The following is an 84,754-nucleotide window of genomic DNA, read 5'->3' on the forward strand; positions in this document are numbered from 1 at the left end:
GAAAGATTCCAAACCTTTTAGTTATCGTCGTCGTCACCACCATCGTCAGAAGGTGGTGCGCTATTTCCACCATCTGGAGAAATAGCAATGAACAGAGACTGGTTATCCCGCATAACCCGTAACAACACAGGTTTTTTAGAAGCCAGCGCAGCCTTAACACTGGCAACCGCAGCACGAGGGGAATCAACCGCCTGACTTCCAACGGCCTGGATAACATCACCAGGGCGAATACCTGCCTGATCTGCCGGGGAACCAGGGTCAACGTCACTCACCACAACGCCACGCACATCAGCAGAAAGCCCCAACTGCTGGCGCACATCGCGTGAGAGCGGTGCCAAGGCAATACCAAGCTTCTGGCCACGGGCCACGTCCGTATTGCCACTGTTACTGCCATCTGTAGATGCCGTTTTCAGATCTCCAATGGTCACTGTAGCTGTTTGTGCCTTGCCACCGCGCAGATAGCCAATGGTGACCTGCTTGCCCGGCGCCATAGATGCCACACGCACAGCCAGATCATGCGGATTGCTCACTTTCTGCCCATTAAAATCGGTAATCACATCTTCCGATTTCAGGCCAACTTTGTCTGCCGGGCTACCGGGGCTTACGCTTGCCACCAGCGCGCCAACCGGCGGAGCCCCTGGCGTGGCAGGTGCTGGCAAGCCAAGGGCACGCGCCATAACTGGGGAAATAACCTGTGCATTTACCCCCAGATACCCACGCACCACGTGGCCAGTTTTGCGGAGCTGTTCAACCACATTGCGCACGGTGTCTGATGGAATGGCAAACCCAATGCCAATAGAGCCACCGCCAGAAGGTGAAAGAATAGCGGTATTGACCCCAACAACCTTGCCATCCTGCGTAAACAGCGGGCCGCCAGAGTTACCACGGTTGATAGGTGCATCAACCTGAATGAAGTTATCGTAAGGGCCTTCGTTAATGTCTCGTCCACGGGCGGAAACAATACCTGCGGTAACAGTGCCGCCCAGCCCATATGGGTTACCAACAGCAATCACCCATTCACCCGGCTGCACATCATCCGATTCGCCCAGTTCAATAAAGGGCAGCTTTTCGGATGTTGTCACCTTTAACAGCGCCAGATCAGTCTTGCCATCACGCCCCACCACCTTGGCGGGCAGAGTTGTGCCGTCATCCAGTGTGACCGTAACCTTGGTGGCGCCTTTCACCACATGGTTGTTGGTCACAACATAACCATCGGCGGAAATCAGGAAGCCGGAGCCTCTGGCCTCAATTGTCTGGCGAGAAGGCTGCGGCATCATCTGGAATGGAAAAGGAAACGGAAAAGGCATACCGCCCATTCCGCCGTTATCACCTTCCACCGCATCTGCCCGAATCATGGATGTAATAGACACCACAGCCGGCTTAACCTGCTTTACCAGACTCACAAAATCCGGAATCCGCTGAGAGGTGGGGGTGTTGGGCTTGATAACACTGTCAGCTTCTGCGCGTGCTGGCATGCTGCACCATGGAGCGGCTGCCGTTACCATTACACAGCTTGCCAGAAGGGCCGACATCCAATTACGGCGCTTGTTCCGCGCCCAAACTTTTGTCACAGATTTTCCCGACATCACGACTTCGACTGTTCCTTGTTTTATCCCGGCAGGACAATTCCCGGACGGTCCAAACACCCATCTCCGGCAGCCCCCACAGATTGCCCAGAGTTTACAGTGCCTTACGCCTGCAATGCTAACATGGTTTCTCAACCAAGAAAAAAAAGCGACATCTTCGTAATGTCACAAGATGTTATCGACAGCGTAGTTTCTGGAAAAAAGCTTTCAGTATTCCTGCCGCCTCCCGTTCTCTCACCCCGCCTATAACTTCCATATGATGTAAGGTTTCGGGCCGATGCGGCAAACGTGCGCCATGCTCTACTCCCCCACCTTTAGGATCATACGCCCCAAACACCACCCTCCCCAGCCGGAAATGCGCCATGGCGGCCGCACACATAGGGCACGGCTCTAACGAAACAAATAAGGTGCAATCTGCTAGTTTCTGCCCCTGCCGCTGTTGCACTGCTTTGCGCATCACCAACATTTCCGCATGGGCAGAAGGGTCATGCAGTTCTTCTACCCGATTCCCGGCCTGCGCCAGTATCTTTCCATTACCATCCAGCAGCACGGCACCTATAGGCACTTCTCCTCTGTCGGCAGCAAGTTGTGCCTGCTGTAATGCCTGCGCCATGCCGTTTTGTTTCATCATACTCAGTGCTCACGAAATGTTACTTTTCGGAAATCGAAACGTTCAGGTTTTTTTCGCTTTGATCTGCTGGAAAATATCCAGATTTTTCTTGCAATCCTGCATATTTTTTTGTCATCCTGCCTTAAAGGAGCCTTAATCCGTTCTGTAACAGAGCGTGAGGGAGCCTTTTTGGGGTTGCTCTTTTGCAATCATACCAAACCCGATCGAGGAGGGTCAGAAACATGCATAGCCTGTCTTTCATTCTGGCTGCTGCGGCCATTGGATTTGGTCTCGCCATTGCAGACGGTGTCAATTACGAACCGGCAAGCTTGGCACCGCCCCCCACGGCTACCAAAACCCTTCCCATCAGCATTCCTTCCTTTTTGTCACGCTAACAAGCTGGCCAGAAACGGATTGGCCGCACGGGTTTTGTTTCCCGCGCCAGTTATTTGCTACATATCTCCTGAAAGAACGGCTTTCACCCCTCTTCCCATCCCGTTCTTTCAGGATCGTGGTATATGACAGAAAAACGCCCCGTTATTGGTATTACGCTTGATTTGGAAGATGGTGGAGAAGGCCAGTATTCCCGCTTTAAATGGTATGCCATGCGGGAAAATTATATGTCTGCCGTTTCTACTGCTGGTGGATTGCCTATTGCGTTACCGTTATTTCCGCAGCTTTGTGCTGACTACATGCCTCTTTTGGACGGGCTGATTATTACAGGTGGCGCTTTTGATATTGACCCTACGCTGTATGGGGAAACGCATGTTCACCCAACCATAAACCTGCGCCCACGCCGTACGCAGGCAGAAGCGGCATATCTGGCTGCTGCCTTGCAACGTGATATGCCGGTTTTGGGAATATGCGGTGGCATGCAGCTTATAGCCGTGGCCCTCGGTGGCAGCCTGATCCAGCACATCCCGGAAGAATGCCCAATAGCCCTTCCGCATGAGCAACCAAACCCACGGGATGAAGCAAGCCATAGTGTGACAATAACACCCAATACCTTATTGGCCCGATGCACGGCCAACCGCACTCGTATTGGTGTTAATTCCTCGCACCATCAGGCTGTCAAAACACCCGGGCGAGGCCTTATTAACGCTGTGGCAGAAGATGGTATTATTGAAGGGATTGAAGATCCCGCACATTCTTTCTGCCTTGGGGTGCAATGGCACCCGGAATTTGGCATAGACCCAGCAGACAAAGCACTTTTCAAAGCCTTCATACAGGCAGCAGGAGATTCAGCGTGACGCAGGAAACCCGAGGGGAACGCATAGCAAAGTGGCTGGCCCGCAGTGGCGTTGCCAGCCGCCGTGATGCGGAACGCATGATAGAGGAAAACCGGATCCGCCTGAATGGCCAGCCTGTTACACACCCTGCCACCTTTGTTACAAATGGCGATATTGTGCAGGTTGATGGAGAACCGGTTTCGGCCCCCGAACGCACACGTTTGTGGCGCTACCATAAACCAGATGGCTTGGTGACCACACATAAAGACCCCGAAGGACGACCCACGGTTTTTGCCTCCCTGCCAGAAGGCATGCCCCGCGTGATCAGTGTGGGCCGTCTTGATTTGAACAGTGAAGGACTGCTGCTGCTCACCAATGATGGTGAACTGGCCCGCAGGTTGGAACTCCCCTCCAATGGCTGGCTGCGCCGCTACCGTGTGCGTGTTTTTGGCGTGGTGGACGAAGAACGCTTGGCAAATCTGGCGCAGGGCAGCGTGTTTGACGGTGTGCGCTATGGCCCCATTCATGCTGTTCTGGATTCGCGCAAAGGGGACAATGCGTGGCTGACCGTTTCCCTCAAGGAAGGCAAAAACCGTGAAATCCGTAAGGTGATGGCAGGCATGAACCTGCATGTCAGCCGCCTGATCCGCACCAGTTACGGTCCTTTCCAGCTTGGCACCTTGCAGCGCAGAGAACTGGAGGAGGTTTCGCCCCGCGTGCTGCGTGACCAGTTACCCAAAGCGGCAGAAAAAGCCCCGACTGCCCGGCGCACACCTGCAAAACAGGCGGACTGATGGTTCGGATTATTGCTGGCAGCCGCAAGGGGCGAGTGCTGACAGTTCCTGCTGGGCAGACCACGCGCCCTACGGCAGACCGCGTGCGGCAAGCCCTGTTTGATATGCTGCTACACGCCCCTTGGGGTGGGCCTGCGCTTATCTGCGGGGCACATGTACTGGATGCTTTTGCCGGAACTGGGGCTTTGGGGCTGGAAGCTCTTTCTCGCGGGGCAAAACATGCAACTTTTTTTGAAACCAGCCGCCCTGCTCTGGCTGCGTTACGCGCCAATATTCAAGCCTGCAAGTGGCAGGAAAACTGCACCGTCCTTGCACGGGATGTGACGGACCCACCCGCTGGCTCATCGCCCGCTGAACTGGTGTTTCTGGATCCACCCTATCATCAAAATCTGCCCGTTCGCGCGCTTGATGCTTTACAAGGCAAAGGGTGGATTGCAGCAAATGCCATTGCAGTAATTGAAACAGGCCGTGAGGAACCTTTGCCTTTCCCTTCTGAGGAAAACACGCCTGAAAAAACAGGCAGACCAGTTTTTCTGGCAGAACGTCAACATGGGGCTGCCCGATTTTCTATCTGGCGGCTTTAACCTTTAACCCGTTCAGCAGGTGCGCTACATAGGCAGAACGAAAATGGATTTTACGCAAACAGAAGGTAACGGCATTCATGGCTGGCAGCGTTAACAAGGTTATTCTGGTCGGCAATCTGGGCAAAGACCCTGAAGTGCGCTCCAGCCAGAGCGGTGCAAAAATTGTTTCCTTCTCTCTGGCAACCAGTGACACATGGAATGACCGTGCATCTGGTGAACGGCGTGAACGCACGGAATGGCACCGCGTTGTTATTTTCAATGAGCGTCTGGCAGATGTGGCAGAACGCTTCCTGCGCAAAGGCCGCAAGGTTTATCTGGAAGGGTCTCTGCAAACCAGAAAATGGACAGATCAGGGTGGGCAGGAACGCTACACAACGGAAGTAATTATTGACCGCTTCCGTGGGGAACTGGTTCTGCTGGACAGCCGCAATAGCGGTGAAGGTGAAGGCGGTGGTGGCTTTGGCGGTGGAAGCAGCTACGGCGGCTATAACAGTGGCGGTGGCGATTATGGTGGGGGCGCTTCATCCGCATCTGCACCGCGCCAGCTTCCTGCACAGCGTGGTGGCAACAATAACTCCGGCGGCTGGGATGCTTCTGGTGGCAATGGGGATCTTGATGACGAAATCCCATTCTAATTAGCTGAATTGATTGGTAGCTGGCTGTTATATTTTGCAGCCAGCCTTACCCATTCCAGACATGCCCCCTGCTGCTTTTTCCTCAATCCGTGTCAAGCTGGCTGGATATCTGACAGCAGCAGGTTTGGTATGTCTGACGATATTTCCATTTTTTCTTTTCTACAGCCGCGCCCTTTCAGATACTTTTGCATCTGTAATAGGCGGGTTATTTCTCCTGCACAGTGCCCTGTTGAAAGACTGGTATTGGCTTAAACAGCCGTGGCTTAAACTGGCTGCCTTATTTTGTGTGCTCTGTCTGCTTTCCTCCGTGCATGTTGGCATTACGGGTGAATGGGTGCAGGCACTCTGCCTGCCGCGGCTTTTTCTATTCTGCATCGCGCTACAAAGCTGGCTTCTTTCCACACAAACACGCCGCATATGGATGGAAAGACTCTGCCTGCTGGCTGCCCTATGGCTGATAAGCCAATGCTGGCAACAATATCTGACAGGTACCAACCTGATGGGAATGCCACGCTGGGGGGATGGCAGCCTGACAGGACCATTTACAAAACCCCGTGCGGGATTCACGCTGCTGATGCTGTTTTTCCCCGGCATTATGCCAAGCGTTTTACGCCTGTTGCGCCATAATAAGCTCAAATACTGGGCATTGGGCTGCCTGCTTCTGTTATTGGGCGTAACAACCATGGTGCTTATTGGCCAACGTATGAGCTGCGTGCTGCTCTTTTTTGGGATGTCCCTTACAGCGTTTATCTTCCCCCGTTTTCGTCTTCCCTTTGGTCTGATTCTTGCCTGTGCCGGAGGGCTGATTGCCAGCCTGCCTGTTATTTCTCCGCCCGTTTATGCCAAGCTTGTTCTTAAATTTTCTGATCAATTGCACCATTTCGCACAAAGTGATTACGGCAGGCTTTTCCGCTCCGCCCTTGTCATGGTTGCCCAGCATCCATGGATGGGTTTGGGAATGGATGGTTTTAGAAACTTTTGCCACGAGCCAATTCAAACCCATGCCTTTTCTTTTCTGGGCATGGAAACACTTGGCAACGATACAGACCGCGGCTGTAACATTCATCCGCACAATTATTACCTGCAAGTTGCCACAACAGCCGGTTTACCGGGGCTTATAGTGTTTATAGGGCTGGCTTTTTTGTGGCTGCGCGCCGGATGGCAGGCGCTGGATATAGAGGATCATCCACAACAAGCCATGCTGTTTGTAGCCTGTTGCATTCTTTTGTGGCCCGTAACGTCCACAAGCGCTGTTTTCTCTTTCCCTACAGCAGGCTGGCTATTTTTGTTTGTTGGCTGGCTTCTGGCAGCATCAAGTTCACACAAACGTGCATAAGTTTATTAAGGAAGTGTTTGTTTAAGCGGGAACCTTTTTAAAATATTTTTTCATTACTCATTTTAAATGCAGTCTTTTCTTGCTCTTACTTTACCGTGGCATTCTTTTCTGCGCTTTTGATACATAAAATTCTTGGCGGGTGAGCGGGATACCGCTATAAGCCGCGTCATTCTTTCAAGGCAGGCTTCCTGTCATTGCAAAGGCTGACGACAGACATGATTACCTTACCGCCAGATTATCGCCCCTCTGAAGATGAAGAGTTCATGAACCCCCTTCAGACGGAATATTTCCGGCAGAAACTGCTTAAATGGCGTGCCGATCTTCTTAAAGAAGCCGGAGATACGCTTGCCAGCCTTTCTGAAGGCGGCATTCACGAAGCAGACATTACCGACCGCGCCAGTGTGGAAACAGACCGCGCGCTGGAACTGCGTACGCGTGACCGCGCCCGCAAGCTGATTGGCAAGATTAACCTTGCCCTGCAGCGGGTTGAAAATGGCACATATGGTTACTGTGAAGAAACGGGTGAACCTATTGGCCTGAAGCGGCTGGAGGCGCGCCCGATTGCTACACTTTCCATTGAAGCGCAGGAACAGCACGAGCGCATGGAAAAAACCCACCGGGACGATTAATTTTTCGTTTTTTTTACTGCATCCGGTCTTGCGGCGTTACGCATGAACAGCTAGAACGCCCGCAGACTATGCTGCTGTAGCTCAGTGGTAGAGCACTCCCTTGGTAAGGGAGAGGTCGACAGTTCAATCCTGTCCAGCAGCACCAGTCTCTCCTTGATAATTTTGTTGTGCATACCCTTGCTCATTTGCAGAGCAAAGCTCTCTCTTTCGTCTGGGCTCTGTTAGATCTGCCTAGCCAGACGTTGGAATATGGCATCGCCATTTTCAAAAAACTTTTCTTTGCTAAACTTTTCCAGCACAAACTGTCTTGCACTCTGGCCTACTTGGGCAAGCCGCTCTGGGTGAGCAAGAACTGTGGCCAATGTATCGGCCAGCATAACCGGGTCTTCTGGCTTTATTTTCCAGCCCGTTACGTTCTCTATAATAGACCGATCCATTTCCCCTACATCTGTGCCAATTACGGGCAAGCCAACCTGCATGGCTTCGTGCATGGCAATGCAAAATCCTTCGCGTCGAGATGGCTGGAGATAAAGATGTTGGGTCTGCAGAAAATGCTCAGATGAAGATGCAAAGCCAGCAAAACGAATATTTGTCAGCTTCAAATTCTTTACCATCTGCTCCAGATGGACGCGCTCTTGCCCTTCTCCAGCAACAGTTACTTCAAACGCGGGCAGAGATGTATAAGACTGAAGGCGCTTGAGAGCTGTGCACAGAATGTCGTACCCTTTGGCTATATGCAGCCGCCCAAGAGAGCCCGCGCGAATCACCTCTCCCCGCTGCCATGGCTGCGCAGGCTTAACCTCTGGAGAAGCCTGAAAAACCGGCCAAGACATTACCCTGCTTGCAGGGAGTTTAAGGCGCGTGCGCGTAATATCCGCCACACATTCTGAATCACATACCCATAGTTTTGAAAGAGATTTTGCTGCCCGTAAAAGGCGGACATTTCCCGGTTTTAAAAACGCATTATGCTGCCAACTAATAACCGGCACCCGCAAGCTACGCCCAACCTGCTGCCCAATAAGCGTGGAACGGGTTAAAGATGTCCATATCTGGGTAGGGTGCCACGCAGCCAGTTTACGGCGTAACCAGAAATACGCTTGTAGGTGATCATTCTCTCCGCCTTCTCTGATATGGATCTCCAGCCCGGCAGCCTTGAGTGCTGGCTCTGCTCGCCTGTCTCGTGGAGTTAGTACAAAAACACCAACATCGCACCCGCGCGCACGAAAAAACCCGGTAACAGAGGGCACCATAGCGCCCGTACCGCCACCCTCTAACGAGTTAATAATATAAGCAATTTTTTTGGGATACCGCATATCATCAGCTCCTGCACAGGGAAACGATAACACCCCATCTGTTCAGAACTGATCAGGTCACCAAAAAACGTTTCCGACTAAAAAGGCAGCACCTTCAAATACTGAAAAATGCTGCCTTGGCAAAACTATCGGCCTCGGCCGCCTCCGGGGCCACCACCATGGCCGCCGCCACCCGGACCACCTCCGCCAAAATGACCGCCCCCTCCGCCGGGGCCCATTCCACCTGGCGGGCGTCCGCCGCCTCCACCGCCGCCAGGGCGTGGGCCTATTCCACCACCACCTGGTGGTGGGCCTCCGTGGCCACCTGGGCCACCATGTGGGCCAAAGCCTGACCGTGGGGGACGTGGGCCACGACCACCGCCCCAGCCTCCTCCCCAACCGCCATAACCATAATAATCATCATACACGGGGCCATAGCCTGAATATCCATAAGGATAATACAAACCGCCATCACCATAATAGGGACCACCGCATGCGCTCAGGCTGCACAGCAACCCCAGAGCAGACAGCTTTAATGTCAGTTTTTTCACGGTAGCCTCCTTATCGGTTTATCAGGCTGAAACCCCAACCTTCACCAGAACATGATGTTTTTTGCCAGCAGAAAGTTTAATGGCGCCATCAATCATATCCTGCTGCGTAATCAGCTTATTTTCATCCTGTATCACATCATTATTGAGGCGTGCGCCCCCGCCTCTTATCAAGCGCCGGGCTTCCCCGTTTGTCTTCACCAGTCCAACCTCTGCAAAAAGACGAAAAGCCGGAATACCCGCAGTTATATCGGCTTCGGCCACTTCATGCACCGGCAAGTCTGCAGCAGCCACGCGGCCTTCCTCAAACGTCTGGCGGGCAGCTTCTGCCGCCGCCAAAGCTGCATTCCGCCCATGGCACAAGGCTGTCGCCTCTGTTGCCAGCACCTTTTTGGCTTCGTTGATTTCCGCGCCTTGCAAGGCTTCCAGACGCGCACATTCTTCAAGCGGCAGTTCCGTAAACAAGCGCAGAAAACGGCCTACATCCGCATCTTCCGTATTGCGCCAGAACTGCCAGTAATCAAACACTGGCAAGCGTTTTTCAGAAAGCCACACCGCACCATTGGCTGTCTTGCCCATTTTGGCGCCAGATGACGTTGTAAGCAGCGGTGTGGTCAGCCCCATAACGCTTTTCTGATCCGTGCGGCGCACAAGTTCTACGCCGGAAATAATGTTGCCCCATTGGTCTGACCCACCAAGCTGCAACACCACATCCATACGGCGGTTTAGTTCACGGAAATCATAGGACTGGAGAATGGAGTAATTGAATTCCAGAAATGTTAGCCCCTGCTCACGTTCAAGGCGATTTTTTACGGAATCAAATGCCAGCATACGATTGATGGAAAAATGCACGCCCACATCACGCAGCAGATCAATATAGGCCAGTTTATCAAGCCAATCTGCGTTGTTCACAAGTGCTGCTTCTGATGCCCCCTCACCAAAGGTAAGAAACTGGCGCAGGCAACCTTCAATACCAGCCAGGTTGGTCTGGATGATATCTTCTGTCATCAATCGCCGGGCTTCTTCGCGGAAGGATGGATCCCCAATACGGGCCGTGCCGCCACCCACCAGTGCGACAGGGCGATGCCCGTGTTTTTGCAGCAGCCGCAACATCATAATCTGGATAAGGCTGCCTACGTGCAAACTATCTGCCGTAGGATCAAACCCAATATAGGCCGCAACGGATTTTTCTGCCATCAGCGCATCCAGCGCATCGGCATCCGTGCACTGAAAAATAAAGCCGCGCGCTGCGGCCTCCCGCATGAAAGAACTCTTAAACCCGTTCTCGACCATTATCTTGTCCCTTCTCTCCGGCCCCTATCTGCGGGGCAGAACCAGCAGACAGACGCTCTAGCATGGGAGAGCAAAGAACAGAAACACTCAGCCCAACCGCATTTGGCTGAAAAAAACTTTAGGCTGTACCACCCACGGTCAGACCGGTCATTTTAAGGGAGGGCTGGCCTACCCCTACCGGCACGCCCTGCCCGGCTTTACCGCATGTGCCAATACCGGGGTCCAGTTCCAGATTGCCTCCAATCATGGAAACCTGTGTCATGGCCTCTGCCCCACTTCCAATCAGGGTTGCGCCTTTTACTGGCGCTGTGACACGGCCATTTTCGATCAGATAGGCTTCAGAGGCGGCAAATACAAACTTGCCTGATGTAATATCCACCTGCCCGCCCCCAAAATGCACGGCATATAAGCCGCGCTTTACAGAGGAAATCATTTCCTCTGTTGTAGAGGAACCGGGCTGCATGATGGTATTGGTCATGCGCGGCAAAGGCATATGCGCGTATGACTGGCGACGGCCATTTCCTGTGGGCGCCACCCCCATAAGGCGGGCATTGAGCCTATCCTGCAAGTAGCCTTGCAAAATCCCGTCCTCAATCAACACTGTGCGGCCTGTGGGTGTGCCCTCATCATCAATGGTCAGGCTTCCACGTCGATCTGGCAAAGATCCATCATCCACTACTGTTACCCCAGGGGATGCAACACGCTTGCCAATACATCCGGCAAAAACAGATGTGCCTTTACGGTTGAAATCACCTTCCAACCCGTGGCCAACAGCTTCGTGCAATAAAATACCGGGCCAACCTGCCCCCAGCACAACCTCCATGGCCCCTGCCGGAGCGGGCTGTGCTTCCAACGCAACCAATGCCTGCCGCATAGCTTCATCCACAGCACCCTGCCATGTTTCTTCATTCAGCAAACGGTTGATTTCATATCGGCCACCCAACCCGTAGCTTCCACTTTCACGCTTGCCATCATGTTCCACAACAACAGATACATTCAGCCGCACCAATGGCCGCAAATCCGCCGCCCGCGTGCCATCGGCCCGCATGATCTGCACAGCCTGCCATTCCCCTGTAAGAGAAGCCATAACCTGCACCACGCGGCTATCCTTGCCGCGCGCATAGGCATCTATCTGTGAAAGGAGGCCAGAGCGTGTGGCAAAATCGCTTTCACCCAGCGGATTTGCATCTGTATAAAGCCGCTGGTTTGTGGCCCGTGGGGGCGCTGCCATCTGGCCAGAACGCCCGGCACGTACCGCACTTACTGCATCGACCGCACGGAGCAAAGAAGACCGGCTGAGTTCATCAGAATGTGCAAAACCTGTTTCTTCCCCCAATACAGCGCGCAAGCCAAACCCGCTGCTGGTATTAAAAGAGGCAGAGCGAATCACACCATCATCAAGTGAGATACCCTCACTTTCTCTGTACTCCAGAAAAAGCTCGCCATCTTCCATGCCGTCCAAAGCCGTTTTTGTCAGCTTTTCCGCATCATCTTTATGCAGCTGCGCATCAGGACGATGGAAAAACAGCGCGTCCGTAACAGCCAAAGCACCCGGATGCTGAGAAGAAGAAGACATGCACGACAACCCTTCAGGAAGAAATGGCCATACCGTAATGGCGCATACACAAAACATAGGAAGTTAAACGGCCACGTAAACCCGGTATGGCGGCCTTTTCCATCTTTCGGCTGGCAGAGCCTGATTTATATGCCTGGCAGTTCATTAACAGTGACAACACGCCAGCCCACTTCCAGACGTTCCAGAATAGTGAGCGCCAGATTTTGCACGGAAAAATGGAGCGCGGTTTGGGCATGAATGTGTAAGGCATGCGCCAAAGCTGCACGCACCACTCCACCATGCGTCACGGCAACAATATCCTGATGGGCATATTTTTGTGCAAGTCTGTCCAACAAGCGGCCTACACGTGCGCAAACATCAATCATACTTTCGCCTTCAGGTGGGCATTCTGTAGCACCCACTGCCCAGAAAGGATGAGGAGCAAGATTGAGATGTTGCGGGAGCTCCTCATAGGGCAAACCCTGCCACTTACCCAGATTTTGCTCAATCAGATCTGGCTCCACTGTTAGTGTGGCCGGGCCATAACCTGCTTCCTGCACAGCCAATGCTGTACGCTGTGTTCGAGATAGCGGGCTAACAAGCCAATGTGCAGGTTTTGGCAAACGTTCCGCCAAAGCCCGGTACATAGGCCGTTGGGCAATAAGACTATCTGGGCACAAAGGCACATCCATGGCCCCGTACATGCACATACGGGCATTTTCTTCCACCAGTGCATGGCGGATCAGCCAAAAGCGCGTAATACCGGGGGCAAGTTTGGGACCATCCAGAAAATGATCCTGAGATGAGGGTAAAACCTTGGGAAGATCTCTGATTTCATTCATAGTGTGTGTTGTGCGGCCACCTTTTATGCAACGCAAGAGCGGAAAAATCTGCCCTACAATGCAACAGGCAGCAACGTCTCCGCCTCTATATCCATGATGTTTTCCGGGGGCGCAGAAAGCTTTTTTTCTTCAGATTTTTGTAAAAATGCCCAATAGCGCAGGATCAGAACAATCTTTTCCAAAGCATTTTGGATATTTTGTCTTTCCTGCTCCAAATAGGCATCATACATCATGCCAGTTGGCATATCTGATCCAGAAATATGGCGTGCACTTACCGAAATTCTTAACGCGCCAGCCATTTGCCCCCGTGCGCCCCCATATGGCACTGCAACAGGCTGCCCCAAATGGTAACTATTGGCCATAATCCGGCGCACAGTATCTGAGCAGCCAAATGGCAGATACCCAGCAAGATCCTGTTTTAACCACACATACAACTGGCGGCATTCTTCAAAATCAAGAACCGGAAGCAAGCCACCATGCTCCCCACTTTTTACCAGAAAAGAAAAAATGGTTTGGTGGTTATCCCATGCGTTGGGCAGAGCATCCCGTGTGATAAACGCCTCGGCCAACAGTTCCACTCTCTGATTCTGTTTCAGAATATGGCGTATTCCGCTTAAAAAACTTTCCAAACGACGTATTTTTTCTACCGCCGGAACTTCAGAGAAACGTTTGATTTCCGCACATGCGCCAACCCAGCGAAGCAGCAGCCCCAAGTTAAACCCGTTATTTAAAAAGGCTGTTGCCTTGCAGGTCGGCCAGTCTGCCTGATTAAAATAGGCTGCCAATCCAGAGGGCAGCACAGCATGGGCCAACCGTTGTTTCCACGTTTTCGGGAGTAGAAGAGCGCCACAAAATGCTGGCCCGGTATAAAATTTGGAACCAGTAACCATCACAGCCCAATTCTGCTGCAAATAGGCTTTTATGCGTTCAGGCATCAAACGCGCCTGACAGGCATCAACCACAACATCTATCTGGCCCGGATATGTATGACACAGCGCCTGCACAACCTGTATATCCGGCACAAGCTGGCCTGTTTTGGAGGTATCCAACAAATAAAGCAGCACACGTTGCCCCGCCTGTATGGCTTTATGAATTTGCTGCTGACAAATATGGAAAATATTTTGCCGGGAATTCAGTTCTCCATTTTCGGTGCGCAAAGGGGCTGTCACCAACTGCGTCCCCGCCGGGAAGCCAGCTATTTTCTCACTTTTCCGCACACGAACACCCAGAGCTGTCGTGCTGGCAAAATGCCTGCCCTGAGTCGCCAAAGGCACACCGCTACCTGTTTCTTCCACCCCAGCCAAAACCACACAGACCGCAGGATTAAGGGGTAACGATAACGCAAGCGCCGCCAGAACAGAATCCGTTCCCGATGGGGCCAAAATACAGTTATCTGGTGCTTCAACTCCGTAATATTGCGCAAGAAACGTTTTAATCTCCGTTTCCAATGCACATAACGGATGTTCTGGCGGCTGCACCAACATATCCCGCACCAACTCCAGCCGCTTTTGCTCTATGGCGTTGAACGCAAATAAAGATGGTGATGACGCTGTGGAAGAAGAATACTGCCCACCCGCACCAGACGGGCCATAAATACATCCGTAACGATTCTGGCGCGTTTGCGAATCCAGACCAAGTCTTTCATCGCCGCCTTCTGCCATCAGCACATTGGATGACCCCAGATACGGCCAGACATGTTGTGCCCACTGGTAAAAATTTGAACAACTTTCTGTGTAAGCAGAAACGGACTGCAAACCCGTATCGATCAAAAATATGGAAAAAACCTGCTGTTCACACGTATTCCATAACCATTTCTGGTCAGGCACAATATCTGCGGCCACTGCTTCAACCCATGTTTCAGGGGAAATTTCCATATTCGTGGCAGATGCTTTCCAGCAACGTGCGGCACTTCGCGCACCGGCAACCCATATACGTTTTAAATCTTTCTCCGAAACAGGTGCCGACAGGCCATTCAAAAGAAAAGCCATCTCCAACGCCATACGGGCGTAAAAAAAAGCCACCGCACTGCTTTCCAGCACAGGCTTCCCGAAAACCGCTGTCCAGAGTCCTTTTATATTTTGCAAAACAAACGGGAAAGATTGGTCTGGTTTTCCAACAACAGGAGAGGAATCAGCTAGAAATTCCAGTTCCGGAACCATATGCACCCACTGCACTGGATCTGTTAGGCTGGTTCCTGTCATTGAATTAAAAACACCCTCATCTATAGAAGTTCTACCTCATCAGACCCAGTATAATTTTATCTAACGGCCAAGACATCCTTTTCTATCCAGATTTGCACAGAAATAACATAAGAATGCTGGAGAATTGCTTTCTTCTCCCATATGACTGATAAGCTCTTATCAGGCAATTATATCATTTTTGGTCTTGAAGAACGGTATAGCATGCGCATCTTATTAACAGGCGGCTGTGGATTTATCGGATCTGCTGTTATCCGTCATATCATACACGATACTCCACATTCTGTCTTAAATGTTGACTGCATGACCTATGCAGCCTCCCCTGAGACTGTTGAGGATGCTCCCCAAAGCGAGCGTTATACATTCTCACAAACCAACATCACAGATACGGCGGCGCTGGAAAAACTGTTCAGCAGCTTCAAGCCGGATGCGGTCATGCACCTGGCAGCAGAAAGCCACGTTGACCGCTCCATTGATGGGCCGGGTGTCTTTATTCAGACAAACGTGGTGGGTACATATTCCATGCTGGAAGCTGCCCGCAAATACTGGATGGGCCTGGATGAGGAAGCACAAAAAGCTTTCCGCTTCCATCACATCTCAACAGATGAGGTTTTTGGGGCTTTGGGGCCAAAAGACCCTCCGTTTACCGAAACCACTCCGTATGACCCGCGTAGCCCATATTCTGCCAGCAAGGCGTCTTCCGATCATCTGGTGCGGGCGTGGTATCATACATTCGGGCTGCCGACTTTTGTCACCAACACGACAAACAACTACGGCATCTGGCATTTCCCTGAAAAGCTGATCCCGTTGATCACCATCAATGCCATTGAGGGCAAGGAACTGCCTGTATACGGCAAGGGTGACAATGTGCGTGACTGGCTGTTTGTAGAAGATCACGCCGAAGCACTGGTAAAGGCCGTTGAAAAAGGCGTGCCGGGAGAAACCTACGCAATTGGCGCACGCCAGCCGCGCACCAATCTGGAAGTTGTGCAGACAATTTGCCGGATTCTGGATGAGCTTGCTCCCGATGCCGCAGGCCCCCGTGAACGACTGATCCGTTATGTAACAGATCGTCCCGGCCATGATTTCCGCTACGAAATTGATCCTTCCCACGCAGAACAGGCATTGGGTTGGAAAGCCAAACATAATTTTGAAACCGGCATCCGCCGCACGGTCCAGTGGTATCTGGACAACCGCGTATGGTGGGAAAACATTCGTTCCCGCCGTTATACAGGACAGAGACTGGGAACAACCGCACAATGATTCATAAACCTTCCGCCCCCACCCCCATGAAAGGCATTCTGCTCGCTGGTGGCTCCGGGACGCGGCTTTATCCAATGACATTGGCGGCCAGCAAACAGTTGCTGCCAGTTTATGACAAACCAATGGTCTATTATCCGCTTTCCACGCTTATGCTGGCTGGCATCAAGGATATCATGATCATCAGCACCCCGCTGGATCTGCCCCAGTTCAAGCGGTTGCTTGGAGATGGCTCACAGTTTGGCGTGAACTTTGAATATCGCGTTCAGCCCACTCCTGATGGCATTCCGCAGGCATTTCTGATTGCTGAAGACTGGTTGCAGGGTTCACCCTGTGCGTTGGCTTTGGGTGATAACCTTATCTTTGCCGACCATCTGGGCGTTTCCCTACACAAAGCCGCAGCCCGCCCACAGGGGGCTACGGTTTTTGCATATCAAGTGCGTGACCCCGAACGTTATGGGGTTGTTTCCTTTGATGAAACAGACCGCGCCCTTGAAATTGTAGAAAAACCAACCAACCCACAATCCAACTGGGCGGTTACGGGCCTCTATTTTTATGACAATCGGGTTCTGGATTTTGCCAAACAGGTAAAACCCTCCGCACGTGGCGAACTGGAAATTACAGATCTCAACCGTCTTTATCTGGAAGAAGGTAACCTGCAGGTAGAGCGTCTGGGCCGTGGTTGTGCATGGCTGGATGCTGGTATTCCCGATAGTCTGCTAGAAGCCAGCCAGTTTGTACACACCATTCAGGCACGACAGGGTATGCTGGTGGGCTCCCCCGCAGAAGTGGCTTTCCGCATGGGCTATATTTCAGCCGATCATCTTAAAGACCATGCCAAACGCATGGGCAAAACAGAATTGGGACGGATACTCTTCGATCTGGCTTCAGCTGAAGAGAAAGACAACTAAAGTCGGCTTTTTCATTCCCTTCCAATAGCAACGTAGGAACTTTCCAAGCATGAAATCCGAACGTCTTGCCATTCCCGATGTTATTTTGATCACGCCACCACGCTTTGGTGATAACCGTGGTTTTTTTTCAGAAACCTATAATATTGAGCGCATGCGCGAAGCAGGTATTTCAGAACCTTTCGTGCAGGATAACCAGAGCCTTTCCCGCCAGAAAGGTGTTATTCGCGGCCTGCATTGCCAGCTTGATCCGTTTGCACAGGGCAAGCTGGTGCGTTGCACCCGTGGTGCCATCTGGGATGTTGCGGTGGATGCACGCACGGGGTCTCCCACTTACGGGAAATGGGTTGCGGCTGAACTTTCAGAAGAAAACTGGTCCCAGCTTTGGATTCCCGCAGGCTTCCTGCATGGTTTTTGCACGCTGACAGAAAATGCAGAAGTGCAATATAAATGCACCTCTCTTTATAACAAAGCCTCTGAACGTGCCGTTATCTGGAATAGCCCGGAACTCGGAATAGATTGGCCCGTTAAGGCTGAGGATGCCGTATTATCCGAAAAAGACATGCAGAATCCAGATTTTTCAGCCGCCAAGGGATGGTTCCAGTATGCAGGAGAAAAAGGCCAGGCATGAGCACTTTAGCTGAAACTGGTGGCCCTATTCTTGTTACCGGCGGAAAAGGCCAACTGGCAACATCTCTGGTAAATCTTGGTGGCCCGCGCATTCGCTGCGTCGGGCGCCCGGATTTTGATTTTGACCGCCCTGAAACTCTCTTGGCGACACTGGATGCAATTAAACCTGTAGCTGTTGTGAACGCCGCAGCGTGGACAGCTGTTGATCTGGCAGAAAGTGAGCCTGAAGCCGCCGCCCGCGCTAACACCACAGGGCCAGAATTACTGGCGCGTTTGTGTGCAGAACGTGGCATTCCCTTTATTCATGTCTCTACAGATTATGTTTTTAACGGAAACAAAGGCGCACCTTACGTAGAAACAGATCCTGTTTCTCCCCAGACTGTTTACGGGAGCACCAAGGCCGAGGGTGAACAGCGTATTCTCGCAGCAGACCCACAAAGCATTATTCTACGCACATCTTGGGTTTACTCTGCCCATGGTAAAAATTTTGTACGTACCATGCTCAACGCTGGCGCTAAAAACCCAGCCCTAAAGGTTGTAGGTGATCAGCGCGGCAACCCAACATGTTCTGATGATCTGGCGCACGCCATTCTTTCCATTCTGGCAACCATTGAAAAAACCGGCTGGAAAGATGAATACGCAGGTATTTATCATGCCTGTGGTACGGGTGAGACAACATGGCATGGTCTGGCAGAAGCTGCGCTACAAAAAGCAGCGGAATACGGCCAGCCCAAACCCACCATTACGGCCATCCGCACAGAAGATTGGCCAACTCCCGCCAAACGCCCAGCCGATTCCCGCATGGATAACAACAAGCTGAAGCGTGTATTTGGTATTCAGATGCCGCAATGGCAGGAAAGCGTAAACAAAGTGGTGCACAAGGTTTTTACGGCACCATCCTGACTTTTGGGGAACCAGGCGGCCCCAAGTTCTCGTCCTAACCCATACCGCCTGACAGAATACAAAAGTGAGCAGTCAGGTGCAGAAACCAAGCGCGCAACATGGGATGGTCCCTTTCCACTCTCAGGATACCATTCCTGTTGCCGTTTTGCTTTCCACATATAATGGCGCAGCATTTTTAAGCGATCTGCTGGCCTCTCTCAAACAACAAACCTACACTAACTGGATTCTCCTCTGGCGAGATGACGGCTCTACAGACACAAGCGTAGAGTGCATGCGTCAATTCACTGCGGAGGTTGGTGCCCATCGTTGCAGGCAAATCGTTTCTCCACCAGCGCACATAGGAGTCGTGCTTTCTTACGCAACGCTTCTGGAACATGTGCCATCAGGCTTTTTTGTTGCATTCTGTGATCAGGATGATGTCTGGTTCCCAAACAAACTGGAACGTGGTGTTACAGCTCTTAAAGCTCTCTCAAAACCCGTGCTTTATTGTTCCCGACAACGCCTGACAGATACAAATTTGCGCCCAATCGGAATATCACCGCGACTTCCATCAAACCCGTGTTTCCAAATGGCACTCACACAGAATATTGCCACAGGCTGCACGATTATGCTGACACCTTCGGCTGTCAGTTTATTGCAAGGCAGCTTGCCGCCGCCAAAACATATTCTGCATGATTGGTGGGCATATCTGGTTGTTACTGGCGCGGATGGCGTGGTTATTACGGATAATCAGCCCACACTGCTTTACCGCCAGCACAGCAACAATGCTGTAGGCGCACCAGCCTTGTTTGTTCAACGTGCACTTGCGGCTCTCAAACGTGGGCCGTGGCAGTTTATGTCTCTTTTTCGGGATAATCTGGTTTATCTGAACAAACAAACCTGTCTTTCCCTCAACAACAGCCATTTTACACGCGCGTTGCATCTGGTGCTTTTACAATCAGGACTGGTGGGGAGATGGCACAGATGGCGTATGCTTGAGCGCTCACCCAAACTGCGCAGATATACTTGGCCTGAGCAGTTTATTTTTAGACTATGGTTTCTATGGGGCTGAATAATACCCGAACTTTCTTGGCATATTCCTTAACAAAACCACGATCCAGTGCTTCTGCTATAAAGCTGTTCACGGTAGATTGCCGCAACTGCTAAGATCGAATCATTCTCATCAATCACCCGCAAACATTTTTCCCACACATTGGAAACATGTTTCGGCTTCTGGAGTCAGGATCAACACCCTTGGCGCGCATAAGCCCCACGCAATCCGATCATTATTCCCCTTCCTCACACAAAAGCACCTTGCGTTTGCGCTTGGAGGAAGGTGGTGGGCTCGCGCTATGTGTTCTGGCCTGTGCTCTGCTCGCGGCACTTGTCAGCTATAATCCTAATGATCCGTCTTTTAACACGGCAACCGGCCAGCCTCCTACCAATCTGCTGGGGCTGAGTGGCGCCTTTTTTGCAGATACACTTTTGCAAGGTGTTGGGCTGGCAGCCATTCTGCCCGCGTTAATTCTGATCGCATGGGGATGGCGGTTCATGAGCCACCGTCTGTTGGGGCATGAATCCTGGCCCGTATTTGCCATGCGCGTTGTCGCCATTTTGTGCCTATTACCTGTTTCTGGTGCACTTCTGGCTGCTCTTCCGCTTTTATTCACGGCCTTGCCCACCATCAACTGGCCAACCCAAGCCGGTATTGGTGGCGGTATTGGCCACTCTATTGCCCAAACATCCATTGCTGCCGGAATGGCCGCTATTGGCCCGGCAGGAGGAATGGTGCTGTGGCTGCTTGGTTTGCTACTGGCTTTTCTGCTTATGGCCTTGGCAACCGGCCTACGGCGTGAGGAATGGTTTGCAATCTGGCGTGTAACACTTGTTTTGCTGCGCCTCCCCGGAAAATTGGGAATGCGCTTTGTGCGTTACTACGCCAGCCGCAAACCACACGCAGATTCCTATGCATCTTCAGAACCAACCAATCTTTATAAAAGCCAGCCGCAATCCTCCGCGCAGCCCCTGTTTTCTCATGATGAACCATCAGTGGAAAATAGTGGCCCCTTTGCAACGCCAACATCTACGCCCGCATCGGCTGGCACAGCATTGATGTTACGTAATGAGGAAGACAGTAAAAAACCCACGGCTCCTTCGACGGAACTGGCACATCATACATCAGCAGACCCTGCACCCGTAACCACACCAACATCTGCTGCCTCTATTGTGACACCGGTTGCACCTCCTCCCCCACCGCCACCTGTTGCTGAAAAATCCTCCAAGCCGGGCATTCTGGGGCGTTTGTTTTCTGGCAGCGCACATCAGGAAAACGTCCCGCACTCCACAGCACGTGCGGGCACAACAGTGCGTAAAGGCGGGTGGGAGCTTCCGTCCCTCAACCTCCTCAAACCCGCTCCGGCCAACACACGGACAGGCCCTTCCCCCGAAGCACTCAACGCAACTGCACGACTTCTGGAACAAGTGCTGGCTGATTATGGCGTGCAGGGCAAAATTGTCGGTATGAGCGCTGGCCCCGTTGTTACACTCTATGAGTTGGAACCAGCTCCGGGCATTCGCTCAGCACGTATTATCGGTCTTTCGGATGATGTCGCCCGCTCCCTTTCCGTGCTGAGTGTCCGTATTGCCACCGTGCCGGGCCGCAACGTGATGGGGATTGAAGTACCAAACCAAACGCGTGAGACCGTGTATCTTTCCGAACTGCTCAACCAGCCTTCATGGCAGAATGATCCTGGGCAGCTTCCCTTGGCTTTGGGGAAAGATATTGCAGGTGAGCCCGTGTTCAGCGATCTGGCGCGCATGCCGCACCTGCTGGTGGCTGGCACCACAGGTTCGGGTAAATCCGTTGGTGTAAACGCCATGATTCTCTCGCTGCTTTATCGGCTTTCCCCCGATGAATGCCGCCTGATCATGATTGACCCCAAAGTGCTGGAGCTTTCCATTTATGATGGCATTCCACACCTGCTCACACCGGTGGTGACAGAACCCCCAAAAGCCGTAAACGCCCTGAAATGGGTTGTACGAGAAATGGACCGCCGTTACCGCACCATGGCGCATCTGCAAGTGCGTAATATTGCGGGTTACAATGCGCGCGCTGCAGAAGCACGCGCTGATGGGGAAGTGGTTGTACGCCGCGTGCAAACCGGGTTTGACCCCGAAACCGGCAACCCAGTGTTTGAGGAACAATCTGTTACACTGGACCCTATGCCATATATCGTTGTGATTATTGACGAAATGGCTGACCTGATGATGACGGCCGGGAAAGAAATTGATGCCTGCGTGCAGCGTCTGGCCCAAAAAGCCCGTGCAGCAGGTATTCACGTCATTATGGCCACGCAGCGTCCTTCTGTGGATGTTATTACCGGCACCATTAAGGCCAACTTCCCCACCCGTATTTCCTTCCAGGTGATCAGCAAGTTTGATAGCCGCACCATTTTGGGGGAACAGGGTGCGGAACAGCTTCTGGGCCAAGGTGATATGCTGTTCATGCAAGGTGGCGGGCGCATTACCCGTGTGCATGGGCCTTTTGTGGCGGACAGCGAAGTGGAACAAGTTGTTAATTTCCTGAAAGAACAGGGAGAACCTGTTTACGATGATGATGTGTTGGCAGAACCGGTGGATGAAACCGCATCTTCCAACAGTGGTTCAGGCCGCTCTGGCAACAGCGACAACGGCGAATCCGAAATGTATGATGAAGCTGTTTCCATTGTGACTACTGAAGGCAAAGCTTCCACCTCGTTCATTCAACGCAAGCTTTCCATTGGCTATAACCGTGCTGCCAAACTGATCGAGCAGATGGAAAAAGAAGGTATTATCAGCCGTGCAGACCACGTAGGCCGCCGGAAAGTGTTGGTTGGCGCTAACAAGGACGATTAAAGATTTTTCCTTCTCAGCCCCCCATCCTTTATCAGGACCATCATCTGGTTATTCTGAACAAGCCCGCAGGCCTACCGGTACATGCAGGCCCCGCTGGCGGACCTTGTGTTGAAGATTGGTTTCCCCAACTTTCACGCCGCAAGGATGGGCCTTGGCTTGCACATAGGCTGGATACAGATACATCAGGCTGCCTGGCCATTGCGTTACGCAAGCAACCCTTACTGGCCTTGCAACAGGCATTTGCAACCAAAACAGCACAAAAAACCTATTGGGCCATTGTCCGAACCGGACCCCAAACTGATACCGGCCGCATAGATCTGCCACTAGAAAAACAATCCTCTCAAAAAGGATGGCGGATGGTAACGTCTCCAACGGGCGCCTCTGCTGCAACGCGGTGGAAAGTGCTCGGCCGCAATAAGGATTTATGCTGGCTGGAACTTGTTCTTGAAACCGGGCGTACACATCAGGCACGTGTACATTGCGCCGCTATGGGCTGGCCTATTCTGGGTGATTCTCTATATGGCACAGCGCATCCTGAAGGATTGCATCTGTTAGCCAGACGCCTGACTTTGCCTTTATCTTCACCCATTACAGCTGTTGCGCCACCCAGATCTGGCATGAAACCAGCTTTGCTGGCCTGTGGGTGGAAACCAGATATAAAAGCCATTCTATAACCCCTTTAAAAATAAGGGTTATGTGTGTTTATGTGACCATGCTTTTACAATTTCCTCATGTAAAAGCTGCCGTTTCTTTCTGATCATTTCCGCATCAAATTTATGCGCTTGCTTCTGGCCTGCAAGAGACATCTGATTGCGCTTTTGTGGATCATTCATCAGATCACGCAAAACACTTGCCAGCACGGGCACATCATCTGGGTTGGCGTAAACCCCGGCATGCCCAACCACTTCTGGCAATCCACCGCGAGGGGAGGCAACCACCGCAGCTCCCATACCCATAGCCTCAAGTGCCACCATCCCAAAAGGTTCCGGCCAACGGCTGGGAATAACAACTATGGCCGCCCGCCCCATAGCTTCCAACACCTTATGGTGGGGCTGATACCCAGCCATAACCACATCTGCCGCCTGCGCCTGGGCGCGTAACTGCTTTAAAAAAGGCGTTTGTGGAGAATCTGGGCCAAATCTGTCTGCGCCAATCATTTCTGCACGCCATGTGGGATGAGAGGGTAATACCTCGGCGCAGGCTGCCACAAAGGAATCTGCACCTTTATCTGCCACAACGCGGCCTGCAAACAGCAACAGTTTCTCACGCGGTTGCAATGGTGTTGGCAGGACTGAAAAGTCCAAGCAATTGGGCAGTACCTGCACGTCTGCTACTGTGCCAGAACTTTTAAAGCGCTTTTGCACCCATTCAGATACAACAACCACAACCACCTTGCGGGCCAATGCTTCTCGTTCCGTTGATGCACGTGCCTTTTTCATGCCGCACGGATCATTATGCAGCACCAAAGACACCGGAAGATTGGGGAAACGTTTACACAACCCCAACGCAATATCTGGCCGGTTATGTACCTCAACCAGTTCTGGCTGAAGCTGCCGAATTTTTTGGGTAACACCTGCTATATATCGGCCAATACGTCCAAACGGATACAAAACGGAAGGAACAGGCTGAAAAGCAACATTCTGAAAACTTGGAACAGAGAGGGGAGAACCGACAACAATTTCCCCTTCCAGCGCCATGCGCTGCACCAATAACGCAATAGCCCCAGCCTGTTGTGGTGCAAATCTCTCTTTAGGGGGTAAAACTGTTAAAACCCGCATGGCACGCGCCATTTTACCCCTCCCGGTATCATGCACTCTGGGGTGTACACAGCAGAACGCTACACCAGATCAGGGAATGGATTCATACATCTCCAATTGCCATTCTGCGGGTTCTTCCGCTGCCTCTTTATACCATTCCTGCATCAATGGATACTGACGCACGGCATCCATATATGCTCGGGAAATGTCGGATAATCCTGTAACACCATAAGATAAAAAGCGGCAGACAATCGGGGCAAACATGGCATCTGCATTCCCGAATGATGCACCAAACAGATATGGACCATCTACACCATAACGGGTGCGCGCATCTGTCCAGATGGCATCTATCCGGGCAATATCCTTCAAGACGTCTTCAGCCAGAGCCTCTGCCAACGGGCGCGCATCCCGCCCCAGGTTCATCGGCAGAGCAGAACGCACGCCCCGAAATCCGGAATGCATTTCTGCCGATATGGAGCGTGCAATGGCACGCGTGCACCGTTCCGCAGGCCAGAGTGCAGGCAGATATTCTGCGCAATATTCGGCTATTGAGAGCGAATCCCATACAACCGCGCCTTCATGTTCCAGATATGGCACACATCCGTTGGGAGACAGCGTTTTAAGAACTGTGGTTTTGCCGCCCCCTGCCAATGGCACAACCTCTATATCAACATCCAGCTGTGCCAGCTTGACCATGAGCCAGCCCCGCAAAGACCACGAAGAATAGCGCTGTGTACCAATAACAAGCCGACCATCAGCCATAATACGTGCCCTTTTGCCTACCAATTTATGCTGGAACAGTTTCTTCCATCCGGCGGATAAACCCTCCGCCCAAAATGCGCGTGCCCTGATAAAACACACAGGCCTGCCCCGGTGCGGGCATGGCAGGCTCTTCCAGATACACCATGGCACCATCGGATGTTGGGACAACACGGGCAGCCCGAGGCTCCTCACGCGCGCGCATTTGCACCCGGCAGACTAAACCTTCTGGAGGCGCGTCTACCAGCCAGTTCACATCCCGCACGGAAAGCGCCGTAACAAAGGATTTTTCACGCGGGCCAATAATCACACGCCTGCGGCCCGGTTCCACCCCAACCACCATCTGGCGTTCACCATTCAGGCGCGCGGCATTTCCCAGCCTTTTGCTTTGCCCTACAGTAAACCGCATGACACCTTCATGCTGGCCTACAATCTTCCCCTGCTGGTCCACAATTTCACCGGGGCCTGCCATTTCGGGGTGCATCTTTTCAACCAGATCGACGTAGGATCCATCGCTTACAAAGCACAGATCCTGACTATCGGGCTTGCCGGCAACCACCAGACCAAAACGCTCGGCTTCTTTCCTGACCGCTGCCTTGTCTGGCATATCACCAAGGGGAAAACGCAGAAATTCAAGCTGATCCCGCGTGGTGGCAAACAGGAACCAACTCTGATCCCGGTCTTCATCACACGGGCGGTGCAATTCTGCACCATCGGGCCCTTCTACGCGGCGCACATAATGGCCTGTTGCCATGGCATCTGCGCCAATTTCACGCGCAAGACCCAACAAATCTGTAAACTTCACGCCCTGATTACACGCCACACAGGGCACAGGCGTTTCACCCGATGCATAGGCATCTGCAAAACGCTCTATAACGCTATCCTTAAAGCGGCGTTCCGCATCAATAACATAATGCGGAAAACCCAGAAGGTCCGCCACTGCGCGGGCATCACGAATATCCTGCCCTGCGCAGCATGCGCCTTTTTTTGCAGCCCCGCGCGAATCGTAAAGCTGCAAGGTAGCACCCACAACTTCATGCCCTTCCTCCAGAAGGCGGGCAGCTACAACAGAGCTATCCACCCCACCAGACATGGCAACAAGTATACGCATGAGCGCTATATCCTTTTAAAAACGGCTTCAAGCCTTGCTGGGCAGGCGTACAACCAAGCCATCCAGTGCTTCTGTCATGACAATCTGGCACCCAAGGCGAGATGTTTTTTCCAACCCAAAAGCCAGATCCAGCATATCTTCTTCATCATCTGTGGGGGCGGCCAACTTGGGGGCCCATGCCGGGTCCACAATCACATGGCACGTTGCACAGGCCAAAGAACCTTCACATGCGCCTTCAAGATCAATGCCATGCTTATGGGCAATTTCCAGCACGGAAAGGCCAACTGGCGCATCCACTTTGTGTTCTGTTCCGTCCTGTTCAACAAATGTCATCTGGGGCATTGGTTTCCATCCTGCCAAAGGCTGTTTCATTGCGGCGTGTGGGGGTATGGCGCGCTGTTGGGCTGCAACTTGGTAACTTATGTTACGCTTCGCACCCGCAAGACAGCCTGCGCCAAATTATCTGCCGCGCGTTCTGCTTCGGCGGCTGAGGTAAAACGTCCGGGAGAGAGACGCAAGCTTCTTCCCGCTTCTTCCCGGCTCAGCCCCATTGCTTCCAGCACATAAGATGGGGCCAGTTCTGCCGAAGAACAGGCTGATCCTAAAGAAACAGCCAGATCAGGCATAACGGCCACAACATCCAGTGCCGAAACTCCTACGGGCAGACGCAGATTAAAAATGCCTGGCAAGCGTGGCGCCGCAACTGCATTTATTTCACACCCCAGTAGCACAGCATTCAGCTTGTTTAGAAAAACACGCTGCAACATGGATAAATGCTCAAAACCGGCATCCAACTCTTGCTTTGCAATCTGGCAGGCTTCTCCAAAAGCCGCCACCAGAAAACCCGGTACGGTGCCAGAGCGTACTCCGCGTTCCTGCCCCCCTCCGGAAAACAAGGGTGCCAAACGTACGCGGGGGCGGCGACGCACAAACAGGGCCCCGGCTCCTTTAGGTCCATACAGCTTGTGGCTGGAAACAGAGGCCAGCGCCAACCCCCATACATGCACATCTACAGGAATTTTCCCTGCAGCCTGCGCCAGATCGGAATGCAGCAAAGCACCCGCCTCATTCACCACCCGACCCAAAGCTGGCATATCTTGCAGCACACCTGTTTCATTATTAGCTGCCATGATGGAAACAAGCGCCGTTGGTACCTGTAGGCCTGCATGCAACACAGCGGGATCAAGCTGACCATTTGCATTTACTGGCAGCACAACCGGCTCAAACCCTTCCTGCGCCAGATCCCGCACACTCTCCAAAACACATTTGTGCTCGGTTGCTACGGTTATTACGCGTTTACGTGGGCTACCCTGAGCCGCCAGATGGCGTACAGCACCTTTAATGGCCAGATTATTGGCCTCTGTAGCGCCCGATGTGAAAATGATTTCCTTGGCATCCGCCCCTATCAGGCTGGCAACCTCACTCCGCGCACGCGCCACTCTGTCTGCCGCACGCATACCGGCTTCATGCGTTGTGCTGTGGGGGTTCCCATTTTCATGGTCCAGAACATCCAACAGCACTTGGCGCACGCGCGGATCACATGGTGTGGTAGCTGCATGATCGAAATAAATGGAAGATGCCATGCCCCAAATTACACCACAGTTTCCATCAACCCAATAGCTACCGGGCTTTGTGCCATACGGGTGTAGGATTCGATAAAACGCACCACATCTTCCTCAGTCACATTCCATGGCAGAGAAACGCGCAAAGCCTGCCCTGCCAGCTCACCCGCACCCATGGCCTCCAGCACGTGTGAAAACGCCACTTTGCCGGAAGAACAGGCAGACCCCGCCGAAACACAAATACCATCCAGATCCAGCCGCATAAGCTGCGCCTGCGCACGCTTGCCCGCCAATGCCAGAGAGACAGTGTTATTCAGGCGGGGCACATTTGCCCCAAACACTTTTGCACCTGCAGCCACAGCTGCCTGTTCAATACTATCCCGCAACGGGGCCAGGTTTCGTGGCTGTTCCAGCGCAGCGCCCAAAGCCGCGACCATACCTGCAATAGCCGGCAACGGCGGTGTGCCCCCCCGGCGGCCCTGTTCCTGCCCTCCGCCTTCAAATATTGGCAGCACACGCGCAGGGGCTGGCCCGCGTAGTAACAAGACTCCTGCCCCTTTTGGTCCACCCATTTTGTGGCCAGAACAGGCAAGGCTATCAATGCCGCTTTTTTCAACAGATAACGGCAAACGCCCCGCTGCCTGTACGGCATCCACATGCAAATGTGCCCCGTATTTTCGGCACAACACAGCTACATCTTCAATTGGGTGCAACACACCGGTTTCATTATTCGCCAGCATCAAACACACAAAAGCGGGCATTTCTTCCTGCACCAATGCCTGTTCGAGCTTATCCAATAGCACCTGACCGTTGGTATCTACATCCAACCATGCCACCGGGGCATCTTCTGGCGCACCCTTGCGGACAGCATCATGCTCTGTACGGCCTATCAGAAACCGGCGCCCCTGGCCGAGTCCCCTCATGGCCAGAACATTGGCTTCTGTGCCACCTGATGTAAAAATACAGTTAAGCGGCGCAACATCCAAGTAATGTGCAACCTTGTTGCGGGCTTGCTCCAACACTGCGCGGGCTTTGCGGCCGGCACGATGCACGGAAGAAGGATTTCCTGTTAAATCAGCGGCTTCTAGCAAAGCTTCCCGCGCCTGCGGGCGCAAAGGCTCTGTTGCATTTGCATCCAGATAAACCATATCCGAACCACTGCGTTTTATTTCTGCTTTACTTGTCATAACGCCCCGAATCAGACCATCTGCCACACAGACATGCTATACTTAAAAGGGCGAAAAACAGCCATTATAACGATTTATGTGGAAATCCTGACCAGACAGCCGCTATAGAAAGCCGCATGGTCAACACCATGAGGCGCAAGCATGTTCAAATACGTTAGGAGAAAGTTCTTTCCCCACGCATCACGATCCCCACGGAATCTTGGTGCATGATTATGCCTGTGTCTTCCATAAGGTCAACGGCAGAAAACGTCTTCTGCTATTTTCTCTCCACATCAGAGACACCATATACCTGAAAGACCGTTCTTTTCCGTTTCCTCCCCACAAACGGAAAGAAACGGTGTGTTGAGCATTTCATTGTGCGGGCGTGTATCCCGCAGTCTGATTGAAAACGTGGCATCGTTTTAAACCAGACCTGTTTACAGACCCAGAAAACGTCATGCCCCCGGACGTTTTCCATGATCAAGCGGAACCCGAATGCCAGAGGTTATGTTTGCCGGCCCTGATGGTCGTCTTGAAGGGCGCTATCACCATTCAAACGAGCCCAACGCCCCGCTTGCCCTCGTGCTGCACCCCCACCCGCTGCACGGTGGCACCATGAACAACCGCATTACCTATGCGCTGTATCGCACGTTCGAAAAGATGGGCTTTTCCGTCATGCGCTACAATTCGCGCGGGGTTGGCCGTTCTCAGGGGCGGTTTGATGGCGGTATTGGCGAAATTTCAGATGCTGCCGCAGCGCTGGACTGGATGCAGATGGTTAATCCCAATGCCAGTGGGCTATGGATTGCCGGGTATTCTTTTGGCGCTTTTGTTGGCATGCAATTGCTGATGCGCCGCCCTGAAATTACCGGCTGGATCAGCATTGCGCCGCCTGCCGCGCATTATGATTTTGGCTTTCTGGCACCATGTCCCTGTGGCGGCCTGATGATTGCCGGCGGCAAGGATGATATGGCCCCAGAGCCTGCCATTCATAAACTGGTGGATAAGCTGAACACCCAAAAAGGTGTAACAGTTGATTACCGTGTTTTCCCCGAAGCGGACCATATTTTCGCCAAGCAGGTCGATAAGATCACCAACGCGGTGGAAGACCATGTGACCAAAGCCATGGCACACCACAACATGCCTTTGGCAGCAGACTAAAACATGCTTTCCCGCTGCCAGCCTTTAACTTACTGGCTGGCAGCAGGTATATTCCCCCGCAAATCCTTCAGTCTTTGCGGCGTGGATGCGCCAGCTCTCTTACAACGCCGTGCAGTGTGCGTAGTTCCTGCTCTGTCACCTCACCACGTGTAAAAAAGTGGCGAAGGTTACGCACCATGCCGGGGCGTTTCTGCTCATTTCGCAGAAAACCGCAATCATCCAGTTCACGCTCCAGATGTTGCAGAAAATTCTCCAGCTCCCCTTTGGTGGCTACGTGGGTCTCATTTGTCATAAGTTCACGCGGGGGTGTTTGATCATCAGCCATCCACCATTCATACGCCATGATCATGACAGCCTGTGCTAGATTGAGCGACATGAAAGCTGGGTTGAGCGGATAACGAATAAGCGCATCCGCACGCGCCATATCCTCATTATCAAGGCCCGCGCGTTCGGGACCAAACATTAGGCCAACCCTTAGCCCGCGCCTTGTTGCTGCGCGCAATTCCGCTGCACCACCACGCGCCGTTAACACGGGCTTGATGATATGCCGCGGGCGCGGGCAAGTTGCATAAACATGGTGCAGGTCTGCCACGGCATCATCTACACTTTCGTGCACTGTTGCCGCTTCCAGAATCCGGTCTGCCCCGGAGGAAGCCCGCCATGCACGCTCCTGCGGCCAGCCATCACGCGGGCTAACAAGCCGTAAATGAAAAAGGCCCCCATTGGCCATGGCGCGGGCCGTGGTGCCAATATTTTCTGCCATTTGCGGGCGTACCAAAATAACAACCGGCGTATTGCCTATTGGCTCTAAAGGTGCGCCACCATCCCGCCCGGTCATGCGCGCCTCCAGCTTGTGCCATCTTTGGTATCTTCCAACACAATGCCTTGTGCCTGAAGCTGATCGCGCAGCGCATCTGCCTTTGCAAAATCCCGTGCCTTACGAGCCGCCAGACGCTTGTTAATCAAAGCTTCAATAGCGGCATCTTCATCAGATGCATCGCCTTTGAACCATTGTTCCGGGTCTCCCTGCAAAAGACCTAGCATGCCTGCACCCGCTTTAAGGCCACCAGCGGCCTGCCTATCTCCTGCCAGAGCCTGTGCGGCAAGTGCATGTAATTCTGCTATGGCTTTGGGTGTATTCAAGTCATCCGCCAGTGCCTGCAACACACTCTCTGGCACATCTGCCTGGGGCACAGGCCCCGCAGCAAGTGCACGGTAGAACCGATCCAGCGTTTTACGCGCTTCCTGCAAACCGGCCTGTGTATAATTAAGAGTGGAGCGATAGTGCGCCCCCAACAGCAGCAGACGCAAAGCCTCTGCCGGGGCTTGTGCCAGCACATCCCGAATCGTCAGAAAATTGCCCAAAGACTTGGACATTTTCTCGCCCTCAACCAGCAGCATGGCATTATGCACCCAGTAATTGGCAAACTTGCCATGTGGGAAGCAGCACAAGCTCTGGGCACGTTCATTTTCATGGTGCGGGAACAGAAGGTCTGACCCACCGCCATGAATATCAAAGCTATCTCCCAGATAACGATGAGACATGGCTGAACATTCAATATGCCAGCCCGGTCGGCCACGACCCCAAGGACTATCCCATCCCGGCTGGTCTGCATCCGATGGTTTCCACAGCACAAAATCACCCGGCGCTTTTTTATAGGGGGCAACCTCTACACGAGCCCCAGCTTCCAGCTCTTCGGGGTTGCGGCCTGAAAGTGCGCCATAGGATGGAAATGAGCCGACCGAAAACAGCACATGCCCTTCGGCTTCATACGCATGGCCGTTTTCAATCAGCCGCGCGATCATAGTCTGCATTTCACCAATATTATGCGTTGCACGTGGCTCTATATCCGGCGGCAGCACGTTCATGGAAGCCAGATCCTGATGGAACTCTTCCGTTGTGCGTTGGGTTAGAGAGCCAATATCCTCACCATTCGCACGGGCGCGAGCAGTAATCTTGTCATCAACATCCGTGATATTCCGCACAAACGTTACGCGTGGATAAATATGCCGCAGCAAGCGCACCAGCACATCTGCCGTAAGCATGGCCCGCAAATTACCAATATGGGCTAAGTCATACACTGTGGGTCCACAGTAATAGACTTTTACATGTGCCGGATCGATAGGCGTAAACGGCACCGTGGCACGGCTTTGGCTATCGTGCAGGGATAGAACGGGGTGAGGAGGAAAATGAGAATGCGGCATGCAGCCTAGATGCGCCAGCAGCGGTTTGGATGCAATATCCCGCTGCGCCAAAAAACCTTTCATCAATACAAAAACAGGTCTTGACGGCAGGGGGTGGTTTCAGCTTAATTCTGCCCCTGCGTAAAGACGCATCAGTGCCCTTATAGCTCAGTGGTAGAGCAACCGCCTTGTAAGCGGTAGGTCGTGGGTTCAAATCCTACTGGGGGCACCACTTTTTCTCCCCATTCAAAATTTGGTATTGCGGGTCTGGCAGCCGGTTTTTACGCGGCTACCCATCCATCCTGCTTAAGGGCAACACCTGCCAGATACAGGCTACCGCAAATCAGCACGCGCGCATGTGGTTGTGGGTTTTGTGCAACCAATGCATCAAGCGCTTCAACCAGTGTTGGTCCAACCTGGGCTTTTCCACCAGAAGCTTTCACAATGGCTTCTACAGGCAATGCCAGATGCTGTTGTGGCTCACAAATAGCCCATACGCTGGATGCAAACGGCAAAACCGGATGCAAAAACCCTGTGGCATCCTTAGTTTGCTTCATCCCTACCAGCACATGCAAGGGTTGATCCTTCCATTGTGCCAGTTCCTGCGCCAAGGCATTCCCCGCTCCGGGATTATGGCCGCCATCCAGCCAAAGCTCCCATCCCTTAGGAAGATGAGATGCCAATTTGCCATGAAGTTGCTGCATACGGGCAGGCCATTGCACCCGGCCAATGCCCTGCCACGCCTGTGCTGGCACATGCAGGCCAGAAACACGTAATGCCTCTACCGCAAGACCAACATTTTCAATCTGCCACGGCCCAACCAATGCAGGCTGCGGTAATGTGAATTCTCCGGCCTTATCCGCAAATATCAGTTCACTCTTGGCCGATTCCACACCTTTTTGCGGCGTAACTGACCATTCAGTCCCTCGCCGATAAAGCTGAGCCCTCACCTTATCCGCCTGCGCTTGCAGAACCTTCATAACAGCTTCTGGCTGATTGCCTGTTACAGCAGGCACGCCCGGCTTAAAGATACCCGCCTTTTCTGCCGCAATAGCCTCCAGCGTATCCCCCAAAAAAGCCTCATGATCGCGCGAGACGGAGGTCACAATACATGCAGCAGGCTTCCGCAACACATTTGTGGCATCACACCGGCCACCAAGCCCCACTTCAATAATGGCCAGATCAGCCGGGTGCCGGGAAAACAGTAGAAAGCCAGCAGCCGTCAGAACTTCAAATACGGTAATGGGCGCACCATCATTTACCCGCTCAATTTCCTCCAACGTGGCAACCAGTTCCGATTCGCTTACCAGTTTACCGGCAATACGGAAGCGCTCTGTTACATCCACCAGATGAGGGGATGTCATAACATGCACGCGCCAGCCTGCGGCTTCACCAATCGCGCGCAGAGTCGCACACGTACTGCCCTTCCCGTTTGTACCAGCAACATGGATAACGGAAGGCAATTTTTCTTCCGGGTGCCCCAGCTTTGCCAGCAGCGCCTCTAACCGGCCCAAGGAAAGGTCAATCAGTGCGGGATACAGGTTATTCAACCGTTCCAACACCGCGCCGGTCCGGCCCGTAAATTCTGCTGTCGGGCCAGAGGCTGCTACTTTTGTCATGGAAAGATTACTCTGCGGCGGCGGGAGCCGGTGCCTGAGGGCGCGGCGGTGGGGCTTTTACATCTGCCGGTGCATGCATCAACAACCCGATCACGCGGGCCAATGTTGCAGGTACATCCTTACGCTGCACCACCATGTCCAGCATACCGTGATCCAACAGGTATTCAGACCGCTGAAAGCCTTCTGGCAGTTTTTCGCGCACTGTATCCTGAATAACGCGCGGGCCAGCAAACCCAATCAGGGCGTTGGGTTCAGCCATTTGCACATCACCCAGCATGGCAAAGGATGCCGTAACCCCGCCTGTGGTCGGGTTGGTAAGCACCACAATATAAGGCAGCCCGGCTTCTTTCAGCATTTCAACAGCCACAGTGGTGCGCGGCATCTGCATCAGGCTGATAACGCCTTCCTGCATACGTGCGCCGCCAGAAGCCGTGAAGATAACCAGCGGTGCCTTTTGCAAAATGGCCAGACGGGCAGCAGCCACAAAACGTTCACCAAAAGCGGCCCCCATGGTGCCCGCCATGAATTCAAACGCCATCACACCCACAACGGCTTGATGCCCACCAATGGTGCCGTGCGCTACAATCAGCGATTCATCAAGATGGCTTTTTGCACGCGCTTCCTTAAGCCGATCTGTATATTTTTTCTGATCCCGGAACCCAAGCGGATCAACCGGTGCAGATGGCAGCTCAATACGGGTGAAATCCCCGTTATCAAACGTCCATTTCAGACGGTCCATAACTGGTGCACGCATGTGGTGCCCACAATGAGGGCACACATTTAATGCCTTGTGCAGCTCTTTGGTCAGAATCATCTGGCTGCACGAGTCACAGGTCGTCCACAGATTATCCGGTACATCCCGACGCAGCAGGCCGCGAATTTTGGGACGAACATATTCGGTGATCCAGCTCATTTTGAACCCTGTGACTGCACAATACAAATTGCAGGGACAAATATTGGCCCAGCACGCGTTGCATTACGCGTGCTGAACCTATCTGCCAAGTTTTATAAGATCCTACAGGCTATATGCCCCTGCTGAAAATAAACCTGAAGCTCTAATTACAGAGCGCTTTCTACCCATGCCTTCAACTGGCTTTTGGGCAGGGCACCCACTTTTTTATCTATAACCTTGCCATCACGCACCAGCATAAGGGTTGGAATGCTACGTACCTGATACGCATTTGGAGTTTCCGGGTTGTCATCAATATTTACCTTGGCAACCGTTACCTTGCCGGCAAATTCCTTGCCAATTTCTTCCAGTGCCGGGCCAATCATTTTGCATGGGCCGCACCATTCTGCCCAGAAATCTACCAGCACAAGGCCAGAGGCCTTGAGAACATCTTTATCAAAGCTGGAATCGCTGACAGCAAGCGTATGTTCACTCATTTTCTGGTTCCTTAAACTTCTCGGCATGTATCCACATGCCGTAAACTGCCTTTACCAATGCAGGGCGATAAGTTGAAACGACTATCTACCCAACTCTGTCTAACACTTAAGGTTGCGCCTGCTGCGGTCAAGATACAGCCGCAGGCAAAATGCCCGGCGCATGTTTATCCAACAATACATCAGGCAAAACATCTGCTCGTGGCACTTCTGTCCACACCAGAACACAGATGACAGGTCGATCTGGCCATATACCTTGCAAAAGAGCACGGTAAGCTGCCATCTGCCGAAGATATAAAACAGGTGTGCCCTGCACCGTGCGTGGTGCATGGCGACCGGTCTTAAAATCACAAACCAACACTTTGTCTGACAACACACGCAAACGATCAACCTGCCCAACAATAACTTGACCACCCGCCACACCAGCAAGCCGCTGTTCCGCCCGGGCAGCCGGATCGAACAGGTCTGCCAGACCCGGCATCTTCAAAACAGCCAAAACCTGTTGCGCCAGTTTATCAGCCTCATGCACAGATAAACCACTTGCAGGCCGCGCCAGCCACTGATGCGCCAAGGCCGATTGCTGCTCTACAGGGCAGGCTGGCAAAAACTGCAACAAGGCATGCACCAGATTACCACGCCGAAATGCGGCCTCACGCGCTTTGGCAGGTGTTACAGCCGTTACATCCAAAGGTGAATGCACAGATGGCAACGGCCCCAGCATAGCATCATCTGGCCTACTGGGCGCCAACGGACGCGCCAACGGACTTTCAGCTTCTGGCAAAACAGGTTTCCACAAGGGAGCTGTCCCCATCCATTTTGGCAATGGCGTTGCTTTTATATTGTCATCTTCCGAATATGGCGCTGGTTTTGATGGCGCTACCTTTGTCTGAGGGCGCTCTTCCAGCAATAACATGGACCCGTCCCAGTCACCCTCCTGAAAATCCACTTCATGCGCACCAGCCTTTTCAAAACCAATACGGCATCTTTCGTACCAGCTTTCTGCGGGCACTGTGCTTGCCGGTTTCCACCCGCAAACAATCAATCTATCTGCAGCACGTGTAAGGGCCACATAAAGCAAGCGGTTATATTCCTCCACTACGCGGCTACGCATATTCTCCTTCAGGTTGCGCGTTAACCCTACTGACAAGGCATTACGTGGCACATATAAAGGTACATCTAGATTTTCTGATTTATCATGTGCCCAAAACAATCTATCTTCAAAACGTGGCAAACCAACTGTATCTGGCAAAATAACCAAACGTGCCTGCAACCCCTTAGAACCATGTGCAGTCATAATTCTAACAGCATCACCGCCAGTTTCCGCTTCACGCTTCACAGTTTCTTCTGAATGCCGCATCCAGTGCAGAAACCCCTGCAAAGAAGAGGGATGTTGGTCCTGAAATCTGAGGGCAGCAGATAAGAGTTCGTCAATCGGCTCCGCTGCTTCTGGCCCCAGGCGCGCAAGCAACCGTGCACGTGCTCCTCCCGGACCCAAGGCAGCAGAAAGAAATTCATAAGGTGTGAGATAATCTACTTTTTTGAACAAACCATTTAGAAAATTCCATGCCTGCTTCCAATCTGGTTGTTCTATATGGCGTTCACGCAGAACAGACCATAAAGGCTCTCCTTTTTCACGCCCTGTCGCCAATGTCATCAAACTCTCATCTGACACACCTCCCAAGGGGGATGTCAGCACACATGCCAATGTCAGATCATCTTGAGGCAACAACAGTGCTGCGCATAAAAAAAGCAAATCCTGAACAGCCAGATGATCTGCCAAGCCTGTACGCACAAGCGTCGTAACAGGAATGTTCTGCCCTTTTAATGCACGCACAAGCATACCCACAAATGGAGAGCGGCGTGGAACCAGAACAAGAATATCACCTGCCTTTAAAGGTTTTTGTTCACATAACGGCTTTTCATGCAGCTGTTTAAAAATATATTTTGCCACAGCATCTGCCAGTTTCTGGCGCGGACTTTGGCGTGTTGCATTGCCACATGCAGCCTCCCACGGGCTAACAACATCCTCTTCCTCTTTTGTTTCAACCAGAGGCCATAATTCCACACGGCCACCCTCACCTGGGCGTGCCGTAATATGCTCCATAACCTGCCCCGGTTCTTCTACAACCCCTTTAGCTGCTTCAGGTTCTGCAAAAACAGCATCAACAAGTTTAAGAACAGGCGCCGTTGAGCGGAAAGAAACCGTTAATTCTGGCTCACGCCATAACAAATGTGCATTCTGAACACGATTTTTGAATTTCTGACGCCATTCCCGAAAAGAATCTGGATCTGCGCCCTGAAACCCATAAATGGATTGCTTATAATCCCCTACAGCAAAAATAGTGCGTGGCGGCGCATCTTCACTCCATCGGCCAAGGCCGGAAAAAAACTCTTCTGTCAGATCACCTGCAATACGCCATTGTTCAGGAGATGTATCCTGCACTTCATCCAGCAAAAGGTGGTCTATACCTCCATCCAGCTTGTACATAACCCATGCCGCACCTGGTTCTTGCAAAAGGCCTAGAGCCCGTTGGATAAGATCATCATATTCTATCTGCCCATGCCGTGCCTTTTGCGTTGTATAAAGGCCAGAAACAGAAGCGGCCATCTTAAGCAAGGCGCTCCCCATTTCTGCCAGTTTACGGGCACGCTGCTGTTCTTCTACCTTTATTAGGCGAGCACCTTCTTTCTGAATATAATCTGCAATATCTGCGTATTTTTCAGAAAGTTTCTTAGAAATCAAACCAGCAGAACGTATCTTTCCATCTTTGGTGAGAAATCCATTGCGCCAGATGGTCCATTGCTCTGCACGCTCTGAGGAAGAAAGTGCAAGCCAATCTAAAAGAAGAAGCGCATTTCTTTTTATTGCTTCAGAACCTTTCTCTGAAAGAATCTGAAACCCTTCTCTCAAGTTCTGCTCTTCGGAAAGATTAGAACATATTTTTTTCAAAAAATCTTCCGTGCTTCCATGTAATATATCAGATGGAATCCCAAGCACCTGACACAGAAGTGTTTCTGCCTTTTGCGAATCTTGCACAACAAGGTTTAATAAGGCAGATGATCTTTCATCCCTCCTTAAAACTCCAGAAATAAAAATAAAGTCCCCTAAAGATATCTGTCCTGCAAGAGGGGAAATAATATCTTCCTTTTGCTGTCCCAGAACCGCTTCCACACATGCTTGCAAAGCTAAAGATGCATCTGTTTCTTCCATAACCGTAAAATGCGGATTCATGGAGGCTTCTAATGGAAAGCGCCGCAACAAAGATTGGCAAAATGCGTGGATTGTTCCAATACGCATGCCCCCCGGAAGATCCAGAACCTCTGCAAATAATGCCCGTGCACGGCGGCGTGTTTCATCTGTGCAGGGAACATATAATTCTGCCAGTTCTTTATCCAGATCCTTGTCTGCCAATGTCACCCAACGGCCCAAACGGGTTTGAAGCCGGATGGACATTTCTGCGGCCGCAGCTTTGGTAAAAGTGAGACATAAAATACGTGCCGGCGAGCTACCATGTTGAATTGAGCCATCTTCCGTCAACCGCGGCAACATGAGGCGCAAAAGGCGATCAATTAACAATTTTGTTTTGCCACTTCCTGCAGAAGCCGAAACAAAAACCGATGCAGATGGATCTGATGCCAATGCCTGCTGTGCATTTGCTTGAGCAATAGCTTTTTGCAAAGCCTCCTGTGCAGATAAGCTCATTCCTCGCCCTCCTTACGTGCTGCATTCCACTCAGACACACGCGCCAGATGCGCGTAATCTGCAAACCGTGGCTCTCGCCCAGGATGGGGATGAGAAAGATAAGGCTGATCTGGCTGATCATAGGCAGCTATGCGCAACAGTAGATTTTCCCAAGTTTGCTCGGCTAAATCTGTAAGACTTAGCTCTTCTCGTGTATGCACAGCAACTTCTTCCCCCGGCTCTGCCCCGCCTGTCAGACGCCAGTAAATGAGATTTGAAATTTCCTTTGAATGTTCAGGAACCTCCCTGAAACCTCCACGCAGAATCATGGCCGCTTCAAGCGGAAGCTGTGGGCTCCACCCCGCCATGACATCCTTGGCTGTTGGCAATGTGCCTGTTTTGTAATCCTGCACAATAACGTGCCCATCAACACTCAGTTCTATACGATCTGCCCGACCCACAAGATCAAACTTACCGCCTGGAGCATCTGTAATACTGACACGCCCACGAACTTCCGTCAGAATAGCCTGCGGCACACCATACTTGCTCCGCCGTTTTTCTTCAGCTTGTGCAACCCATCGGGCAATACGCATCAATCTGGGGCGCCACCATGCACGCAAGGCTGGACGCAAAACATGTTCTTGCAAACTTTCCTGAAATAGTTTGCATAATTTATTTTCCGAATTATCTGGCCATGTCACGCCGTAGGCTTTTATCCAGCGCTCCAACGCCTTATGCACGATCATGCCATAATCTGATGCATCTGCCGCTTCTTCAAGTTCTGGTAAAACTTCAAGTTTTAGAATGTGTTTTGCATAAATAGCATAAGGGTCTCTAACCCATGTTTCTATTTCTGTTACGCTCAAACGCCGCGGACGGAGTGCAACAGGCGGCATGGGTTGCGGCGGACTCACGGGCGTTACAGGTCCATTAGGTTGATCCAGCTTCTGCAACCATATCAATGCAGGATGATTTGGAATATGTCCTTTCTGTCCCTCTAAAAATGCATCCATCCGCGTAAGCCATCTGGCAGGCACAACAGGCGCTCCCTCTCGCCGCCGCGCGCTGGAAAGGATGACAGTCTCTGCTGCCGCAGCACTTGCAAAAAAATCATGTGCAGCTTGTCCTACAGCCTGCTCAGGAGAAGGAAGCCCCATTCTGTGTCGCATCGGGCGGCTCATCCACGGGCCGGCATCTACTACAGGCGGCCACACACCTTCAGAAAGCCCACCAAGGATAACCGTTTCTGCTGTTTGCAACCGAGATTCAAACAAACCCCAGATCAAAACACGTGGATGTAAGGCTTTGGGATCTCCCCCACGGCGCATGGCAACACGTTCTGGTGCCAGCACGGCCGTTAACAAGCCATCCAGAACGACAGGAGGCTGAGGAGGCAAAACTTCTGATGCCAGCATCAATTCTGTCAATTGGCTGGCAAGCATGTTTCCTTCTTCGCCTTGCCACAAACGTTCTACGGCACTTTCCTCATCTGTGCAGGCCAAACGCTCTACTGTTGCAATCAATGCAGCCAACAAGTCTGGCATTGGTGCACAATGCTGCTCTATATCTTGCGGAGTTTGTACGTTTGCGCCTGTTACATCGTGCTCCCAACCAAGAATAGGTTCCAAACAAAAAGTCAGACGCTGCATAAAAGCAGAAAGTGGCACAGGCCCAAATGGCCGATCTGCCGTAATGCCACCTTCTAATTTGGCTTTTACTCTTTCATTCGAAGTTTCAAGAGCATTTTCTACCGCCTGACATAAGGCCGCAAAACCAGGTGGGGGAGCTGGGCCACGTAAAACAGCACGTTCCAAAAGGCGTGCCGTTGCACGGCAAGATCCTGATGAAAAACCACATGCAACCAAAGGATGTTTTAAAACACTTAGGAGAGATACTGGGGAAAAACGATTATCTACCATCTGGGCAACCAGACGCAACAAAACAGCAGCAGGCGTATCTACCAAAGATGAACCAGCACTATCATCTGCCAGAATACCCCAACGGGCCAATTCAGTTGCAACGCGGGATGCAAGCCCCCTATCTGGAGTGATCAGTGCAACACGATGAGCAGGCTGTTGAATTGCATCACGCATAATCATGCTGATTGCAACGGCTTCCTCCTGCTGATCTGCGGCATCCAATCTATAAACGTTTTCTAGTTCCGCCCCCTCTGGTCGAGACCAATCATCTAAAGCTTCAGCAGGAAGAAGAATACGTGAAAGGGTTGCAGCACGTTCAGAACCTTCCCCCTCTCCTTCCCAAACCTGCACATTATCACGGGTGATTTGCAAATTTTTGAGTAAGGAGCTTAACCCAGCTTGGGGATGACTATCTGGTAAAGAAAGAAATGTCTCTTCCGCCATAATCATGTCCAGACCCGGCAATATCACCTTGCCACATGGACACTCCAAAACGGCTTTAAGCACACTTATTGTAGGGGGCATAACATGGGTAAACCCGGCAGCCCATATTGGAGTCATGTCTCCCTGCTTTGCCAGATTACGCCATAAATCAGCTTGTGCATCCAACAATGCAACTTGCCTGGCTACGGGATTCATCACCCCATTTTCCTTGAGCCATTCAGGCCATGCCTGTGTCACAATTTCTAAAAATCTTAAGATAATTTGCCAATGTTCTGCAAAATTTTCCTGCACAGCCTCCGGTAGACGTTCTGCCAGATTCACTCCAGCCCACTCGGCTTCATCCATAAGATCTGCCAGAGCTTTTGCCAAAGGCCATGCCTGATCCAGAGTTGGACGGGTGCCAAAAGCTTTGTCTGCTTGCAACACAAGCCGTGTTAGCACAGCCAACCGTGTCATCCCGCTTACAGCAGGTGGCAAGTCAAGTGCTTTCATGCCTCCTATGCCAGCAGATAATCCAAGCTCGGCTTCATCCAATGCACCAATAGGCACAATGCGGGGCAGCAGTACGCTTTGCCCATCCATGTAACGCACAAAGGCTTCGGTAAGCGCGCGGGCAGCACGCCTGCCGGGCAACACAATAATACCTTCTCCTATTGCTTCCACATCGTGATTTGCGGCTTCTATCCAACGCAAAGCCAGTTGATCCAAAAAAGGAAGATGCGCGGGAATTGTTGTGATTTTCATATGGCAGCTCCATCTTCTGCCATATCTGCTTTTTTCAGCCTTTCCTCCCACCCCGATATGCGCACACGGCGCTGCCCCTCCGGCAAAACATCTATTTCAAGAGCGAGAGCATCATCAGGTAGCCAGTCTTCCAACCTCTGCGGCCATTCTACAAGCACCACACCGTCTCGCGCCTCATCCCATCCCAGTTCTTCCAGTTCATCTGGGCTACCCAGACGCCATAAATCAAAGTGTGAGACAGCACATAAAGGGGCTTCGTAAGATTGCACCAAGGTATAGGTCGGGCTTGGCACCTCCAATTGTGGCATTTGGCAAAACGCACGCAAGAACGCACGCGCAAAAAGACTTTTTCCCGCGCCGAGCGGACCAGATAACAGAATGGCATCTCCCGCGCGGGCATATTCTGCCAGCTTTGCTGCCAGTTTTATCGTCGCATCTTCATTCTTCAGCAACATATTCCAAACCACGCCGCTTTTCTCCCCTGCTTGCCCAACCATTCATGCCACATCAAAAAATTGAGAGCTTTTTCCATTATGAACTTTGCATCATCACAAAAACGTATGTGTGGATAATGAAAAGAAAACTTATTGTTATCTCATTGTTTAAAAATACTTTTTTTTTGAGACCTACATCACAAAACCCAAACAGAAATTAGCAAAATCTTAATGCTTCAGAATTATAATCGCTCATTCATATGCGCAAACAACATGATTGATCTGCACAAAACAAACTTTGAAATGAAATAATGTTTGTTTCTTTTTGAACACGCATAGGTTTAGTTATATCAACCATATGCAACCACAAGATGCATACCTGATTCTCTGAACCATAATGAGGTTCCACCATGCGTATTGTACTTTTAGAAAATAATTTTACCTCCAGTCGGGAAATATTCTCGGCATTAACAAAATCCTCTTTTTCAGTAGATATGGTTCAGTCTGATCAGGCCGCTATCGAATTACTTAGAAATTATGATTACGGCCTTGCCATTCTTCATCTGCAACACCCAGATATTTATGGATATGACATTCTGAGCACATTACGCTCTTTGAAAATAATCATCCCTGTTATCGTTATTTCACCAATCAATACTCCGGCCGTAAAAATCAGGGCTTTTTCTGCAGGCGCTGATGATTACCTTGCAGAACCTTTTGATCCAACCGAGCTTACAGCCCGCGTACAGGCTATTTTACGACGTGCACATGGCTACGCCCATCCTATTGCGGAAATTGGCAATCTTACAGTTAACTTAGGCAACCATACTGTAACAGCCAACAACAAGCAGATACACCTGACGTGCAAAGAGTTTGCCATCCTTGAACTGCTTATTTTACGTAAAGGAATGGCTCAAACCAAGGAAACGCTTCTAAACCATTTATATGGTGGCAGAGATGAACCTGATATTAAAATTATAGATGTTTTTATTTGTAAACTTCGCAAAAAACTACAAGCAGCCGGTATTGATAATCTTATTTCTACTGTATGGGGTAGAGGCTATATTCTGAACACCCCACAAACACAACAAATGCCTGCATCTTCATCTATGCCAGAAAAATCCACTCAGCATACACAGCCCTCCGCAACACATACCAACCATCTTCATGCTGTAGGCGACAATGCATGACACTTCAGAATGGATTTTTACCGCACATAAGCTTCTTATTGGCAGAGAATTCTAAAAAATTCCCTGCCTGAACATTGTCTTCAGGCTGGCACACGCACCTGTTCAAGCACGTCACACATCTGATCAACAACTTCATCAACCAGATCAGCATCTTCAGCTTCTGCCATCACGCGCACCAAGGGTTCTGTACCACTTTTACGCAGCACCAAACGCCCGCGCCCAGCCAGACGCCGTTCAACATCAGCCTGACGTTTTTTGACCTCATCCAAGTCCAGCGGACAGGCGCCCCTATAACGCACATTTTTTAGTTTTTGAGGAAATGGCTGAAACATCCGGCATACTTCACTTGCCGGACGACCGTCCTGCACCAATACTGCCAGAATTTGCAGCGCAGCAATCAGACCATCTCCAGTGGTTGCAAAATCTGTCAACACCATATGGCCAGATTGTTCACCACCAATGTTTGCCTGCCGCTCCAGCATACGTTCCACAACATAGCGGTCACCCACTGCCGTACGCTCCAGAGTGACACCCAGCTTTTCAAGGAACCGCTCCAGCCCCATATTGGACATCACAGTTGCCACAACAGCATTGCCAACCAAGCGTCCCTCACGCGCCCAAGACTGCGCAATAAGGGCCAGAATCTGATCACCATCAATCAGTTGGCCTGTTTCATCTGCAATCAGAACACGGTCTGCATCTCCATCCAGCGCGATGCCCAGATTGGCCTTATGTTTTACAACCGCCGCGCATAATGCCTCTGGATGTGTAGAGCCGCAATTTTCATTAATGTTTACGCCATTGGGCTCACATCCTATCCGGATAACTTCTGCCCCAAGTTCCCACAATGCTGTTGGCGCAACCCGATAGGCAGATCCGTTTGCGCAATCAATCACAATCTTCATGCCGTCCAAGCGCAATTTGCGGGGGAACGATGCCTTGGCACTTTCTATATACCGACCGGCAGCATCATTCAGACGGGATGCGCGCCCAATATGCTCTGGCGTCGCCAGCCGTGCTGTAAGATCCTGATCCATCATGGCTTCAATTTCACTTTCATCCTGATCAGAAAGCTTGAAACCATCTGGACCAAACAGCTTAATACCATTGTCTCCAAAAGGATTATGAGAGGCAGAAATCATAACACCTAGATCGGCTCTGAGAGAACGTGTGAGCATGGCAATTGCCGGTGTTGGCAGCGGCCCAACCAGCGTGACATCCATACCCGCAGACAAAAAGCCCGAAACCATAGCGCTTTCGATCATGTAACCTGAAAGCCGCGTATCCTTTCCTAACAGAACGCTATGCCGATGATCACCCCGCTTGAAATGTAACCCAGCTGCCTGCCCCAATTTTTGGGCAATTTCCACTGTCATTGGTGCAATATTAGCGGTGCCACGAATACCATCTGTTCCGAAAAAACGCTTCATTCTGCTCATTCCATTCTGTCCGCTTCAGACAGAAAAAGTCCGCCCTGCCATAAAGAACGGAACTGCCTTCTTGCGATCTTCTTTTATTTCCTAAAACGGTTTTGGGCAGGAAGGAACCTTGTTCAGGCAGGAAATCAATTTTTTCCGTTCAGATATATTTCTCGCCACACATTTACAGCCTGCATCATACCTTTCACATCATGCACGCGCAAAATCGGATGCCCTAAAGCCATAGCGGGAAAAGATGCTGCCTGCGTACCGGCATCCCGCAAATGTGGTATTTCTTCTCCGGTAAGAGTGCCGATCATTCGTTTGCGCGAAACACCAAACACAATGCGGCAGCCCAGATTAGCCAGCAAAAGAATATGCCGTAGCAGATCCTTATTTTGCTCAAATGTTTTTGCAAAACCAAACCCGGGATCCACCATAATCCGATGCCGTGCAATTCCGCCTTTTTCAGCAACCTCAATCCGTTGTGCAAGTTCACGCACCACATCCACACTGACATCTTCATACACGGCATGCTGCGCCATGGTTTGCGGCGTGCCGCGCATATGCATCAACACAACGCCACAATCCTGTGTCGCCAGAAAAGACAATGCGGCTTCATCATGTGCAAGAGCTGTTACATCGTTAATAATACGCGCCCCTGCCTTTAAGGCACACTTCATCACATAACTCTTCCGCGTATCTACAGAAACAGCCACATCTGGCAATTCTGTTTGTAACGCGGCAAGAACAGGGCCAATACGTTTCCATTCCTCTTCCGGTGTTACAATGGCTGCGCCTGGACGTGTGCTTTCTCCACCAATATCCAGCACGGTTGCGCCAGAACGCAACATTTCACGCGCTTTCAATATGGTCTGATCAATATCCCCAAACTGACCGCCATCGCTAAAACTATCTGGGGTGATATTCAAAATCCCCATCACTTGAGGGCCTTCCGGCAAAACAACCGCCGGGACGGAATGCGTTATCCGCTTAAGTTCTGATGCCCAATCTTGCGGCACTTTATGCGCAGACATTAACCCAACGGTCTGATACCCCTCTATCAAACGGGCAAATGTAAATGCCACCGGACCACCGCATAACGGTAAAGCATCACCTTGCCTGATAGCCTTCTGCGCTATGCTGCCATAGACAAGCCCCAAGGGTTCAATCAGCCGCAAACACATCATCTCTTCTGCTCTTTCCAAACAAAAAGAGGCGACATTTCTGCCGCCTCTTTCCACTTTACATCTTTATTTGAAAGTTAGCTTGGCTGCGGAACCGGAGCAGGACCGCCACTGCCATTTTCTGGTTTATCCGAAGCTTGCGCATCTGGACCACCAACCTGAGGCACGGAAGACCGCCGGTTAACCGGACCGCTTTCTTCCTCTTCCTTACGTTCGATAGGCTGCCCACGCATGATCTGACGAATTTCTTCACCGCTCAGGGTTTCGTATTCCAGCAGAGCTTCTGCCAGCCGGCGCAGTTCATCAATATGATCATGCAGGTAGTTCCGTGCCTGCACATAGGCCTCATCTACAAGCCGGCGAACTTCTTCATCAATTTCACGGGCTGTTTCTTCCGAGAAGTTGCGTGAAGCCCCGGCAAAGAAACCACCATTCTGATCATCATCCGCATAGGCAATCATGCCCAGCTTGTCGCTCATGCCCCACTCGGTCACCATGCTGCGAGCCACACGGGTTGCCATTTTAATGTCACCCATGGCGCCGTTGCAGACGTTATCCTTACCGTAGATAACTTCTTCCGCAACACGGCCACCCATAGCCACAACAAGATGCGCAAACGCATTTTTCTTGCTCATGGACAGGCGATCATCTTCTGGCAGCCGCATCACCATACCCAATGCACGGCCACGAGGCACAATGGTTGCCTTATGGATAGGCTCACTTTCCGGAACCAGAACAGCCGTAATGGCATGCCCTGCTTCATGGTAAGCTGTGCGCCGCTTTTCATCATCACTCATGATGAGGGAGCGACGTTCAACACCCATCAGCACCTTGTCTTTTGCATCTTCAAATTCACGCATGGAAACAGTGCGCCGACCCAGACGGGCAGCGGCCAGCGCTGCTTCGTTCACCAGGTTGGCCAGATCAGCACCAGAGAAGCCAGGCGTGCCACGGGCAATAATGCGTGGGTCCACATCAGATGCCAAAGGCACCTTGCGCATATGCACCCGCAGAATTTTTTCACGGCCAGACACATCCGGGTTTGGCACCACAACCTGACGGTCAAACCGACCAGGGCGCAGCAATGCGGGGTCAAGCACATCCGGACGGTTGGTGGCTGCAATCAGGATCACACCTTCATTGCTTTCAAAACCATCCATCTCAACCAGCATCTGGTTCAGTGTCTGTTCGCGTTCATCATTGCCGCCACCCATGCCAGCACCACGATGGCGCCCTACAGCATCAATTTCGTCAATAAAGATAATGCAGGGGGCTGCTTTTTTGCCCTGCTCGAACATGTCACGCACACGGGATGCGCCAACACCTACGAACATTTCCACAAAGTCAGAACCAGAGATGGTGAAGAACGGTACATTGGCTTCACCCGCAATGGCACGTGCCAGCAAGGTTTTACCCGTTCCCGGCGGCCCAACAAGCAACACCCCCTTGGGGATCTTACCGCCCAGGCGCGTAAACTTTTGTGGGTCCTTCAGGAAATCCACAATTTCCTGCAATTCACCCTTGGCTTCATCAATCCCGGCCACATCCTCAAATGTGACGCGGCCATGCTTTTCTGTCAGCATCTTGGCGCGAGATTTCCCAAAACCCATGGCGCGGCCACCAGCGCCCTGCATCTGCCGCATCATGAACAGCCATGCCGCCACCAACAGGATAATGGGCAAGGAATTCAGGAAGTAACGCAGCAGCGGGCTGCCTTCCTGCTCCAGTGGTTTGGCAACAACCTCCACGCCCTTCCCTACCATGCGGGTAACAAGAGAAGGATCCAGAGGGGCATAGGTTTCAAATGCCGTGCCATCAGTTAACGTGCCGGAAATATTGTGATTTTGCATCACAACAGACCGAACATGCCCTGTATCCACATCAGCAATGAAGTCCGAATATGCCAGCTGCTGTGCAGCGTGCTGCGTGCTCCCCGGCTGGAACATGTTTACAAGCAACAGCAGCAGCAGGATAATGCTGACCCACAGCGCCAGATTGCGGCCTAAATTGTTCATCTTGCCCGTATATCCATACCTAGTGCGAGAATGCCGGAATTGTCTTTATCTGACCGGCTGCCGCAGAAAAAAGCAACCTCTCCCTTTATTAAATGGGAGGCCACCTGCGTATTCCTAGTCTGCGAGCTGCACATATTTTAAGAATCTTGTGCAACTGCACCATACACGCTGCTGCTGGTTACTGAAACCGCTGGCCGAAAAATGAACGCTGCCGCACATAAGCCCGGTTCATCATCCGCCACCCAATTCAGGTGTGGCACAGCCACCCGTCTACCTTTACGCCATAACGCAGGCAGCACAGCACAAAACCGCGCCTGCTGCCCATTGCGAATTTTGCGCGCCAGCCCATACCCAGCACCAGCAATCATCAGCCCTTCTGTATGAACGGATGCCGGAAGACGCAGCTCAAACCGGTTATCCCATACTATGCCGTTTTCTGCTGCCATAGCAGGTGCCATTGCGGCTTCCTCCCGCAAAAGCACCCATTGTTGTGCATGCCAAAGCAAGCGGGTTCCAGCCAATGTGGCTTCTGCCCCCATAGTTTTCAAGCGGGACACGGCAGATTGGGCTGGCGGATACTCTGCCCCACCAATACTGCGCACAAGGGCTGAAAGTACATCAACATTGGGCAATTCTGGCCCAAGCACAGCCCAACCCTCAGGATACAGTCTAACCTGCCGTGCAAGTTGTATGGCGCGTTCATGCTCCTTTTGCATCCTGAACTGGCCGAACTGCATGCCAAGTTGCCAAAAATGTGCGCGTTGATCATTTTTTTGCAGCATATACCGCAAACGTACCCGCTCGGCCCGCTGATCCTGATTGGAAGGATCATCCACCCATTCAATATGGGCCTTACGCAATGTATTTCGGAGTGCCTGCCGAGAAAACCCAAGCAATGGGCGAATAAGCCGTATATCTGGCCGCACGGTTATCCAACCCATACCAGCCAGCCCTTCTGGCCCACTTCCGGCATTCTGGCGCATCCAGACCGTTTCTGCCAAGTCATCCGCCTGATGCCCCAGCAAAAGATCCGTGCATCCATATGCCTGACAGGCCGCTATAAGGCGCGCATATCGGGCATCTCTGGCTCTGTGGGCAATAGCTGGCCCCTTTTTGAGATCTGTAAGAACCAGCAAACGGGCCGGAATACCCAGCGTTTGCAAGCGCGCAACTGTTTGATGGGCTTCCTGCCCGGATTCCGGGCGCAGTCCATGATCAACCACCAGAGCCAGCAGATTTTTCCGCCAAAAAGACGCCAGCCACGCAAGACACAAACTATCTCCGCCGCCAGAAACAGCCAAGGCAATGGAAGGATATTCTGGCTGATCAGGGAAAAACGGCCCCAAACGGGCCATACACTTTGCAAAGCTAACGGGCGAAACAGGCCGGTCGGAAAAAACATTACGCCCGAAAAAAACAGCGTCAGACATTTTTCCCGACATCCAGCGTCAGCCGTTACTCACAACTGCCGCGTTTGGCATAAACTTCTGCCGCGTGCGCAACGCGGGTAGAGGGAGTAGGAAACTCTGTTTTCAACTTGGAAAGTGCTTCGCACGATGCCTTTTTATCGCCCAAAGCCAACAGAGAAGCAGAAACACCTAACAGCGCATCTGGGGCACGCCCACTTTTAGGGGCCTGACGGTAAGCATCATAATAGGCCACGGCAGATTGACGATACTGCTTTTGCCCCGCCAAGGACTGTGCCAACAAAAACTGTGCATCAACCTTAAAAGCACCTTTGGCATTTTTAAGGGCTGATTCAGCATCAGACTGCGCCTCAGCATAATCTTTCTTTTGCAAAGCCGCCTTCCCGCTGGCAAGCAACCCATCTGGTGTTGTGGGTTTTGCGGCTTCCTTGGGTGTTGCATCGGCGGCGGCAGCCCCGGTAGAAGCACCCGCAGCACCAGCATTGGCCTGCGCTGCAAACTGGTTATCTGCTATCTGTTTGGAAAGAGCCGCAGTCTTCTGCTGCAATTCATTGGTCAGCTGGTCAATTTCACCACGCATATCGCGTTGCTGCTGCTCCAACGTGCTGACACGGTCCAGCAATTGGGCAATCAGATCATTCGTGCCTGAATTTGCAGTATCCCGCGCCCATGCAGTTGGCACACACACGCTGCCCATTGCGGTTGCCATTGCCAACGCCACAAACCCGGTGCGGGCATGCCGCGATGCTTTGAAGCAGACTTTCATCAGGTTCTTACCCTTCCACAACATATAGGCGGAAACATCATACCACTTTTTCTGCAAGACAAGTGCTTACAATACAAAACAGGCCGGGCGTTAACACCCGGCCTGTTTCTGCTCTGTCAGTTTTCAGAAAAATCTGAAATCTTATTTCACAGAGGTAATGGCGTTACGGTTCTGTGCCCATGCATCTTCATCATCACCCAGAGCGGTCGGACGATCCTTACCGTAGGAGATGGTGGAAATGCGGGAAGAAGCTACACCCTTAGCAACCAAGTAGTCACGTGCAGCATTGGCACGACGCTGACCCAGAGCAATGTTGTATTCTTCAGTGCCACGGTCATCGCAGTTACCGGCAACTTCAACGTTAACCTGCGGATATTTTGCCAGCCAGTCAGCCTGTTTCTGCAGGGTTTCCTTGGCGTCATCACGCAGGCCGCTTTTGTTCAGATCGTAGAAAACGCGGTCACCCACGTTTGCAACCAGATCAGCTTCACTGCCGGGAACGGGGCCGCTGATGGTAGGCTGCGTGGAAGCAGCACCGTTAGAGGCACCAGTGTTTGCATTATCGTGTGCGCAGGCTGACAGCAGGGCAACCATACCAAGCGCGGCAACAACTTTTAGTCTCATGTGTCGGATCCTGAGAATTAGCCCCTTGCGGAACTATTCGGAGAAAAGAGTTCTAACCTTGTATCCCCGCGTCTTCTTCTGCTCCTCTCCGAACCCTTCGAAGAGCCGACGAATTTTGGAGACCAACTTGCCCTAAGCCATAGCTTATTCTGTGGGTCAAGTTGCATCTCTGAATCTCATACCAGCTATACACCCAGTGAGACGAAAAAGACACACTTCCGTTTATGAGCCTTATATGCCTTTATTGCGGCTAAATTATGAACAGCAAAAACCCCACATCACTTTTTTGTGATGTGGGGTTTTTGCTGATAAATCGTCAGCCTTTAGCCATTCAATGGGGACCACGCCGGATCAGACGCCTCTTCTGGTGTAGGCAATATGCGGTCATTAAAACCGGTAATATCCACCATTCCGATGGTAGAATTAAAGCCCGCGCCCCCGGCACCTGCGCGACTTTGGCGACAATATGCCAACACGCGCCCGTTAGGACAGAAGCTGGGGCTTTCCACCGTAAAGCCCTGCGTCATGATTCGCTCACCAGTGCCATCTGGCGCCATCACACCCAGGGAGAACATGCCCCCAGCAATACGAGTAAAGGCAATCAGATCCCCACGAGGAGACCAGACCGGAGACCCATACGTGCCCTGACCGTAAGAAATGCGGCGCGCACCACCACCAGAAGCTGGCATGATGTAAATTTGCGGGCTGCCACCACGATCCGAGTTAAAGACAATCTGCGATCCATCCGGGCTGAAGCACGGGCTGGTATCAATGGCACCGGAAGACGTGATCTGGCGGCGTGAACCGGATGCCAGATCTACAATATACAGGTCAGACCCACCATTGCGCGTCACTGACAATGCAACAGAACGCCCATCTGGAGAAAAGCGCGGTGCAAAGGAAATACCTTCAAACTCACCCAATATCTGCTGGCGGCCACTGGTCAGATCAAACAGATAAACCCGCGGGCGGTTGTTGGCGTAAGACATAAACGCAATCTGATCCTTCACCGGGCTAAAGCGCGGTGTCAGGGTCAACCACTTGCCTGTTGTCAGCATACGTGCATTTGCACCATCCTGATCCATAACAGCCAGACGCGTACGCTGGTGCCCACGTGGGCCAGACCGCGAGATAAAGGCAATACGGGTATCAAAATACCCTTTTTCACCCAGCATCCGCTGATAAATCACATCGCCTACAATGTGGGCAATGCGCCGCCAGTTAGCTGCAGAAGTTGTGTACGCCGTGCCCTGAATCTGCTGGCGGCTCAGCACATCCCACAGGCGCATTTCCACCCGGACGGAAGATCCACCTCCAGAAACAGAACCCGTAACCTGCGCATGTGCACCCATGCTTTTGGAGGTTGCCAGATCTGGCGTACCAGATGTGGTAGTGCCGGGCATAACCTTGAACAAGCCTGTATTGTTCAGGTCATTTGTCAGCACTTCGGCAATTTTCTCACCCAATCCACCGCCAAAATTGGGAATGATGATGGGGATAGGTGCCGTGCGGGCTTGGTCAACCGTAATTTCAGCTTCTGGGGCACTGGCAGCCGCAAATGCACCAACAGGCATGGCCATAATACCGCCAGCAGCCACACTGGCCCCCAGCAGGCTACGCCGACGCAGCGCGCCAGCCAGCACATCGGCTTCCTGATCGGAAATAAGAGGGCGGGTACTCATTACCATGTGTTTTCCTCCCTAAGGCCTGCTCAAGGCCTGAATACAAACTTCAGTTGCCGTGGCTGCCCCAGCAGTTCCTTGGGAATTGGCAGCTTGGCACATGTTGGACTTAGAACAGCGGCCCGGGCTCTTTCAGCCAGCGCACGATACGAAGAATCCGCATTCATACGGGCCTGTGTTTCTGGCGCAAACTGCACAATGCGGGCTTCGCCCGTTCCATCTACCGTAACCACCAAATGCGCCACAAAACTGGCATAATCCTTGGCGGCTGTATCTTCTGTGTAGCAGCGCCTTACCGCCGCCCCGATAGCTTTCTGCTGGCCGGCACTCAGGCTGCCCGTAATGTTACTGCCAACGGGGGAGCCACCCCCCTTGGGCGCACCACCAGCAACAGGGTTGGCACGTGCCTTGGGCGCATGCGTCTGCTTCTGATCCGCCCGGAACGTATCCAGCGTTTCCAGCAAAGAATGGGAATCTGCCTGGCTCTTCTTCGCCTTGTTCGGCTGCGTGATATGAGACGGAATTGCCGCATCGGGCAGCGTATCTGTTGGCTGCGTAATGGGCGATGGCGGGGCCACACTATTCGTCGGCTGCACCGGAGAAGGTGGAGACGGCGGTGTTTTCACAACTTCAGGAGATGGCTCTTCCGCCTTAGGGGGCAGAGGCACATCTGGCAGCTTTTCAGATTCCGGCACAGGTGGCGGCGGAACAGGCTGTGGCGGCGGAGGTGGCGGTGGGGCCTCCTCATTCGGCACATCCTTTGGCGGCTCTGGCGTAGGTGGCGCTTCTTTTTCCTCCGGCGCAGGCGGTTTGGGTTCAGCCGCAGCGGTTTCTGCCTTGGCCGCAGGACCGCCCTCTTCAGCATCCGACTGCTCGAACTGCATTTCAATCGTTGGCTGTGGGGGCTCTTCCGGCGGCTTAGGCGGCGGAAGAGTGATTAGCAGTGCCAGCAGAAGCGCGACATGCGCGCCCCCTGACAGATAAAGCGATCGCCGGAGTATAATCTGATCAGACCGGCGTGGCCTTGCCATGGGCATTGTTCGTACCTCTCCACCCTATCGGATGGCTTAATGCCCAGCGCTGGCAGGTTGCTGCGCCAGCAGAGCCACATGCGTAAAGCCGCCTTCCGTAATCTGCCCCATAACCTGCATGACCTGCCCGTAATCAATATGGGCATCCCCACGTACAAAAATACGGTGGGAAGGATCATTGTTGGAAGCAGCCTTCAGCTGGGCCACAAGCTGATCTGCCGTAACGGAGTTATCCCCCAGATACAGCGTACCATCAGACTTGATGGAAACGGTAATAGGCTTGCTGTCTGAATTAACCGGACGCGCATCTGTTTTGGGCAAATCAACATTTACACCGCTGGTCATCATTGGAGATGTCACCATAAAGATGATCAGCAGCACCAACATCACGTCCACCATAGGAGTGACGTTGATTTCGGCCATCGGACGCCTGCGGCGGCGTCCGCTTCCTCCCGATGGCATTGCCATATCTCAGGTCCTCTCTTCGGACTGGCGAGAAAGAATGGCAGCAAACTCCGTGCCAAAACCTTCCAGACGATCCTGAAAAAGATCCATGCTGTTGCTGATAACGTTATAAGCTACATAAGCCGGAATAGCCGTTATCAGGCCAATGGCCGTTGCAAACAGGGCTTCGGAAATACCAGGTGCCACCACGCTCAGATTGGTATTGTGTTCAGCCGCAATGGAGCTGAAGGAGTGCATGATGCCCCACACCGTGCCAAACAGCCCGACAAACGGTGCAACAGGCGCAACAGTTGCCAGAAAAATCACCCAACGGCGCAGGCGATCCATTTCCCGCGTGATGGTAATACCAATGGCACGGTCAACACGTTCCTTAACGCCCCCCCGCACTAGATCCACACCAGGAATACGGGCTGAACGCCGCCATTCCCCCATGGCTGCACCAAATACGGCAGACATCGGGTTGGTGGGCTTGGCACCATCGCTTTCATACAGATCATCAAGGCTGCCGCCAGACCAGAAACGATCTTCAAACCCTGTGGCTTCACGATTGATGCGACGCAACGTAATGAACTTGTCCAGAATAATTGCCCAGACCATGACACTGCACACCAGCAGCCCAAGCATGACAATTTTAACGACAAGCGAGGCGTGCATGAACAACGCCCATACTGACAAATCTCCCGCCGCACTTACGCCGAGATTTGCCGCATCAACCGCACGATCCAATAATGCCTCCTGCCTCTGCACCCATTCCGGGCGATCTGTCTCCGACTCGGTCGAGACACATGCTTTGCCCGACGCTCCTGCTTCTTACTTGGTTCCTCAAAAAAGCAGAAGAGGCGCATTCATCCCTTTGGTGCCAATTTTTGCAACAGATCACGCCATAACGGCGGAAATCGGGCAGGACGCCCATCTGATACCTTCACACAGGCCAGACCAACTTCAACCTGTGCGCATACATCATCACCGCGCGTGCAAAGCTGATCCAGTCGGCAGCTTGCGGCTTTTAGGTCAATCAAGCGGGTGGTAACTGTTACAATGTCATCCAGCTTCAGGGGCATTTTGTAAGCAAGGTGGGCGTCATGCACCACAAAAACCAGCCCATATTCTTCCTGCAAACGTGATGCCGGCATACCTAGGCTACGAATCGCCTCGGTACGCGCGCGTTCCGCAAAAGCCAGATACCGTGCATGGTACACAATGCCGCCAGCATCCGTATCTTCATAATAGATTCTGAAATCTATGGAGTGGGTGGTCATTCTTCCCCCTCATCCTCGCCAGCAAGGAAATCCATCTGCTGGTTTCCCCCGGTAGCCGAAGCCGGAGGGGTAAGCCCCAGATGCCGCCAGCCACGTTCACCAAGAACACGGCCACGGGTGGTGCGCAAAACCAGACCTTCCTGAATTAGGTAAGGTTCAATAACATCTTCCAATGTATCGCGCGATTCGGCTAGAGCCGCAGCCAGCGTTTCCACCCCAACCGGGCCACCGTGATGATATTCTGCAATGCGGCGCAGGTAGCGCCTATCCATGGCATCCAGCCCAAGGGCATCAACTTCTAGCCGCTTAAGGGCTGCATCTGCCACTTCTGCCTCTACCGGCACCCCCGCAGGCACGGTAACGGATGCAAAATCCCGCACGCGGCGGAGCAAGCGCCCAGCAATACGCGGTGTGCCGCGTGAACGGCGGGCAATTTCCATTGCGCCACCTAAAGTTAGCGCGAAATCCAGCTTTTCTGCGCCACGCGCCACAATTTTACACAGCTCTTCTGGCGTATAAAAAACCAACCGCAGCGGAATGCCAAACCTGTCCCGCAATGGCGTGGCCAAAAGCCCAGCCCGCGTGGTGGCCGCCACAAGCGTAAATGGTGGCAAATCTATACGGACAGATCGTGCTGCCGGACCTTCACCAATAATCAGATCAAGCTGGAAATCTTCCATCGCAGGATAGAGAATTTCCTCAATAGCAGGCTGGAGCCGATGGATTTCATCAATAAACAGCACATCACGTGGCTGCAAATTGGTAAGAATTGCAGCCAGATCCCCTGCCCGCTGGATAACAGGGCCAGAGGTGGCCCGAAAACCCACCCCCAGCTCACGCGCCACAATCTGGGCCAAGGTTGTTTTACCCAAGCCCGGCGGCCCATGTAGTAAAACATGATCTAAGGCATCGCCACGTTGTTTGGCGGCCTTGATAAAAATGGAAAGATTTTCCCGGCTGGCTTTCTGGCCAGTAAAATCATGCAGAGTTTGCGGGCGAAGTGTGGATTCGCCAACATCTTCCTCGCGCCGTTCTGCGTCAATTTCCCGATCAGGCGTAAACTCCGCGCTCATCGGGCAAGATCTTTCAGGCTGTCACGAATCACCAAATCCAGCGTGGCCGCAGCCCCATGCGTATCCATAACCTTCCGCACAACTGGCGCTGCTTCTGCCCGCCGAAAGCCCAAGCCTGCCAGTGCCATAAGGGCATCGGCCTCTATACTGCCCGCCGGTGTTGCCATGGCCGGAATGGTAATGCCACTACCACTGCTACCTCCCGGCATTTTGCCAGCTTTATCGCGCAGTTCTGTCAGAATGCGCTCTGCCAATCTGCCACCAACACCCGGCGCACGGGTCAGGCTGGCTTTATCTGATGTCATCAATGCCGCAATCAGTTCCCCGGGTGACAAGGTGGAAAGAATACCAAGCGCAACCTTTGCCCCCACCCCCTGCACACTTGTCAGCAACCGAAACCACTCACGCTCTGCACTTTCCATAAAACCATACAGAAGAATGGCATCTTCACGCACAACAGTTTCGATCAGAACACGCGCTTTTTCTGGCGGATTGGGCAAGGCGGCCAAAGTGCGTGTAGAGGCAGCCACGAGGTAGCCCACGCCATTTACGTCTATCACGCAGCTTCCCAGATCTACCTGAATGACCAACCCGCATAAAAACGCAATCATGCCATTCTTACTCCGGCGGCAATATGGCGCGCACTTGCACGATGATGCGCATGGCAAATGGCAACCGCCAGTGCATCTGATGCATCTGCACGGATAATTTCTGCTCCGGGCAAAAGCCGCCGCACCATCATTTCCACCTGTTTTTTATCTGCGGATCCGGTTCCCACAACCGATTTTTTAACGGAAAGCGCGCCGTATTCTGCCACGCTTATCCCGGCCAATGCTGGCACAAGCAAAGCAACCCCTCGCGCATACCCTAGCTTGAGAGTGGCTGCACCATTACGATTGACATAGGTTTCTTCAACTGCCGCTTCCTGTGGTGCCAACCTGTCTATCAACATCAGTAGGTTGTCATGCAGCACTTTTAGGCGATCTGGCACGCTATCTGCGCTATTGGTTGCAATAACACCATTTTCAACGTGCCTGAGGCGATTGCCCTCGACATCAATCACCCCCCACCCCGTAAAGCGCAGGCCGGGATCAATGCCGAGCAGACGTACCATTATAATTTAGGCCGAAAGTTTTTCGGCCAGATCATCCGGCAGATCAAAATTGGCATACACATTCTGCACATCATCGTTATCTTCAAGCGTATCCAGCAACTTGAACAGACTGCGTGCCTTTTCTTCATCCAGCGTTACGATATTTTCCGGGCGCCAGTCCAACTTGGCACTTTCCGCCTCACCAAAACGCGTTTCCAGCGCATCTTTCACGGCAAAGAAGGATTCCACTTCACACGTCACTTCATGAAATGCTTCTGTGGAAACAACGTTTTCTGCTCCGGCCTCAATTGCTGCTTCCAGCATTTCATCTTCAGTGGCCACAGAAGCGGGATATGTAATAACACCTAAGCGGCGAAACATAAACGAAACGGAATTTGTTTCTCCCATAGAACCGCCATATTTGGAAAACGCTGCACGCACATCTGATGCTGTACGGTTGCGGTTATCTGTCAGCCCTTCAACAATAATGGCCACACCGGCAGGGCCATAGCCTTCGTACCGCACTTCCACATAGTCATCACCACCAGCTGCGCCAGATGCCTTCTTAATAGCGCGCTCAATGGTATCCTTGGGCATATTCACTTCACGTGCAGCAGAAATAGCGGCACGCAAACGCGGATTGGCAGCCGGATCTGGCAAGCCAGAGCGTGTTGCTACCGTAAGTTCCCGGATAACCTTGCCAAACTGCTTGGAACGTTTTGCATCCTGCGCACCTTTACGGTGCATAATGTTCTTAAACTGGGAATGACCAGCCATCTTCCTTACCTTGTCGTCTGCAACAATGCCGGGCAGGCCTTAAACAAGCCGCCCGTGACAATGCTTATATTTCTGGCCCGAACCACATGGGCAGGGCGCGTTACGAGGTGTTTCACCCCAGCTTGAGGGATCATCCGGCATAATGGCGCTGCCCCCGATAGGGGTGGCCATTTCCGGCGATGCACCGGGAGAAAGACCGGGCCCCGGTTCTGAGGCATATCCCTGCACTTCTGGATCAGCATGAATTTCTGCCGTATCGGCAAATGGATCAGCAGCTTGCGGAGGCGTCACTTCCACCCGCGCCATTAACCCGACCACACGCTGGCGCATTTCTTCCAGCATGAATGTAAAGAGCTGGAAAGCTTCGTGCTTATATTCGTTCAGCGGATCTTTCTGACCGTAAGCACGCAGGCCAATACCCTGCCGCAGTTGATCCAGCGCATGCAGATGTTCTTTCCACACAGCGTCATAGGTTGTCAGCAAAATCTGCTTTTCAATAAAGCGCATCAGATCCGGGCCAATATTGGCGGCCCGCGCAGCCTGTGCCTGTGTGGCCGCCTGGCTGATCCGGTCTGCCACAGCCTCGGCATCCATGCCATCTTCCTTGGCCCAAGCCGCTATGGGCAGATCAAGGCCGAAGGTTTTCTGCACATCTTCCGTCAGGCCAGCCACATCCCACTGTTCCGCAAAGGATTTTTCCGGAATACGGCGGGCCACCATGGCGTCAATAACATCTTCCTGCGCTTCCGCCACAATTGAAGAGACATCCTCGGTCGCCATAAACTCGCGGCGCTGGGCATACACTTCCTTGCGCTGATCATTCATCACGTCATCATATTTGAGCGTGTTCTTGCGCATATCGAAGTTGCGGGCCTCAACTTTTCTCTGTGCCCGTTCCAGCGCCTTACTCAACCACGGATGAACAATGGCCTCGCCGTCCTTCATGCCCATTTTCTGGAACATTCCGCTCATGCGGTCTGAACCGAAAATACGCATCAGGTCATCTTGAAGCGAGATAAAGAACTTGGAATTACCGGGATCACCCTGTCGGCCTGCACGGCCACGCAGCTGGTTATCAATACGGCGGCTTTCATGCCGTTCCGTGCCGATAACATACAAACCACCAGCCTGCTGCACGATGTCATGATCCCGCGCAACACGGTCACGGATTTCCTTCTCAGCAGCTTCACGCTCTGGAGAATCTTCCATATCCCCCAAGGTTTGGGAGATCAGCATTTCCACGTTGCCGCCAAGCTTAATATCCGTGCCACGCCCCGCCATGTTGGTGGCAATGGTAATGGCACCCGGCGCACCGGCCTGTGCTACAATCTTGGCTTCCATTTCATGGAAACGGGCGTTCAACACGTTATGTGGAATAGCTTCACGTTTCAGCAGGTCTGAAAGCGCTTCACTTTTTTCAATAGACGTAGTGCCCACCAGAATCGGCTGACCGCGTTCGTGCACATCCCGGATGAGTTTGACGACAGCAGCAAACTTTTCCTGCTCTGTCAGATAGATCTCGTCGTCTTCATCCTTACGGGCAACCGGACGGTTAGTGGGAATGGCCACCACATCCAGATTGTAGATTTCAGCAAATTCATCCGCCTCTGTCATAGCGGTGCCGGTCATGCCGGAAAGCTTGGGATAAAGACGGAAATAGTTCTGGAAGGTGATGGAAGCCAGCGTCTGGTTTTCCTGCTGGACTTCTACGTGTTCCTTGGCTTCCAGCGCCTGATGCAGACCATCGGAATACCGGCGGCCTTCCATCATACGGCCGGTGAATTCATCAATAATCACCACTTTGCCATCACGCACAATGTAATCCACATCCCGCGAGAACAGCGTATGTGCGCGCAAAGACTGCTGCACATGATGCACGACGGTAACGTGATGCAGATCGTACAGCCCGCCTTCATCCAGCACCCCAGCCTGACGCAGCAGATTTTCTACATGGTCAGAGCCGGTATCCGTCAGGATAACTGTGCGGAACTTTTCATCTTTTTCAAAAGTTGCCGGATCCTGCACAAGCTGGGCCACCACGGTATCCACCGCACGGTACAGATCAGAGCTATCTTCTGCCGGGCCGGAAATAATCAGTGGGGTGCGAGCTTCATCAATCAGGATCGAATCCACTTCATCCACAATCGCGTGGTAGAAGGGGCGCTGCACCATTTCACCCAACTGGTACTTCATATTATCGCGCAGATAATCGAAGCCGAATTCGTTATTCGTGCCGTATGTAATGTCTGCGGCATAAGCTTGGCGGCGTGCATCATCTGGCAAATTGGGCACAATCACCCCGGTTGTCAGACCTAGAAAGCTATAAAGGCGGCCCATCTCTGCGGCGTCACGCGCAGCAAGATAATCGTTTACGGTAACAACATGCACGCCCTTACCTGCCAACGCGCTGAGATACACAGCCAGCGTGGCCACCAGGGTTTTCCCTTCCCCAGTGCGCATTTCTGCAATTCGGCCAGAATGAAGCACCATGCCGCCAATAAGCTGCACATCAAAATGCCGCATCCCCAACACTCTGCGCGAGGCCTCACGGCACACGGCAAAAGCTTCGGGCAGCAGATCATCCAGACTTTCGCCTTTGGCGATCCGGTCCCGGAATTCCTGCGTTTTGCCAGAAAGGGCGGTATCATCCAACGCCTGTACTTGTGGTTCAAGCGCGTTGATCTCCGGCACCCGGCGTTGAAATATCTTGAGCGTCCGGTCGTTGGCGGTGCCGAACAGGGCGCGGACAAAGCGTGAAAGCATGAACACCTTTCCGGAACAATGCGGCCCCTTACCGCTGCATTACCCCAAATGGTAAGACAACAAGGGACACTGGCATGGCTGGCTTGCCCAGCAAAATAGGACCGGGGCGGGTTGCGGTCAACCAACCGTACCTGTGGAAGCAGGATTGAAACAGGGGTTGCCGGGCGGAAAACCCTCCTTCATACAGGGTAAACAGGTTTAAATGGCTTTAAAGGTTTTAATACACATGCGGCTTATTCCCCACGCGTTTGGACTGGCAGCAGCAGCGTTATTTGCTACCACCACCCTTTGCACACCCTCCTTTGCTGCAGATCCAGCCCCGGCTGCTGCAAGCGCTCCGGCAAAGCCAGCAGACCCCAACGCCGTGGTAGCCACCGTAAATGGGGAAAAAATCACGCTGGCAGATGTGCAGACTGCCATGGTCTCCCTGCCGCCACAGATGCGCCAGCTTCCCCCGAACCTGATTTTCCCCATGCTGGTCAATCAGTTAGCAGATCAGAAAGCCATTCTGATTACCGCTCAGAAAGAAGGCCTGGATAAAAAGCCTGAAACCCAGCAGCTGATGACAAATGCAGCCAACACTGCGTTGCAGAATGCCTGGCTGTCTGAACAGGTTATGCCGCATCTGAATGATGATGCCATCAAACAGTATTATGATCAGAATTACGCAGGCAAGCCCGCCGAAAAAGAAGTGCATGCCCGCCATATTCTGGTGAAAACTGAAGCCGAAGCCAATGATGTTATCAAGAAACTGAAGGCAGGTGCTGACTTCGGTAAGCTGGCGGCTGAAGTTTCCACCGACAAGGGCAGCGCCCAGCAGAATGGTGGTGATCTGGGCTGGTTCAAGAAAACAGACATGATCCCGGCCTTCTCTGATGCCGCCTTTGCTATGAAAAAAGGTGAAATTAGCAGCACACCGGTAAAGAGCCAGTATGGCTATCATGTCATTCAGGTGCTGGACACACGTACAGACCCGATTCCTACACTGGACGCTGTGCGGGACAAAATCCGCCAGGCTCTGATCCAGAAATACGTGCGTGAAGCCGTGGATAAAGCCACCACTCAGGTGAAGATCGTGCGTTTTGACCCCAACACAGGCAAGCCGCTACCTGATGCTCCGGCACCTGCATCAGCTGCTGCACCCAAAAAATAAAAACCACCACACAGCAAACCTCGCTCTAAACAACTGGGGCGAGGTTTTGCATATATACCCTTGAGGATACCGCCAGATGGCGCAGACAATCCCCGTTTCCCCCCTGGCCCTGCCAATGCCGGAACTTGGTGTTGTGCGTGGGATTCGCCTTGGCGCCATTGCAGCCGGTATTCGTTATAAGGGCCGCACAGATCTGGTTCTGGCCGAATTTGCCCCCGGCACCACTGTTGCCGGTGTATTTACCAAATCCAAATGCCCCGGCGCACCGGTGGACTGGTGCCGCGCCATTTTACCAAAGGGCGAAGCCCGTGCATTGGTTGTAAATGCCGGAAACGCCAATGTCTTTACCGGACAGGCCGGACGCAACACATGTGAAGCCACAGCAGAAGCCACTGCCAAGCTAGTTGGCTGTTCCGGGCAAAACGTCTATTTGGCTTCTACGGGCGTTATTGGAGAAATCCTGCCTGCCGAACGTATTACCTCCGCCCTTCCCGCCTTACATGCCTCCCTTTCAGAAAACGGATGGGAAGAAGCTGCGCGTGGGATCATGACGACCGATACCTTCCCCAAGGCGGCCATGCGCAAGGCCATCATTAAGGGCACGGAAGTTATTATTCAGGGTATTGCCAAAGGGAGCGGCATGATTGCGCCAGACATGGCCACCATGCTCTCCTTTGTAGCAACAGATGCCAAGTTACCAGCATCCATCCTGCAAACCTTGCTGAGCGCTGGCATCCAGAAAACCTTTAACTGCATTACAGTGGATTCGGATACCTCAACATCAGACATGGTGCTGCTGTTTGCGACTGGAGCGGCCCACAATCCGGATATAGCCACTATAGATGCGCTGACAGATCCTGAACTGGCAGATTTCCGCACGGCATTAAATGCCGTTCTGCACGATCTGGCCCTACTGGTTATCCGGGATGGAGAAGGCATTACCAAGCTGATGAGCATTAAGGTGAGCGGTGCTGTATCCGATCAGTCTGCTTGGCGGGTTGCCATGGCTATTGGCAATTCCCCATTGGTAAAGACCGCCGTAGCCGGAGAAGACGCCAACTGGGGCCGCGTTGTTATGGCTGTTGGCAAATGTGGGGAACCCGCAGACCGTGATACGCTTTCTGTCTCCATTGGTGGTGTCTGCATTGCACGCAATGGCACCGTTGTGGATGGGTACGATGAAACACCTGTGGTCGCCCATATGAAAGGGCGTGAAATTGATATTGCGGTTGATCTCGGCCTAGGAACAGGCTCTGCTCAGGCATGGAGTTGTGATCTGACGCACGGCTATATTGATATCAATGGGTCTTACCGCAGTTAGACGCCACTTTCTGCCCTTCTGTTTATTTTCTCCTTCCTGCGGAGCAGGTTCTCATGTCCAATTCGGCTCCGCCTCCCGGCTGGGGGGCTCCTTCTGGCGATTTTTATGGAATGCAGCCCGGCACACCTGCTCCTGTCTGGGTTTACGCCGGTTTCTGGTGGCGCGTATGGGCTTTTCTGATTGATGCCATTATTCTGGGCACCATAGAAACCATTCTAGGGTTTTTTGTTGCGCCAAATGTCACAATAGACTGGCAGGAACTGCCGATTGATGGCTCTGGGCAAAGCATGAATGTGGTGGATATTGCCTCCTTTGTGCAGCCCGAAAATATTTCTGTGCTCATCCCACACATTCACACAGGGCCGTGGCCCATAGCCAGTATGGTACTCGCCCTTATTCCTGCCGTGTATTATGTATTGTTTGAGGCATCCTCCCTCCGCGGCACACCAGGCAAACGCGTGTGCAAGCTGGAAGTGGTCACGCTTACCGGCGGGCAGATCAGTTTGGCTCAGGCCATTCTGCGATTTGTCATCAAAGCGTTCATCTCTTTTCCGCTGCTGTATATTGGCGTCATTATGGTGGCGTTTACGCGGCGCAAACAGGGATTACATGACCTGATAGCCGGAACATTGGTTATTCGGGCAGAAACACAGCAGGTTGCTCCTTTTCAGCCGCATCAGTAACGTGTCTGTACCTTTCTGAACAACGCCTATCCGCATACATCATCTTGATACTGCCCGATTTGCCTCCTACCCTAGAGGCAAATCGGGCATAGTTTTTGCATGCCCCTGATATATCTACCCATTCAGCAAAGGATGCAGCGCCCCCATGGCGGCCAATAGCCCGGATCAAAACCTATCCTTTTCATCCCCTCCGCCGCACTCGCCTTCTTTGGCTGCATGGCTTTGTCGGTTCTTTTGCCTGTTTGCGTTGGGAATTGGTTTTCTTCTTCCCTTTGCATCTGCGCAGGCTGATACAGCTGCGGCTGTTCCTCAAGCCAACGGCCTGACCCAACAGGATGCGCAGCAATTACTGAACGTTCTGAACGATCCGCAGAAACGGGAAGATTTTTCCAAAACTCTTTCCCTTATGGCCAAAGGTTTGCCGGCCGCGCCCGCACAACCACCTGCTGCCGCACCCAAACCTACGCCCGCACCTGCTGCTGCCAAACCGCAAGCTGATAACGCGGTTATAGATAGTGATGTGCATTCCGAACTGGAAACCGTACAAAATTCACTACACGGTTATCTGGACAATTTCACAAGTCTTTTTAAAGACTTAAGTGTTGTTGGCCCTTGGTTTAAAAGTGAATTTGGCAATCCTGCATCTCGGCAAACACTTATTGATGCATTTAGCCGGGCTTTACTGATTATTGGCATTGCCCTGTTGCTGGAACGCGCCACCAGCATTGCCATGCGCAAGCCGCTGAATTCTGTAACACAGCATGCAGAAGCCCGCGAACAACGCCTGGAAGCCTCCGCGCAGTCTGCCGCAGCTGTTGATAGCAGCGATGCAGCAGCAACCAACGATGCAGACACAACCCAAACGCGTGAAAATGACCAAAGACGCGGCACGGAAGTACTGCGCTATCTGGTCCGGGTGCCTTATAATGCGCTGCATTTTCTTATAAAGCTGCTGCCTGTAGGCGTGTGCTTGCTTGTTGGCTACCTGGGTGCAGAATTTCTTACCACCACAACACAGGCGCACACTGTTTCTCTTACCCTGATCAATGCCTACGCCATTGCACGCGGGCTTTACCTGGTTGTGGAAACAACATTGGCTCCGCGTTCTCCCGCCATCCGCCTTATTCCGGCATCAGATGGAACCGCACGCCTGCTAACACGCTGGTGGAACGTACTGGTGGCGGCACCTTCCATTGTGATCTGCCTTTCCACTTTGGGAAGTGAGTTTGATCTTAGCCCTCGCGGTGTGGATGCCATGCTGCGCGCGGTGGTGCTTATCCAGCATCTTATCATCGCGGCCTTTATCTGGCGTTTGCGCCATATTGTGGCACGTGCGCTTCAGCCGTCTCCCAACATGCGCAAAAATGCTCTCTGGGCCTTTGCTGGCACGCTTGCACATGTGTGGTGGGTGCCTGTCATGTTTCTGGACATGGCTTTGTGGTTTGTGTGGGCAGCCCATCTTAAAGGTGGATATCAGTGGATCTTGCGCGGCACGCTGCTCACGTTCCTCTGCCTGGTTCTCTCCCGCGTTATTGCTCTGCTGGCATATGGGTTGCAGGACAAGCTGTTCCGAATCAGCCCCACATTAGAAGCCAGTTACCCCGGCATGCAAAAACGTGCGGATTTCTATTATCCGTTCGTGCGCCGGATTATCACCATTGCAATTATTTTTATTACGGGTGTGTGTCTGGCACAAAGCTGGAGCATTCCCAGCTTCAGGTTCTTCTTCAGCTCTGCTTTGGGTCAACGGTTGATTGGCGCTGCCATCTGCCTGCTTATCGGCATGACTGTTGCCGCGGTTGCATGGGAAGTGGTGAACGGCCTGCTGGAAAAACAGATTACCCGCTACACATCCAGCGCACAGGCTGCACGCGCAGCACGCCTGCGCACCGTGCTCCCCATTATTCGTACCGTGCTGCTGGCTGTGATCATCATTTTTGTAACGGTTACCACTTTGTCCCAGATTGGTATTAACGTTACGCCCCTGCTTACGGGTGCTGGTATTTTGGGTGTTGGTCTTTCCTTTGGTTCGCAGAGCTTGGTTAAAGACGTTATCACGGGCTTCTTCATGCTGGCAGAAGATGCCATTCAGGTGGGGGACTGGGTAACCACAGGTGGGATTGCCGGTATTGTTGAGCATCTTTCCATCCGCACATTGCGTGTGCGCTCGGTAGATGGTGACTTACACATCATTCCCTTCTCGTCCGTAACATCCATTGCCAATACAGCGCGTGGGTTTAACCAGGTTATTGTGCATCAAACGGTGGATTTGAGTGAAAGCAGCGAGCGCGTTGCCAAAATCATGCAAGACACTGTTCAGGAAATGCGCAAGGAAGATGCTTTCAAGAACATTATCTTGTCTGACTATGTTGATCTGGGTGTCGATAACTCGGACGGAAATGGCGCCATACTGGTGGGTTCCATCAAAACGGCACCGATGATGAAATGGAAAGTGCAGCGTGAGTTTTACCGGCGCATTGCAAACCGTATGGCTGCACAGGGCGTGAAGTTCTATACCCCAACATCTTACTATACGACGCCCCCTGGCACACCGGTACATCTGGCTATGGACACAATGCCGCCGGAACTGCTTGAGAAAATCAACCAGCGCGCGGCCCAGATTCAGCAGGAGGAAAGTGCTCAACCTCCTGCTCCACCAACATCCCCTGAAGCAAAAGAACCGCCTCATGCCTGAATCTGGGTTGAACCTTTCAAGCAATCCTGTCTTGCTTGAATGTATTGAAAAGCCATTGGCGCAGAAGGGCTTTGCCTTTCTGCAAGCCGCCAAAATGCGCCCTATTCTGCAAGATTTTGGGCTGGCTGACTGGAATGCGTTTGCAGCAAGCTGGAATCATTTGGGGTGTGACAAATATATGGCGGACGGTGGGCGGTATCGCCGCCGCCGCTATGCCACGTTCTCACTTTCTGATCAGGAAATCCTGCGTAAACCGCATCAGCCCCATTATCAGAGCCGCGATTACAACACACTTAATGGCGGCATTGAACGCTGGTTTCAGCCGGTATTGCCAGAAATTGGCGAAAACCCTGCATTGCTGGCCATTCTAAAACTGATGCATCGGCTGGCTGTAGATATGACACCAGCCAAACAGCGCCCCTTGGCATGGCATGCAGAAATTCACCAGTTCCGTATTGAAGCAAGCCAGAATTCTGCCGGGCAACCTACCCCGGAAGGCTTGCACCGAGATGGTGTGGATTGGGTATGTGTTGTGATGGTGTGCAGAGAAAATATTGCCTGCGGAGAAACATCCATCCACGATCTTAACAAACAGCGCGTCGGGAGCTTTACGCTCACCAACCCTCTGGATACGGCCTTTGTAAATGATAGCCGTGTATATCACGGGGTCACCCCCGTACAGCCGGTAGATCCAACCTTACCCGCGTATCGTGATGTGTTGGTTGTAACGCTTCGCCACGAATAACCATAAAAAAGGCCGGGTATCCGGCCTTTTTGTTAATACCCGGCGTAATAAATTGCGTGTAAGCCAAGTGCCAGACAGGCAAATACAAAAAACATTGCCCCGGCCATCTGGCAGCATTCTTTAAAGGAAATGGTATTATATGTTGTTGCTGCAGAAGCAGAAGAAACAACGCTGCTTTGCTGTTCTGCTTCGCTCATACCTGTATCCTCTTCGTTTTATGCAATGCTGAATTGTTGTTCATACTTATCTGGCGATGATTACCTCTTTCGTCAAGATCTGCCTGATTTTGTCCCATTCCCAAATTGGGGTGGACGCACCCCCTGCCGCGGGTTCACATAAGAAGAAATTCATTTGGAGTTTCAGACTTGAAACAGATCGCTTCGGCATTGCTTGCCACCAGCCTCCTTGTCTCCCCTGTGTTTGCGCAAACTCCTCCAAAGCCTGCCGCGACAGAAAATGCTGGGCCTAGCCAACCTTATTCAATCGCAAGTTTTATGGGTAAATGGGCCGTAACAATGGTGATGGAGCCCATTACCATTATGGGTAACCGGGCTGTTGGCCCGGCCGCGCGCCTAATTGTAGTGGTGCCAGATAACATCAGCAAAGCTGTCAAACAGAACCACTTTGCTCTGGCCCGCAAATCCAACACCGTATGGGAAGGACAGCAGGAAGACGTGACAGCAACGCTTACACGGATTTCAGAAAATGCCGCCCAGTTGGTTCTTGTTAAAAAAGACGGGCATAAAATGGAAATCCCGCTTTACCGCGACGATGGCTGACATCTGAACTTTCACATCTTCCCCGCTCGCTTATCATGAGCGGGGAAGATTGTGCCGACCAGCTTTACTTTTCGTCCGCAGGTTTCCAGGTTTTGAGAAATTCCTGCAAAGCCTCATCCGCCTTGCCGATTTTCACTTGCAGCGTCACATACAAATTGCCTGCCGGGCGAGAACCATGTGCCTGTACACCTTTGCCACGCAACCGCAATACCGTACCGGTATCTGAACCTGCTGGCACATTCATCTTCACTGTTCCCGTTGGGGTTGGCACCATAATTGGCCCACCCAGTACGGCAGTTTTAAGATCGACATCCAGATTTTCCCGCAGATCATTCCCTTCCCGCGTATATGTGGGGTTGGGCATTACGGTTACGGTAATCAGCGCATCTCCATCTGGCCCACCCTGCACACCGGGGGCCCCTTTGCCACGCAGACGCAGCACTTTACCGTCCTCAATCCCTGGTGGGATTGTCACATTCAACGTGCTGCCTTCTGGCAAAGTAATACGAGACTTGCCGCCGTTTACAGCATCCAGAAAACTGACCTTGAGCGTATAGGAACGATCTGCCCCTTTACGTGGGCCAGAACGCCGCGCACGCGCGCCACCGCCAAACATACCCCCGAACAGATCGCTCAGATCTTCTTCCGTAAAGCCGCCTGCACCACCAGCATGGCGGAAGCCTCCTGCACCGCCAAAATCATTAAATCCACCACTACCGCCGCCAAAACCGGGATGCCGTTCCTGCCCGGCAGCATCAATTTCACCCCGGTCAAAACGTGCACGTTTTTCTGGGTCTGACAGCAAATCATTGGCCTGATTGACGGCCTTGAATTCTTCTTCAGCCTTTTTGTCATCCGGGTTCAGATCCGGATGATATTTTTTGGCTAATTTGCGATAGGCTTTACGAATGTCATCTTGACTGGCACTTTTGGAAATGCCCAGAACATCATACGGATCACGCACGCTCATGCGGCACCTCCCTGCCCAGCCGTGATGGGAGCAGAAAAGTCATCCGTATCCAGCAGGCTTATAAGCAGAGCAATAACAACATCCCGCGCATATCCAGCCTGTTCTGCCTCTTTTACAAAAGCTTCCAAGCGCGGTTTTAAATAGGCCTCCGCTGTTAAATTGTTCATAAATCACCTTCTCTATGTGCGTGAAGGGCGCGCAAAAATGAGTATGCGCCAACCTCCAGCTTTTTCATTACATTACTTATAATAATGGGAATGGTGGCGAGCGCGGTCAATGGATGCCCAGCACCATATGAATGGCTGATGCCCATATATCCCGCAACCATTAAAAGTAAGGCGTGGCATATGCCGCCCATACTCTTTATAAAGCCCAGAATGTAAGATAACGGCACAGGCAGATTTTGCCTGAAATTATGCTGCTAAACCAGAATAGTGGAGATACCGGCCATGGCTGATAAACCGCGCTTTTTTGATGATCTTGCCGGCGTGGCCGGTGGAGCTTTTTCCGCTCTGACAGGCGTGCGCGAAGAAATTCACGCCATTGTCCGCAGCCGCGTGGATGAAGTGCTGACAGGCTTGCAGGTTGTGCGGCGTGAAGAATTTGAAGTCATGCGTGATCTGGCCGCACAGGCCCGTATTGGTCAGGAAGAAGCAGAACGCCGCCTTGCCGCATTGGAAGAACGCGTTACAGCGTTGGAACACAAACTGGCCCATAATCATAACGAACATGGGCACCAGCACCACGGCTGACGCCGCGCCTTCCCTCACTATATTTTCTGCCTTTCCGCAGGCACGGAGCTCCCCATGCCAGCAATAACCTCCGAAGCATCCTCCATGCTCACCAACCCGCTTGATCTGATGGAACAGGTTATAGGTGGGCATGGATGGACATTTGAACGGTGCACCCCAACGGAAATGGCAGCAGAAGCGCCCTCCCGCTGGTGTGATTATGGGCTGTTTTTTTCATGGTCTGCCGAACTGGGCGCCATTCTGTTTACCTGCGCTTTTGACCTAAAAGCTGCCCCCACCCAACATGCCAATCTGTATGAACTCATCGGCCTGGCAAATGAGCAGATATGGGTGGGGCACTTCAGCCTGGACACGGAAGATGGTGTTTTGCTCTTTCGCCATGCACTGCTGCTACGCGGCACACCTGCCGTTACCGATGTATTTGAAGATATGATTGATATTGCATTGGCTGAATGCGAGCGCTTTTACCCCGCTTTTCGCTTTTTTCTGCATACGGGGCTGGATGCAAAAACAGCGCTCGCCACAGCCATGATTGATTGTCAGGGAGAAGCATAATGACAAAATCCCCTCTCCTACCCTCAATCCTTCTGGTGGGTTGCGGCAAAATGGGTGGCGCCATGTTGGAAGGCTGGCTGGCACATGGGCTGGCCCCTTCCGTCATCATGGATCGACACTTGCCAGAACTTCCCGCACCCCATCGCGTCGTGCGCACCTTGGATGCCATTCCGGCAGAGTTTAAGCCCGATGTTATTCTTCTGGCGGTCAAACCCCAAAAAGCCAACGGTGTTCTGGCAGAACTGGCGCCACGCTTCCCCAACGCGACACTTCTTTCTGTTATGGCTGGCCGCACAATTGCCAGCCTGTTAAAGGCTTACCGGGTAGGACATGCCGCGGCTTCTCCGATTATTATCAGAAGCATGCCCAATACGCCTTCTGCACTGGGTGCTGGTATGAGCGGGCTTTACGCACCGCCTGAAGCATCTGAAAAACAGAAAAAGCAGTGCGAACAGCTCTTGAGCGCCGTTGGTGAAACCGTATGGGTTGCACAGGAAGGGCTGATTGATTCCGTTGCCGCCATTTCTGGCAGTGGGCCAGCCTATGTTTTCCTTCTGGCAGAGCTTCTGGAACAGGCAGGTGTAGAACAGGGGCTGGATGCAAAAACAGCGCGTACGCTGGCACGCGGCACCATTTATGGCGCAGGACAAATGCTGCATCAGCTCCCTACAGATGCCGCAGAATTACGCAGGAACGTCACAAGCCCTGGCGGCACAACAGAAGCAGCATTGAAAGTTCTGATGGCTTCTGATGCATGGCCCCAAGCCGTATCAACCGCCATTTCTGCTGCGGTTAATCGTGCCAAGGAACTTGCATCCTGATTTTTGCCTTTATGTTTATTGATTATATTTTTTTCTTACCCCGCAGGTTTTTAAATGGACAACGACGATTTTGACGCCGCACTGGTTTCATCCGCTCTAACACTGGCTGCAGAACGGGGCTGGTCCAGCATTTCCGTATTGGATGCTGCGCGAGATGCTGGTCTTTCGCTGCGCGAGGCACGGCAGCGTTTTCCGCTCAAGGCCTCTATCTTGTTGCGCCTTGGGCGTATGGCAGATGATGTAGCTCTGGCTGATGACACTGTAAGCGGCAACACACGTGAACGCTTGTTTGACTTGTTAATGCGTCGGCTAGATGTGTTTCAACAATATCGCGATGGCTTGGGATCTGTTCTGCGGAGTCTGCCTATGGACCCACCTTTGGCTGTTATTCTGGGTGGTGCCACGTTGGAAAGCATGCGCTGGATGGCAGACGCAGCGGGCATTAATGCCAACGGACTGGGCGGGTTTGTACGGGTAAACATGATTGTGGGCGTATGGACGCACACCCTACGCGCATGGGAAAAAGACGATAGCCCCGATATGGGCAGCACAATGGCCGCCTTGGATCAGGCTCTGGACAAAGCTGCACGTTTTGGCCTTTTTCCTGCGGGAGATGAGGCGACGACTCTGGATGAAGATCTTCCTGACCTTGACGCCCTACCCACAACTGATTCGAGCTTTTCTGAACCCGGCTGATTTCTCTTATTGCAAAGATCTAAAAAACACACTTTACGAAAGCTGCCAGTTTGCCCTAAAAGGGCAGCGTTGGCAGCTTAATGCTAATGGGGCGTAGCCAAGCGGTAAGGCAGCGGATTTTGATTCCGCCATGCGGAGGTTCGAATCCTCCCGCCCCAGCCAAAACTCACAAGCCTTCTCAATGTAAATATTTCTTTCTTACGCAGAACATTAAGAATCATTACACTTAAAAATATTTACCCTAAATAAACATATATAAATACTTTATATTCTGCGCATTTATTCCAATATATGGAAGTGAGTATATTTATAATGACCTCTCACTTACCTGACAAACCCATAAGAATCCTATTTTCTGATCCTTACACTCACTCTTGACGTTACGAGATATTTCCATCTCTGATAGAAGGCGCCTTTATGCGTTTTCCTTTGCTCTGTCAGGCGACCTGCATTCTCATGACAAATTCTTCCGAGCCGCCTCCCTCGCTTTTGAAACAGCAGGGTATTCCTGCCGTTTTGGGTGGCAGAACACTTTCTGCTTTTGCATCTCAGGTGCAGGCCGTAGCTGTAGGGTGGCAGATTTACGCCCTTACACACAGCGCAGCCGCATTGGGCTTGGTGGGGTTGGCACAATTTCTGCCTATGGTGCTGTTCATATTTCCTGCAGGCCATGCAGCAGACCAGCATAATAGGCAGCGCATTGTTATTTCGTGCCAAGTGGTGGAAGCACTGGCAACAATGTTCATGGCCTATGCATCCTTCTCGCACCACCTGACATCTCTTATGATTTACGGATTGGTAGTGGTATTTGGAATATGCCGTGCCTTTGAGGCACCGGCACAGCAAACGTTTCTACCATCTTTGGTTCCTCCTGCGCTGTTTCCACGTGCTGCGGCACTTTCCTCCTCCTTGTTTCAGGTTGCATGTATCGCAGGGCCTTCTTTAGGGGGGCTGCTATATGGCTTGGGGGCTGGCGTATGTTATGCGCTTTGTGCGCTCAGCTTTGCCATTGCTGCGTTTTGTACTTATTCCATGAAATTGCAGTTTCCAACGCGGGCCAAACAACCAGCCACATTGGCCGCGGTTTTTGGTGGCATTGCATTTCTGCGCCGCAAACCCACCATGCTTGGGGCCATTTCTCTGGATCTGTTTGCTGTTCTATTGGGGGGCGCTACAGCCATGCTCCCTATTTTTGCCAATGACATATTACATGCAGGGCCATGGGGGTTAGGTTTGCTTCGGGCAGCACCTGGCATTGGTGCTTTATTGGTAGCCGCTATTCTGGCCCGTCACCCACTAGGGCGACATGCTGGGTTATGGATGTTTACGGACGTTGCCATTTTTGGATTTGCAACCATTGCCTTTGGCTTTTCCCGCTCCATTGCTGTTTCCGTCATCATGTTGGCCATATTGGGAGGAGCCGATGTGATTAGCGTGATGGTGCGCGGGGCACTGGTTCAGCTTGGCACGCCAGATGAAATGCGTGGGCGCGTTTCTGCCGTCAACATGTTGTTTATTGGTTCATCCAACCAGTTGGGAGAATTTGAAAGCGGAATGCTTGCTTCCGCCATTGGCCCGATTCCAGCAGTTGTGCTGGGAGGAATTGGCACATTGTGCATTAGTGGTATTTGGATGTTGCTGTTTCCCGGCCTACGTAAGCTGGACAGGCTGGAAGACATTACACCTGAAGATTCCTGATAAAAAAGAACCTTACGGAACAGGGTCCGTAAGGTTCTTTCCCAACATCTTCCGCTACGCAAGCGTGTTGGCTTAAACAGCCTTCTTCAGGTTGGGGCTTGCTTTAAAGCGTACTGTTTTGCCAGCTTTGACCTTCACCTGCTCTCCCGTGCGGGGGTTCAAAGCCTTGCGGGCCTTGGTTTTGCGGACTGTAAACGTGCCAAAAGAAGGAAGTGTAAAGCCACCTTCATGCTTCAACTCTTCTACAATCGCATCAATAAGGTCATTCGCTGCCTGATTGGCGGCAACGCCGGTGCAGTTGATCGAGTCCTGGATCACTGCTGCAATAAAGGCCTTGCTCATGAGGTAATGGCTCCCTTTCAGACAGAACTGTATGCACAAGAATTATTTGGCTATCATGCCCATGCTTTAAGGGCTTGTAGTCACATTTTTATGAAAAAACCAACTTAAAAAATGCAGCTTCTTTTAAATTCTCCCGATCCTGTCAGCAAAAACGGGCTATGTGACTTTTCAGACACAGGTTTACCCGCAGGGTCTGTATGTTTTTTTGCCGCCTATGCACCCAATGGTATTTTGCCGCCTTTCACTCAGTTTTACCTTAAAAATATCCTGGATTGCGGTTTTATTCTCCATCTGGTTCTTTCTGGTGATACCCCGGCAGATAAAGAAACCATTTTTTTCTGTAAAAAGAATAATATTCACTTTTGGCAGCGCCCCAATGGGGGAATGGACTTTGGTGCATGGCGTTTTTTGTTCCAAAAAAACGTTGCAGTTCATGCACCTTATGTCCTTTTAGCGAATGATAGTGTCTTTGGGCCATTCAGCCCTCTAGCTACTGTGCTGGTACACGCCCGCGCATATACTTTCCCTGCATGGGGCCTTGTTGCATCGCGCCTTGTTACCCCTCATCTGCAATCGTGGTTTATTGGACTTTCCCAAAAAACTTTACAGACAGCCCCGGTCCAACGGGTTTTTTCCCTGCCCTTTGAGCACATGAGCAGAAACGAAATTATCTGGCATGGTGAACTTGGGCTATCCATTGCCCTGCAAGAAGCCGGCATTCCACTTCAAGCCGCATGGAGTGACTTACATGCACCCCTTGCCCGCTTTCTGCCCACCAATCCTATGCATACGCATTGGTATTCTCTTGCCGCATCCGGACAAGTGCCTTTTATCAAACGCGAACTGTTACGGAACAACAGCTTTGCCATTCCCAACCTGCACCAATGGCCAGATGTTATTCCGCCAACATCCAACTTTAACCCACAATGGATTGCAGATAGCCTTACCCAACATGACCCCAGACCTACCCCGGCGGCCACCACAGCAAAGGGGCGGATGCTTTATAGATTGATCAGTACAACAGACACCCTGCTCTGGAAAACCAGACGGCACACCAGACATTCAGCACATTAAGCCGGTCGCAAAGCCACTTCCTGAAGCCATTTCCCCAACTCTGCGCTCTGCTGTTCAAACGTGGCAAGGCTGGCTTTATGAGGGTTTGTATAACCCTGTAAAAATTCTGGCGTGTCTAGAAGATTTTCCACGGCCATCCGCAATGTTTCTGGCCTGCCATCTATAGGAATAAGGGTGCCGTTTACCCCGTCTTCTATATCTTCTGCCTGTCCACCTGGCGCAGTAGAAATCACCCAGACATCACGCGCCAAGGCTTCACGTACGGTCAGACCATAACTTTCTTTCCATTGTGACGGAAAGAGCAGCACATCAATACTATTGAAAAAACTATCTATTGTTTCACGCGTATAAGCAGGAATGGTAGAAACATGCCCTTTTGTTTTCCACGCGCCCGTATAAACAGATTTGATGCCCAGATTCAGCTTGTTATCAACAATAACCAGCTCCCAGTCATCACGTTTCAACGCTTCAAAAGCACGCTTTACTAAAGAGTATCCTTTTATTTCTTCTGTGCCACCAACGTAGCCAAAGCGCAGTTTTTCACCTGATTTCCGTGATATATGAGGCGTTTGGGGCCACAAAAATCCATTACGGTTGACCCGAATGCGATCTGCAGAAATACCATTTGCAATAAAAAGAGCACGGTGTTCAGCACTTGGCGTTAATAACAGTGCAGCATGCTGCATAGCGGTTGTCATCAATACCTGACGTTCCGCCAGATGCCGTGCGTGCGGCACACAAAGTTGACACGTATGCAGATTGATTTTTTCCTGAAAGCAGTAATGTCCATCTGCTTTCACCATGAATTGCCGCTCACACAACCACCACGCATCATGGAGTGTAATAACGTAAGGGATGTTTTTTTCCATACAGACTCTCACGCAGCCTAACCCAAGCCCCTGCGTTGCGTGAAAATGGACCACGGAAGGACGAAACGCCTCTACCCAATCCCTAAAAGCCTGTGTTGCCTCAGCATTATCCAACCCAGCGACCGAATCATGATCGGGTGGCGTTTTAACGCCCAGAATATCTGTATTTTCCACACAGTAGCGAATACTGGCTTTACCACGCCCAACCAAAGCTGGGCGTGATGTAAACACTGCAACTTTCGTATTTTTCTGCTGTTGCAAATGGCGTGTCATTTCCTCAGCAACAAATGTTGCACCACCAAATGACCGTGGTTGATAATAAATATTCGCACATAAAATGCGTAATTCTGATGTCTGCTGAACTTCCGGTTTTCCGAAAACTGGCAAAACCTGATTTTTTACAATCGCTTCAGGACTATACCGATCCAGAACATCGTTACGGGCCTGCTGGCCAATTGTTTTCCGTAGTGTCTCATCTGCTGCCAGTTTTAAAATGGCATCGCGCCATTCTGCATCTGTTTGCGCAACCAGCCCATTTTTGCCATTTTGCACAACCTGCATAAACGCATCACGCGGGGAGCAAACTACTGGCAAGCTGAGAACAGCGGCTTCCAGAAACTTGATATTACTTTTGGCATCGTTGAAAATTGTTGGCTCTAATGGTGCAATCGTCATATCTGCCTGTGCTAACAATTGCATATAGGCGGCATAATCCAGCCCCGTTTGCGTTTGCACACGCGCACCCAATTCATCAAACTCTGAAGGTAGGGTCAGATCTCCAATAATATGAAGTGTTAAACGTGGCTCTGCCTGCATGGCAGCAAGAATACCCGGTGCCGCCAATCTGAAATCTGCATCATGCGTGCGTGTGCCAGACCCATAAACAATACGGATTTCACGCTGCGTATCATGTTGGGGCACACCCTCTTGGCGAATACGCGCAACAACATCCAGTGTCTGCTGATCTAGAGCATTTTCTATAACAACAGTCTGTTGAACACCGGCTTTTTGCATTGCTTGTGCCAACACACGCGTAGATGCAATGGCTTTATCGCAAGACAGGAGACATTTACGAAATAGCCGCACACCGAACAGAAGTTCTTCCTGCTCCTGCTTATCCAAAGAAGCCAAATTGCCGTTCTGCTTATAATCTTCAGCAGAAAAAATAAGATCATCCACTTCCCACCAAGGGGAAAGCTCCAACCTTTTTGTTTCTTCAAGAAGTATTTCTACGGCCGGAAAAGCCGGAACACGATAAAAAATTACGTCTGTGCACACTTGGAGAGCAGAAAGAGCCTGCTCTGTTTCGCGCCAGTCAACAACCTCAACCAACCACCCCAAAGAACGCAATTGCTCTTCTTTTTGCCAAACACGATATTTGGCACATTGGCGTAATGAGAGTTCCGCAATAATCAAGATTCGCGGCGTTAAATCTTTTAACCGTTCATGATCTACTTTTTCTAAGTAAACCTGATTTATTTTTTCCTTATACGTTAAAGAACCCGAGTTTCCTTTACCCATAGCAGCATTGGATGCCGTTGTTTGAGCGGATTTACGCTCAAATATACGCTCTGCCACACGCCCAACAGAAGAATGAGCCAAGCGGCGCGAGATACGAAACCGCACTCCGCCCAGACCTTCATTTTCATAAATCTCATGAACCCTATGATAGACATCTGAGATTTTTCGACCTGTTGGCAACTGCCCTTTGCTTAAATGCCGCACCAACCTTAATGGGGCCGTAAGGCGCCAGGATAACGTATGCTGCCAGATACCAAGCTGATGTTGTAATTGTGAAAGTTCGTGCCGAAGGTGGGTAGCTTCATGAGCAACACCATCCATTCGCATGGCCTGAATACGCATGCTGGCCTGATAACTGGCGGTAAGAGCATCTGCAGTGGAGTGTTGCTGCTTAGGCGTGTCACTCGGCTGCTCAGAATACGCCATAGGTTTTTGTTCTTTCACTATACTTTAAAAAATTTTCCTTATCTTTTTATACAACCTCCCACAAAAAGAAAAGCCGGACCACAAGGCCCGGCTTCCCTTTAAACGAGAACGTAAATCTAATTTAAAGACTTACTTCAAACCAGAAAACTGGTTTTCGTTCAGGTTAGAAACATTCACAAATGTAATCTGGCTGTGGTCAGACAGAGTAATTGTGGTGTTGTTACCGCTGGTGGTTGCCTTATCCAGAACTTCAGTCTGGAAAGAAGCCTTGGTGTAATCGTAATCAACCAGCAGCACAGAGTTACCAGCAGCACTACCAAAGTCCTGAATGGTGTAATCTGCACCAGCAATGCTGTTACGGAAGCCAAACACGTTAGCTGCACCGCTACCACCTTCCAGGGTGGCGTTGCCTACACCAGCAACCAGCGTATCGGAAGCCGTGCCGCCAACAAAGGTCTGGGTGCCTGTGGTGCCCGCGTTGTTACCGAATGCCTGGAAACCAAATGCAGAAGATGCACCATCCAGCGTTTCGTTACCATCGTTTGCAACAAACAGATTGTTCGCGCCAGCGCCATCAATGGTACCCTGCTGGCTTGCGTTCACGTGAACATCCAGCCCATTGGAACCAAAGATCGTAGCGTGACCAGCCGTAATGGTGGTTTCGCCCGTGCCACCGATAAAGGTGAGGTTGTTGGCAGCACTGATCGATGCAGAATCCGTGTTTTCTGTCTGCAGATCACCATGAGCAGCGGAAATCGTGGTGTTCTGGCCGCCTTCAACTGTGCCGGTAGCCCCGGACATGTTAATGTAATCCAGAGAACCACCGGTAACAGTGGAAGCACCACCAACCGTGATATGCTGATTACCACTGGCGTCAACAACCAGAGAGTTATCAGACAGATTAACTGTAGAGCTACTGCCAGACAGAGTTACGCTCTGACGGCCAGCTGTTGCTGTAATGGTATCCTGCCCATCGGAATGAACATAATTCATGCCCGAACCCAGATCTATGGTGTTATGGCCTGTGCCAGCAGAAATGGTGTTGTTACCAGCCCCACTCACAACCGTGTCATCACCACCACCGCTCAGAATGTTCCAGTTACCAGCTGTAGGCAGGCTATTGCCTACAAACACGTTATCACCGGACCCGGCAAGGAATGTGCCGCTCTGGTCGCCAGCGCTGAAAGCAATACCCGTGTTAGAACCACCGATAACTGTCATGCTGGAAGCAGTGACACCAGCCGCATTGACATTAACCCAGCCATCAAGGCCTACACCGGGCTGCGTGCTGGCATCAGAACCAATACCCAGGAACTGAGCATTGCCAGAAACCTGATAAGAACCAGGAGCAGTGATTACCCCATAGCCTGCCTGGTTACCTGTCCCGAAGTCTGTTGCTCCAGGAGCAATATTCTGAGCCGTCAGCCCACTAATGGCTGAGCTCAGCTTGTTCGACAGATCGGTGGCCTGGTTGTACAGGGCCGAATTCTGGGCGCCGTCTACGGTAACCTGAACATTACCGGACGCACCGACAACCGTGATAATCGGCATGTATCCGTCCTTTTCTTTTCAACTTGCCGCGCCAGCCAGAAATTCCAACCCGCCTACGGCAACTTCTTTTATCAATTCTTGCTTCGCAAAATACTACATGAAAAGCAAGCATCTTATTGGCGTTATAAACGCCTTAACTGTTGGCATTAGCACTGCATCGCCAACGATTATGACTGTAAGAGATTTCTTTTGCCGATAAAATAAAAAACACTCTAATTTATGATGACAAACATTCATAAATTACCTGCACAACTGTATAGAATATCAACTAAATATTGTTTGTGATTTTCCATCGCACCAACTGGAATTATACCGGACTCATGCCTGTATCGCATTCTCCCCTTCTAGAATCTCTCCTGTCACCAGAAGATTCTCCACTTTTTGCACCAACCGTGCTGATTGAAAGCAGTACATCTGGGTGCGAAAACATCCCATTTCTAGCATGGGTCATGAAATCTGGTTTTTTTACTGGAATAATATTGTCTGGAAGCAGTTTTTCTGTCCAGGAGACATTAAAATTTACTTTAAAAATCAAACCCTCATCTTTTCAGCTAACCATTCAGACAGAACTTCCTTCTCTGGTCAAAATATCTCATCAAGCCGTTTATATCGCCGCCAAAATGTGGACTTCGGCAGAAACCATTCACAAATTATTGAACTCCGCTCCAGCAAACACTCTTCTTTTACTGGAAGGTATAAAAGACTCACCTCGCGCAGAGGCATGGGAATTTCTTGCTTCTCGCTTTCCAGCCTTTGCATTTCCTCAAGGGAAAGGTCTCGGCATTCTGTCTACAACAGATATTGCCTGCCTATTTCCATTACTCACCTCGGATTCGCAACTATCGGACATAGACAGAACCACTAAAACCCTGTTACGCGAGCGATTCGCCTTCGCTGGGAATTTCTGGTTCGATAAAGCACTTCTGGCTAAGGCAGATGCTCAAATAGATACGCTCAAACAGGATCTGGTACAGACACGCAGCAACATTTTCTCCCAGCATATGCTGACCCATCATGAAAATGACTTGAGCAGCCAGAAAATCGAATCGCTACAAAAAACACTTCAACAAACTCAAAAACGCGAACAAGATCTCATTCAAGAAAAACAAGAAATAACCAATATTTTAAATCATTTTGCAGATACAGTTCGACAAAGAGAAGAAATATACCAAAAACAAACTGATATTTTATCTTCTTATAGTTCAAACATAAATGCGTATACAGAATCATTAAAGGAAGTTTGTTTATCTTATTCTCAAAAAATCCATGATCTGTGGAGTCGATTTGCACAAGAAGTTCTTGATCGAAGCGAAGCACAGGAAGCCCTTAAAACCTATCTTTCAACCCCTTCCGGTACGCTGCGCTCTATTGCCCGCGCTTTGATAAAAGGCGTGGTTATTCCTTATGTGCCAGACCTCCCCCAGCCGCCACAGGTAGAATCGTTTCCCCAACTTCCGCCTGCACCATCCCCTGTATTGTTCAACTCCGCCACACTCGCTCCTCTTGCCATTCCCACAATCCCGCAATCTGCTTCAGTTCCGGCCCTTGCCCAACCACTCCAGCCAGCCAGCCTCAATATCCTTTTTGTTGCGGGTGAACCGGATTCTCCGGGTGTAAATTATCGCTGTATCCGCAACGCGGCGGCCTGTACCCGGGCCGGTTTTCCGGCACAATGGAAACGCTGCGCAAACGTTGGCCCTGATGACATTAACTGGGCTGACGTTATGGTTTTATGGCGTGTAGAATTCAGCGGACATGTGGACATCATGCTTCGCCTGGCACGAGAACAGAATATTCACATCATTTTTGACACAGATGATCTCACCTTTATCCCTGGCCTTGCGCGCATGGACATTATTGATGGCATACGCAGTATTGGTGCGACGGAAGAACGTATTGAAACTGTTTTTACAGATATGCAGCGCACCCTTTTGCGCTCAGATATTGGTTTTGCGCCAACAGATACCTTGGCTGATGCCATGCGCGTTTATCAGCCCGTTACTTATACTGTGCCCAATACATATGATGCAGATTGTCTGACTCTTAGCCGCAAAGCCTATCGTATGCGTCAGCTTAATCCTGCTGAGCACATTATCCGTATTGGCTATGCAACAGGATCACGCACACACCAAAAAGATTTTGCGCAGGTCAGTGGTATTCTGGCCCGTTTATTGCAAGAAAAACCAAACCTGCGCCTGGTATTGTTTCGGGAATCCGGCAACCATCGCCCGGTTCTGCTTATGAATGAATTTCCAGAACTTGAAGCTGTTCGCGATCAGATTGAATGGCGAGATATGTGCAGCCTTTCTGCCCTCCCCACAGAACTGGCCCGGTTTGATATTTCAATTGCACCGTTGGAAATTCAGAATCCATTTTGCAATGCCAAAAGCGAACTGAAATTTTTTGAAGCCGCTTTGGCTGGTGTGCCCTCTATTCTTTCTCCCACAGCCCCATTCCTCCAGTGCGTAGAAAATGGTCGGACCGGTTTATTCGCCACCTCATCTGAAGAATGGGAAACTGCACTCCGCACGCTTATTGAAAAACCGGATTTACGTGCCCGCATGGCGCGAGATGCATATCATACGGCCTTGTGGCACTTTGGCCCGCAGAGACAGGCAATGCTTTTAGGCACCATTATGGAAAGCCTAAAAGGCGAAAAACAGGCAGCCCAAGCCGCAGAAATACAGATTGCCCGCGGGAAATATCTTGCCAGAAATCTCCCAAATATTCCTGATTATAACGTGCTATTCCAGTATGATGCCTTAGAAGAAGCAAATATTACTGTTATTATTACCTCTTATAATTATGAGAGTTTCATTCTCGAAGCTCTTGAATCGGTAAAGCTCCAGACAATTCCCGTTCTTGATCTTATTGTTGTAGATGACGGCTCCAGAGATGATTCCGTCAATCAGATCAAAAACTGGATGCAAAAGCAGACGGCACGCTTTAACCGCCTTATTCTGCTACAAACCAGCATCAATGCAGGCCTGGGGGGAGCGCGTAACTGTGGCGTTGCTTATGCAGAAACACCTTTCTTCCTGCCATTAGATGCAGATAACCGGCTTTTGCCCCATGCATGTGAAACACTTTTAAAAGCCACGGATGATCTGACAGCCTATGCTTACCCCATCATCCAGCAATTTGGAGACCCAGCCCAACACCCAACATTAGGCAAGGAACCCTTCCGCCCTATGCAACTGGTGGCAGGAAATTATATTGATGCCATGGCTTTAGTAGCAAAATGGGCATGGGCTGCTGCAGGAGGCTATTACGTCAACCGAGATGCAATGGGCTGGGAGGATTATGACCTCTGGTGCACTCTGGCAGAATACGGGTTACGCGGCACGCATGTACCGGAAGTGCTAGCGGAATATCGTGTGCACCAAACATCCATGACCAATAATGTTACAGAAAAAATGGCACACAAACAGCGCGTGGTTTCATTGGTGGAAGAACGCCACCCGTGGATTCGGCTTGTGCAGAAAAACGCCAAACAACGCGAAATTTCTACAGACTAAATATACAGAATAATAACGCCAAGCCCACAGACAGACATACTGTTTATGGGCTTGGGTGCTTAACCTAATATACCAAACATACAAAGGTAGAGCTCCATTTCTAGAATTCTACACCATCCCAAACTTTGTATGATCCTTACCCCTTTAAATGCACATTTCCATTATACGTCATTACAGATCGCATAAATAATCCTATTTACGTTCGGACGATCACCCCCATTATACTCCTTTAATGGGGTAATCATGACGTAAATACGCCTGTTTCTAACAGATCCTCACATATTGCAGCCAATAATAGTTTACGCTAATATTTAAGAAACTTTAAAATGCTGTATAGGAAAATAAAATGAGTATCTTAGATTATAGAAATATGGAATTATCTATAGGAAAAGATCATACATTAACTGTTTCTGAAAATGCAAAAAATCATATATCTCTTATAAAATTTGGAGATATTTACATACTATGCAGCTATGATTTCCTTGGAGAATTCTCATTATATAATGGTGGCGTAAAATCTTGCGGTCATTTTGTGACTATATTGGAAGAAAACTCACATAAATACATTGTAGATTATAAAACAAAAAGATTTCTTTGCTCAGAACCGAACGGTTCAGTTGGAACGAGAGACAATCCAAAGTTATGGGAAGAATTTATATTCTCTGAAAATACTGTAACAAAGGAAATTACCATCAATAATGATAATTATATTTTTGATGGAAAAGATATTTTTGAAATTATAAAAGGAGATTCAAAATTTTGTGCGAACCTATCAGCATTAGAAATTAATATAGTTGTTTCAGCGATACTAAGCTCTATGCAAAAAGAGCATTTGGAACGTTTTTGTAAAAATCTCATTCATTCTCATGATAACATTAAAACCATTAAGAATTTATTTAAATACAATGATAAAATATACGAAAAATTACTCGACTTGTTTAATTGGAACTCAAGCGGACGGCCTACCCGTAATTACAGAGTAATCGGTCGAGATCTTGATTGGATTGTAAAATATAGTAAATTTAACCCGGGCATATCAATAACTGAATATTTGTTGCATTTTGCACGAGCAGCCATCTCTCCAAACAAATCCTGCTGTGTGGTAACCACAGCCAGAAATGAAGGTATCTATATTATTGAATGGATAGCTCATTACCTTTCCCTTGGGTTTGAATCTATTTTTAT

Annotated in this window: 76 protein-coding genes and 3 tRNA genes; 33 read left to right on the forward strand and 46 right to left on the reverse strand. The window is 51.4% G+C overall.

Going from position 1 to position 84,754, the window contains the following annotated elements; genetic code table 11:
- Positions 1-17 precede the first annotated feature (17 nt).
- Together CSR02_RS05445 and CSR02_RS05450 are read right to left on the reverse strand one after the other, a co-directional pair.
- Positions 18-1,586 (reverse strand): Do family serine endopeptidase, encoded by a 1,569-nt coding sequence (locus CSR02_RS05445; RefSeq protein WP_099540848.1) that lies wholly within the window; start codon positions 1,584-1,586, stop codon positions 18-20.
- Positions 1,587-1,761: 175 nt separating this feature from the next.
- Positions 1,762-2,217, reverse strand: a complete 456-nt coding sequence (locus CSR02_RS05450) for a nucleoside deaminase (RefSeq protein WP_042786475.1) — start codon at positions 2,215-2,217, stop codon at positions 1,762-1,764.
- Positions 2,218-2,438: 221 nt separating this feature from the next.
- On the opposite strand from CSR02_RS05450, the gene CSR02_RS16525 reads away from it, so the two are divergent.
- The 8 genes from CSR02_RS16525 (at position 2,439) to CSR02_RS05485 (ending at position 7,548) form a co-directional block, all read left to right on the forward strand.
- The gene (locus CSR02_RS16525; RefSeq protein WP_167384097.1) at positions 2,439-2,591 is read left to right on the forward strand and encodes a hypothetical protein; all 153 of its coding nucleotides are present in this window, start codon (positions 2,439-2,441) and stop codon (positions 2,589-2,591) included.
- 123 nt (positions 2,592-2,714) lie between these two features.
- Positions 2,715-3,446, forward strand: coding sequence for a gamma-glutamyl-gamma-aminobutyrate hydrolase family protein (locus CSR02_RS05455; RefSeq protein WP_099540849.1), 732 nt, complete (start codon positions 2,715-2,717; stop codon positions 3,444-3,446).
- Complete coding sequence (locus CSR02_RS05460; RefSeq protein WP_099540850.1) at positions 3,443-4,219, forward strand: pseudouridine synthase; 777 nt, start codon at positions 3,443-3,445, stop codon at positions 4,217-4,219. The genes CSR02_RS05455 and CSR02_RS05460 overlap by 4 nt, the downstream gene beginning before the upstream one ends.
- Positions 4,219-4,803 (forward strand): 16S rRNA (guanine(966)-N(2))-methyltransferase RsmD, encoded by a 585-nt coding sequence (rsmD, locus tag CSR02_RS05465; protein ID WP_099540851.1) that lies wholly within the window; start codon positions 4,219-4,221, stop codon positions 4,801-4,803. The genes CSR02_RS05460 and rsmD overlap by 1 nt, the downstream gene beginning before the upstream one ends.
- A 77-nt stretch (positions 4,804-4,880) precedes the next feature.
- Positions 4,881-5,438, forward strand: a complete 558-nt coding sequence (ssb, locus tag CSR02_RS05470) for a single-stranded DNA-binding protein (protein WP_099540852.1) — start codon at positions 4,881-4,883, stop codon at positions 5,436-5,438.
- 61 nt (positions 5,439-5,499) lie between these two features.
- The gene (locus CSR02_RS05475) at positions 5,500-6,774 is read left to right on the forward strand and encodes an O-antigen ligase family protein (RefSeq protein WP_099540892.1); all 1,275 of its coding nucleotides are present in this window, start codon (positions 5,500-5,502) and stop codon (positions 6,772-6,774) included.
- Between the two features lie 215 nt (positions 6,775-6,989).
- Positions 6,990-7,403, forward strand: coding sequence for an RNA polymerase-binding protein DksA (gene dksA, locus CSR02_RS05480; RefSeq protein WP_003626519.1), 414 nt, complete (start codon positions 6,990-6,992; stop codon positions 7,401-7,403).
- A gap of 70 nt (positions 7,404-7,473) precedes the next feature.
- A tRNA-Thr gene (locus CSR02_RS05485) sits at positions 7,474-7,548 on the forward strand.
- A 76-nt stretch (positions 7,549-7,624) separates the two neighbouring features.
- Here CSR02_RS05485 and CSR02_RS05490 read toward each other — a convergent pair.
- The 6 genes from CSR02_RS05490 to CSR02_RS05515 all read right to left on the reverse strand — a co-directional run bounded on the left by CSR02_RS05490 (position 7,625) and on the right by CSR02_RS05515 (position 15,134).
- Positions 7,625-8,716, reverse strand: a complete 1,092-nt coding sequence (locus CSR02_RS05490) for a glycosyltransferase family 4 protein (RefSeq protein ID WP_099540853.1) — start codon at positions 8,714-8,716, stop codon at positions 7,625-7,627.
- 125 nt (positions 8,717-8,841) lie between these two features.
- Positions 8,842-9,246, reverse strand: a complete 405-nt coding sequence (locus CSR02_RS05495) for a hypothetical protein (RefSeq protein ID WP_099540854.1) — start codon at positions 9,244-9,246, stop codon at positions 8,842-8,844.
- A gap of 21 nt (positions 9,247-9,267) precedes the next feature.
- Positions 9,268-10,536 (reverse strand): tyrosine--tRNA ligase, encoded by a 1,269-nt coding sequence (gene tyrS / locus CSR02_RS05500; protein WP_099540855.1) that lies wholly within the window; start codon positions 10,534-10,536, stop codon positions 9,268-9,270.
- Positions 10,537-10,654: 118 nt separating this feature from the next.
- Positions 10,655-12,112 carry a metalloprotease TldD gene (gene tldD, locus CSR02_RS05505; protein WP_099540856.1) on the reverse strand — a complete coding sequence of 486 codons (1,458 nt, stop codon included), beginning with the start codon at positions 12,110-12,112 and terminating at the stop codon, positions 10,655-10,657.
- A gap of 125 nt (positions 12,113-12,237) precedes the next feature.
- Positions 12,238-12,933, reverse strand: coding sequence for a histidine phosphatase family protein (locus tag CSR02_RS05510; protein ID WP_042786464.1), 696 nt, complete (start codon positions 12,931-12,933; stop codon positions 12,238-12,240).
- A 53-nt stretch (positions 12,934-12,986) separates the two neighbouring features.
- Positions 12,987-15,134, reverse strand: a complete 2,148-nt coding sequence (locus CSR02_RS05515; protein ID WP_099540857.1) for a GMP reductase — start codon at positions 15,132-15,134, stop codon at positions 12,987-12,989.
- 201 nt (positions 15,135-15,335) lie between these two features.
- On the opposite strand from CSR02_RS05515, the gene rfbB reads away from it, so the two are divergent.
- The 7 genes from rfbB (at position 15,336) to CSR02_RS05550 (ending at position 23,379) form a co-directional block, all read left to right on the forward strand.
- Positions 15,336-16,394, forward strand: coding sequence for a dTDP-glucose 4,6-dehydratase (gene rfbB, locus CSR02_RS05520; protein ID WP_042786567.1), 1,059 nt, complete (start codon positions 15,336-15,338; stop codon positions 16,392-16,394).
- Positions 16,391-17,302, forward strand: coding sequence for a glucose-1-phosphate thymidylyltransferase RfbA (rfbA, locus tag CSR02_RS05525; protein ID WP_042786462.1), 912 nt, complete (start codon positions 16,391-16,393; stop codon positions 17,300-17,302). Before rfbB ends, rfbA begins: the two co-directional genes overlap by 4 nt.
- A 49-nt stretch (positions 17,303-17,351) precedes the next feature.
- Complete coding sequence (gene rfbC / locus CSR02_RS05530) at positions 17,352-17,930, forward strand: dTDP-4-dehydrorhamnose 3,5-epimerase (RefSeq protein ID WP_099540858.1); 579 nt, start codon at positions 17,352-17,354, stop codon at positions 17,928-17,930.
- Positions 17,927-18,832 (forward strand): dTDP-4-dehydrorhamnose reductase, encoded by a 906-nt coding sequence (rfbD, locus tag CSR02_RS05535; protein WP_099540859.1) that lies wholly within the window; start codon positions 17,927-17,929, stop codon positions 18,830-18,832. Before rfbC ends, rfbD begins: the two co-directional genes overlap by 4 nt.
- 76 nt (positions 18,833-18,908) lie before the next feature.
- Positions 18,909-19,883: a glycosyltransferase family 2 protein gene (locus CSR02_RS05540; RefSeq protein ID WP_052013474.1), complete on the forward strand. Its 975-nt coding sequence runs from the start codon at positions 18,909-18,911 to the stop codon at positions 19,881-19,883.
- 149 nt (positions 19,884-20,032) lie between these two features.
- Positions 20,033-22,705: a DNA translocase FtsK gene (locus tag CSR02_RS05545; RefSeq protein WP_183172636.1), complete on the forward strand. Its 2,673-nt coding sequence runs from the start codon at positions 20,033-20,035 to the stop codon at positions 22,703-22,705.
- Between the two features lie 53 nt (positions 22,706-22,758).
- Positions 22,759-23,379: an RluA family pseudouridine synthase gene (locus CSR02_RS05550; RefSeq protein WP_095045786.1), complete on the forward strand. Its 621-nt coding sequence runs from the start codon at positions 22,759-22,761 to the stop codon at positions 23,377-23,379.
- An 18-nt stretch (positions 23,380-23,397) separates the two neighbouring features.
- Here CSR02_RS05550 and CSR02_RS05555 read toward each other — a convergent pair whose 3' ends face one another.
- From CSR02_RS05555 to CSR02_RS05580, 6 genes are all read right to left on the reverse strand, one after another.
- Positions 23,398-24,495 carry a glycosyltransferase family 4 protein gene (locus CSR02_RS05555; RefSeq protein ID WP_099540861.1) on the reverse strand — a complete coding sequence of 366 codons (1,098 nt, stop codon included), beginning with the start codon at positions 24,493-24,495 and terminating at the stop codon, positions 23,398-23,400.
- A 57-nt stretch (positions 24,496-24,552) separates the two neighbouring features.
- Positions 24,553-25,224: a glutathione S-transferase gene (locus tag CSR02_RS05560; RefSeq protein WP_099540893.1), complete on the reverse strand. Its 672-nt coding sequence runs from the start codon at positions 25,222-25,224 to the stop codon at positions 24,553-24,555.
- Between the two features lie 25 nt (positions 25,225-25,249).
- Positions 25,250-26,332 (reverse strand): tRNA 2-thiouridine(34) synthase MnmA, encoded by a 1,083-nt coding sequence (gene mnmA, locus CSR02_RS05565; protein WP_042786454.1) that lies wholly within the window; start codon positions 26,330-26,332, stop codon positions 25,250-25,252.
- Between the two features lie 27 nt (positions 26,333-26,359).
- Complete coding sequence (locus CSR02_RS05570) at positions 26,360-26,674, reverse strand: ferredoxin family 2Fe-2S iron-sulfur cluster binding protein (RefSeq protein WP_042786453.1); 315 nt, start codon at positions 26,672-26,674, stop codon at positions 26,360-26,362.
- 77 nt (positions 26,675-26,751) lie between these two features.
- Complete coding sequence (locus tag CSR02_RS05575) at positions 26,752-27,915, reverse strand: cysteine desulfurase family protein (protein WP_099540862.1); 1,164 nt, start codon at positions 27,913-27,915, stop codon at positions 26,752-26,754.
- Positions 27,916-27,923: 8 nt separating this feature from the next.
- Positions 27,924-29,108, reverse strand: coding sequence for a cysteine desulfurase family protein (locus CSR02_RS05580; RefSeq protein WP_099540863.1), 1,185 nt, complete (start codon positions 29,106-29,108; stop codon positions 27,924-27,926).
- 447 nt (positions 29,109-29,555) lie between these two features.
- Between CSR02_RS05580 and CSR02_RS05585 the strand changes: the two genes are divergently transcribed.
- The gene (locus tag CSR02_RS05585) at positions 29,556-30,221 is read left to right on the forward strand and encodes an alpha/beta hydrolase (RefSeq protein WP_003623374.1); all 666 of its coding nucleotides are present in this window, start codon (positions 29,556-29,558) and stop codon (positions 30,219-30,221) included.
- A 67-nt stretch (positions 30,222-30,288) separates the two neighbouring features.
- Here the strand turns inward: CSR02_RS05585 and CSR02_RS05590 are convergent, their stop codons facing one another.
- Complete coding sequence (locus CSR02_RS05590) at positions 30,289-31,059, reverse strand: RNA methyltransferase (protein ID WP_099540864.1); 771 nt, start codon at positions 31,057-31,059, stop codon at positions 30,289-30,291.
- Positions 31,056-32,489, reverse strand: coding sequence for a cysteine--tRNA ligase (gene cysS, locus CSR02_RS05595; protein ID WP_099540865.1), 1,434 nt, complete (start codon positions 32,487-32,489; stop codon positions 31,056-31,058). Before cysS ends, CSR02_RS05590 begins: the two co-directional genes overlap by 4 nt.
- A 73-nt stretch (positions 32,490-32,562) precedes the next feature.
- On the opposite strand from cysS, the gene CSR02_RS05600 reads away from it, so the two are divergent.
- Positions 32,563-32,637, forward strand: a tRNA-Thr gene (locus tag CSR02_RS05600).
- Between the two features lie 49 nt (positions 32,638-32,686).
- Here CSR02_RS05600 and CSR02_RS05605 read toward each other — a convergent pair.
- The 6 genes from CSR02_RS05605 to tsaE form a co-directional block, all read right to left on the reverse strand.
- On the reverse strand, positions 32,687-34,024 hold the full coding sequence (locus tag CSR02_RS05605) for a bifunctional folylpolyglutamate synthase/dihydrofolate synthase (protein ID WP_099540866.1): 1,338 nt from the start codon (positions 34,022-34,024) through the stop codon (positions 32,687-32,689).
- Positions 34,025-34,031: 7 nt separating this feature from the next.
- Positions 34,032-34,937 (reverse strand): acetyl-CoA carboxylase, carboxyltransferase subunit beta, encoded by a 906-nt coding sequence (accD, locus tag CSR02_RS05610; RefSeq protein ID WP_042786446.1) that lies wholly within the window; start codon positions 34,935-34,937, stop codon positions 34,032-34,034.
- Between the two features lie 146 nt (positions 34,938-35,083).
- Entirely contained in the window at positions 35,084-35,410 is a 327-nt protein-coding gene (trxA, locus tag CSR02_RS05615) for a thioredoxin TrxA (protein WP_099540867.1), read from the reverse strand.
- A gap of 127 nt (positions 35,411-35,537) precedes the next feature.
- Positions 35,538-39,110 (reverse strand): double-strand break repair helicase AddA, encoded by a 3,573-nt coding sequence (gene addA / locus CSR02_RS05620; protein WP_099540868.1) that lies wholly within the window; start codon positions 39,108-39,110, stop codon positions 35,538-35,540.
- Complete coding sequence (addB, locus tag CSR02_RS05625; protein WP_099540869.1) at positions 39,107-42,196, reverse strand: double-strand break repair protein AddB; 3,090 nt, start codon at positions 42,194-42,196, stop codon at positions 39,107-39,109. The genes addA and addB overlap by 4 nt, the downstream gene beginning before the upstream one ends.
- Positions 42,193-42,693 (reverse strand): tRNA (adenosine(37)-N6)-threonylcarbamoyltransferase complex ATPase subunit type 1 TsaE, encoded by a 501-nt coding sequence (gene tsaE, locus CSR02_RS05630; protein ID WP_042786442.1) that lies wholly within the window; start codon positions 42,691-42,693, stop codon positions 42,193-42,195. The genes addB and tsaE overlap by 4 nt, the downstream gene beginning before the upstream one ends.
- Before the next feature lie 347 nt (positions 42,694-43,040).
- On the opposite strand from tsaE, the gene CSR02_RS05635 reads away from it, so the two are divergent.
- Entirely contained in the window at positions 43,041-43,820 is a 780-nt protein-coding gene (locus CSR02_RS05635; protein ID WP_042786441.1) for a response regulator transcription factor, read from the forward strand.
- 80 nt (positions 43,821-43,900) lie between these two features.
- On the opposite strand, the gene glmM is transcribed toward CSR02_RS05635, so the two are convergent.
- The 16 genes from glmM to secA all read right to left on the reverse strand — a co-directional run bounded on the left by glmM (position 43,901) and on the right by secA (position 61,400).
- Positions 43,901-45,259, reverse strand: a complete 1,359-nt coding sequence (glmM, locus tag CSR02_RS05640; protein WP_042786440.1) for a phosphoglucosamine mutase — start codon at positions 45,257-45,259, stop codon at positions 43,901-43,903.
- Positions 45,260-45,384: 125 nt separating this feature from the next.
- On the reverse strand, positions 45,385-46,428 hold the full coding sequence (gene folP / locus CSR02_RS05645; RefSeq protein ID WP_167384098.1) for a dihydropteroate synthase: 1,044 nt from the start codon (positions 46,426-46,428) through the stop codon (positions 45,385-45,387).
- A gap of 74 nt (positions 46,429-46,502) precedes the next feature.
- Entirely contained in the window at positions 46,503-48,440 is a 1,938-nt protein-coding gene (ftsH, locus tag CSR02_RS05650) for an ATP-dependent zinc metalloprotease FtsH (RefSeq protein ID WP_099540871.1), read from the reverse strand.
- A 137-nt stretch (positions 48,441-48,577) separates the two neighbouring features.
- On the reverse strand, positions 48,578-49,870 hold the full coding sequence (tilS, locus tag CSR02_RS05655; protein ID WP_099540872.1) for a tRNA lysidine(34) synthetase TilS: 1,293 nt from the start codon (positions 49,868-49,870) through the stop codon (positions 48,578-48,580).
- 25 nt (positions 49,871-49,895) lie between these two features.
- Positions 49,896-50,657 carry a tol-pal system YbgF family protein gene (locus CSR02_RS05660; protein WP_099540873.1) on the reverse strand — a complete coding sequence of 254 codons (762 nt, stop codon included), beginning with the start codon at positions 50,655-50,657 and terminating at the stop codon, positions 49,896-49,898.
- Positions 50,658-50,774: 117 nt separating this feature from the next.
- Positions 50,775-51,257, reverse strand: a complete 483-nt coding sequence (pal, locus tag CSR02_RS05665; RefSeq protein ID WP_042786436.1) for a peptidoglycan-associated lipoprotein Pal — start codon at positions 51,255-51,257, stop codon at positions 50,775-50,777.
- A 323-nt stretch (positions 51,258-51,580) separates the two neighbouring features.
- On the reverse strand, positions 51,581-52,945 hold the full coding sequence (gene tolB / locus CSR02_RS05670) for a Tol-Pal system beta propeller repeat protein TolB (protein WP_099540874.1): 1,365 nt from the start codon (positions 52,943-52,945) through the stop codon (positions 51,581-51,583).
- A 23-nt stretch (positions 52,946-52,968) separates the two neighbouring features.
- Complete coding sequence (locus tag CSR02_RS05675; RefSeq protein WP_095045782.1) at positions 52,969-53,976, reverse strand: energy transducer TonB; 1,008 nt, start codon at positions 53,974-53,976, stop codon at positions 52,969-52,971.
- A 30-nt stretch (positions 53,977-54,006) separates the two neighbouring features.
- Entirely contained in the window at positions 54,007-54,438 is a 432-nt protein-coding gene (gene tolR / locus CSR02_RS05680; RefSeq protein ID WP_183172634.1) for a protein TolR, read from the reverse strand.
- A 3-nt stretch (positions 54,439-54,441) separates the two neighbouring features.
- Positions 54,442-55,182, reverse strand: coding sequence for a protein TolQ (gene tolQ, locus CSR02_RS05685; protein ID WP_095045780.1), 741 nt, complete (start codon positions 55,180-55,182; stop codon positions 54,442-54,444).
- Positions 55,183-55,280: 98 nt separating this feature from the next.
- Positions 55,281-55,694, reverse strand: coding sequence for a tol-pal system-associated acyl-CoA thioesterase (gene ybgC / locus CSR02_RS05690; protein WP_099540876.1), 414 nt, complete (start codon positions 55,692-55,694; stop codon positions 55,281-55,283).
- A complete protein-coding gene (gene ruvB / locus CSR02_RS05695; protein ID WP_042786431.1) occupies positions 55,691-56,767 on the reverse strand; it encodes a Holliday junction branch migration DNA helicase RuvB in 1,077 nt (358 codons plus the stop codon). The genes ybgC and ruvB overlap by 4 nt, the downstream gene beginning before the upstream one ends.
- On the reverse strand, positions 56,764-57,378 hold the full coding sequence (gene ruvA, locus CSR02_RS05700; protein WP_099540877.1) for a Holliday junction branch migration protein RuvA: 615 nt from the start codon (positions 57,376-57,378) through the stop codon (positions 56,764-56,766). Before ruvA ends, ruvB begins: the two co-directional genes overlap by 4 nt.
- On the reverse strand, positions 57,375-57,881 hold the full coding sequence (ruvC, locus tag CSR02_RS05705) for a crossover junction endodeoxyribonuclease RuvC (protein ID WP_099540878.1): 507 nt from the start codon (positions 57,879-57,881) through the stop codon (positions 57,375-57,377). The genes ruvA and ruvC overlap by 4 nt, the downstream gene beginning before the upstream one ends.
- A gap of 6 nt (positions 57,882-57,887) precedes the next feature.
- Positions 57,888-58,637, reverse strand: coding sequence for a YebC/PmpR family DNA-binding transcriptional regulator (locus CSR02_RS05710; protein WP_099540879.1), 750 nt, complete (start codon positions 58,635-58,637; stop codon positions 57,888-57,890).
- A 39-nt stretch (positions 58,638-58,676) separates the two neighbouring features.
- On the reverse strand, positions 58,677-61,400 hold the full coding sequence (gene secA / locus CSR02_RS05715) for a preprotein translocase subunit SecA (protein ID WP_099540880.1): 2,724 nt from the start codon (positions 61,398-61,400) through the stop codon (positions 58,677-58,679).
- Between the two features lie 226 nt (positions 61,401-61,626).
- Between secA and CSR02_RS05720 the strand changes: the two genes are divergently transcribed.
- The 5 genes from CSR02_RS05720 (at position 61,627) to CSR02_RS05740 (ending at position 67,997) form a co-directional block, all read left to right on the forward strand.
- On the forward strand, positions 61,627-62,553 hold the full coding sequence (locus CSR02_RS05720) for a peptidylprolyl isomerase (protein WP_099540894.1): 927 nt from the start codon (positions 61,627-61,629) through the stop codon (positions 62,551-62,553).
- Between the two features lie 76 nt (positions 62,554-62,629).
- Positions 62,630-63,874 (forward strand): bifunctional glutamate N-acetyltransferase/amino-acid acetyltransferase ArgJ, encoded by a 1,245-nt coding sequence (argJ, locus tag CSR02_RS05725; RefSeq protein WP_099540881.1) that lies wholly within the window; start codon positions 62,630-62,632, stop codon positions 63,872-63,874.
- 53 nt (positions 63,875-63,927) lie between these two features.
- Positions 63,928-64,557, forward strand: coding sequence for an RDD family protein (locus CSR02_RS05730; RefSeq protein ID WP_042786425.1), 630 nt, complete (start codon positions 63,928-63,930; stop codon positions 64,555-64,557).
- A gap of 145 nt (positions 64,558-64,702) precedes the next feature.
- Positions 64,703-67,252 carry a mechanosensitive ion channel family protein gene (locus tag CSR02_RS05735; RefSeq protein WP_099540882.1) on the forward strand — a complete coding sequence of 850 codons (2,550 nt, stop codon included), beginning with the start codon at positions 64,703-64,705 and terminating at the stop codon, positions 67,250-67,252.
- Positions 67,245-67,997: a 2OG-Fe dioxygenase family protein gene (locus tag CSR02_RS05740; protein WP_099540883.1), complete on the forward strand. Its 753-nt coding sequence runs from the start codon at positions 67,245-67,247 to the stop codon at positions 67,995-67,997. The genes CSR02_RS05735 and CSR02_RS05740 overlap by 8 nt, the downstream gene beginning before the upstream one ends.
- 32 nt (positions 67,998-68,029) lie before the next feature.
- On the opposite strand, the gene CSR02_RS16530 is transcribed toward CSR02_RS05740, so the two are convergent.
- Entirely contained in the window at positions 68,030-68,194 is a 165-nt protein-coding gene (locus tag CSR02_RS16530) for a hypothetical protein (protein ID WP_167384099.1), read from the reverse strand.
- A 168-nt stretch (positions 68,195-68,362) separates the two neighbouring features.
- On the opposite strand from CSR02_RS16530, the gene CSR02_RS05745 reads away from it, so the two are divergent.
- Positions 68,363-68,776 (forward strand): hypothetical protein, encoded by a 414-nt coding sequence (locus tag CSR02_RS05745; protein WP_099540884.1) that lies wholly within the window; start codon positions 68,363-68,365, stop codon positions 68,774-68,776.
- Between the two features lie 64 nt (positions 68,777-68,840).
- Here the strand turns inward: CSR02_RS05745 and CSR02_RS05750 are convergent, their stop codons facing one another.
- Together CSR02_RS05750 and CSR02_RS16535 are read right to left on the reverse strand one after the other, a co-directional pair.
- The gene (locus CSR02_RS05750) at positions 68,841-69,746 is read right to left on the reverse strand and encodes a DnaJ C-terminal domain-containing protein (protein WP_099540885.1); all 906 of its coding nucleotides are present in this window, start codon (positions 69,744-69,746) and stop codon (positions 68,841-68,843) included.
- Complete coding sequence (locus CSR02_RS16535) at positions 69,743-69,913, reverse strand: hypothetical protein (RefSeq protein ID WP_167384100.1); 171 nt, start codon at positions 69,911-69,913, stop codon at positions 69,743-69,745. The genes CSR02_RS05750 and CSR02_RS16535 overlap by 4 nt, the downstream gene beginning before the upstream one ends.
- 282 nt (positions 69,914-70,195) lie before the next feature.
- Between CSR02_RS16535 and CSR02_RS05755 the strand changes: the two genes are divergently transcribed.
- From CSR02_RS05755 to CSR02_RS05780, 6 genes are all read left to right on the forward strand, one after another.
- Positions 70,196-70,498 (forward strand): accessory factor UbiK family protein, encoded by a 303-nt coding sequence (locus CSR02_RS05755; protein ID WP_042786421.1) that lies wholly within the window; start codon positions 70,196-70,198, stop codon positions 70,496-70,498.
- A 54-nt stretch (positions 70,499-70,552) separates the two neighbouring features.
- Positions 70,553-71,053, forward strand: a complete 501-nt coding sequence (locus tag CSR02_RS05760) for a type III secretion system chaperone family protein (protein ID WP_042786420.1) — start codon at positions 70,553-70,555, stop codon at positions 71,051-71,053.
- Positions 71,053-71,874: a pyrroline-5-carboxylate reductase gene (gene proC / locus CSR02_RS05765; RefSeq protein WP_099540886.1), complete on the forward strand. Its 822-nt coding sequence runs from the start codon at positions 71,053-71,055 to the stop codon at positions 71,872-71,874. The genes CSR02_RS05760 and proC overlap by 1 nt, the downstream gene beginning before the upstream one ends.
- A gap of 54 nt (positions 71,875-71,928) precedes the next feature.
- Positions 71,929-72,570 (forward strand): TetR family transcriptional regulator, encoded by a 642-nt coding sequence (locus tag CSR02_RS05770; RefSeq protein ID WP_042786418.1) that lies wholly within the window; start codon positions 71,929-71,931, stop codon positions 72,568-72,570.
- An 87-nt stretch (positions 72,571-72,657) separates the two neighbouring features.
- A tRNA-Gln gene (locus CSR02_RS05775) sits at positions 72,658-72,732 on the forward strand.
- 255 nt (positions 72,733-72,987) lie between these two features.
- Complete coding sequence (locus tag CSR02_RS05780; RefSeq protein WP_099540887.1) at positions 72,988-74,268, forward strand: MFS transporter; 1,281 nt, start codon at positions 72,988-72,990, stop codon at positions 74,266-74,268.
- A 72-nt stretch (positions 74,269-74,340) separates the two neighbouring features.
- Here CSR02_RS05780 and CSR02_RS05785 read toward each other — a convergent pair whose 3' ends face one another.
- Positions 74,341-74,610 carry an HU family DNA-binding protein gene (locus tag CSR02_RS05785; protein WP_042786416.1) on the reverse strand — a complete coding sequence of 90 codons (270 nt, stop codon included), beginning with the start codon at positions 74,608-74,610 and terminating at the stop codon, positions 74,341-74,343.
- Positions 74,611-74,721: 111 nt separating this feature from the next.
- On the opposite strand from CSR02_RS05785, the gene CSR02_RS05790 reads away from it, so the two are divergent.
- Positions 74,722-75,684: a rhamnan synthesis F family protein gene (locus CSR02_RS05790; RefSeq protein WP_099540888.1), complete on the forward strand. Its 963-nt coding sequence runs from the start codon at positions 74,722-74,724 to the stop codon at positions 75,682-75,684.
- On the opposite strand, the gene CSR02_RS05795 is transcribed toward CSR02_RS05790, so the two are convergent.
- The 4 genes from CSR02_RS05795 to CSR02_RS16990 all read right to left on the reverse strand — a co-directional run bounded on the left by CSR02_RS05795 (position 75,681) and on the right by CSR02_RS16990 (position 81,067).
- Positions 75,681-78,500: a glycosyltransferase gene (locus tag CSR02_RS05795; protein ID WP_099540889.1), complete on the reverse strand. Its 2,820-nt coding sequence runs from the start codon at positions 78,498-78,500 to the stop codon at positions 75,681-75,683. The genes CSR02_RS05790 and CSR02_RS05795 overlap by 4 nt on opposite strands.
- A 129-nt stretch (positions 78,501-78,629) precedes the next feature.
- On the reverse strand, positions 78,630-80,051 hold the full coding sequence (locus tag CSR02_RS05800; protein ID WP_099540890.1) for a beta strand repeat-containing protein: 1,422 nt from the start codon (positions 80,049-80,051) through the stop codon (positions 78,630-78,632).
- 307 nt (positions 80,052-80,358) lie between these two features.
- Positions 80,359-80,586 carry a hypothetical protein gene (locus CSR02_RS16985; RefSeq protein ID WP_244176810.1) on the reverse strand — a complete coding sequence of 76 codons (228 nt, stop codon included), beginning with the start codon at positions 80,584-80,586 and terminating at the stop codon, positions 80,359-80,361.
- Positions 80,587-80,923: 337 nt separating this feature from the next.
- Positions 80,924-81,067 (reverse strand): hypothetical protein, encoded by a 144-nt coding sequence (locus CSR02_RS16990; protein ID WP_244176812.1) that lies wholly within the window; start codon positions 81,065-81,067, stop codon positions 80,924-80,926.
- Here CSR02_RS16990 and CSR02_RS05805 point away from each other — a divergent pair.
- Both CSR02_RS05805 and CSR02_RS05810 read left to right on the forward strand, forming a co-directional pair.
- On the forward strand, positions 81,053-83,569 hold the full coding sequence (locus CSR02_RS05805) for a glycosyltransferase (protein WP_306417266.1): 2,517 nt from the start codon (positions 81,053-81,055) through the stop codon (positions 83,567-83,569). The genes CSR02_RS16990 and CSR02_RS05805 overlap by 15 nt on opposite strands.
- A gap of 346 nt (positions 83,570-83,915) precedes the next feature.
- Positions 83,916-84,754 (forward strand): glycosyltransferase family protein (locus tag CSR02_RS05810; protein ID WP_143225546.1); only part of this gene is annotated, 839 nt, incomplete at its 3' end.

It is taken from the genome of Acetobacter pomorum (assembly GCF_002738225.1).
GTDB classification, from domain to species: Bacteria; Pseudomonadota; Alphaproteobacteria; order Acetobacterales; family Acetobacteraceae; genus Acetobacter; species Acetobacter pomorum.

What these genes read in the sequence shown, in the direction of transcription:
- CSR02_RS05445 (WP_099540848.1), bottom strand. Translation starts at nt 1,586, where the DNA reads ATGTCGGGAAAATCTGTGACAAAAGTTTGGGCGCGGAACAAGCGCCGT.
- CSR02_RS05450 (WP_042786475.1), bottom strand. Translation starts at nt 2,217, where the DNA reads ATGATGAAACAAAACGGCATGGCGCAGGCATTACAGCAGGCACAACTT.
- CSR02_RS16525 (WP_167384097.1), top strand. Translation starts at nt 2,439, where the DNA reads ATGCATAGCCTGTCTTTCATTCTGGCTGCTGCGGCCATTGGATTTGGT.
- CSR02_RS05455 (WP_099540849.1), top strand. Translation starts at nt 2,715, where the DNA reads ATGACAGAAAAACGCCCCGTTATTGGTATTACGCTTGATTTGGAAGAT.
- rsmD (WP_099540851.1), top strand. Translation starts at nt 4,219, where the DNA reads ATGGTTCGGATTATTGCTGGCAGCCGCAAGGGGCGAGTGCTGACAGTT.
- ssb (WP_099540852.1), top strand. Translation starts at nt 4,881, where the DNA reads ATGGCTGGCAGCGTTAACAAGGTTATTCTGGTCGGCAATCTGGGCAAA.
- CSR02_RS05475 (WP_099540892.1), top strand. Translation starts at nt 5,500, where the DNA reads ATGCCCCCTGCTGCTTTTTCCTCAATCCGTGTCAAGCTGGCTGGATAT.
- dksA (WP_003626519.1), top strand. Translation starts at nt 6,990, where the DNA reads ATGATTACCTTACCGCCAGATTATCGCCCCTCTGAAGATGAAGAGTTC.
- CSR02_RS05490 (WP_099540853.1), bottom strand. Translation starts at nt 8,716, where the DNA reads ATGCGGTATCCCAAAAAAATTGCTTATATTATTAACTCGTTAGAGGGT.
- tyrS (WP_099540855.1), bottom strand. Translation starts at nt 10,536, where the DNA reads ATGGTCGAGAACGGGTTTAAGAGTTCTTTCATGCGGGAGGCCGCAGCG.
- tldD (WP_099540856.1), bottom strand. Translation starts at nt 12,112, where the DNA reads ATGTCTTCTTCTTCTCAGCATCCGGGTGCTTTGGCTGTTACGGACGCG.
- CSR02_RS05510 (WP_042786464.1), bottom strand. Translation starts at nt 12,933, where the DNA reads ATGAATGAAATCAGAGATCTTCCCAAGGTTTTACCCTCATCTCAGGAT.
- CSR02_RS05515 (WP_099540857.1), bottom strand. Translation starts at nt 15,134, where the DNA reads ATGACAGGAACCAGCCTAACAGATCCAGTGCAGTGGGTGCATATGGTT.
- rfbB (WP_042786567.1), top strand. Translation starts at nt 15,336, where the DNA reads ATGCGCATCTTATTAACAGGCGGCTGTGGATTTATCGGATCTGCTGTT.
- rfbA (WP_042786462.1), top strand. Translation starts at nt 16,391, where the DNA reads ATGATTCATAAACCTTCCGCCCCCACCCCCATGAAAGGCATTCTGCTC.
- rfbC (WP_099540858.1), top strand. Translation starts at nt 17,352, where the DNA reads ATGAAATCCGAACGTCTTGCCATTCCCGATGTTATTTTGATCACGCCA.
- rfbD (WP_099540859.1), top strand. Translation starts at nt 17,927, where the DNA reads ATGAGCACTTTAGCTGAAACTGGTGGCCCTATTCTTGTTACCGGCGGA.
- CSR02_RS05545 (WP_183172636.1), top strand. Translation starts at nt 20,033, where the DNA reads ATGTTTCGGCTTCTGGAGTCAGGATCAACACCCTTGGCGCGCATAAGC.
- CSR02_RS05555 (WP_099540861.1), bottom strand. Translation starts at nt 24,495, where the DNA reads ATGGCGCGTGCCATGCGGGTTTTAACAGTTTTACCCCCTAAAGAGAGA.
- CSR02_RS05560 (WP_099540893.1), bottom strand. Translation starts at nt 25,224, where the DNA reads ATGGCTGATGGTCGGCTTGTTATTGGTACACAGCGCTATTCTTCGTGG.
- mnmA (WP_042786454.1), bottom strand. Translation starts at nt 26,332, where the DNA reads ATGCGTATACTTGTTGCCATGTCTGGTGGGGTGGATAGCTCTGTTGTA.
- CSR02_RS05570 (WP_042786453.1), bottom strand. Translation starts at nt 26,674, where the DNA reads ATGCCCCAGATGACATTTGTTGAACAGGACGGAACAGAACACAAAGTG.
- CSR02_RS05575 (WP_099540862.1), bottom strand. Translation starts at nt 27,915, where the DNA reads ATGGCATCTTCCATTTATTTCGATCATGCAGCTACCACACCATGTGAT.
- CSR02_RS05585 (WP_003623374.1), top strand. Translation starts at nt 29,556, where the DNA reads ATGCCAGAGGTTATGTTTGCCGGCCCTGATGGTCGTCTTGAAGGGCGC.
- CSR02_RS05590 (WP_099540864.1), bottom strand. Translation starts at nt 31,059, where the DNA reads ATGACCGGGCGGGATGGTGGCGCACCTTTAGAGCCAATAGGCAATACG.
- cysS (WP_099540865.1), bottom strand. Translation starts at nt 32,489, where the DNA reads ATGAAAGGTTTTTTGGCGCAGCGGGATATTGCATCCAAACCGCTGCTG.
- CSR02_RS05605 (WP_099540866.1), bottom strand. Translation starts at nt 34,024, where the DNA reads ATGACAAAAGTAGCAGCCTCTGGCCCGACAGCAGAATTTACGGGCCGG.
- accD (WP_042786446.1), bottom strand. Translation starts at nt 34,937, where the DNA reads ATGAGCTGGATCACCGAATATGTTCGTCCCAAAATTCGCGGCCTGCTG.
- trxA (WP_099540867.1), bottom strand. Translation starts at nt 35,410, where the DNA reads ATGAGTGAACATACGCTTGCTGTCAGCGATTCCAGCTTTGATAAAGAT.
- addA (WP_099540868.1), bottom strand. Translation starts at nt 39,110, where the DNA reads ATGAGCTTATCTGCACAGGAGGCTTTGCAAAAAGCTATTGCTCAAGCA.
- addB (WP_099540869.1), bottom strand. Translation starts at nt 42,196, where the DNA reads ATGAAAATCACAACAATTCCCGCGCATCTTCCTTTTTTGGATCAACTG.
- tsaE (WP_042786442.1), bottom strand. Translation starts at nt 42,693, where the DNA reads ATGGTTGGGCAAGCAGGGGAGAAAAGCGGCGTGGTTTGGAATATGTTG.
- CSR02_RS05635 (WP_042786441.1), top strand. Translation starts at nt 43,041, where the DNA reads ATGCGTATTGTACTTTTAGAAAATAATTTTACCTCCAGTCGGGAAATA.
- glmM (WP_042786440.1), bottom strand. Translation starts at nt 45,259, where the DNA reads ATGAGCAGAATGAAGCGTTTTTTCGGAACAGATGGTATTCGTGGCACC.
- folP (WP_167384098.1), bottom strand. Translation starts at nt 46,428, where the DNA reads ATGATGTGTTTGCGGCTGATTGAACCCTTGGGGCTTGTCTATGGCAGC.
- ftsH (WP_099540871.1), bottom strand. Translation starts at nt 48,440, where the DNA reads ATGAACAATTTAGGCCGCAATCTGGCGCTGTGGGTCAGCATTATCCTG.
- tilS (WP_099540872.1), bottom strand. Translation starts at nt 49,870, where the DNA reads ATGTCTGACGCTGTTTTTTTCGGGCGTAATGTTTTTTCCGACCGGCCT.
- CSR02_RS05660 (WP_099540873.1), bottom strand. Translation starts at nt 50,657, where the DNA reads ATGTTGTGGAAGGGTAAGAACCTGATGAAAGTCTGCTTCAAAGCATCG.
- pal (WP_042786436.1), bottom strand. Translation starts at nt 51,257, where the DNA reads ATGAGACTAAAAGTTGTTGCCGCGCTTGGTATGGTTGCCCTGCTGTCA.
- tolB (WP_099540874.1), bottom strand. Translation starts at nt 52,945, where the DNA reads ATGGTAATGAGTACCCGCCCTCTTATTTCCGATCAGGAAGCCGATGTG.
- CSR02_RS05675 (WP_095045782.1), bottom strand. Translation starts at nt 53,976, where the DNA reads ATGCCCATGGCAAGGCCACGCCGGTCTGATCAGATTATACTCCGGCGA.
- tolR (WP_183172634.1), bottom strand. Translation starts at nt 54,438, where the DNA reads ATGGCAATGCCATCGGGAGGAAGCGGACGCCGCCGCAGGCGTCCGATG.
- ybgC (WP_099540876.1), bottom strand. Translation starts at nt 55,694, where the DNA reads ATGACCACCCACTCCATAGATTTCAGAATCTATTATGAAGATACGGAT.
- ruvB (WP_042786431.1), bottom strand. Translation starts at nt 56,767, where the DNA reads ATGAGCGCGGAGTTTACGCCTGATCGGGAAATTGACGCAGAACGGCGC.
- ruvA (WP_099540877.1), bottom strand. Translation starts at nt 57,378, where the DNA reads ATGATTGCGTTTTTATGCGGGTTGGTCATTCAGGTAGATCTGGGAAGC.
- ruvC (WP_099540878.1), bottom strand. Translation starts at nt 57,881, where the DNA reads ATGGTACGTCTGCTCGGCATTGATCCCGGCCTGCGCTTTACGGGGTGG.
- CSR02_RS05710 (WP_099540879.1), bottom strand. Translation starts at nt 58,637, where the DNA reads ATGGCTGGTCATTCCCAGTTTAAGAACATTATGCACCGTAAAGGTGCG.
- secA (WP_099540880.1), bottom strand. Translation starts at nt 61,400, where the DNA reads ATGCTTTCACGCTTTGTCCGCGCCCTGTTCGGCACCGCCAACGACCGG.
- CSR02_RS05720 (WP_099540894.1), top strand. Translation starts at nt 61,627, where the DNA reads ATGCGGCTTATTCCCCACGCGTTTGGACTGGCAGCAGCAGCGTTATTT.
- argJ (WP_099540881.1), top strand. Translation starts at nt 62,630, where the DNA reads ATGGCGCAGACAATCCCCGTTTCCCCCCTGGCCCTGCCAATGCCGGAA.
- CSR02_RS05730 (WP_042786425.1), top strand. Translation starts at nt 63,928, where the DNA reads ATGTCCAATTCGGCTCCGCCTCCCGGCTGGGGGGCTCCTTCTGGCGAT.
- CSR02_RS05735 (WP_099540882.1), top strand. Translation starts at nt 64,703, where the DNA reads ATGGCGGCCAATAGCCCGGATCAAAACCTATCCTTTTCATCCCCTCCG.
- CSR02_RS05740 (WP_099540883.1), top strand. Translation starts at nt 67,245, where the DNA reads ATGCCTGAATCTGGGTTGAACCTTTCAAGCAATCCTGTCTTGCTTGAA.
- CSR02_RS16530 (WP_167384099.1), bottom strand. Translation starts at nt 68,194, where the DNA reads ATGAGCGAAGCAGAACAGCAAAGCAGCGTTGTTTCTTCTGCTTCTGCA.
- CSR02_RS05750 (WP_099540885.1), bottom strand. Translation starts at nt 69,746, where the DNA reads ATGAGCGTGCGTGATCCGTATGATGTTCTGGGCATTTCCAAAAGTGCC.
- CSR02_RS16535 (WP_167384100.1), bottom strand. Translation starts at nt 69,913, where the DNA reads ATGAACAATTTAACAGCGGAGGCCTATTTAAAACCGCGCTTGGAAGCT.
- CSR02_RS05755 (WP_042786421.1), top strand. Translation starts at nt 70,196, where the DNA reads ATGGCTGATAAACCGCGCTTTTTTGATGATCTTGCCGGCGTGGCCGGT.
- CSR02_RS05760 (WP_042786420.1), top strand. Translation starts at nt 70,553, where the DNA reads ATGCCAGCAATAACCTCCGAAGCATCCTCCATGCTCACCAACCCGCTT.
- proC (WP_099540886.1), top strand. Translation starts at nt 71,053, where the DNA reads ATGACAAAATCCCCTCTCCTACCCTCAATCCTTCTGGTGGGTTGCGGC.
- CSR02_RS05770 (WP_042786418.1), top strand. Translation starts at nt 71,929, where the DNA reads ATGGACAACGACGATTTTGACGCCGCACTGGTTTCATCCGCTCTAACA.
- CSR02_RS05780 (WP_099540887.1), top strand. Translation starts at nt 72,988, where the DNA reads ATGCGTTTTCCTTTGCTCTGTCAGGCGACCTGCATTCTCATGACAAAT.
- CSR02_RS05785 (WP_042786416.1), bottom strand. Translation starts at nt 74,610, where the DNA reads ATGAGCAAGGCCTTTATTGCAGCAGTGATCCAGGACTCGATCAACTGC.
- CSR02_RS05790 (WP_099540888.1), top strand. Translation starts at nt 74,722, where the DNA reads ATGCAGCTTCTTTTAAATTCTCCCGATCCTGTCAGCAAAAACGGGCTA.
- CSR02_RS05795 (WP_099540889.1), bottom strand. Translation starts at nt 78,500, where the DNA reads ATGGCGTATTCTGAGCAGCCGAGTGACACGCCTAAGCAGCAACACTCC.
- CSR02_RS05800 (WP_099540890.1), bottom strand. Translation starts at nt 80,051, where the DNA reads ATGCCGATTATCACGGTTGTCGGTGCGTCCGGTAATGTTCAGGTTACC.
- CSR02_RS05805 (WP_306417266.1), top strand. Translation starts at nt 81,053, where the DNA reads ATGCTGACCCATCATGAAAATGACTTGAGCAGCCAGAAAATCGAATCG.
- CSR02_RS16990 (WP_244176812.1), bottom strand. Translation starts at nt 81,067, where the DNA reads ATGATGGGTCAGCATATGCTGGGAGAAAATGTTGCTGCGTGTCTGTAC.